Annotated in this window: 110 protein-coding genes (2 of these 110 running past the window's edge); 73 read left to right on the top strand and 37 right to left on the bottom strand. The window is 43.9% G+C overall.

What is annotated here, in order from left to right; genetic code table 11:
- The 3 genes from T487_RS0106275 to T487_RS0106260 form a co-directional block, all read left to right on the top strand.
- A protein-coding gene (locus T487_RS0106275; protein ID WP_031575426.1) for a DUF2812 domain-containing protein crosses the window boundary here: on the top strand, nucleotides 1-304 show its 3' end. Its footprint begins 887 nt before the window's first position; the window shows 304 of its 1,191 coding nt (coding positions 888-1,191); its start codon lies beyond the left edge, outside the window; its stop codon occupies nucleotides 302-304.
- A gap of 58 nt (nucleotides 305-362) precedes the next feature.
- On the top strand, nucleotides 363-1,547 hold the full coding sequence (locus T487_RS0106270) for a DUF2812 domain-containing protein (RefSeq protein WP_031575423.1): 1,185 nt from the start codon (nucleotides 363-365) through the stop codon (nucleotides 1,545-1,547).
- Between the two features lie 189 nt (nucleotides 1,548-1,736).
- Entirely contained in the window at nucleotides 1,737-3,119 is a 1,383-nt protein-coding gene (locus tag T487_RS0106260) for an MATE family efflux transporter (RefSeq protein WP_031575420.1), read from the top strand.
- Nucleotides 3,120-3,216: 97 nt separating this feature from the next.
- Here the strand turns inward: T487_RS0106260 and T487_RS15820 are convergent, their stop codons facing one another.
- Nucleotides 3,217-4,656: a MerR family transcriptional regulator gene (locus T487_RS15820; protein ID WP_051651555.1), complete on the bottom strand. Its 1,440-nt coding sequence runs from the start codon at nucleotides 4,654-4,656 to the stop codon at nucleotides 3,217-3,219.
- 328 nt (nucleotides 4,657-4,984) lie between these two features.
- Between T487_RS15820 and tnpB the strand changes: the two genes are divergently transcribed.
- From tnpB to T487_RS0106225, 6 genes are all read left to right on the top strand, one after another.
- A complete protein-coding gene (gene tnpB / locus T487_RS0106250; RefSeq protein WP_031575416.1) occupies nucleotides 4,985-6,082 on the top strand; it encodes an IS200/IS605 family element RNA-guided endonuclease TnpB in 1,098 nt (365 codons plus the stop codon).
- Between the two features lie 121 nt (nucleotides 6,083-6,203).
- Nucleotides 6,204-6,929: a hypothetical protein gene (locus T487_RS0106245; RefSeq protein WP_031575413.1), complete on the top strand. Its 726-nt coding sequence runs from the start codon at nucleotides 6,204-6,206 to the stop codon at nucleotides 6,927-6,929.
- Nucleotides 6,930-6,977: 48 nt separating this feature from the next.
- On the top strand, nucleotides 6,978-7,322 hold the full coding sequence (locus T487_RS0106240; protein WP_031575410.1) for an SdrD B-like domain-containing protein: 345 nt from the start codon (nucleotides 6,978-6,980) through the stop codon (nucleotides 7,320-7,322).
- Nucleotides 7,323-7,401: 79 nt separating this feature from the next.
- The gene (locus T487_RS0106235) at nucleotides 7,402-7,794 is read left to right on the top strand and encodes a DUF7507 domain-containing protein (RefSeq protein ID WP_031575406.1); all 393 of its coding nucleotides are present in this window, start codon (nucleotides 7,402-7,404) and stop codon (nucleotides 7,792-7,794) included.
- Nucleotides 7,795-7,884: 90 nt separating this feature from the next.
- On the top strand, nucleotides 7,885-8,010 hold the full coding sequence (locus T487_RS16745; RefSeq protein ID WP_162178223.1) for a hypothetical protein: 126 nt from the start codon (nucleotides 7,885-7,887) through the stop codon (nucleotides 8,008-8,010).
- Nucleotides 7,989-8,822: a DUF7507 domain-containing protein gene (locus T487_RS0106225; protein ID WP_341349280.1), complete on the top strand. Its 834-nt coding sequence runs from the start codon at nucleotides 7,989-7,991 to the stop codon at nucleotides 8,820-8,822. Before T487_RS16745 ends, T487_RS0106225 begins: the two co-directional genes overlap by 22 nt.
- A gap of 142 nt (nucleotides 8,823-8,964) precedes the next feature.
- Here the strand turns inward: T487_RS0106225 and T487_RS0106220 are convergent, their stop codons facing one another.
- From T487_RS0106220 to T487_RS0106210, 3 genes are all read right to left on the bottom strand, one after another.
- Nucleotides 8,965-10,143 carry a sugar ABC transporter permease gene (locus T487_RS0106220; protein WP_031575401.1) on the bottom strand — a complete coding sequence of 393 codons (1,179 nt, stop codon included), beginning with the start codon at nucleotides 10,141-10,143 and terminating at the stop codon, nucleotides 8,965-8,967.
- 22 nt (nucleotides 10,144-10,165) lie between these two features.
- Nucleotides 10,166-11,701 (bottom strand): sugar ABC transporter ATP-binding protein, encoded by a 1,536-nt coding sequence (locus T487_RS0106215; protein ID WP_031575398.1) that lies wholly within the window; start codon nucleotides 11,699-11,701, stop codon nucleotides 10,166-10,168.
- Nucleotides 11,702-11,834: 133 nt separating this feature from the next.
- Complete coding sequence (locus T487_RS0106210) at nucleotides 11,835-12,956, bottom strand: sugar ABC transporter substrate-binding protein (RefSeq protein WP_031575395.1); 1,122 nt, start codon at nucleotides 12,954-12,956, stop codon at nucleotides 11,835-11,837.
- A gap of 523 nt (nucleotides 12,957-13,479) precedes the next feature.
- On the opposite strand from T487_RS0106210, the gene T487_RS0106200 reads away from it, so the two are divergent.
- From T487_RS0106200 to T487_RS0106155, 9 genes are all read left to right on the top strand, one after another.
- Entirely contained in the window at nucleotides 13,480-14,385 is a 906-nt protein-coding gene (locus T487_RS0106200; RefSeq protein WP_155953248.1) for a hypothetical protein, read from the top strand.
- Nucleotides 14,386-14,473: 88 nt separating this feature from the next.
- Entirely contained in the window at nucleotides 14,474-15,979 is a 1,506-nt protein-coding gene (locus T487_RS15815) for a gamma-glutamylcyclotransferase family protein (protein WP_051651554.1), read from the top strand.
- A 169-nt stretch (nucleotides 15,980-16,148) separates the two neighbouring features.
- The gene (locus T487_RS0106190) at nucleotides 16,149-16,589 is read left to right on the top strand and encodes a DUF2975 domain-containing protein (RefSeq protein WP_143004608.1); all 441 of its coding nucleotides are present in this window, start codon (nucleotides 16,149-16,151) and stop codon (nucleotides 16,587-16,589) included.
- 79 nt (nucleotides 16,590-16,668) lie between these two features.
- Nucleotides 16,669-16,869, top strand: a complete 201-nt coding sequence (locus tag T487_RS0106185) for a dodecin family protein (protein WP_031575382.1) — start codon at nucleotides 16,669-16,671, stop codon at nucleotides 16,867-16,869.
- Between the two features lie 150 nt (nucleotides 16,870-17,019).
- The gene (locus tag T487_RS0106180) at nucleotides 17,020-17,904 is read left to right on the top strand and encodes an SDR family oxidoreductase (protein WP_074542625.1); all 885 of its coding nucleotides are present in this window, start codon (nucleotides 17,020-17,022) and stop codon (nucleotides 17,902-17,904) included.
- 24 nt (nucleotides 17,905-17,928) lie between these two features.
- Complete coding sequence (gene tsaA, locus T487_RS0106175; RefSeq protein ID WP_031575376.1) at nucleotides 17,929-18,633, top strand: tRNA (N6-threonylcarbamoyladenosine(37)-N6)-methyltransferase TrmO; 705 nt, start codon at nucleotides 17,929-17,931, stop codon at nucleotides 18,631-18,633.
- 46 nt (nucleotides 18,634-18,679) lie between these two features.
- Nucleotides 18,680-20,026: a branched-chain amino acid transport system II carrier protein gene (brnQ, locus tag T487_RS0106170; RefSeq protein WP_031575374.1), complete on the top strand. Its 1,347-nt coding sequence runs from the start codon at nucleotides 18,680-18,682 to the stop codon at nucleotides 20,024-20,026.
- Between the two features lie 199 nt (nucleotides 20,027-20,225).
- The gene (locus T487_RS0106160) at nucleotides 20,226-20,717 is read left to right on the top strand and encodes an RNA polymerase sigma factor (protein ID WP_051651553.1); all 492 of its coding nucleotides are present in this window, start codon (nucleotides 20,226-20,228) and stop codon (nucleotides 20,715-20,717) included.
- Nucleotides 20,710-21,507: a hypothetical protein gene (locus T487_RS0106155; protein WP_031575370.1), complete on the top strand. Its 798-nt coding sequence runs from the start codon at nucleotides 20,710-20,712 to the stop codon at nucleotides 21,505-21,507. The genes T487_RS0106160 and T487_RS0106155 overlap by 8 nt, the downstream gene beginning before the upstream one ends.
- A 75-nt stretch (nucleotides 21,508-21,582) precedes the next feature.
- Here T487_RS0106155 and argH read toward each other — a convergent pair whose 3' ends face one another.
- The 4 genes from argH to T487_RS0106135 all read right to left on the bottom strand — a co-directional run bounded on the left by argH (nucleotide 21,583) and on the right by T487_RS0106135 (nucleotide 26,449).
- The gene (gene argH, locus T487_RS0106150; protein ID WP_031575367.1) at nucleotides 21,583-22,971 is read right to left on the bottom strand and encodes an argininosuccinate lyase; all 1,389 of its coding nucleotides are present in this window, start codon (nucleotides 22,969-22,971) and stop codon (nucleotides 21,583-21,585) included.
- Between the two features lie 24 nt (nucleotides 22,972-22,995).
- On the bottom strand, nucleotides 22,996-24,522 hold the full coding sequence (locus T487_RS0106145) for a Na+/H+ antiporter NhaC family protein (RefSeq protein ID WP_031575365.1): 1,527 nt from the start codon (nucleotides 24,520-24,522) through the stop codon (nucleotides 22,996-22,998).
- Between the two features lie 265 nt (nucleotides 24,523-24,787).
- On the bottom strand, nucleotides 24,788-25,123 hold the full coding sequence (locus T487_RS0106140) for a hypothetical protein (protein WP_031575363.1): 336 nt from the start codon (nucleotides 25,121-25,123) through the stop codon (nucleotides 24,788-24,790).
- Nucleotides 25,124-26,449, bottom strand: a complete 1,326-nt coding sequence (locus tag T487_RS0106135) for a DUF1576 domain-containing protein (protein ID WP_031575360.1) — start codon at nucleotides 26,447-26,449, stop codon at nucleotides 25,124-25,126.
- 58 nt (nucleotides 26,450-26,507) lie between these two features.
- Here T487_RS0106135 and T487_RS16400 point away from each other — a divergent pair, with 58 nt between their 5' ends.
- The 3 genes from T487_RS16400 to T487_RS0106120 are packed head-to-tail and all read left to right on the top strand — an operon-like array spanning nucleotide 26,508 to nucleotide 27,311.
- Entirely contained in the window at nucleotides 26,508-26,648 is a 141-nt protein-coding gene (locus T487_RS16400) for a hypothetical protein (protein ID WP_155953246.1), read from the top strand.
- Nucleotides 26,649-26,689: 41 nt separating this feature from the next.
- The gene (locus tag T487_RS0106125) at nucleotides 26,690-26,932 is read left to right on the top strand and encodes a hypothetical protein (RefSeq protein ID WP_031575358.1); all 243 of its coding nucleotides are present in this window, start codon (nucleotides 26,690-26,692) and stop codon (nucleotides 26,930-26,932) included.
- Nucleotides 26,933-26,957: 25 nt separating this feature from the next.
- Nucleotides 26,958-27,311, top strand: a complete 354-nt coding sequence (locus T487_RS0106120; protein ID WP_036909242.1) for a DUF2200 domain-containing protein — start codon at nucleotides 26,958-26,960, stop codon at nucleotides 27,309-27,311.
- A gap of 94 nt (nucleotides 27,312-27,405) precedes the next feature.
- On the opposite strand, the gene T487_RS0106115 is transcribed toward T487_RS0106120, so the two are convergent.
- The 5 genes from T487_RS0106115 to T487_RS0106095 form a co-directional block, all read right to left on the bottom strand.
- On the bottom strand, nucleotides 27,406-28,290 hold the full coding sequence (locus T487_RS0106115) for a VOC family protein (protein WP_031575352.1): 885 nt from the start codon (nucleotides 28,288-28,290) through the stop codon (nucleotides 27,406-27,408).
- Between the two features lie 140 nt (nucleotides 28,291-28,430).
- Nucleotides 28,431-29,825, bottom strand: coding sequence for an alpha/beta hydrolase family protein (locus T487_RS0106110; RefSeq protein WP_031575350.1), 1,395 nt, complete (start codon nucleotides 29,823-29,825; stop codon nucleotides 28,431-28,433).
- The gene (locus T487_RS0106105) at nucleotides 29,825-30,301 is read right to left on the bottom strand and encodes a lipocalin family protein (RefSeq protein WP_051651552.1); all 477 of its coding nucleotides are present in this window, start codon (nucleotides 30,299-30,301) and stop codon (nucleotides 29,825-29,827) included. The genes T487_RS0106110 and T487_RS0106105 overlap by 1 nt, the downstream gene beginning before the upstream one ends.
- A gap of 185 nt (nucleotides 30,302-30,486) precedes the next feature.
- Nucleotides 30,487-31,455, bottom strand: coding sequence for a hypothetical protein (locus tag T487_RS0106100; RefSeq protein WP_155953245.1), 969 nt, complete (start codon nucleotides 31,453-31,455; stop codon nucleotides 30,487-30,489).
- Between the two features lie 184 nt (nucleotides 31,456-31,639).
- Complete coding sequence (locus tag T487_RS0106095) at nucleotides 31,640-32,077, bottom strand: pyridoxamine 5'-phosphate oxidase family protein (RefSeq protein ID WP_031575341.1); 438 nt, start codon at nucleotides 32,075-32,077, stop codon at nucleotides 31,640-31,642.
- Nucleotides 32,078-32,651: 574 nt separating this feature from the next.
- Between T487_RS0106095 and T487_RS0106090 the strand changes: the two genes are divergently transcribed.
- From T487_RS0106090 to T487_RS0106070, 5 genes are all read left to right on the top strand, one after another.
- The gene (locus T487_RS0106090) at nucleotides 32,652-33,563 is read left to right on the top strand and encodes an ABC transporter permease (RefSeq protein ID WP_031575338.1); all 912 of its coding nucleotides are present in this window, start codon (nucleotides 32,652-32,654) and stop codon (nucleotides 33,561-33,563) included.
- Nucleotides 33,564-33,575: 12 nt separating this feature from the next.
- Entirely contained in the window at nucleotides 33,576-34,646 is a 1,071-nt protein-coding gene (locus T487_RS0106085) for an ABC transporter permease (protein WP_423219164.1), read from the top strand.
- 4 nt (nucleotides 34,647-34,650) lie between these two features.
- Entirely contained in the window at nucleotides 34,651-35,670 is a 1,020-nt protein-coding gene (locus T487_RS0106080) for an ABC transporter ATP-binding protein (RefSeq protein WP_031575332.1), read from the top strand.
- Nucleotides 35,648-36,610 carry an ABC transporter ATP-binding protein gene (locus T487_RS0106075; RefSeq protein ID WP_031575327.1) on the top strand — a complete coding sequence of 321 codons (963 nt, stop codon included), beginning with the start codon at nucleotides 35,648-35,650 and terminating at the stop codon, nucleotides 36,608-36,610. The genes T487_RS0106080 and T487_RS0106075 overlap by 23 nt, the downstream gene beginning before the upstream one ends.
- Nucleotides 36,611-36,722: 112 nt before the next feature.
- Complete coding sequence (locus T487_RS0106070) at nucleotides 36,723-38,465, top strand: peptide ABC transporter substrate-binding protein (RefSeq protein ID WP_031575325.1); 1,743 nt, start codon at nucleotides 36,723-36,725, stop codon at nucleotides 38,463-38,465.
- Between the two features lie 121 nt (nucleotides 38,466-38,586).
- Here the strand turns inward: T487_RS0106070 and T487_RS0106065 are convergent, their stop codons facing one another.
- Nucleotides 38,587-39,441, bottom strand: coding sequence for a radical SAM/SPASM domain-containing protein (locus T487_RS0106065; protein ID WP_242848023.1), 855 nt, complete (start codon nucleotides 39,439-39,441; stop codon nucleotides 38,587-38,589).
- A 628-nt stretch (nucleotides 39,442-40,069) separates the two neighbouring features.
- On the opposite strand from T487_RS0106065, the gene T487_RS0106060 reads away from it, so the two are divergent.
- The 5 genes from T487_RS0106060 (at nucleotide 40,070) to T487_RS0106035 (ending at nucleotide 44,029) form a co-directional block, all read left to right on the top strand.
- A complete protein-coding gene (locus T487_RS0106060; protein ID WP_031575319.1) occupies nucleotides 40,070-40,636 on the top strand; it encodes a TetR/AcrR family transcriptional regulator in 567 nt (188 codons plus the stop codon).
- Nucleotides 40,637-40,683: 47 nt separating this feature from the next.
- Nucleotides 40,684-41,058, top strand: a complete 375-nt coding sequence (locus tag T487_RS0106055) for a YggT family protein (protein ID WP_051651551.1) — start codon at nucleotides 40,684-40,686, stop codon at nucleotides 41,056-41,058.
- A gap of 161 nt (nucleotides 41,059-41,219) precedes the next feature.
- On the top strand, nucleotides 41,220-41,498 hold the full coding sequence (locus tag T487_RS0106050; RefSeq protein ID WP_031575315.1) for a hypothetical protein: 279 nt from the start codon (nucleotides 41,220-41,222) through the stop codon (nucleotides 41,496-41,498).
- Nucleotides 41,499-42,215: 717 nt separating this feature from the next.
- Nucleotides 42,216-42,491: an NAD(P)H-dependent oxidoreductase subunit E gene (locus T487_RS0106040; RefSeq protein ID WP_031575313.1), complete on the top strand. Its 276-nt coding sequence runs from the start codon at nucleotides 42,216-42,218 to the stop codon at nucleotides 42,489-42,491.
- A 20-nt stretch (nucleotides 42,492-42,511) separates the two neighbouring features.
- Nucleotides 42,512-44,029: a 4Fe-4S dicluster domain-containing protein gene (locus T487_RS0106035; protein WP_031575311.1), complete on the top strand. Its 1,518-nt coding sequence runs from the start codon at nucleotides 42,512-42,514 to the stop codon at nucleotides 44,027-44,029.
- Nucleotides 44,030-44,180: 151 nt separating this feature from the next.
- On the opposite strand, the gene T487_RS0106030 is transcribed toward T487_RS0106035, so the two are convergent.
- From T487_RS0106030 to T487_RS0106020, 3 genes are all read right to left on the bottom strand, one after another.
- On the bottom strand, nucleotides 44,181-44,363 hold the full coding sequence (locus T487_RS0106030; RefSeq protein WP_031575310.1) for a hypothetical protein: 183 nt from the start codon (nucleotides 44,361-44,363) through the stop codon (nucleotides 44,181-44,183).
- 176 nt (nucleotides 44,364-44,539) lie between these two features.
- Nucleotides 44,540-45,739, bottom strand: a complete 1,200-nt coding sequence (locus T487_RS0106025) for an FAD-dependent oxidoreductase (RefSeq protein ID WP_031575308.1) — start codon at nucleotides 45,737-45,739, stop codon at nucleotides 44,540-44,542.
- Nucleotides 45,740-45,751: 12 nt separating this feature from the next.
- On the bottom strand, nucleotides 45,752-46,738 hold the full coding sequence (locus T487_RS0106020; RefSeq protein ID WP_031575306.1) for a helix-turn-helix domain-containing protein: 987 nt from the start codon (nucleotides 46,736-46,738) through the stop codon (nucleotides 45,752-45,754).
- Between the two features lie 255 nt (nucleotides 46,739-46,993).
- Between T487_RS0106020 and hypB the strand changes: the two genes are divergently transcribed.
- The 7 genes from hypB (at nucleotide 46,994) to T487_RS0105985 (ending at nucleotide 54,876) form a co-directional block, all read left to right on the top strand.
- Nucleotides 46,994-47,656, top strand: a complete 663-nt coding sequence (hypB, locus tag T487_RS0106015; RefSeq protein WP_031575304.1) for a hydrogenase nickel incorporation protein HypB — start codon at nucleotides 46,994-46,996, stop codon at nucleotides 47,654-47,656.
- Nucleotides 47,657-47,731: 75 nt separating this feature from the next.
- Nucleotides 47,732-50,434 carry an FAD-dependent oxidoreductase gene (locus tag T487_RS0106010; protein WP_031575302.1) on the top strand — a complete coding sequence of 901 codons (2,703 nt, stop codon included), beginning with the start codon at nucleotides 47,732-47,734 and terminating at the stop codon, nucleotides 50,432-50,434.
- Between the two features lie 12 nt (nucleotides 50,435-50,446).
- Nucleotides 50,447-50,788 carry a hydrogenase maturation nickel metallochaperone HypA/HybF gene (locus tag T487_RS0106005; protein ID WP_031575299.1) on the top strand — a complete coding sequence of 114 codons (342 nt, stop codon included), beginning with the start codon at nucleotides 50,447-50,449 and terminating at the stop codon, nucleotides 50,786-50,788.
- A gap of 15 nt (nucleotides 50,789-50,803) precedes the next feature.
- A complete protein-coding gene (locus T487_RS0106000) occupies nucleotides 50,804-51,730 on the top strand; it encodes a DUF5692 family protein (RefSeq protein ID WP_031575296.1) in 927 nt (308 codons plus the stop codon).
- A gap of 169 nt (nucleotides 51,731-51,899) precedes the next feature.
- A complete protein-coding gene (locus tag T487_RS0105995; protein WP_051651550.1) occupies nucleotides 51,900-53,033 on the top strand; it encodes an iron ABC transporter substrate-binding protein in 1,134 nt (377 codons plus the stop codon).
- A 3-nt stretch (nucleotides 53,034-53,036) separates the two neighbouring features.
- Complete coding sequence (locus T487_RS0105990) at nucleotides 53,037-54,119, top strand: FecCD family ABC transporter permease (protein WP_031575292.1); 1,083 nt, start codon at nucleotides 53,037-53,039, stop codon at nucleotides 54,117-54,119.
- A gap of 16 nt (nucleotides 54,120-54,135) precedes the next feature.
- Nucleotides 54,136-54,876 (top strand): ABC transporter ATP-binding protein, encoded by a 741-nt coding sequence (locus tag T487_RS0105985; RefSeq protein WP_341349279.1) that lies wholly within the window; start codon nucleotides 54,136-54,138, stop codon nucleotides 54,874-54,876.
- A 73-nt stretch (nucleotides 54,877-54,949) separates the two neighbouring features.
- Here the strand turns inward: T487_RS0105985 and T487_RS0105980 are convergent, their stop codons facing one another.
- The 3 genes from T487_RS0105980 to T487_RS0105970 all read right to left on the bottom strand — a co-directional run bounded on the left by T487_RS0105980 (nucleotide 54,950) and on the right by T487_RS0105970 (nucleotide 57,047).
- Nucleotides 54,950-55,804: an aldo/keto reductase gene (locus tag T487_RS0105980; RefSeq protein ID WP_031575287.1), complete on the bottom strand. Its 855-nt coding sequence runs from the start codon at nucleotides 55,802-55,804 to the stop codon at nucleotides 54,950-54,952.
- 89 nt (nucleotides 55,805-55,893) lie between these two features.
- Complete coding sequence (locus tag T487_RS0105975; RefSeq protein WP_031575285.1) at nucleotides 55,894-56,202, bottom strand: MGMT family protein; 309 nt, start codon at nucleotides 56,200-56,202, stop codon at nucleotides 55,894-55,896.
- Between the two features lie 26 nt (nucleotides 56,203-56,228).
- Nucleotides 56,229-57,047, bottom strand: coding sequence for an alpha/beta hydrolase (locus tag T487_RS0105970; RefSeq protein WP_031575280.1), 819 nt, complete (start codon nucleotides 57,045-57,047; stop codon nucleotides 56,229-56,231).
- A gap of 184 nt (nucleotides 57,048-57,231) precedes the next feature.
- Between T487_RS0105970 and T487_RS0105965 the strand changes: the two genes are divergently transcribed.
- From T487_RS0105965 to T487_RS0105940, 6 genes are all read left to right on the top strand, one after another.
- Nucleotides 57,232-58,836 (top strand): coiled-coil domain-containing protein, encoded by a 1,605-nt coding sequence (locus T487_RS0105965; protein ID WP_031575277.1) that lies wholly within the window; start codon nucleotides 57,232-57,234, stop codon nucleotides 58,834-58,836.
- Between the two features lie 336 nt (nucleotides 58,837-59,172).
- Nucleotides 59,173-60,108: an ABC transporter ATP-binding protein gene (locus T487_RS0105960; RefSeq protein ID WP_031575274.1), complete on the top strand. Its 936-nt coding sequence runs from the start codon at nucleotides 59,173-59,175 to the stop codon at nucleotides 60,106-60,108.
- On the top strand, nucleotides 60,109-60,840 hold the full coding sequence (locus tag T487_RS0105955) for an ABC transporter permease (protein ID WP_031575271.1): 732 nt from the start codon (nucleotides 60,109-60,111) through the stop codon (nucleotides 60,838-60,840).
- Complete coding sequence (locus T487_RS0105950; protein ID WP_031575269.1) at nucleotides 60,837-61,514, top strand: ABC transporter permease; 678 nt, start codon at nucleotides 60,837-60,839, stop codon at nucleotides 61,512-61,514. The genes T487_RS0105955 and T487_RS0105950 overlap by 4 nt, the downstream gene beginning before the upstream one ends.
- Nucleotides 61,515-61,517: 3 nt before the next feature.
- A complete protein-coding gene (locus T487_RS0105945; RefSeq protein WP_031575266.1) occupies nucleotides 61,518-62,615 on the top strand; it encodes a sensor histidine kinase in 1,098 nt (365 codons plus the stop codon).
- Nucleotides 62,612-63,229 carry a response regulator transcription factor gene (locus tag T487_RS0105940; RefSeq protein ID WP_207638297.1) on the top strand — a complete coding sequence of 206 codons (618 nt, stop codon included), beginning with the start codon at nucleotides 62,612-62,614 and terminating at the stop codon, nucleotides 63,227-63,229. Before T487_RS0105945 ends, T487_RS0105940 begins: the two co-directional genes overlap by 4 nt.
- Nucleotides 63,230-63,502: 273 nt before the next feature.
- On the opposite strand, the gene T487_RS0105935 is transcribed toward T487_RS0105940, so the two are convergent.
- The 5 genes from T487_RS0105935 to T487_RS0105910 all read right to left on the bottom strand — a co-directional run bounded on the left by T487_RS0105935 (nucleotide 63,503) and on the right by T487_RS0105910 (nucleotide 67,624).
- Nucleotides 63,503-64,936 (bottom strand): flagellin N-terminal helical domain-containing protein, encoded by a 1,434-nt coding sequence (locus T487_RS0105935; RefSeq protein WP_031575263.1) that lies wholly within the window; start codon nucleotides 64,934-64,936, stop codon nucleotides 63,503-63,505.
- Nucleotides 64,937-65,445: 509 nt separating this feature from the next.
- Nucleotides 65,446-66,666, bottom strand: coding sequence for a recombinase family protein (locus tag T487_RS0105925; protein ID WP_242848022.1), 1,221 nt, complete (start codon nucleotides 66,664-66,666; stop codon nucleotides 65,446-65,448).
- Nucleotides 66,667-66,679: 13 nt separating this feature from the next.
- Nucleotides 66,680-66,991, bottom strand: coding sequence for a uracil-DNA glycosylase family protein (locus T487_RS0105920; protein WP_031575258.1), 312 nt, complete (start codon nucleotides 66,989-66,991; stop codon nucleotides 66,680-66,682).
- A 9-nt stretch (nucleotides 66,992-67,000) separates the two neighbouring features.
- A complete protein-coding gene (locus T487_RS0105915; RefSeq protein ID WP_031575255.1) occupies nucleotides 67,001-67,303 on the bottom strand; it encodes a hypothetical protein in 303 nt (100 codons plus the stop codon).
- A gap of 42 nt (nucleotides 67,304-67,345) precedes the next feature.
- Nucleotides 67,346-67,624: a hypothetical protein gene (locus T487_RS0105910; RefSeq protein ID WP_031575253.1), complete on the bottom strand. Its 279-nt coding sequence runs from the start codon at nucleotides 67,622-67,624 to the stop codon at nucleotides 67,346-67,348.
- Between the two features lie 723 nt (nucleotides 67,625-68,347).
- Between T487_RS0105910 and T487_RS0105905 the strand changes: the two genes are divergently transcribed.
- Nucleotides 68,348-70,294 (top strand): KAP family P-loop NTPase fold protein, encoded by a 1,947-nt coding sequence (locus tag T487_RS0105905; protein WP_031575251.1) that lies wholly within the window; start codon nucleotides 68,348-68,350, stop codon nucleotides 70,292-70,294.
- 26 nt (nucleotides 70,295-70,320) lie between these two features.
- Here the strand turns inward: T487_RS0105905 and T487_RS0105900 are convergent, their stop codons facing one another.
- Both T487_RS0105900 and T487_RS0105895 read right to left on the bottom strand, forming a co-directional pair.
- Nucleotides 70,321-70,662: a hypothetical protein gene (locus T487_RS0105900; protein ID WP_051651547.1), complete on the bottom strand. Its 342-nt coding sequence runs from the start codon at nucleotides 70,660-70,662 to the stop codon at nucleotides 70,321-70,323.
- A 56-nt stretch (nucleotides 70,663-70,718) separates the two neighbouring features.
- The gene (locus T487_RS0105895) at nucleotides 70,719-71,075 is read right to left on the bottom strand and encodes a hypothetical protein (RefSeq protein WP_051651546.1); all 357 of its coding nucleotides are present in this window, start codon (nucleotides 71,073-71,075) and stop codon (nucleotides 70,719-70,721) included.
- Nucleotides 71,076-71,665: 590 nt separating this feature from the next.
- Between T487_RS0105895 and hsdR the strand changes: the two genes are divergently transcribed.
- The 9 genes from hsdR to T487_RS0105850 all read left to right on the top strand — a co-directional run bounded on the left by hsdR (nucleotide 71,666) and on the right by T487_RS0105850 (nucleotide 85,534).
- Nucleotides 71,666-74,035, top strand: a complete 2,370-nt coding sequence (gene hsdR / locus T487_RS0105890) for an EcoAI/FtnUII family type I restriction enzme subunit R (protein ID WP_031575243.1) — start codon at nucleotides 71,666-71,668, stop codon at nucleotides 74,033-74,035.
- Between the two features lie 22 nt (nucleotides 74,036-74,057).
- Complete coding sequence (locus tag T487_RS0105885) at nucleotides 74,058-75,527, top strand: class I SAM-dependent DNA methyltransferase (RefSeq protein WP_031575240.1); 1,470 nt, start codon at nucleotides 74,058-74,060, stop codon at nucleotides 75,525-75,527.
- On the top strand, nucleotides 75,528-76,967 hold the full coding sequence (locus T487_RS0105880) for a restriction endonuclease subunit S (RefSeq protein WP_031575237.1): 1,440 nt from the start codon (nucleotides 75,528-75,530) through the stop codon (nucleotides 76,965-76,967).
- A gap of 294 nt (nucleotides 76,968-77,261) precedes the next feature.
- Entirely contained in the window at nucleotides 77,262-79,358 is a 2,097-nt protein-coding gene (locus T487_RS0105875; protein ID WP_036909237.1) for an McrB family protein, read from the top strand.
- Nucleotides 79,359-79,401: 43 nt separating this feature from the next.
- Nucleotides 79,402-80,661 carry a 5-methylcytosine restriction system specificity protein McrC gene (locus T487_RS0105870; protein ID WP_242848021.1) on the top strand — a complete coding sequence of 420 codons (1,260 nt, stop codon included), beginning with the start codon at nucleotides 79,402-79,404 and terminating at the stop codon, nucleotides 80,659-80,661.
- Between the two features lie 359 nt (nucleotides 80,662-81,020).
- Entirely contained in the window at nucleotides 81,021-81,725 is a 705-nt protein-coding gene (locus T487_RS0105865; RefSeq protein ID WP_031575228.1) for a response regulator transcription factor, read from the top strand.
- A complete protein-coding gene (locus T487_RS0105860; protein ID WP_031575226.1) occupies nucleotides 81,700-82,704 on the top strand; it encodes a sensor histidine kinase in 1,005 nt (334 codons plus the stop codon). Before T487_RS0105865 ends, T487_RS0105860 begins: the two co-directional genes overlap by 26 nt.
- 230 nt (nucleotides 82,705-82,934) lie before the next feature.
- The gene (locus T487_RS0105855) at nucleotides 82,935-83,681 is read left to right on the top strand and encodes an ABC transporter ATP-binding protein (RefSeq protein ID WP_031575224.1); all 747 of its coding nucleotides are present in this window, start codon (nucleotides 82,935-82,937) and stop codon (nucleotides 83,679-83,681) included.
- The gene (locus tag T487_RS0105850; RefSeq protein ID WP_031575223.1) at nucleotides 83,681-85,534 is read left to right on the top strand and encodes an FtsX-like permease family protein; all 1,854 of its coding nucleotides are present in this window, start codon (nucleotides 83,681-83,683) and stop codon (nucleotides 85,532-85,534) included. The genes T487_RS0105855 and T487_RS0105850 overlap by 1 nt, the downstream gene beginning before the upstream one ends.
- Nucleotides 85,535-85,600: 66 nt before the next feature.
- Here the strand turns inward: T487_RS0105850 and T487_RS0105845 are convergent, their stop codons facing one another.
- The 5 genes from T487_RS0105845 to T487_RS0105825 form a co-directional block, all read right to left on the bottom strand.
- Entirely contained in the window at nucleotides 85,601-85,999 is a 399-nt protein-coding gene (locus tag T487_RS0105845; RefSeq protein ID WP_031575221.1) for a 23S rRNA (pseudouridine(1915)-N(3))-methyltransferase RlmH, read from the bottom strand.
- A gap of 50 nt (nucleotides 86,000-86,049) precedes the next feature.
- Nucleotides 86,050-87,048, bottom strand: coding sequence for an alpha/beta hydrolase (locus T487_RS0105840; RefSeq protein WP_031575218.1), 999 nt, complete (start codon nucleotides 87,046-87,048; stop codon nucleotides 86,050-86,052).
- Between the two features lie 232 nt (nucleotides 87,049-87,280).
- The gene (locus tag T487_RS0105835) at nucleotides 87,281-88,375 is read right to left on the bottom strand and encodes a WD40 repeat domain-containing protein (protein ID WP_031575216.1); all 1,095 of its coding nucleotides are present in this window, start codon (nucleotides 88,373-88,375) and stop codon (nucleotides 87,281-87,283) included.
- Between the two features lie 95 nt (nucleotides 88,376-88,470).
- The gene (locus T487_RS0105830; protein WP_051651545.1) at nucleotides 88,471-89,949 is read right to left on the bottom strand and encodes a sensor histidine kinase; all 1,479 of its coding nucleotides are present in this window, start codon (nucleotides 89,947-89,949) and stop codon (nucleotides 88,471-88,473) included.
- The gene (locus tag T487_RS0105825; protein ID WP_031575210.1) at nucleotides 89,946-90,638 is read right to left on the bottom strand and encodes a response regulator transcription factor; all 693 of its coding nucleotides are present in this window, start codon (nucleotides 90,636-90,638) and stop codon (nucleotides 89,946-89,948) included. Before T487_RS0105825 ends, T487_RS0105830 begins: the two co-directional genes overlap by 4 nt.
- 285 nt (nucleotides 90,639-90,923) lie before the next feature.
- Here T487_RS0105825 and T487_RS0105815 point away from each other — a divergent pair, with 285 nt between their 5' ends.
- The 4 genes from T487_RS0105815 to T487_RS0105800 all read left to right on the top strand — a co-directional run bounded on the left by T487_RS0105815 (nucleotide 90,924) and on the right by T487_RS0105800 (nucleotide 95,724).
- Nucleotides 90,924-92,159 carry a MerR family transcriptional regulator gene (locus T487_RS0105815; RefSeq protein WP_031575208.1) on the top strand — a complete coding sequence of 412 codons (1,236 nt, stop codon included), beginning with the start codon at nucleotides 90,924-90,926 and terminating at the stop codon, nucleotides 92,157-92,159.
- 162 nt (nucleotides 92,160-92,321) lie between these two features.
- Nucleotides 92,322-94,118, top strand: a complete 1,797-nt coding sequence (locus tag T487_RS0105810) for an FAD-dependent oxidoreductase (RefSeq protein WP_031575205.1) — start codon at nucleotides 92,322-92,324, stop codon at nucleotides 94,116-94,118.
- Between the two features lie 141 nt (nucleotides 94,119-94,259).
- Nucleotides 94,260-94,724 carry a MarR family winged helix-turn-helix transcriptional regulator gene (locus tag T487_RS0105805; RefSeq protein WP_031575202.1) on the top strand — a complete coding sequence of 155 codons (465 nt, stop codon included), beginning with the start codon at nucleotides 94,260-94,262 and terminating at the stop codon, nucleotides 94,722-94,724.
- Nucleotides 94,711-95,724 carry an aromatic acid exporter family protein gene (locus T487_RS0105800; protein ID WP_031575199.1) on the top strand — a complete coding sequence of 338 codons (1,014 nt, stop codon included), beginning with the start codon at nucleotides 94,711-94,713 and terminating at the stop codon, nucleotides 95,722-95,724. The genes T487_RS0105805 and T487_RS0105800 overlap by 14 nt, the downstream gene beginning before the upstream one ends.
- Nucleotides 95,725-95,772: 48 nt before the next feature.
- Here T487_RS0105800 and T487_RS0105795 read toward each other — a convergent pair whose 3' ends face one another.
- The gene (locus T487_RS0105795; protein WP_031575196.1) at nucleotides 95,773-96,111 is read right to left on the bottom strand and encodes a helix-turn-helix domain-containing protein; all 339 of its coding nucleotides are present in this window, start codon (nucleotides 96,109-96,111) and stop codon (nucleotides 95,773-95,775) included.
- A gap of 155 nt (nucleotides 96,112-96,266) precedes the next feature.
- Here T487_RS0105795 and T487_RS0105790 point away from each other — a divergent pair, with 155 nt between their 5' ends.
- From T487_RS0105790 to T487_RS0105775, 4 genes are all read left to right on the top strand, one after another.
- On the top strand, nucleotides 96,267-96,473 hold the full coding sequence (locus tag T487_RS0105790) for a helix-turn-helix domain-containing protein (protein ID WP_051651544.1): 207 nt from the start codon (nucleotides 96,267-96,269) through the stop codon (nucleotides 96,471-96,473).
- Between the two features lie 167 nt (nucleotides 96,474-96,640).
- Complete coding sequence (gene gnd / locus T487_RS0105785) at nucleotides 96,641-98,089, top strand: decarboxylating NADP(+)-dependent phosphogluconate dehydrogenase (protein WP_031575191.1); 1,449 nt, start codon at nucleotides 96,641-96,643, stop codon at nucleotides 98,087-98,089.
- On the top strand, nucleotides 98,055-98,297 hold the full coding sequence (locus tag T487_RS0105780; protein ID WP_031575188.1) for a hypothetical protein: 243 nt from the start codon (nucleotides 98,055-98,057) through the stop codon (nucleotides 98,295-98,297). Before gnd ends, T487_RS0105780 begins: the two co-directional genes overlap by 35 nt.
- A gap of 158 nt (nucleotides 98,298-98,455) precedes the next feature.
- Nucleotides 98,456-99,850: an NCS2 family permease gene (locus T487_RS0105775; protein WP_031575184.1), complete on the top strand. Its 1,395-nt coding sequence runs from the start codon at nucleotides 98,456-98,458 to the stop codon at nucleotides 99,848-99,850.
- Nucleotides 99,851-99,994: 144 nt separating this feature from the next.
- Here the strand turns inward: T487_RS0105775 and T487_RS0105770 are convergent, their stop codons facing one another.
- Complete coding sequence (locus T487_RS0105770; protein WP_051651543.1) at nucleotides 99,995-101,008, bottom strand: lactonase family protein; 1,014 nt, start codon at nucleotides 101,006-101,008, stop codon at nucleotides 99,995-99,997.
- Nucleotides 101,009-101,344: 336 nt separating this feature from the next.
- Between T487_RS0105770 and T487_RS0105760 the strand changes: the two genes are divergently transcribed.
- From T487_RS0105760 to T487_RS0105725, 8 genes are all read left to right on the top strand, one after another.
- The gene (locus tag T487_RS0105760; RefSeq protein ID WP_207638296.1) at nucleotides 101,345-102,337 is read left to right on the top strand and encodes a polysaccharide deacetylase family protein; all 993 of its coding nucleotides are present in this window, start codon (nucleotides 101,345-101,347) and stop codon (nucleotides 102,335-102,337) included.
- Nucleotides 102,338-102,631: 294 nt separating this feature from the next.
- A complete protein-coding gene (locus T487_RS0105755; RefSeq protein ID WP_031575177.1) occupies nucleotides 102,632-104,206 on the top strand; it encodes a DEAD/DEAH box helicase in 1,575 nt (524 codons plus the stop codon).
- Between the two features lie 300 nt (nucleotides 104,207-104,506).
- Nucleotides 104,507-104,701: a hypothetical protein gene (locus tag T487_RS0105750; protein WP_143004610.1), complete on the top strand. Its 195-nt coding sequence runs from the start codon at nucleotides 104,507-104,509 to the stop codon at nucleotides 104,699-104,701.
- Between the two features lie 106 nt (nucleotides 104,702-104,807).
- Nucleotides 104,808-105,167, top strand: a complete 360-nt coding sequence (locus tag T487_RS0105745) for an MmcQ/YjbR family DNA-binding protein (protein ID WP_031575174.1) — start codon at nucleotides 104,808-104,810, stop codon at nucleotides 105,165-105,167.
- Nucleotides 105,168-105,478: 311 nt separating this feature from the next.
- The gene (dhaK, locus tag T487_RS0105740; protein ID WP_031575172.1) at nucleotides 105,479-106,474 is read left to right on the top strand and encodes a dihydroxyacetone kinase subunit DhaK; all 996 of its coding nucleotides are present in this window, start codon (nucleotides 105,479-105,481) and stop codon (nucleotides 106,472-106,474) included.
- Nucleotides 106,475-106,498: 24 nt separating this feature from the next.
- Nucleotides 106,499-107,122 carry a dihydroxyacetone kinase subunit DhaL gene (dhaL, locus tag T487_RS0105735; RefSeq protein WP_031575170.1) on the top strand — a complete coding sequence of 208 codons (624 nt, stop codon included), beginning with the start codon at nucleotides 106,499-106,501 and terminating at the stop codon, nucleotides 107,120-107,122.
- Between the two features lie 186 nt (nucleotides 107,123-107,308).
- Nucleotides 107,309-108,430: a hypothetical protein gene (locus T487_RS0105730; protein WP_031575169.1), complete on the top strand. Its 1,122-nt coding sequence runs from the start codon at nucleotides 107,309-107,311 to the stop codon at nucleotides 108,428-108,430.
- 7 nt (nucleotides 108,431-108,437) lie between these two features.
- Nucleotides 108,438-110,711, top strand: coding sequence for a tetratricopeptide repeat protein (locus tag T487_RS0105725; protein WP_081827560.1), 2,274 nt, complete (start codon nucleotides 108,438-108,440; stop codon nucleotides 110,709-110,711).
- Between the two features lie 63 nt (nucleotides 110,712-110,774).
- Here T487_RS0105725 and T487_RS0105720 read toward each other — a convergent pair whose 3' ends face one another.
- Entirely contained in the window at nucleotides 110,775-111,680 is a 906-nt protein-coding gene (locus tag T487_RS0105720; RefSeq protein WP_031575160.1) for a DMT family transporter, read from the bottom strand.
- A 172-nt stretch (nucleotides 111,681-111,852) separates the two neighbouring features.
- Between T487_RS0105720 and T487_RS0105715 the strand changes: the two genes are divergently transcribed.
- A complete protein-coding gene (locus T487_RS0105715) occupies nucleotides 111,853-112,800 on the top strand; it encodes a D-2-hydroxyacid dehydrogenase (RefSeq protein WP_051651541.1) in 948 nt (315 codons plus the stop codon).
- 74 nt (nucleotides 112,801-112,874) lie between these two features.
- On the opposite strand, the gene T487_RS0105710 is transcribed toward T487_RS0105715, so the two are convergent.
- Nucleotides 112,875-113,195 (bottom strand): putative heavy metal-binding protein, encoded by a 321-nt coding sequence (locus tag T487_RS0105710; protein ID WP_031575158.1) that lies wholly within the window; start codon nucleotides 113,193-113,195, stop codon nucleotides 112,875-112,877.
- Between the two features lie 229 nt (nucleotides 113,196-113,424).
- On the opposite strand from T487_RS0105710, the gene T487_RS0105705 reads away from it, so the two are divergent.
- Both T487_RS0105705 and T487_RS0105700 read left to right on the top strand, forming a co-directional pair.
- On the top strand, nucleotides 113,425-114,321 hold the full coding sequence (locus T487_RS0105705; protein WP_031575157.1) for a tRNA 2-thiocytidine biosynthesis TtcA family protein: 897 nt from the start codon (nucleotides 113,425-113,427) through the stop codon (nucleotides 114,319-114,321).
- Between the two features lie 76 nt (nucleotides 114,322-114,397).
- Nucleotides 114,398-114,790 carry an arsenate-mycothiol transferase ArsC gene (locus T487_RS0105700; protein ID WP_031575150.1) on the top strand — a complete coding sequence of 131 codons (393 nt, stop codon included), beginning with the start codon at nucleotides 114,398-114,400 and terminating at the stop codon, nucleotides 114,788-114,790.
- 93 nt (nucleotides 114,791-114,883) lie between these two features.
- On the opposite strand, the gene T487_RS0105695 is transcribed toward T487_RS0105700, so the two are convergent.
- Nucleotides 114,884-115,343: the 3' portion of an aldo/keto reductase gene (locus T487_RS0105695; RefSeq protein WP_031575147.1), read on the bottom strand. The gene runs 377 nt beyond the window's last position; only the last 460 of its 837 coding nucleotides appear in the window; the start codon falls outside the window, past its right edge — the gene reads right to left on this strand; the stop codon is at nucleotides 114,884-114,886.

The raw sequence follows: 115,343 nt of genomic DNA, 5'->3' as shown, positions 1-115,343 counted from the left end.
TTATAATGGCATTACTTTCATTCAGGTAGTCTATGAGATCAAGAATGATAAACTCAGGAACAGACTGGTAGATGTACTGAAAAATGAAAACACTTATGGTTTATATCGAGAAGACTATGTTGAGATGAGTGTAGCTGGACTGGATGAAGTTTTTTTGAAAGACAGGTTTGACATGGTAGTAGTAAAGGATGATTTTGTCTTTAGAATTACAACATTATCTGAAAACCAGTTATCACAAGAAGAGTTTCTTTTAAAGCTCTCGGAGATTCTTAACAGTAAAGAACGGTCTTCTGGAAAATCATAAAGACAGAATGAAAGAGCTGAAACTCTAATGAACGACAGAATAATTCTGGAGGGCTTATATGAAAAGATACAGTTTGAATCCAAGTTCTTTTTCGCTTGTAGAAACGGAAGAGTTCTATGAGAGAAAGGCTAAGAAAGGCCTGATTCTTGAAAAGAGAGGCCATTATCTCAGCAGATTCCGAAAAGAAGAACCAAAGAACCTTAGCTACCGGGTGGAGATCGTGGACGATAAAAGGCTGGAAGATGGAAAGATTCCAGAAGAACAGATCCTTGTTTATGAGGAGTGTGGTTGGAGCCATGTATGCGGAAAGCGTCAGATTCAGATTTTTTCTGCAGAAAAGGATACGGACCCACCAGAACTCTACACGAATCCAGAAGATCAGATAGAGTCTATTAAGATATTGAGAAAGAGTTTTCTGAAGGAATTTCTGTCGATGATTGTCACATATGCTATTCTCTTTGCGATACAGACGGCTGGATATCCAAAAAGAAGTGTTGGCGCATATCTCAGATTCATTTCAGATGGCGTCTATAAAGTGCTCATTGATACGCCTGCATTTGGATTCCTTCTATTTGGAACGATTGCATTAGGTATTGGGTATTATGTTGTAGGGATGATCAGCAGTCAGTACCTCATCTTGAAACTAAAAAAAGGTGTACCTCTTAGGACAATCACCCCTTTTGAAAAGGTGATTAGAATCTGGAAAAAAGGTGTTGTTGCAGTATTTGTTTCAGCGGTTCTGATTTTAGGGCTCATTGAAGGTTCCACCTCAGTAAGAGGAGATACTCCCAGCTCTTTTGAAGGGCCCTTCGTAACCCTTGAGAAGCTTCATGAAGGAGAATTTCAAAAGGAAGAATCATCCGATGCTTATGAGGGGAAATATAGAAGCAGGAAGACGATTTTCGGGGAAGTGATAAAAACACAGGAGTTCAGTGATAGAACTGATGGATACAGCTCTCTGGATCAAGAGGTATATCTGATCAAAAGTCAAAGGATTCGTGATAGGTTACTGGAATCGCTGAAAGTCAGCTTATACTATGGAATTGTTGTCAGTGATTTTGAAGAAGTGATTGTTGATGGACTAGATGAAGTCTATGTTAGGAATAAGTGGGAAATTGTTGCAGTTAAAGGAGACCTGGTTCTTCGTACGTTCTATCATACAGATAAGGAACCTTCAAGGGAATCGATTCTGCTGAAGATCTCAGAAAGTCTCAATGATACGTCAGTTTCTAGAAGTGAATAGTGAAGTACAAAGGGAAGCGGGAGCTTCCCTTTTGTATCTTTTAGAGGAGAATCTGTACCGGAGAGAAGTCCAGAATCTCTTAAATCCATGGTATATTGAACTATATCAGAGAGATGAAACTGAAGTTTAAGAGATTGGTGTACCAGTGTAAGTGAGGGAAAAACCATGGCAGAAACAGAACAATTAAAAATGACAGATAAGGCATCGAAGACTGAGATGATCTTGAAGGGGCCCATGTACTCGGTGCTTCTTATGATCTCTTTTCCGCTCATTGTGAACAATCTCATTATGACACTCTACAATATGGCGGATGCGTACTTTGTGGGGCAGCTCGGCACCACGGAGTTTGCGGCGGTGTCTTTTGTGAATCCTGTGATGTTTCTTTTTCAGGCCATTGGTATGGGGGTGCAAATCGCAGGCACTTCCATCCTTGCGCAGCTCATTGGCAGAAACAAGCAGAAGGAAGCAAAAGAGTACGCATATCATGTGATCCTCTTCAGTGGGTTTATTGGACTGATTCTCGGAGGGCTAGGCTATATCTCATCACCCTATATCATTCAGTTCATGGGTGGTGAGGGCCGATTTGGAGCTCTTTCCACAGAATATCTGAAGATCATTTTCCTGGGTGTGCCTCCGCATATCCTTTTTATGGGGTTCATGGCCATCATGAATGCCCAAGGAAATACGAAATCCTCCACCATCGTCAACAGCATCGCGGCGGTGGTGAATATCATTCTGGATCCATTTTTCATTTTTTCAGAAATACCCCTATTAGGAATCCGTGGACTTGGCATGGGGGTAGGAGGGGCAGCAGCTGCTACCTCTATTGCTCATGTGGTGCTGATGTTTCTTGGTTACTACATGATGAGAAAAACATCCAAGGCGTTTTCGGTGTCTTTTAAAAACATTCCTCTGGAAACAAAGAAGCTGAAGCGGATTGTGAAGGTGGGGCTCCCCAGTGCCACGGGGCAGTCAGGTGCTGCTTTTGGGTTCATTCTACTCAACACCTTTATCGCATCCTATGGTACATCACTTTTAGCAGCTTTTGCTCTCATCAACCGCATCAACAACATCATCATGATGCCTGCCATGGGCATTGGGTCAGGGCTCACCTCCATCGTAGGACAGAATATGGGAGCGAAGAATCCGGAGCGGGTCAAGGAAGGCTTCTGGAAAGCGGTGAAGCTGTCGCTTCTCATCAGCCTCGTGGGCAGTGCACTTATCTATATCTTCAGAACGGAGCTGATTTATTTCTTCACCCCAACAGCAGAAGAGCTCATGGTGTCCCAAAGCTTGGAGTACCTTATTTATATTCTGCCAACCATACCGCTCATGGGACTTTTCTCCATCTTTCAGGGCCTCTTCCAGGGAGCGGGGCATACAAACTACTCCATGTTCATGGCCATTGGAAGGCTTTGGCTTGTGAGAATCCCTTTGATTCTCATCTTCAACCAGTTCACTGGGTTAGGTCAGAGAGGTGTCTGGATTGCCATGAATGTCTCCAATATCCTGGTGGTGCTTTATGGGTACTATATCTATCAGTCCAACCGATGGACAAGAGAAGTATTGTAGAAAGCTACATCCAATTAGAGATAACTATTGAACTGTATTACATAACACAAAAGCAAAGGAATCCGATACGCTATCGAACTCCTTTGCTTTTACTTTGTCAGGGAATAGACTTGGCTGCAAGAAACTTTTGCCTGTAGAAATTGGTCTCTACATCCCGGAGAGGCATGGTGTGGTTGTGTGTCTCCTCGAAGCCTTCGAATAGGACATCATTGTCAATTTCCACCCCCAAAACATTCATCGTATAGGAAGAGGAGGAGTTCCAGGAAAAGTAGTCCACAAGCTTGTCTGCTTTCTCCCGGGTGGTGGCCAGGTTCCATTCAGGTGTCATCAATGCCAGGCTGATGAGGCTCATATATTCTCCATAGTGGTAGACATAAAAGTCTGTGTCTCTCACATCAATATCAAAGGATACTGCTTCTACGAAGCCGTCTTTCATGGTGAAGGTCAGATTTGGCGGTGTTGTTACATGGTGTGGAAGATAAAGATCCCTGAAGTCGTAAGGTGATTCCCATGCTGCAGAAGACTTAAGCCTCTTACCATTCAGAGGAAGATTATAAATCTTTTGGTAGTGGCTGAAGTTCTCCGTGAATTCTTCTACCGTCAAATTTCCCCGGTTTGGTGGCATGAAGTATAAGTACTGGAGCAGTACGGTGATGCTGAGAAGTATAGTGCATAGTACAGCAAATAGAACTCCTCTTAAGGCATTGCGGTCTTTTATCCTGTAGGCGATATTTTTATCCCATGGCTGAATCTCTCCCTGAATACAGCGGTTATAGGAAATAATGAGAGTAAAGAGTGAGACTAAGGGAACGAGAAACCCCATCCCTTCCAGTAGAACCAGAAAAGTTCGGGAGAACCCCTCATGATACTGAAGTGGTGTACCGTCACTGTGTTCTATCCGCAATCCAAAAATCTTCTTTCCGGGAGTTGTTTTATACAGTGTCAATAACACTGGCTCTACAACAAGCATCAGAGCCATCGTAACCATCTGATCCAATAGGAGATAAAGGAAGGAGCGGTTCTGAAGGTCGATGCGCAGCGTGAGATAAAGCGCCAGATACCAAAGTGTAATATAAAGGGTGTAATCAAAAAATCTGGCAAAGAATCTTCGTATCGGGTCATAGACCTGAGGAAGCTCTTCGGGAGAATCGTCATATCTATTCAGGAATGTGGTGTCTTCCTCTGATTTCAGGTACTGCTCTGGGTAGAGAGTCACAAAAGTTTCTCCCTGAGCAAGCATCTTCTGGCATATTTCTTTTGCGTCCTGGGATTTTTTTTCTTCAGAAGAGAGGAGGTTCAGCTGGGTTTTCAGCACAGAAGATAGAGAGGTCTCTTCTCTTTTCAGTGCCTTTAACTCTTCAATGGATATCTGAAGAGAACGGAGCAGTTTGATTTTTTCAATCATAAGGAGATCTTCTGCGCTATAGATCCGGTATCCGTTTTCGGTTCTCTCTGGAGACAGGAGTCCTTCTTTTTCATAATAATATAAGGTTGCCCGATCCATATGTGTACGCTTTTCTACATCTTTAATCTTCATGAAGTCAATCCTTTCTGTGTCTTTTCTTCATTATAAGGTATGAAGCAGCTTTAGAGTCAATATATGACCTGAAATAGCAGTGGATTTTGTGGGATTTCGTGACTGCTAGAGATGCATGTGCTGATCTCATGGTGACGACGCTGAACTTCGGTACGAAAATCGTGTATTCTGCAGATTTTGTTGGTAGCGTTACCTTAGAAGGATTTAACTAAAATCAGCGAGAATTCCCCTATCCTCTATAGGTGGAGGATGAATCGTTTTTTATTTTGCACAAGAATGAATATTTTTTATCTCTGTTGGGCATAATATATAAAAAGGGGTTGATGAGATGATTGTAAATAAAGCGTATCGATATCGAATTTATCCTACGGATGCACAGAAAGTGTTTTTCGCAAAAACCTTTGGTTGTGTCCGTTTTATATACAATGTCATGCTCTATGACAAAATAAAGCACTATGAAGAATCAGGTCAAATGTTAAAAAACACACCCGCTCAATACAAGAAAGAGCATGAGTTTCTCAAGGAAGTAGATTCATTGGCGTTAGCCAATGCTCAGCTGAACCTGGAGAAAGCCTATAAAAACTTCTTTCGGGAACAAAAGAAAGGAAACACTAATCAAGGCTTTCCTAAGTACAAAAAGAAAGCCTATGGTCAAAGCTATACCACCAACAATCAGAAAGGAACCATCGACATTATTGACAAGAAGTATCTGAAAATCCCAAAGCTGAAGTCGATGATTCGTATAAAATATCATCGCCACATTCCAGATGAGGTATCTCTAAAATCAGTGACCATCAGTAGGACTTCAAGTGGAAAATTCTTTGTTTCTATCTTGACCGAAGAAGACATTCAGCCTAAAGCCGAATCACAAAACAAGATTGCTATTGACCTTGGAATCAAGACTTACGCTTCACTTTCTGATGAAACAGTCATTCTGAATCCAAAGTTTCTGGCTCAAGGTGAAGCAAAAATCAAAAAACTACAGAGGGATTTATCTCGAAAGGTCAAAGGTTCCAACAACTACTACAAGAACAAGCAAAAACTGGCCATTGTCCATGAGAAAGTGGCTAATCAGAGGTTAGATTATCTCCATAAGGTTTCTTCTCGATTGATAGACGAAAACCAAGTCATCAATATTGAAACCTTAAGAGTTGAAAATATGCTGAAGAACCATAAACTAGCGAAATCCATCTCCGACGCATCCTGGTCTACTTTCGTGAGTATACTTTGTTATAAGGCGGAATGGTACGGAAGAACTATTAATAAGGCAGATGCTTTCTTTGCATCCAGCCAGCTTTGTCATGTTTGTGGACATAAAAACAGCGAGGTCAAAAACCTCGCCGTCAGAGAATGGACTTGTCCAAATTGTCACACAACGCATGACCGAGACCATAACGCAGCTAAGAATCTGCTGAAAATAGGTTGATATAGTTTTTCAGGGTGGGGACCACCCGTTGAGCTTGGAGATACTTATCTCATTGGAGATATTGACCAAGAAGCTCCCACTTCAAAATGATGTCAATCATTTAAGTGGCGAGTAGTTCACTGTGGACACAAAGGATTGGGACGGAGGCTGGACGACGGGTAACCTTGGTAAATCTTATGCGGAAGGAGAGTATTTCCCAGGTAAAGCGAAAATCTCCAATTTCCAGAGCCTTTACCCAGGATTCCAGAATTTTCCGGATCTCACCATCTGGTATAGTGCTGCGTATCCCATTGGTGGCAGTGTTGAGTGGGGCATGTTTGTGGACCTGGTGAAGGGCATTCAGGTTGGTACAGATGAGCTTGGTTTTGCAGAAGGATGGCCAATGGCTGACGGAAATGCATATTCACTGGGCACACCGGAGAATGTGAACATCGCTCAGAACCATCCGGGAGAAAATATCTGGGATGAGTATGAACTGCTGAACCTTCCAAATTCTCAGATGAACTGCTCTGCTGTGACTGGATCAATCGGTAAAGTTGGTAGTATTTACGATCAAAAAAGATCGTTTATCGTTACGGCTGAAGATATTATGAATGCATTGGAGACCCAGGGAAAGGATCCCTATACTGTAGATTCGTTCTACATTTATTTTGAGCTTCACCTGGCCAGAAACTCCATTTTCTCAAGAGATCTTCAGAAAGCTTATGCAAGTGGTGCACCAGCAGGCTGGGGCGGCTATATCTATAATGTGCTGGACTTTGATCCCATTGGATATGGTTCCGGACCTGAGACAGGATCCAGCGGACACTTTAGTATGCTGGATGTGAAAGGAAGCAGAGATGTATAGCTTCCAGATGCATCTGAGACCTATCGTACAGTAACGGGTAAAAAGTTCTTGGATACCAACAACAATGGAATGTTTGATGAAGGAGAGACAGGACTTCCAAACTGGACCATCAAGCTCATCGGTAAAATCGAAGACATCCTGGTGCCACTGGAGACCAAGACAGATGCGAGTGGTGTATACATGTTTGAAGAGTTGTCCTACGGCTCAGAGCTTCTTGTCTATGAGATGATGGAACCAAACTATATGCAGACCTATCCAAATAAAGTGGAGTCCCTGCCCATTGGAGCTATTTCACACAAAGAAGATGTACTGGGTGAGGGCAGCTGGAGATGGAGGATCCCTTCTATGCTGATGCTAGCTTCTGGAGATACCATTCTTTGTTCTCACAGATGAGCTCCTTGGTTTTAAAGATGCTACAGCAAAAACCTTTAAGCTGCTCCCAGGGGAGAGTAAGATCTTTGACGGCGAAGAGATGAACTATACCATTCCATTGGATGCGGAGAGAGGATCCATCATTAAGAACGAAGCCTACTATGTCACCGCTTTTAAAAAGTTCCCAAATAAGTATAGTGGAGCTGCTTTTGATGAAACAACCATTGTAGATCCAATGATCAAGATCACAAAAACTGGTGATGAACTCTCCAAGATTGGTGATGAAACCACCTACAGCTTTGAAGTGGAGAACATCGGCGATTTACCACTGGAAAAAGTAAAGATTTATGACAGTACATTTGATTTTGACCTCACCTCTCTTTTCCTGAAGACTACCCTTGGTGTGGGAGAGAAGGAGAAGGTCACAAAATCCTTCCTGATTCCAGAAGAGGCAGAAGATCCATTCCTGAACAGTGTTACGGCGACTTATTAAGTATGTGAATGATGCCTTCTCGAAAGAAGTATCTTCCGATTCCAAGTACAGCGTCAACCTCTTCCAGCAAGTTACAGCATTGAAAAGAAAGTGGACAAAGTGAAAGCTGTACCTGGAGAGACAGTACACTATACAGTGACTGTGAAGAATCTGAGCACAGCAGATACACCTGAAACAACCTTTGTACTGACAGACTGGAAGACAGCGTATCGGTAGATCTGGTACATCCTCATATCAAGCTGGAGAAGAGTGTCAATACCTCCATGGCCCATGTGGGAGATACCCTGACCTACACGGTGAAAATCACAAATACGGGAGACATTGATCTTGTGAACGTCGTTGTGAAGGATACCCTGGCAGGAACATTAGCTGGATTCAGCGGCTCCTTAGCCATTGGCGCTTCTGAAGAAGTTCAGTACACAAGACTGCTCACCACAGCGGACAGCGGCATGCTTGAAAATACAGCGTCTGTTCTTGCAAATCCTGCAGGACTTCCTAATGAGATCAGAGACAGCGACACAGAAATTGTGGAAGTCAGACAGATGCTCTATATGGAGACCGGATGGGCCTTTGGCGGAGACTTTGCCATCCCAATCAACACTTTAGTTGCCAATGCTAAATGGGGCTGGGCCAATGGTCCACTGCCTGAAGGCAGCTACATTTTCCCAATCTATACAGGCGCAGGACAAAATGACATCAGCAAGGGACTTCTGGCAGGCAAACTGTATGTAGAGTATTACAACAAGCTGGTAACCTTGAGATACGAGATGGAGCCTGGATTCTCTCTGAAGAAGATTCACCTCTATGTAGGAGAAACGCCTCTGCCAGTGAAGAAGACCGGAAAGACATCGGTATACACAGCAGATCCTGGACAGTTACCATATAAACCGGTGATCAAAGACCAGACTACAAGCTTCACCTATGAGATTACGTTAAAGAAAGCTGGCTCAATCTACATCGCAGCGCATTCAGAGACCTATGTTCCTTTCTGGGAGATGAATGCTTTCTACAATACAACCAAGTACTAGAATAAAGGACAAGACCTAAAGGTGTGACAATCAAAAGGAGGTTCCGGGTCTGACTTTGGAATCTCCTCCCTAGACAAAAATGAGGAACCACCGAGCTTACGATCGGTGGTTCCTTTCTTTTTTGGTATTCTTTTGAAGCACGCTATTTTGCTTTGTTCCTGGTCTGTACATCAAAGACCACAGCGAGAATGAGGATGGCACCACGGATGATGTACTGGTAGGATGCACCTACATTAAGTAGGTTCATACCGCTAGTGAGAGAAGCCATAACCAGGGCTCCAATGATGGAGCCTGTGACCTTTCCTACGCCACCAGCTGCGGAAACACCGCCCACATAGGCAGAGGCGATGGCATCTAGTTCAAATCCAGTTCCTGCGGTGACTGTTGCTGACTGGAGTCTTGCGGTATAGAGAATACCGGAGAGGGCAGCCAGCATGCTCATGGAGGAGAAGACGAAAAGGGTGACCTTTTTTACGTCAATTCCGCTGAGCTTTGCCGCTTCATCGTTACCGCCCACAGCATAGATGTGTCTTCCAAGAACGGTCTTTGTGGTGAGGAAATGGTAAAGAGCCACCACGATGAGGACAATGACCACGGTCCAGGAAAGACCATTATAGTCCGAGAGAATATAGGTCACATAAGCGATGAGTGCGGATACAAAAACCAGCTTGATGTAGAAGATCTTAATTGGGACCACTTCAAACTGATATTTCAGTTTGTTTTTCCGGTTCTTGAACTGTGACAGTATGAAGAAAACGATGAAAAGTGCGCCAATGACTAAAGTTAAGGTATGAAAGCCCGGAATGAGCTTCACGGGGTCTGGAATATAACCGACGCCGATGTTGTTGAAGGTTTTATTCGGAATGATGATGGTTCCGGTTTTTGCTGTGACCTGAAGAAGAGCCCCTCTAAAAATCAGCATCCCCGCAAGGGATACCACGAAGGCTGGGAGCTGAAGCTTTGCGACCATGAAGCCATTGAACAGTCCAATGAGGATGCCCAGAAAAAGAATGATGGGAATCACAAGAAGAACAGGCAGATCCCAGGAAGTCATGAGCATTGCTGCTACAGCACCAAGGAATCCTGCCACATATCCCACGGAGAGATCAATGTGCTTGATGATCAGAATAAGGGTCATGCCGACAGCAAGGACTGCGATGTAGCCCATGGAGTTTATGAGGTTGCTGATGTTTCGTGGAGACATGAACACCCCATCACTGAGGATGGAGAATACCAGCATAATGGCAAAAAGGGCAATGAACATGCCGTATTCACGGATATTTTTTTTGAGCATGGTTTTGAGATCGTTAAGCAGTTCCATTTTTTCTTCCTCCTCTTTGTTCTCAGACTGTGGCAAGTTCCATGATTTTATCCTGGGTGGCGTCTTCCACAGACAATTCTCCTGTGATTTTGCCTTCTGCAACCACGTAGACGCGGTCGCTCATGCCCAGAATTTCCGGAAGCTCGGAGGAAATCATGATGATGCTCATGCCTTCTTTGACCAGGCTGTTGATGATGGTGTAGATCTCAAACTTTGCGCCTACATCGATGCCTCGGGTGGGCTCATCCAGAATGAGAACCATGGGTTTTGTGTTGAGCCATTTGCCCAGGGAAACCTTCTGCTGGTTTCCACCGCTTAAGTTTCTTGTGAGCTGCTCCACCGAAGGGGTTTTGATGCCAAGAGATTTCCGGTAGGATTCACCTACGGTGATCTCCTCATTGTCATTGACAATGCCGCTGGAAGAGATGCCTTTGAGGTTGGCCAGACTGATGTTGTTCTTAATATCCTGAAGAAGGATCAGTCCTTCTTTTTTTCGGTCTTCAGTGACATAGGCGATGCCTTTTCTGATGGCATCTTTCGGATGATGGAAGGTATGTTTTTCACCGTCTACGAATATATCTCCCTGCATCTTGAAGCCTTTGGGGTTTCCGAAGATGCAGGAGGCAAGCTCTGTTCTTCCTGCACCGATGAGGCCGGCAATCCCGACCACTTCACCTTTTCTCGCATGGATGCTGACATTTTTCAGTACCTTTTTGCCGTTTTTGGGATCCACAGCACTGAGATTTCTTACTTCTAGAAGTATGTCTCCCAGATTCTTTTCCAGCCGTTTGGGGAAGATGTCATCAATGGCTCTGCCCACCATGTTTCGGATGAGGACTGGTTCTGAGATTTCTCCCTTCTCTTTGGACAGGGAGCAGATGGTCTTTCCATCCCGAAGGACAGTGACAGTATCTGCGATGTGGATGACTTCCTTCAGCTTATGGCTGATCATGATGGAGGTGACGCCTTCTTTCTTCAGCTCCAGCAGAAGTTCCAGAAGATTGGCGGAGTCGTCATCGTTCAGCGCAGCCGTGGGCTCATCCAGGATGATGAGGCGGGCGTCTTTACTGAAGGCCTTGGCGATTTCGATGAGCTGCTGCTTACCGACGCCAAGTTCCTTGATTTTGGTTTCGGGATTCATATTGAGCCGTACTTTTTTCAGCATTTCTTTGGACATTTTGATGGTCTCGTTCCAGTCGATGAATCTGCCTTTTTTGATTTCGTGGCCCAGATAGATGTTTTCATAGACAGAAAGCTCAGGAATCAGCGCCAGTTCCTGATAGATGATGGCAATTCCTGCTTTTTCGCTGTCATGGATGCCCTGGTACTTCTGCACTTCTCCATGAAGAAGGATGTCTCCTTCATAGGACCTATAGGGCCATACACCAGAGAGCACTTTCATCAGGGTGGATTTACCGGCACCATTTTCTCCTACAAGGCAGTGGATCTCTCCGCGTTTCACCTTGAAGTTCACATCATCCAGGGCTTTTACCCCTGGGAAGACTTTGGTGATGTTTTTCATTTCCAGAATATAATCTGTCTGAAGGGCAGTTTCCATATATTCCCTCTCCTCTGTTTGCTGATGCCCGGAAAAGACCATGGCCTTTCCAGGTCTCGTATATCATAAATAGTGAAAGCCAAAATGGCTTTCACTATTTGAAGGTACTTTATTTTTTTTGTGAGTTCAGCTGCTATTCCAGTCCAGTAAACTCCGATGCTTCATAATATCCAGAGTCAATGAGGGCTGCCTTTACATTTTCCTGATCCACAGTAATAACTTCAGTCTGCTTTGCAGGAACTTCTTTGTTCTTGTTGTCATAGGCGCCTGTGGTTCCAGGGGTTTCGCCCTTCAGAATGGAAACAGCCATGTCGATGGAGTCTTTTACAAGGGTTCTCACGTCTTTAAATACAGTCATGGATTGCTTTCCATCGATGATGTACTGAATGGAAGCCTTTTCAGCATCCTGTCCTGTCACAACAAAGCTTGTAACATCACTGTCTGTGGCAAAGGTGTCCGCAATGGATCTTGCAGTTCCATCGTTTGGCGCAAGAATGTATACATCACCTTTATCTGCAGCAGATGCGGCTGTCAGGTGAGATTCTGCTTTGTTCTTGGCTTCGTTGAAATCCCAGTTGGTGGTGATCTGTCCGATGATCTTGGACATTTCATCACGGGTCAGCTCAGCTTTGTCCTGAAGTGCTACAGCTTCTGGGGAGTTCTTGATGACAAAGGTGCCATCCTTGACTTTAGGCTGAAGAACGCTCCATGCGCCTTCAAAGAACAGGAATGCGTTGTTGTCTGTTGCTGCGCCGGCATAGAGATAGAGTGGATTGTCTTTGCCGGAAGCTTTGTCGATGAGATACTGGCCCTGGGCCGCACCAACAGCAACGGAGTCAAATGTCACATAGTAATCTACAGCGTCAGTACCAGTGATAAGACGGTCGTAAGAGATGACTTTTACGCCTTCAGCAGCAGCAGCTTCAGCAGCGGCAGCAGCAGCATCTCCATCGTGTGGGCAGATGATCAGCACTTTGATTCCCTTGGTCAGAAGTGATTCCACATTTTCTTTTTCTTTCGCAGAGGATCCCTGGCTGAAGAGAATTTCTACAGAGTAGTCTGTATCTGCAAGAGCTTCTTTGAATCTGGTCTCATCCTGAACCCAGCGAGGCTCATCTTTTGTAGGAAGAACGATCCCGATATCCACACTTCCATCGCCATTTCCTTCTTTATCACCGGAGGAACAGGCTACGGAAAACAGCATCATGGCGGTAAGCAGTGCGGATAAGATGACAAGTTTACGGTTCTTTTTCATTCTTTTACCCCTCTCTTTTTTTTTGACAGCAAAAACTGCCGGTTCTGGATAAATGCCTTAATTTCACTGAATTTTTAGCCAATTCAAGGTAAGGTACGGCACTTTTCAGAGTCGGAGCATAGCTGTCGAAATTTAACAAGCCTATTTAGGTCTGTTCGTATTTAGTTTAACGAATTAAGTAAACGTTGTCAATCTTGTTCGTACAGGTTTAAGAATTATTGAAAAAACATAGATTTAACTTGGGTTAAACTCTAGTATCAGAAAAAAATAGGCTGATTTTTCGATTATTGTTATATTTATATGAGATGGACTCATAATACTATGTAAAATTCATTTGATGAAACTATAGGTTCCCATGATTGATTTTTGCAAGTAAGATGTAGATATATAAAACAAATACAAGAAATGAAGATCAAGGAGATGGGCATATGAAGAAGGGGAGAGGACCGAACTGGTTTGAGGAAATCTTAAACCGAAGAATTATCAGAAGTATTTCGGATATAGTTCACTGAAAGAAAGCACCGTGGAATCAATTTTGAAGATGCTGGAAGTTCAGTACACAGTAGATCATCTGGAAAAGGAAGAGCTGGAACGGGCGATGAAAGATGCGGTTCGATCCTATAAGAGTCATAAAGGTACAGCAATCCTCGTCTATAAGAGATTTCTTCAGTATCTTATAGAGGTGCATCAGTGCAGCATAGAAGTCTCTTTTCCTGAAGTGGAGGTGTGGAATACCTTTGAGCGTCAGATGTATCTGGCAAAGGAGCTTCAAGGTGGAGATCTCAATATAGAGGATTTGAGTGAACGCTTATGGGTGAGCACAAGGACGCTGGAGGAAGATCTTAAAAAGCTCCGGGGTCTGGATGAGGATCCCATTCAAATCTTAGGCAGGAAGTTCGAGATCCGGGATATGGAGAGAAAAAATGGAAAAGTCTTGCTCAGTTCCACCGTTCATCCGTTTTTTCTCACCTGGAACCTGACCCAAGTCATTGCAGCGCTGAAGGGTCTCCAAATGATGATGGAGAATCCATTGATGAAGGCTTATGCGCAGAAATCAGCAGAAGACCTTTGGATGCAGCTTTCTTCCTATGGGAAAAATAGAATTCTTCAGGTATCCAAAGAGCTTTTTCAGGAAGATACTGCATTTTATGAGGCTTTAGCAAGCTCAGAGAGCGATGTTTTTCTTGAGGAGAAGCGTTTTAAGACGACGGATGGACCGAGCGTACTCATGGACTGCTTGAAAAATGAAAAGTCTTTTTATATGGAGTACCTGGAAGAGGACGGCAGTGCTGTCTTTCTGGAGGATTGCCTATGTATCCCGGGTACCTATGAAGGAAGCCTCCTGAAGATTGAGTATAAAGAGGGGGTAAGGACCGTATTCTTTGACCGTGTCCTGAGAAGTGCCTATACCAAAGAAGAGCTGTACTAAAAAGTTGAAACCGGGTTTCATACCAAGAATCAATTCCATCCTCTATCATGAAAACATAAAGCAAAAGAAAACATGAGGAGGAAATTGTATGAAAAACACATTTTACAGACCAGAAACCATCGATACCATGGAAATGGAAAAGATCATTGCCAAGCTCATGGAGGACTTTAGAGAAATCAAGTCCGGGGGAGTTTCTGAAGAGGATGCCGTGGCCTATGCAAGAAAAATGCTGCAGGATGCCAAGGCGCTTCCAAGAAATGAGAAACTGTACTTCTTGGGCCTTGCTTCACCAGAGGAGATGCCCAGTGACTCCAGAGTCCGTTACTTTTATCGCCCAACGTATATTTCCTGTGCCATTCTGATGCAGATGAAGCTGAAGAATCTGGAGAAAGTTACCACTCTCGATGGATTTGATGAGATTTTCAGAAGCCTTCTTCACGGCGCAACAGGCAGAGGGTTTTTAGGGGCAGGACATGACGGACTAAGAGGCCTTATGGAAACCTTGAGACTCTTTGAAGAAGGAAATGTAGCGGAGTTTCTCCAAAGATTTCCAGAGGATGCACCGGAGTTTTCAAAGGCATTCCAGGCAGCGGTGGATTATCTTGCATGGAAATGCCGCAGGGAAGCGGTCTATTCTGACTGGGGAGAAGACAATACAGAAGAAGCAAAAGCACTACTGAAAAAACTGAGAGGAGAAAACGAAATGGCAAGAATTTTTGTCTATGGGACTCTAATGAAAGGAAACAGGAATCATGAGGCATATCTTTCTGGAAGCAGATATCTTGGTGAAGCAAATCTGAGGGACTTCGCACTGTATCACTTGGGGAGCTATCCTGGGATTAAAGAAGAGAAGGACGGTACAGTCTTAGGCGAGGTCTATGAAGTCACCCGTGAAACATTGCAGCGGATTCATCATCTGGAGGGGGAAGGGCATCTCTACAGCTATCGTGAAGTTTCCGTATGGCAGGAGGGCATCATGCTTTATCCTGTGGGCACCTATGTGTATCTTCATGAAGTGGAAAAGAAGAATAAAGTGGCAGTCACGGATCAGCCATGGGTCCCCAAGGAAGAACTCATCTGGTATGTTTCCTACGGGTCCAATATGCTTCTTGAGCGGTTCAGGTATTATCTGGAGGGCGGAAGCTTCCGAGGGCTTGGGAGACATCAGAAAGAATGCATAGACAGAAGGCTCCCAAGGAGAAAGAAGAAGGTCACTATACCCTTTGACATGTACTATGGCGGAAAATCCGACTCCTGGGAAGGAAAAGGCGTCTCTTTTCTGGATACCACAAAGCCTGGAAAAGCCTATGGCGTGGCCTATCTTGTGACAAAAACCCAGTATCAGCATATCCTACGGGAAGAAAATGGTGGAAATGAACCGGACGAAGACACTTCCTGGTACGGTCTTCCAGTGAGGCTGAAAGATATCGAGGGCATTCCTGCCATGACTTTCACCAGTAAAAGAGTGAAGGCAAAAAATGATGCGGGAGCACTCTATAAAAGTGTACTCTTGGAAGGACTGTTGGAGAATTATCCCAATGTGGAGAAGACTCTTCTGGAGGATTACGTGGAAGATCGGAACGCATTCAGATAAGTCTTACCACGCGGTTCGCCAGGAACAGGTCAGGAATGAAGAAATGGTATAGAATTGAATAATAATATATTTTTATTGTTATTCAATAAAAATGATGATAAAATAGCTCTGAGTTCACAGAACGGCTGAGATCCTTCTGTGGATACCTTAACAGTAGAGCGTGATTGTGATGAAAAAATGGTATAAGCTGTATCTAAAAAGTTTTCTGGTGCTATTAACAGTTGTGATTGTGGGGGTCTCTTTGATGTTTCTGTTCTCTCTTTTGGAAGAGCCTGTGAATCCACGCTATGCGGGTTTACTTTATCCGCTCATTGGAGGTCTGTACCTGTCCATCCTGCCCGTGATTTATCTCCTTCAGCTCATGCTAAGCCTGCTGAAGGAAAGAGAAGATGCAGCGGGGAAGAACAGGCAGAGTATATGGAGAAAAGCCAGAGCCTCTGCCGCGGTCTTTAGTATCATTTTTCTGCTGATGCTGCCCTTTACTTACCGTCTGGCAGACGTTGACGATGCACCTGGACTCATTTTATTCTTCAGCTTACCCATCTTATTTGGAGGAGCAGGTTATGCGCTTTTCAGTCTCTTTTTAGAGAAAGAACAAGAGGATTCATAGATTGTTTGGAGATTCCTCATAGTTTCTCTATGCTTCTTTGTTATGATGATAAAAAATAAAGCAAGGAGGTCCTTAGGTTATGGCAGTTGTGAAAGTTATTGAGCTTCTAGCAGAATCTAAAGATGGCTGGGAAGCCGCAACAAGAGATGCAGTGAAGGAAGCTTCAAAAACCGTGAAGAACATCAAGTCTGTGTATGTGAAAGAAATGCAGGCTGTGGTAGAGGGCGAAGAAATTACTACTTATAGAGTGAATGTCAAAATATCTTTCCTCGTAGACTGAATAAAAGAGCTGCAGCAAAAGAAGCTGCGGCTTTTTTGCGGAGTGAGGCAAACAGGCTAAGGATCTCTGATGTTTCCGCAATATTGAAACGGGAAGAACTGTGATAAGATAGAAAGAAAAGTCATGGCATAAAGCAAAGGGGAAATGAGAATGGAGAAGAAGATCGCCCTGGTGACCGGCGCAAATTCAGGCATGGGGATGGCTTCTGCCAGGATGCTGGCAAGAAAAGGATATTTTGTGTTGATGCTGGTCCGCAGTGAAAAAAGAGGAAACGAAGCCTTCAAAATGCTGAATGAAGAGCAGCCGGGATGCTTTCATCTGATTCTCTGCGATCTGTCGGATCTTCAGTCCGTCCGAAGGGCAGCGTCCTTCATTGGAGAAACCTATGAGAAAATAGACGTGATGCTGAATAACGCTGGGGTCATCACCACCCAAAGAGAGCTTTCGAAAGAAGGACTGGAGATGCAGTTTGGGGTGAACCATGTGGGACATTTTCTTTTGACCCTCCTTCTTCTTGAAAGGCTCCACAAAGGAAGCCGCATCGTTCAGGTGGCCTCCGGTGCCCATAAATGGGGAGACATTTATTTTGAGGATCTCTCCCTTGAAAAGAGCTTTCGTCCTTTCAAAGCCTATGGACAGTCGAAGCTTGCCAATGTGCTCTTTGCCAAAGAGCTCTCAAAGAAGCTTGCTCCATATAGTATTTCGGTGAACAGCTGCCATCCTGGTGCGGTTGCCACCGACATGGGCGTAAACCGGGAGACTGGGTTTGGAAAAAGCATCACGAAGCTTCTGAAGCCGTTTTTCAGAAGCCCTGAGGAAGGGGCGGCCACGGCGGTGTGTTTGGCCACAGACCCTTCTGTGGAAGGGATCACTGGAGAATACTTCTACAATGGAAAACCAGCGAAGGTTTCCAGAAAAGCCCGGGACGAAGAGCTTTCAAAAAAGCTCTTTCAGTGGACGGAGGACTTCACGGGAGTGCATTTCAAGGAGATAGAAGAGAAACTCAAAGAGAATCATGGGCACACGGGTGCCTGACGGAGAAAAAGAAAGGTGCGGAATATGAAGGAAGAAACAACAGGAAATCAAAAAATCGAAATAGACATCATTGCAAGGATTGAGACGGATTTTCCCTCAAAGTTCGGCATTCCAAGGCAGGGTGGCCTTGTGGAGGATTTAGAAGGGAGAATTGTCTTTGAACCGGGCTACAGAACAGAGGATGCAGTGAAAGGCATGGAGAACTTCACCCATCTGTGGCTCATCTGGCAGTTCTCAGAAGCTGTGGAGGGAGGATGGACACCGACGGTAAGGCCACCAAGGCTTGGAGGAAACAAGAGACTGGGTGTTTTTGCCACAAGATCTCCTTTTAGGCCAAACCATCTGGGTCTTTCTGCTGTGAAGCTGAAAGGGGTGGAGATGGATCCTGTGAAAGGGCCTGTTCTTCTGGTGCAAGGGGCAGATCTTATGGATGGAACCCCCATTGTGGACATCAAGCCTTATCTGCCTTATTCAGACAGCCATGAGGAAGCCCAGTGCGGGATCTTTGAAGTGGAAAAGCCAAAACTTTCTGTGGATATTCCCAAAGAGCTTGTGGATAAAATCATTCCAGAAAAGTATGCAGCCCTGGTTTCGGTGCTGAAAGAAGACCCAAGACCTTCTTATCAGAACGATCCCGAAAGAGTCTATGGCCTAAGCTTCGGGGGAATGAACGTTAGATTCCGTGTGGAAGATCTTGATCTCACGGTGCTTTCAGTGGAGATCCTATGATAGAATAGGAAGGATATTTTATTATTTTATAGAAAGAGGAAATACTTTGAACAAGAAAAACAATACTTCAACGTACATCATTGTCGGCACCATGCTCTTTGGCATGTTCTTTGGTGCGGGAAATCTGGTTTTTCCCATTCAGATGGGACAAAGTGCAGGGACAGAGTTCTTTGGTGCTTTAGCAGGATTTCTCACCACCGCCATCGGTCTTCCATTTTTAGGCATCCTGGCCATGGGTCTTTCTGGCGCCAGTGGTCTGAAAGAACTGGCAGATAAGGTGCATCCAGTGTTCTCCCTGATTTTTTCAGTGGCACTGTATCTCACCATCGGACCATTTTTTGCCATCCCAAGAACGGCTACGGTTCCTTTTGTGGTGGGGTTTGAGCCCTATCTCAAAGAAGGACAGTCTGGCCTTTTTCTGTTCCTGTTCAGCCTGCTGTTTTTCTCCCTGGTGTACTACTACTCCTTAAAACCAGGAAAAATCGTGGACTATATCGGAAAATATCTGACGCCGCTGTTTCTTCTCTTCCTTTTTTTTCTTATTCTCACGAGTCTTCTGAAGCCCATGGGGAGTTTTCAGAGCCCTTTAGGGACCTATGTGAAGGAAAGCTTTGTCACCGGGTTTAAAGAAGGGTACAACACCATGGATGCTCTGGCTTCTCTTGCCTTTGGCATCGTGGTCATCCAGGCTTTAAAAGGAAGAGGCATCACCTCTCAAAAGGATATGGCCAAAGCCACGCTGATTTCAGGAGTCTTTGCCATGGCCCTCATGGCCCTCATCTATGGGCTTATTGTCTATATGGGCGCATCCAGTGTAGGGATTCTTGGCACCTTTGAAAATGGCGGCCAGGTGTTTTCTGCCGTGGCGAAGCATTATTTTGGGGAGTATGGAGCGGTGCTTCTTGCTGCCATCATTGTACTGGCCTGCCTCAAAACCAGCATCGGTCTCATCATTTCCTGCAGTGAGTTTTTCAAAGAAACCTTCGGGAGATTCTCTTATAAAACCTATGTGCGGGTTCTTACGCTGGTGTCTTTACTTGTGGCAAACTTTGGCCTCACGAAGATCATCCAGCTGGCAGTGCCGGTGCTTATGACCATCTATCCCGTGGCCATTGTGCTGATCCTTCTTAGTCTTTTGTCGGGAATCCTGCCCCTGAAAAGGCCAGTGTTTCTCATGGCGATTCTTCTCACCTTTGCTGTGAGCATCCTGGATGGGTATGTGTCGCTTCTGCAGTTTATGCCTTCCGTTTCCTTGGGCTTCTTGAGCAGCATTCTGGAGTTTTATAAAAATTATCTGCCCCTTTACGATCTTGGTCTTGGGTGGATTCTTCCGGCGGCTCTTGGCGCTTTCGTGGGCGCTTTGTATGCGCAGCTTCGAAAGTCCCATCCATAATAAAATGTGTAGGAGCTTCGGGAAACCGGAGCTTTTTTCATTGTAGAGCGCAGCTCCTTCTGCTATGATTTTCTCACCAAATGAAAAGAAGTCCTGTGAAAAGATACTTTGACACCTCATCTTCAAGTATTTTTTCGCCCTTGTGACTTTTTTTCAGTCTCCAGGGTATTCCTAGTAAAGAGAGAAGGGAGGAAGGAACTTGCAAAGAGAAGACCACCATGAACCCGGGATTCAGACGGTCATTCTGAACCAGTACGATAGAGTGTTTAAACTGGCCTATGCCAGAACAAAAAACCGCCATGACGCCGAGGATGTGACACAGGAAGTGTTCCTGCGATATGTTCGGACGCGGCCGGTATTTGAAAACTCAGACCATGAGAAAGCATGGTTTTTGCGGGTCACCATGAACTGCAGCAGCAGCCTCTTTTCTCTTCTGTCCAAAGTGCAGAAGATGCCGCTTCAGGATCAGGACGGATATGTATCCTCCCCTGAAGAAGACGTACTGAAAGAAGTGCTCCATCGTCTGCCCCAAAAGTACCGCACGGTGCTGCATCTTCATTATTATGAGGATCTGAAAATTAAAGATGTGGCGAAGCTTCTTGGTCTGAAAGAGTCTGCGGTGAAAATGCAGCTCACAAGAGGCAGAAAGCTTTTAAAAGAAGAACTGGAGAAGGAGGATGGTTATGTCTAGGGAAGAATACAGGAATCTCTGGAAAAACGTAGAACCCAGAAAAAAACATCAGGAAGAGCTGATGGAAAAACTGACAAATAAAGAAGATGAGGTGTTCACCATGGATCAAAAGAAAAATAGAAAACCCTTATATGGTACCGTGGCTGCTTTTGCCCTTTTGGCCCTGATTCTTGCAGGCAACAGCCTGATGGGAAAGAACCCCGGTGGAGAACCAGGAACTGTAAAATACAGCGATCTGCTCTTTGAAGAGCCTGTCCTTGTGGAAGCCCCAGAACCAATGGAAGGGCAAAGTGGAAAGATCATGCCCTTTACGGAAGAGCTTCTTACAGAAAGCGCGGCCTTCATCAAAGGAACCGTCACGGAAATCGCCTTTGAAAGTGATAAAGTCATTTATACAGTGCTGGTCAGTAAAGTCTATGGGCCCTCTGAAGGTGTGGAAGAAGGAAAGAGCATCACGATCACGAATGACCTTTATACCTATACCTCTTTGGCGGGCAGTGTGGAGAAGCTCCAGGTGGATAGAACATATCTGATTCCGCTGACGCTTAGAGAAGAAGAGGGGAAGGAAGTCTATTCCGTGCTTTACCCCTTTGCCCCTCAGATTCAGATGACCAAGGATGGTCAGTACCTGTATCCAGATCATTACACTTCTCTAGATACAGAAGAAGCCAAGGTGGTGGAGATGGATACGGAAGAAGGCTATGGCTATTATGGCACCATGAAGCTTCGGGAAGATGATTCCTTTGAGAAGGATCTGGAAAAACTGGCAGAAACTTATCTCGGCCAATGAGAAGACATAACTGAAGACATAAGGAAAGAGTCCCCACATCAGAGATTCGTCGATGTGGGGACTCTCTTTTCGCTATTATATTATGGTGAGGGATTCCAGGAGTGCCCAACCGGATGCAATCTGGCGCTCCACATCTTTTGGAGCGGTGCTGCCATAGGAGTTTCGTCTCTCTGTGGAGCCTTCCATGGTAAGGTCCGGCAGGGGAATGCCGGAAAGGCGAGGATCAATGCGTAGAAGAGAATCTTCTGTCAGGTCCTCCAGGGTTAGATCATGCTCTTCACAGTACTTTACGGCTTTTCCCACCAGTTCGTGACAGGTTCTGAAGGGGATGCCCTGAAGGACCAGGTGTTCAGCAAGATCCGTAGCCTGAAGGAAGCCTTTTTCCATATGCTTTTTCATGTCCGGAGCTCTAAACGATGTGTTTTCAAGCATTTCCGTAAAGATTATGGCGGAGGTCTTGATGGTTTTCACCGTATCAAAGAGTGCTTCCTTGTCCTCCTGGAGGTCTTTATTGAAGGCCATGGGAAGACCTTTCAGCACTGTGAGAAGCCCCATGAGATGGCCATAGACCCGTCCGGTCTTTCCACGGATGAGCTCAGGAATATCCGGGTTCTTTTTTTGAGGCATGATGCTGCTTCCGGTGCAGAAGCCGTCATCGATCTCGATGAAGCTGAACTCCTGGGCATTCCATAGGATGAACTCTTCCGACATCCGGCTGAGATGGGCCATGAATAGAGAAGAAAAGCTCAGAAACTCCACAATAAAGTCTCTGTCTGATACAGTGTCCATGGCGTTTTCAGTGACGGTCTTAAATCCAAGGAGCTCTGCGGTGTAGTGGCGGTCAATGGGGATGGTGGTACCCGCCAAAGCGCAGGCGCCCAATGGATTCTCGTCGGTTCTTTCATAGCATCCCTGAAGCCTCATGAGATCTCTTTTAAACTGCTGGAAGTACGCCATAAGATGAAAGCCTACGGTGACAGGCTGCGCATGCTGCAGGTGTGTGAAGCCAGGCATCAGCACTTCTTTGGTGGCTTCTGCCTGATGAAGAAGGGTTTCAAGAAGTCCTTTGAGGATCTCAAAAATTTCCTCCATCTCTTCCTTCAGGTACAGCCTCACATCCAGAATCACCTGGTCGTTCCGGCTTCGGGCGGTATGGAGTTTTCTTCCGGTATCTCCAATGTCTTTAATGAGCTGGCTTTCGATGGCCATGTGGATGTCCTCATCTTTATAAGTGAAGGTGAGCTCTCCCGAGGCGATTTTCTTTTCAATATCAGAGAGGCCCTGGACGATGGCTTCCAGTTCATGGGGGCTTAGATGCCCCATCTTCTGAAGCATCGTGGCATGGGCGATGCTGCCTCTGATGTCCTGTCTGTAGAGGGTCTTATCAAAGGTGATGGAAGCGTTGAACTCCTCCACCATCTGGTTCATTTCTTTTTTGAAGCGGCTGCTCCATAGATTTTTCAAGTTTCTTTTCCTCCTTCAGTTTCACTAGGCTGCGCGCAGTTTTTTTTCTTCGTGGATGCGAACCCCTTTATACTTGGACCCTGCGACATACAGCACGGTGACAAGAATCAGCGAGAAGACCACAGAAAGTGCGCTACCAGTTACTCCTGCAAAGAGATATCCGATGAGAGTCGCTGCTCCGTTTAAAAGCGCATAGGGCAGCTGTGTTTTCACATGGTCCACGTGATCACAGCCTGCTCCGGAAGACGCCAGGATGGTGGTGTCGGAGATGGGGGAGCAGTGGTCTCCGAACATTCCTCCAGAAAGGACAGCGCCGATGGAGGCATAAACTGGTGCGCCTAAAGCCGTAGCCATGGGGATCACAAGCGGCATCAAGATGGCGTAGGTGCCCCAGGAGCTTCCGGTGGCAAAGGAGAGGACTGCACCAAGGAGAAAGGTCACAGCGGGAACCAGAAATGCAGGAAGAGATCCGCTGGCAATGCTGACGATATAGCTAGATGTGCCGAGCTCTTTGCTCACCGCGCTCAAGGACCAGGCGAGGACAAGGATCACAGCCACGTTCATCATCTTCGCCATGCCACCCAGATAGATGGAGAAGGTTTCTTCAAAGCTTTTCACCTTGTGGTAGACCATCATGAGGATCAGCACCGCGGAGGCCAGAAGATATCCAGTACTCAGTGCGCTTCTAAAGGCACTTCCAGGCACCTGCTTGAAAGGGAATCCTAACGGCACAAGAATGCCGAAAAGAGTGACAAAAAGAACCAGGAGTGGAAGAAACACCAGGGAGGATTTGCTTTCTTTCACCTCCATCTGATCTGTTTTTCGCAGGGGCTTTGAAGTGGACCAGTACGTCTCACCTTTTTCTTGGACTCTTTTCTCAGCCTTCGCCATGGCGCCGAACTCATAGCCGCTGAAGGCGATGAGAGGCACTAAGAAAACTGCAAGAATGGAGTAGATGTTGAATGGGATGGACTTGATGAAGGCCGTCCAGTCAGATTCCGCAATGCCCAAGAGCTCATACTCTTTTTGGATGAGGCCCATGATGTAAACCCCCCAGCCGATGAAAGGGATAAGAACCGCCACAGGAGAGGCGGTGGAGTCGATGATGTAGGCCAGCTTCTCTTTGGATACCTTCAGTTTGTCAAAAAGAGGTTCGAAGATGGGGCCCACGATGAGGGGGGTGCCAAGATCAGAGAAGAAGATGATGATGCCGCCGATCCAAGCCGCCAGCTGGACTTTCGCTCTGGTCTTTATGACCTGAGACGCTTTAGCGGCAAAAGCCAGGGCTCCGCCAGACTTTTCCATGAGGGCGATGAAGCCTCCGATGAAAACCAGAAGAACCAGAACTCCTGCATTATAGGAATCCTGAAGCTGAGCAAAGAAATAGGTGCCGATCATTTCCGTCAGAGCGGTGATGGGTGAGAAGTTGACGAGAATGAGCACCCCGGTGAGAACGCTGGCAAAAAGAGCCAGCACGACGTTTTTGTACTTGATGGCAATGGTGACTGCAAGAATCACTGGGACTAAAGATAGAAAACCGAAATTTGGCATATTGATCATTCCTCCATTTTTTAGCTTTGATTGGTATTGAATTTGAGCCTTCTTTTGAAGGAGATGGTACTTGCCATGTCTCCGGGTCCTCCTTTAAGTTAGAATATTTATGCATAAAATGCACTATTTATACATGATATCTGGATAAGATTTAGAAGTCAAGAGATAAAAACGGCTTAAAATAAGGTTATACGTTTTCATGAAAATAAAAAAACATGCATAGATTTTATTCATCTATGCATGTTAGCTTTCATGTTTATTTTTTTCAGTAGGTTCTTTTCACATGGATGGAAAGAAGATTCTCACGAAAAGTGGCATCTCCTTCATCCACCAGGGCACCCAGAAGCTGGAACTCCTGTCTTTTTCCAGTGGCGCCCAGAAGGCTCCAATAGTACTCCTCATATTCCGGTTTTCTGGGTTCGTTGAGGAACTTTGTCAGGTGGGGAAGGTCTTCTGGCGGGGTGGTGGTGGTTCCTCGCACTGTGATTTCCAGTGTTTTCTCATCGCTGAAAAAAGAGATGTCCAGTTTTTCAATGCCATGATGGAGAAAATAACCCAGCAGTTCCTCCAGAATTTTTACGGAGCGCATTCTATTTTCCATTTATTCATCTTCCTCCCAAGTATGTTTGCTGATGTTTAAAGAATCCAGGACAGGAACTAGAATGGCGGCTACGAATCCGCCGGAGAAGCCGTTGTTGTAGAGGTTCATACCGCCATGGAGGCTTCCCACATTCATGACCACGGCCATATGGAGAAATCCGGCCAGGATACCGGGCAGAATTCCGTAGGCTCCGGCGATGGGAGCCAAAGTTGTGGCAAAGAGGGCCGCCAGAAGGGACCCGATGGCAGAAACTTCCCATTGGAAGATGAGATTTGCAAGATAGATGCCTGCCATGATGGGCAGGACATTCTTCACATGTTTTCCGAAGGCGCCAAAACCCACTACAGTAAAGATACCGCCTATGATAGGACCGTTGATGCTACCGCCAGCAGCGAGGAGATATCCCATGGAGAGGAATCCAAGAAGTCCCATATTGAGAAGGGTCACCGAAAAGCCATCTGATGCCACAAAATCAGATACCAGCTGGCCGGGTCTTTTGAGCAGATGAGAAAGTCCTCTTTGATAGCCTCTGTCATGGATCAGCCCAAACAAGATCATCCCGAGAAAAAGCACTGACAGATATACAGTAAGTCCAAAGTTCCCTTCAGAAAGAAGAACCGATGTGCGGTCATTCTCCAGGGCAAATCCTCTGAGAAGACTCATGGAGAGCATTCCTACGATACCGCAGGTGAAGCCGATGTTATAGAGATTGTAGCCCTGATGGAACCGGATAAACTGGCTGGCAAGAGGAGGCAGGATGAATCCAGCCAGGACTCCTGCGGCAATCCCGAGAGGGATGCTGTAGGTCAATGGCCAGGAATATCCGAAGGAGATCTGGCTGACAAGAGGTCCAAGAGCTGTGCCGAAAAATGCCGGCAGAATAAATTTTCCAAAGGGTTCTTTCCGGAACGTTGCGTGGAGAAGTACACCCCCCATGATGGGAAGACTGTTATAGAGATTCTTGCCAAAGAAAGCGAAACCGCCAATGGTGAATACGGCAGCAATGAGCGGCCCGCCCACGGTTGTTTTGCTTTTTTTTGCCATAATGACAGATAATAGCATGAGCAGGGCGCTGTTCACAAAAGCGGATCCTATGTTTCCGATTTCCATATAATCGGAAAGAAGGATACTGGTAGAGGTGTGTATCCGATAAAGACCTTCCAGAATCTCCAGGGGTCCGTTGAAGAAAAATCCTGTGACAAAGGTGAAAAGCACCGTCAGATATAGAAACTGTTCCCGGGTCTTTTGTGGGATTTCCGGGAAGGTATAAGGCTCTTTGGTGGCTCTTTGGGGGCTGTTCTTACGGAGAAGTTTGGGTGCAGCCAAATGAAAATCCCCTTTCGCGAAGCAAAGTTTTTTTCAGTATAACAAATGGGAGCCTCTGATGGAAGAAAAATGGATAATGTATCCAAAATGTTCAAAAAATTCCGGAAGCATTGAGGCAGGATGCTTGCAGGAGATTTTGAGGAAGGGATCAGGGGGGTTCTGGAGGAGTTTTCATTTCAGGAAGTGCGATTTATGGTAGAATCAAAATGAAAAGAAGTGAAGAAGGAGAGGAGGATATCCATGAGTTTTAATTTCGATCAGAACCGGCATGTGGCGAACCGGGTGGGACAGGAAGTGGAAATCAAAGAGCAGGCGAGAAAAGAGAAAAACCGGATGGAGCTGCCCGATGAGGAAAAAAGGGACAAGGAAGACTTCTCTTATAAAGCCCAGCGCCGAAAGCGCCTTTACCGGAACCTCACGGGAGTTCTTGGAATTCTTCTTGTTTTTTATGTGGTGTACTGGTTTGCCATGAGACTTTTCTAGTTTTGTAAGGAATAACGGAGGTTGTATTATGACACACAAGATTTTCAGTATGAGCTTTGGGAGAATCTATCCCCTGTATGTGGCCAAGGCAGAGAAAAAAGGAAGAACAAAAGAAGAAGTGGATGAGATCATCCTCTGGATGACAGGCTATGATGAGGAAGGGCTCCAAGAAGTGCTGAAGGAAGAGAAAACGGTGGAGCGCTTTTTTCAGGAAGCACCAAAGCTTCATCCCAATAGAACCCTCATTAAAGGAGTCATCTGTGGTGTGCGGGTAGAGGAGATTGAAGATCCCCTCATGAGAGAAGTCCGATACTTGGATAAACTCATCGATGAACTGGCCAAAGGAAAGGCCATGGAGAAAATTCTAAGAGAGGCCTGAGTCCTTTTTGGGAAAAGATGAAATGAACCCAGAGAAAAAGAGAGAGCAGAGAGTTTTGAGGTAGATACACCCAAGACTCTCTGCTCTATTTCATTTATTCACCCAGCCGGGCTTTTTCTAAAGCGGCAATATCCAGCTTCTTCATCTCAAGAAGGGCTTCTGTTACTCTTTTCACTTCCTCTTTTGATCCTGTGACAAAGATGTCGTCAAAGTCCTCTGGAACAATCTGCCAGGAAAGCCCGTATTTGTCTTTGATCCATCCGCACTGCTCCGCTTCTTTCACAAAGGATAAACGGTCCCAGAAATAGTCGATTTCATCCTGGTCTTTACAGTTCACAATGAAAGAGATGGCTTCTGTAAAGATCTCTTCTCCTTCCATGGCATGATCCATGGCGGTGAAAAGCATCTTCTGCAGGGAGAACTGCAGATAGTTCACCTTGGCTTTAGCGCTAGAGGCCTCTCCCTCCTGATAGAAACTGACAAAGTCCACGGAGCTTTCTGGAAAGACCGATGCATAGAAGTTTCCGGCTTCCTCTGCCTTGCCGCAGACGTCTTTCGCAAACAGCAGGCAGGGCATGATCTTTTGAGAGATGGGTTCTGCTTCGACCAAAGAGAGCTGCCAGGAAAGACCAAACCGGTCCTGGATCCATCCATAATAAGGGGAGAAGGGATAGCTGTTCAGTTCCATGAGAACTTCTCCACCCTCTGCAAAGGCGTTCCACAAGCGGTCCACCTCTTCTTTTTCTTTGCACTGGACCATGAAGGACACAGACGGATTGAATTTGAAATAGGGACCGCCGCTGATGGCGGCAAATTCCTGGCCGGCTAACGTGAAATAGTGAAGGGGCGCATCTCCGGAAGGGGTATCTTCGATGACAATATCCCGGAGCATTCGGGAGTCTTCAAAAAGGCTCATATAGAAAGTGACGGCTTCTTTGGCTTCCTGGTCAAACCACAGATGGGGCACGATATTTTTCATGGGCTGCTCCTCCTCGTTTTTCATAGGTTGCTTACACTGTATAAAAGAGAAGAAAGATGTTCAATATCAGAACGGAAACGAAACAGCAAACGTTTCATGAACGGCTCTGAAATTTAGTAAAACAGAACTTTTTGATGGAATCAGAAGCTTTTCTCCTTGGTGAAGTGCCATAGAGAGGGCAGATCCTTTTCTTGGATCGGCAGAAGATCCTCATACCGGGAAAGCACATCCTCCAGAGTCGGGATCCCCGTGATGTTTTCACTTCCGAGGGTTTTATGGAAAAAGGACAAAAGAAGAGCCTTCTGAATTTCAGAGGACTTTTCTGGTCCCAGTTTTCCGGAAAAACCGATGTAGGGGGAAATGGGGGAATACATATAAGCCATGGAGAAGTCCACATGGTTGGTGTCTCTCATTTCAAAGAGAGAGGCTTCACTGCTTGCGGACAAAAGAGTCCTCAGATGCAGGTTGTTGGGACCTTGGGACCACTGGCTGCTTCTCACAAAAAGCGCTGGAATGGAGAGTCCATTGGAAAGAGCTTCTTCTCCCAGGGGCTCCAGCCAGGCATCCAGACCCAGAAGGGCAGAAATCCTACTGTCTTTTTGAGCAGCATAGACGTCCCCGCCACCACCGGTAGAATGTCCAAGAACGCCCACGGAGCTTAGATTCATGGCATGGAAGAAGGGATCCTTCTCTTTTTTCTTTCGTGCTAAATCCTCCAGAACACTAAGGACATCTTCACCATAGGTGCTCATAAGAAGGGAAGAGGCCTTCTGGAAGGCTTCCGCGGAGACTCGGCTGGGCAGGGCCTCTTTTTTCAGAAGGGCTGTGCTACCGTCTTGTAGCGGTACCGCCTGAGAACCGTAGGTGTGGTCTATGGAAATGGCAATGAATCCGTAGGACGCCAGATGTTCAGCGAAATCCGTATGAAGCTGCCGGAATCCTTGCCATCCGTGAGAAATGAGAACCACGGGATAAGGATTATCTGCTGGAAGCTGCGGGGCATCAAGATAGGCATTGGCATAGATCTCTGCGGTGTGGTCCAAAAGGAAGGCAGGAAACCGGAAGCTTTTTGCTAAAGTCCTGGTGAGGGTTTTCCCTTGGGTGATCCATTTGGTTTTTTGGTGTCCCTCCGTTTCTTCAGCAGGGTACCAGACCTGGTAGGCAATCTGCCGGTGATCCTCCGGATCCTCTGTATAAGGCTCGTCCCGGGAGGTGTCTTCCAGAAGATAGATCTTTGTGCCCACCTTGTAAGGGCCTTCCGGCTCTTTGATTTTCATCTTTGGAAACACTGCAGAAAAGAGGAGGAAAAGAAGAAGGAGGGTTCCACCCAGAAAAAGGAAAACACGATGTGTGCTTTTTCCTGGATGAAAAGCGCCAAAGGATTCCAGAAGAAAAAGACCTAGAGACAGTAAAAAGAGAGCGTACAGTGGATAAAACTGCCACCGGGGTTTTCCAAGAAGAAGAAATGCCAAAGGCAGCAGAAGCAGGAGTCCGAAAAGAAAGGGATGTGTTTTTATCTGTTTCATAAGCTCCATCAGATCTCCTCCTTCTGAGTGGTTTTTAGAATACGCTTTGTGTCGATGCCATGGTTTTTCAGAAAATCAAGAATCTCACGAAGATCCTCTTTGGACAGAGTTCTTTCTCTTGCAAGGATCCAAAGGCTTTCCCTGCTTTTTCCAAGGACCACTGCATAGCGGTAATCCTCGGCAATCATGATGACGTTGTACTCTCCCTTGAAAGGCCAGAAAAACTGCACATAAAGAGCACCGGGTTCCTTCTCGTTCCGTACCCAGGCTTTGCCGCGGATGCCGACTTTCTTTCCGTTTCTAAAGCCTGTATTATGTACCCGAAGAATGCCCTTTTCATCCACATGATACCGGGCAGTGACGTGAGTCAGCTGTCTCTGTTCTCTTTGGGGCAGCTTGCCGATTTCATACCAGAGCCCGAGATATTTTTTTAGATTCAATTCTTTCACAGTGGGGATGGGTGTTTCTTGTTTTTTCCTGAACATACGCTTCAACCTCATTCCAATGGATGATCTCTTTTTTTCATGGTATCACAAAAACACAGCACGCTCCATAAAGTGCCCTGGTTATGACAGACTGAAAGGGAAGGGAGAGGAAACTCCTGAAAGAATAAAACGCACCGGATGGATGCGCCTAAACAGGGCATCTATCAAGTGCGTTTTCTATCGTTTTATTGTAAATACTGTCCGTAGGAGCGGAAAAGATCTGTCACTTCGTTGAGATAGTCATAGTACTCCCGGTCAGAAAGAGGCGTGCCTTCCAGCTCATTGAGCCTTCTGAAGTATCTGGGTGCCTTTTCTTTCTCCAAGATCACATCGCTGGCCACATAAAGAAGCTCAATGAGTTCTCGGCTTTCTCCGTAGGTCGCGAGAAGGTCTTCTGCGATACGGATGGTTTCGCTGAAAGCGTTCAGCTGACAGTAGGCATTGGCAAGGCCAAACCCTGCTTCATAAGTAGCTTCTTTCAAAAGGGCGGCCTGATAGTAAAGGACAGCTTCCTTATAGTGCTCGTCTTCATAGTGGTCATCAGCAGTTTTCAGGAAATCTTCATAGGAAACCAGGGAAAGATTTTCCATAGGCAGTGCATCTTTCAGGTTCTCCAGTATACTGATGGCTACCTTGGGACCGTCATAATCCCTTATACAGCTGTGGACCTTTGGTATGAACTCAGTTCTTCCGTACTCGGATTTTGCATACCAGATGTTGGATTTGGACGCACCTTTTTGCGGCGTGGAGGATTTGGATCTTTTGATGGAAAAGGTCCGTTGTTCTTCTGGCAGAAGGGTGCAGTCTGTGGCTTTTGCTTTGAAGTTAAAGTAGAGATAGTCCTCTTCATAAAGGGGAAGACTCACCATTTCCCGATAGACCGTGGCGTTCTCATACCATCCCACGATGCGGGACTCCTCTTCATTAAGGGCAGCTGTGAAGACCACAGTGACGCCTTGAAGCTCTTTGGTGCCCTGGGAGACGCTGCGGAAATGCTTATCCAGCAAAATGTCTCCGCCTGTGCGGACATAGCCATAGCAGTTCCCGTTGAAGTCCCGGAAGTTGTCTTTCTCAAATACATCGGAAGGGTCTTTGATGAGATGGCCAGCATGCCTTGGCTGGTCCTCCCTGGTGATGCCGTTGTAGTATTTCATCCAACTGATGTTACAAAATATATAGTCCATAATTTCTCCCTTATCATTTTTTTCACTGTTTTCAAGTGTACCACAAAGAGAATGGCAGATGGGCCGTTGCATCATATTTTTTTTCATATGATGAACAGGTTACTGAGGATTCCTTAGAGTCATACCCAATGCAAGTCAGATCTGAAGATCCTTCTTACGAGAGGGTATAGTATTTTGCGTCTTCAATACCATCCAGGTAGAGGAATTTCTTCACGGTGACTTTGATGATGCAGGCATCTTCCATGGATTTGAAGAAAGAAAGGCCTGGATGCTTTTCTGTAAGGAGAGTCAGGATTCTTTCCTCCTCTTCCTTATCTTCAATAATGGAGGCCTTACCGTAAGCGGTGAGGGCCCGCACATGGCTGTAGCTGCTCTTAATGTTCTCCCTGGTGTCGATGAGCAGGCTGACTTCAGGGTTTTCTATGACATTTGTATGTTTCAGGCTGCCTCTTCGGGTCACCATGTAAAGCGTATCTCCTTTTTCACAGGAAAGGTACAGCATCAGGGAACTGTTGGGCAGATTGTTTTTGGATGTGGAGAGAACACAGAAACTGTTTTCTCTAACCATTTGGATGCAGTGTTCCATGGACATAAAATCACCTCATTTAATTTTATATATTATACCATCTCAAGAAGAATTCGGAATGAATACCAGGAAGAGAAATAGAAAAAGCCATCCTTCGTGATGAGGAAGATCTCTCTCTTGGAACGAGGACTGAGAAGAGAGCTTAAAGTTCCCAAAAAACTCGTTAATCTATTCACAAAAAATCCGTGAATTCTTCATTTTTCTTTGGACTGAAGTCAGAGAAAAGGCAAAGGAGTAAAATGTCCTGATCAGGAACATGTCTTCTCTATAAAGATTTATTAAAAGTGCAATTTTCTGATTATTCAAATAGGTATCCGTGTAAACATTTATGTAAACGTAATTATGCAACGTAGCAGGTAATATGCAACCATATGACATACACAGATGTGTTTATTGTGAAGACAAAAAAAGATCGCTGATGAGGAAGTTTTATACAATTCAGATTGTTTTGAGATTATCAGGTTATTATCAATGATTGAATATTATTGACAAAATGTTAATAGAGGAATAATATTGGTATCAATAACACAGGGTTTCTGCTGTTTATATAGAAATCCTGAAGGTAGAAGGAGGGGTTTAAGTGCTTCGGTATGTAGTAAAACGTGTGGGCCTGGCGGCTCTCACAGTATTCATCATCACAGCCATCACATTTTTCACCATGAATGCGATTCCTGGAGGACCCTTTTCCAAGGAAAAGGCACCCAGTGAAGCGGTAAAGGCTGTGCTGGAAGCACGTTTCAACTTGGATAAGTCGGTGCCGGAGCAGTACATTCTTTATCTTGGGAATATACTGCAGGGAGATTTCGGTGTTTCTATCAAAACAGGTAGAGACATTGCGCTGACGATCACGGAGTCCTTTGCCATTTCTGCAAGACTTGGCGGTATGGCTGTTGTGGTGGCACTGAGTGTAGGCTTAGTCATGGGAAGCCTGGCTGCCCTTACAAGAAACAAACTGCCGGATCGGCTGATTATTTTCTTTTCTACTCTGTCTACAGCGGTCCCCAGTTTTGTGCTGGCCACACTGCTTCTCCTTGTCTTTTCCATTCAGCTTGGATGGATTCAGGTCTGGAGTGCGGAATCCACAAACTATATTCTTCCAGTTATTGCCTTGTCACTATATCCCATGGCATACATCACAAGGCTCACCAAGAGCAGTATGCTGGATGCTTTGGGTCAGGACTACATCAGGACCGCCAAGGCAAAGGGTGTAAGCCAATGGAAAATCATCTTCAAACATGCGCTTAGAAATGCCCTGATTCCCATTGTGACCTATGTGGGACCCATGACAGCGTATATCCTCACTGGAAGTCTGGTGGTTGAATCTGTTTTTACCATAGGTGGCCTAGGTTCTAAATTTGTCAGTGGAATCACCAACCGGGATTATCCCATGATCATGGCGACGACTATCTTTTTAGCGACGCTCATGGTCATTGCCAATCTCATCAGTGACCTTGTGTATAAGCTTGTGGATCCAAGAATCAGTTTTGACTAGGAGGGAGATCAGATGCAAAGCATGGAACGTAGAAATATAAAAAACAGCCTGAGTCTGCAGCTGGATCCCAGCGTATTCGAGCTGGCCACAGAGGAAGAGAAGCTTCAGCAGGAAGTCATGGGTGAATCCACCACGTTCTTTAGAGACGGTATCAAAAAGCTTATGAAGAATCCGTTGGCGGTATTCAGTCTGGTGGTATTATCCATCATCATCGTGACCATTCTGGTGGCGCCTATGGTGGTTCCCTATAAGTATTCAGAAATCATTTCCGTGGATGGAAAAAGAGACCGCGGCGCAAAAAATTTGAAACCTTTTGAGTATTCAGAGCTGGAACAGGAATATATCGAGAACGGTGGAGAGGTATTCCCCCATATTTTCGGTACAGATGCCCTGTCCAGAGACTACTTTATCCGTGTGGTTTATGGCACAAGAGTTTCCTTAAGTGTAGGCCTTTTCGCCAGCCTCATTGTTCTGGTCATTGGACTTTTATATGGCAGTATTTCCGGTTATGTAGGTGGACGGGCGGATCTCATCATGATGAGAATCGTCGATATCATCTATTCTCTGCCGGATATGCTGATCATCATCTTGCTCTCTGTGGTTCTGGACCAGGTGCTTCAAAGTGCCGGGGGAGGTCTTGTGGACCGGCTGGGCAGCAATATGATCAGTATCTTCCTGGTCTTTGGACTTCTTTACTGGGTTGGTATGGCAAGGCTTGTCAGAGGACAGATTCTGTCCATCAAGAAGAATGAGTATGTGCTGGCAGCCAAGGCTGTTGGGGCAAAAGCACCTAGAATCATTAGAAAGCACATTCTGCCCAACAGCATCAGTGTCATCATTATCTCTACAGCGCTTCAGATTCCTTCTGCTATTTTTACAGAGAGTTTCCTAAGCTTTGTAGGCCTTGGTGTACAGGCGCCGATGCCTTCCCTGGGATCCCTGGCCAATGCGGCCAGAGAAGGTCTTCAGAGTTATCCCTATAAGCTTCTTTTCCCAGCCACCATCATCTGTCTCATCGTATTGTCTTTGAACCTTCTTGGTGACGGCATGAGAGACGCATTTGATCCAAAGTTAAGGAAGTGATGATATGAGTGAATATTTACTGGAGGTCAAGAATCTCCATACCTCATTTTTCACCGATGCCGGTGAGGTTCAAGCGGTCAATGGCGTGTCCTTCAATCTTGAAAAAGGTAAGATCCTTGGCATTGTAGGGGAGTCTGGTTCCGGAAAAAGCGTCACAGCGTACTCCATCATGAGTATCTTGGCGGATACAGGAAAAGTGACAGAAGGGGAAATCTATTATAAGGGCGAGAATGTTCTGGAGTATGACAAGAATAGAATCCATAGCTTCAGAGGAAAAAATGTCAGCATCATCTTTCAGGACCCCATGACAAGTCTCAATCCAGTGTTCACCATTGGAAATCAGCTGGAAGAAGCGATCCTTCTTCATACGAACAGGAATAAGAAAGAAGCCAAGGAGCATGCAGTGAAGATGCTGGAGCTTGTGGGTGTCAATGAGCCTAGAAAGCGAGTGAAGCAGTATCCGTATGAACTTTCCGGTGGTATGCGGCAAAGAGTCATGATTGCCATGGCCCTGGCCTGTGAACCCGACATCCTCATCGCCGATGAACCGACTACTGCGCTGGATGTGACCATCCAAGCACAGATTCTGGAACTGATGCAGGAGCTACAAGATAAGCTTGGTATGGCCATCATCCTTGTGACCCATGATTTGGGGGTCATTGCAGAAATGTGCGATGAGATCATCGTCATGTACGGAGGACGCGTTTGTGAACGAGGTACAGCAGATGATATATTCTACAATCCTTCCCATGAGTATACCAAAGGGCTTTTACACTCCATCCCGAACATCACACGGGTTAAGGAAAGACTGAAACCCATCGCGGGAACGCCCATAAACCTTCTCAATATGCCTTTGGGATGTGCCTTTGCCAGCCGATGTGACCGAGCGATGAAAATCTGTCTCAATGAAGTTCCAGAGGAGCTTCATTTTGAGGGGGTTCATGCAGCTGCCTGCTGGCTCAACGTGAAGAAAATGATAGAAACCAGGAAGGAGGAGGAACATGGAACAGAAGTATCTCATTGAAGTGGAAAATCTCAAACAGTATTTTCCCATCAGCATGGGCTTATTTAAGACACAGATGCTGAAAGCCGTGGACGATGTCTCCTTCAAAATAAAACCCGGAGAAACCTTAGGTCTTGTGGGAGAATCCGGATGCGGAAAGACCACCGTCGGAAGATCCATCGTGCGGCTTTATGAGCCCACGGAAGGAAGTGTCTACTTTGATGGGGAGCTGGTGAGTAAAAATAACATCACAGCCATGAGAAGAAACATGCAGATGGTGTTCCAGGACCCTTATTCCTCACTGAATCCAAGAATGACGGTGGAAGACATCATCGGAGAACCTTTTGATGTGCATAAACTTTACAGCAACAAGCGGGAGAGAAGAGAGAAGATCTTAAATCTCATGGAGCTTGTGGGCCTTAATGCAGAGCATGCCGCCCGGTATGCCCATGAGTTTTCCGGAGGACAGAGGCAAAGAATCGGCATCGCGAGAGCCCTTGCGGTGGAGCCGAAGTTCATCGTCTGCGATGAGCCGGTATCGGCCCTTGATGTATCCATCCAGGCCCAGGTGCTCAATATGTTTGAGGATCTCCAGAGTAAACTTGGTGTGGCTTATCTCTTCATTGCCCATGATCTTCTTGTGGTGCATCATCTGGCCAACCGTATTGCGGTGATGTATCTTGGAAAAATTGTGGAGATTGCGGACGCGGATGAACTGAACAGTCATCCTGTGCATCCTTATACCTTATCGCTGCTGTCTGCTGTGCCCATCCCGGATCCAAAGATTGCCCGGGAAAAGAAGAGAATTGTGCTGGAAGGCGATGTGCCAAGTCCACTGAAAATGCCCAGCGGCTGCTCTTTCAGAACCAGGTGCCGCTATGCAACAGCTAAGTGCGCAGAGGAAATGCCACCACTTCTGGATAGAGGCGGAGAACATTTTGTTGCCTGCTGGAATGTGTAGCAGAAGCTTATTTTTGAAGTAATTTTGGGGACTTCCCGGAAGGCTTTATCGAGCCCGAGGGAATCATCAATAAAATATTACGGTAGACCAAGAAAAAAAGGAGGAAATTACTATGAAAAAACCCCTAGCGTTGTTACTTGCTGCGCTCATGTCCTTGTCTGTCCTTGCTGCCTGCGGAGCGAAAGAAGAAACTCCTGAAACCCCAGAAACTCCTGTTGAGACTCCTGGGGAAGAAGAACCCGCAGAAGATGTGGTGGATCCTCTGGTTTGGGCAGAATATGATGCCCTCATTAAAGAAATCAAATCCAGCACAGACTTCGTTGCCCGTGAAGCTCTGATGCATAAAGCTGAAGATATGCTCATGGAAACCTTCGCTTTAGTGCCTATCTATTATTACAATGATATTTATCTGCAGAAACCGGATGTGACAGGTATTTACTCCAATCCTTACGGAACCAAGTACTTTATGTACGGTGCTGCACCTAATAATGTGCTGAAGCTTCAGCTGGCCAGTGAACCAGACAAACTGGATCCTGCCCTGAACAGTACCGTAGATGGTGCAACTCTTGCAGCCAATACTTTTGTAGGACTTTACACCTATGATGACAAAGGAAATCTTGCACCTGCTCTAGCTGAAAGCTATACAGAGTCCGAAGATGGCCTTACCTATGTATTCACTCTGAAAGATGGACTTAAGTGGAGCGACGGTTCCGAGCTCAATGCCAAGGATTTTGAGTATGCATGGAAAAGAGCTGCAGATCCAGCTACAGCTGCAGACTACAGCTACATGTTCAACTCCATCGCAGGTTTTGACGACAACAACCTTCAGGTGACAGCATCTGAAGATGGAAAGACCCTGACTGTTGTTTTATCTGCTCCAACAGCGTACTTCCTGGATCTTGTGGCTTTCCCAACCTATCTGCCTGTAAAGAAGGATGTTGTGGAAGCACCAGCTGATTATGCCACAAACCCTGGCGCATGGGCACTGGAAGCTGGATTTGTATCCAACGGTGCATACACCTTGCAGACCTGGAACCATAATGAAAGTATGGTTTATGTGAAGAATCCGAACTATTACAACGCTGACAAGGTAATGATTGAAAGACTGGAATTCATGCTGAGCGATGATGATGCAGCTATTTTTGCAGCATATCAGTCCGGAGACCTTCAGTTCATTGATACCGTACCTACAGATGAAATCGCTGGACTTCTAGACAGCCCAGAATTTAACATCGTAGATCAGCTTGGAACCTATTATGTGACCTTTAATGTCAAGAGCGGCCTCTTTGAAGGCAAGACTCCTGCACAGGCCAATGCCATGAGAAAAGCCATGGCTCTTCTCATCGACAGAGGATATATTGCAGAAAATATCGGACAGACAGGCCAGCAGCCAGCCAATGCGTTCATCCCTGCAAAGATGATGGACGGTCATGGCGGCGAGTTCAAGACCAACGATGCAGACTACACCTATCCAGACGAAGCAACAGCTGGATACTTTGACCCAGAATACTCTGATGCGGCTGTGGATGAAGCCATCGCTCTTCTGGAAGAAGCTGGATACAAGTTCACCGCTGATGGTATGCTGGATGCATCCACACCACTCAAATTTGAGTATGTGACCAATGAGTCCTCCGCACACGTTGCCATCGCAGAAGCTCTTCAGCAGGACTTCTCCGTCATCGGTATTGATATGACCATCAAGACTCTGGAATGGAGCGTATTCCTCAATGAGAGAAAAGCAGGAAACTTCGACGTAGCTAGAAATGGCTGGATTGCAGACTTCAACGACCCAATCAATATGCTTGAAATGTGGACATCAGACTCGGGCAACAATGATGCTCAGTTTGGTAAATAAATCTCCTTGAATGAAAGGGGGGTCAGCACTTGGTGCTGACCCTTCTTTCTTTCCGTCTATGATGTTCTGAATGCTTGAGTGTGTAAGGGAGGCTTATGGAAAAAGAGCGTGAAAACAAGGATTATTTTCCAAAGCGTTTCCGGTAACCGCATTTTCTGCAGAGCTCTTCCACAGCGGTTCTTCTTGAGAACCCTTCTGTCAGGTTCTTGGCTCGCTCGCTTTCGATGATCTCTCTAAAGGGCGTGTCCTTTATGTTTCCAAGGTTTATGATGCCTTCTCCATCCAGACAGCAAGGCACCACGATGCCGTCTGTGAGGATTCCCACCTGGTCTTTCAGGCCATAGCAGAAGCCTTTTCCATCATCTTCCTCTTCGGTTAAGGCCGGCCACTGGAACTCGTGGTCCTGATTGATGTAGATCCCTTCTGCAAGCTTCAGGCCACGTCCTGGCTGAACTTTTTCCAGAATGGGGTGTTCCAGTTGAAACTCTTCTTCTATCATTTCCAGAAGAGCTCTGTTTTTCCTCGCATCTAGGCTTAGAAGATCTGATGGATCAATGTTCCAGAATCTCAAAGAGACGATGGGGTGTCCTTTTTGAGAAGCTTCTTTGGCGAAGTCCAGAATGGTCCTCATATAGCTTCCTTTGTCTCTTTCTTCCTCATTTCCATCCAAACTGTGCAGGGAGAAGTTCACCTGCCTCAGGGCGGGCTTTTTTAAAAGCATTTCACGATGCTTGGATAAAAGGGTGCCATTGGTGGTGAGATTTACTTGGATCTTATTCTCCATGCAGAGATCCAGAAGCTTTTCAAGTGCTGGATGAAGGAGGGGCTCTCCTTTCACGTGTAGATACACATGGTCCGTATAGGGCTTAACTTCCTCTAGTCGTCTTTCAAATTCTGCCACAGACAGGAAGCTTTTGGGACGTTTTGTTTCTGGACAGAAGCTGCAGGAGAGATTACAGGTACTGGTGATTTCCATATAGATTTTTTTATATTTAGGCACGATGGTTCTCCCTCCATTACATTTCATCATCTGAACTGATTTTAGCACGGAATTTGAGTTTCCACACGAGGCTTTTGCGAACTCATTTTATAGAAGTACACAAGATTGAAGATTCAAGTAGGCAGTATGAGGCAGCGGAGTATTGGCATAGTCCTCATGTCAGACAAATAGTGGGCGAATCCTCTCATAGACAAAGAAAAGCGGATAAGATAGTTACACTCTTACGAAAGTACTTATAAAAGAAGGTAAAAGATGTACGTGAATACTCAAAAAGATATTGCATAGTTTTAAAATTTATGTTATTATTAAATTTTATGAAAAATAAGCACAGAAGATGAATTAGTGCTATGATGTAGGTAGGAAGAACCATCAATTAAAGTATGAATAGGAAATGGGGAGAAGATGACAAAACTTCTTTCTTGATTTCGGAAATATGATGGGTGGAAAAGCCCTTTTTTTAATCCAGCAAAATGAATGAACGTTCATTCATTTTATAGTCTGACATCTAGTAGGGATAAGAGTACCGTCACAGTCCGTGGCAGAGTACAGGTTGATTGTTCAGAATATTTCGCATACTTATCACGTGAGTTGCGGAGGAGATACCATGAATAAAAAGGAGCTGATTCGTCTTTCTGCCACCAAGATTATTGCAGAAGAGGGATTCTACAAAACTAAGGTTCAAGATATTGCAGATGATGCGGAGATTGCTGTTGGAACCGTGTATATTTATTTTAAGAATAAAGACGATATTCTGGACTATATATTTGAGTCGCAACACACCAAGATGAGTGAGTTTATAGAGAGATTGGAGAAAGAGGAGATCTCTCCTCTGGAAAAGATCAAGAGAATACTGAGGTACCATTTCAAGGAGATGGAGAATCATCCAGATCTGGCCAAAGTGCTATCTCAGGAAGGTACAGGATCACTCAAGAATCAAGACAGTGAAATGAAAGACGATTCACTTGGAGTTCCGGATATCTTCCAAAAAATGCTGGAGGATTCTAAAGAAATCGGAGAAATTCGGGATATCGACGCTGAGATGTTTGGCTATGTGATTTTCTTTGTAGGCCGGGAGACGGCCTACTTACTCCAGATAAAAGGAAAAAGAGACAGATACTACAAGGCCTTTGAGGAGCTTCTAACATTCATCGTGAATGGAATCAAAGTCTGACATGTCACTTTCTGATACCATCGTATGAAAAAAATGGAGGATTAAGAATGGAAAATAGAACAAGACGAACCGAGATTAGACAGACAAAAAAAGAAAGTCATTTGGGGCAAACCGTGGCCAGCCTGCTTTTTGGAACCGTAGAATTGCTTTTGCTGTTTCGATTGGTATTTAAGCTTTTGGGAGCAAATAAAGAGAACCCAATTGTTCAGGGGGTCTATCAGATTACGCAGTATATCGTAGGATTATTTGAAGGGATTTTCTCTGAAATTTCTATGTTTGGTATTGGAAACACTGCAGTCTTTGAACCAGCAGCGGCCATTGCCATGGTTGCAGTGGCGTTTGTTGCCTGGGGTGTGCTGAAACTGCTGAAGCCCCGTCAAGGCCAGCGCTATGAAAAAACCCTATACGAAGACCCCAAATAGCATGGAGCCTTCTGCTTCGATGTTGCGGAATCTTATGGAGCAGTAAGATGAAATGGCGATGTATAAGATATGTGTTCTTTACCTTTGAGCGGGAAGCTTATTAGGAAATCCCGGATCGCACCTGCTGAACTCTTGTTCACAGATAAAATGGAGGATGAACAATGGATAATTTTAAAAGAAGAATAGAGGGTACATTTAAAGATACAAAGAAATCTGCAGAAATCATCAAAGACAAAGCAGACGATAGAATTGACGAAATCAAAGGTAGAGCTAAAGAAGAGATTAGAGACGTGAAGGAGAGCGTAATAGACAATATTCAGGATGTGAAAGATCAGAAACGGGCTGAAAAGATCAGAGATAAAGCAGAGGAGAAAGCGGATAAACTTATTAAAAAAGCGGAGAATACAGCCGATCATCTTATGAAGAAAAAAGATTTTTAGGCCAAAGAATCGTTACATGGATCAAAATAGTTTCCGTGTCATCAAAGAGCCCTGCCTTGTAAAATTAGAGCAATGAATCAGCTCAGCTGTTTTATCACAAATAAGCTTTCAAAATAAAAGGATATGTTCATCTGGGACACCGGATGAAAAATTTTCAAAAGAAAGGAGAATTCACTATGAACTCCAATAGAGCATGGGGATTGCTTGGTACTATTCTGGTTGTTGTATTGATCATTTGGATTGTTCAAAGAATACTGTAGTTTCAGGAAGATATAAAGACCCTACTTAGATTTCAGGGACCATTGAATGGCATAAAGCTCAAAAGATGGATCTGAGTAGTTCAACGCAGGGCAGCACGATACATATCGTAAACGAATTGGATGGATGAAGTATAGGAGGCTGTTGTAAAATAGCCCCAGCTGAAAAGAGATAGAGTACCTTACGGTTTCTATCTCTTTTTTTGAGTAATAAATGGCAGAATATACCATAAACTCCATGGAATCCAATTACAGGAGCGCCTTGTCTATGGTATGATAAAAATGGAAAATGAAAATCACAGAATCTTCCAAAGCTTCAAGTTGGCGCGAAGTCTTTGGAAAGAAAGTCATGCCGCCTTGCAAAGTTAAATCTTTAACAAAAATAGTGATGCATAAGTGAAAGTTTATCAAAGAAAAGCAGATGTGAAATCTGAAAGGACAGGAAAGAGGAGGAAAATCTATGAAAGTCAAGGTCTGTGTTGGATCCAACTGTACGTTGCTGGGGGCTATGAATATTCTGGATCAGATTGAAGATCTGAAGGAAATCATTTCAGAACATCCGGAGAGCTACCAGAATGAGTCCATGGAAGTGGAAGCGGTGAAATGTGTCGGAATCTGTAAAGGAACCACAGAGCCTGTTGCACCCGTGGTGGTTCTGGATGGGGAAATCATCCTCCAGGCATCGGGTCAGGTGGTAATGGAAAAAATAATGGATAAACTGAGAATCGAAGGATAATACATGCGGGGGAGATTGCAATGAAGGAAAGTTATGTGGATCTCGTCAATATCAGACGAAAAGTCTTTGCTAAAATAGCTGAAATGGCCTATGAGGATGTGGAGCTTCAGGAACTGGAGAAAGCGTCCTTTGAGATTATTCCAGGTGAAGTGGCGCATTTTAGAGACAGTGTGTTCCGTGAAAGAGCCATTGTCGATGAGCGCCTGCGTCTCACCATGGGGCTGGATGCGAGAAAACCCATTGAGTTCCATCGGGTCACCGATGGTATCGTGGATGAGGATGTGGAGAACACTCTGTTTCTTGAGCCTTTGGTCAATGTCATCACCTCAGCCTGTGAAGCCTGTCCGACGAAAGCCTATGTAGTTACAGACAACTGCAGGAAGTGTCTTGCGCATCCATGCGTGAATGTCTGTCCTGTCAATGCAGTATCCATTGGAAAAGACCGGGCTGTCATTGATCAGGCGAAGTGCATCAAATGTGGGCGATGCAAGGAGACTTGCCCCTACAGCGCCATTGTGGTTTATGAAAGACCTTGTGCTGCGGTATGCGGTGTCAATGCTATTGGCAGTGATTATCTCGGTAGAGCGGAAATCAACCAGAGTAAGTGTGTATCCTGCGGAAGGTGTGTTACGCATTGTCCTTTCGGGGCAATTTCTGATAAGTCACAGATTTATCAGCTGGTGAAGTCACTGAAGAAAGAAAAAAACTCTTACGCGATCATCGCGCCTTCCTTCCTGGGACAGTTTGGCCCTCTGGCCTCACCGGTTCAGATCTTTGAAGGCATCAAGCAGCTGGGATTTAAGGAAGTGCTGGAAGTCAGCCTGGGTGCTGATATCACAACACTTCATGAAGCCAAAGAGTACTTGAAGCGTGTGCCACTGGAAATTCCCTATATGGGCACCAGCTGCTGTAACTCCTGGACACTTATGGTGAAGAAGCTCTTTCCGGACCAGGCAGACTATATATCTGATTCTGCCTCACCCATGGTGGAGACGGCAAAGCATATTAAGAAAATGAACCCGGATGCTGTCATCACTTTCATCGGGCCATGTATTTCTAAAAAATTAGAAGCCCTGAGAGAAGAAGTCAAGGACTTTGTCCATTATGTCATTACCTTTGAAGAACTTATGGGGATGTTTGTGGCCAAAGGAGTTGAGCTTTCGGAGATCGAGGTCTCTAAGGAGATTCAGGATGCATCGACATTAGGTCGAGGCTATGCCATCGCAGGTGGTGTTGCGGAAGCTGTGAAGACCACAGCTCAGCTGCTGGACCCAACAAGAGACATTCAGGTGGAAGGTGCGTCCACTCTTCAGGACTGTGTAAAACTCATGCGTATGGCAAAGAGTGGAAAGAAAAATGGATATCTTCTGGAAGGTATGGCGTGTCCGGGAGGATGCATTGCAGGTCCTGGAACCATCGCTTCTATGAACCGTGTTAAGCGGGCAGTGGCGGACTTCAAGAACAAAGCGGAGTACAAGACGCCTCTGGACAATCTCCATATTGATTCTTCCTTGCGGAATCAGGAGCCTCCTCTCTAATATAAAAAAAGTACAAGCACCCTTTTCGGAAGACTTCTTTTTAAAAGGAGCCTTCCGAAGGGGTGCGGTTTTTAAAGTAAAAGTATGTAGGGCTCTTGATGCTCATATACAAAAAGGAAGCAGTTCAAAATGAAGAGCTGCTTCCTTTTTCTTATCTGTCCCGAAGAGTTCCGGACTCTGGGGCTTCCCCGATAGAGTCCGGTTTATCATCCTTGTCTGCATGTGAAGGCTTGGAAGGATCGTCCTTCTGCACCACGGTGCCGGACTCCGGGGCATCTTCCAGGTCATTGTTTTTGGGATGGTTCAGTTTCTGATCTAGATCATCTGTCATCATATAATGTTCCTCCTTAAGATTTCAGTAAAGTAGTTGGCTTCATTATAAGGAAGAACTGAAACCTGGCTGTGAGGATTCTTTGAACAATAAGTGAAACTTCAGGAGGAGAAACGGTTTCCGCTTAAAACAAAGAGAAGGCAATGCCGCATACGATTGTGGCACTGCCTTCTCCTCATCTAAGAAAATCTTTCCTGCACAAAGAGTTTGATGGCTTCATAAAGATGAGAGATGGAAGGTTTTGTCAGGAGGGTTCCAGTGAGACAGATGGGACTCTTTTTCTGGTGATCCAGAAGCTGCTGATAGAAGTCCTCCGTGAGATTATGGGTTTTCAGGTGGGGGAAGATATACCACTGCTTGGCCATGATGAGATGCTTCACTTCAATCCCGGTCTTTATGAGATCCTCTGTGATGTTCTCTACTAAGTCCTTGCAAAGATGCCCGTAGGTGTAAGCCACCAGAATGGTTTTCTCCTTGTCTTTATAGACATTGAAAAACTGAAGACACTCTTTCTTTCCTGCATTGGCTTTGTAATAGGTAGTGACGATGTTTTTGTTCTCCACTTCAAAGGTGCAGGTGACATAAGGATTTGTATCGATCTTTTTCATGAGGTCGTTGTAGAGATCATCTTTCAGGACATCTTTGGGAAGCTTCGTTGTCACCAGCACCTGATCATAGAGTGCTGTGTCAAAGGCCGTGTCGATCCGTACTTTGTTTGAGACAGGTTCCACCTGGATCACTTCAGCCCCATAGCGGATGTCACAGAGATGCTCACTGAGTTTTTCCATGAGGTGCTGCATCCCCTTTTCCACAAACAGCAGCTTGTCTCCCCGGATGATGGCTTTGATGGTCTGGGGATCAAAGGTGTGGAGGGCGTAGTAGGCTGGAACCTCTTCAATGGCACCAAAGCCATAGGCGGAAAGATGGGGCGCGATGACTTGTCTCATCATGGGAAGTTCATGCACCCTGAGAAAGTCTGAGAGAGGCATTTTGAGGCATCCGAACTCTCCATAGAAGGGAGAAGAATTCTGAGAAAAATGAGACCTGTACAGCGCTTCATAACGGGGGAGCTCTTCGACGAGCTTCACCACTTCCTCATGGCTCAGCTGCTCCACTTTCTGGTGGTGCTCATCAAGGAAATTACGATAGGTGAACCTTTCCGTATAAGAAATGCCCAGCTCAAGAAGCAGCTCTTTCAGATGGGGAGAAAAAGCTGCTGCAGTTCCGGTTTCCACCATAAGGCCATGATAGTACAGCGTTCTTACATGGCCTCCCAGAAGAGATTCTTTTTCATAAACTGTAACGTGGATGTCTTTTTTTTGAAGAAGATACGCGGCCAGAAGGCCGCTGAATCCTCCACCGATGACAGCGATGTGCATAGATTATACTCCTTAATAGTCCCGGTCCATATATGCCCACAATGGAAGAATGGTTCCCACCCCGATGGATTTTCTGTGAAACTCCAGAGGGGAGAGCAAGAGGTCTTCATAGAGCATCTGATGGGACAGATTATAGTTTCTGATTTCTCTTTGGAGGTCGATCTTCAGGGAAGACAGTGGTTCTGACTTGGAAAGCCTCGGCATCAGGGACGATAGACAGACTTTCGTGTAGCTTTCCCGAAGGGACAGGATCTCTTTAGGCAAAACATCGCTTTTCAGAAAATGGAGCTCAGGATCAAATCCGCTGGCATGAAGGATCTCATGGACCTTTTCTTCAAAGAGGTTCCTGATCTTGCACTGAAGCTGGGCATCTTCTAGAAAAACCAGATATTTTGTCTGAAAGCCCAGGTTCTGGGCCACAGGCAGCGCCGCTGCTGTGAGAAGATCCTCAAAGCAGTCCATGGAAAGTGTCTCATAAAGCCGAGAACAGGCGATCCTGCTTTGATAGTCGATGATGCTGTAGATATAGAGTGGTTTTCCTTCCTGCCAGTGGCCGCAGGCAGTCAGAAAGAAAAACCAGCACTCTCCGCTTTTTGAATCCTCATAAGGAAGCGTTTCTGAAGTGGACTTTGGCAGCTTCTTTCTGGAAAAAGCCATGCGCTGCTCTCGTCTTGAAAGATTGTGGCGCTTCATGATGTTGTACACTGCAGACTCACTAAGATGGACATCAATCTCCTCCAAAAGGTACTTGATTTCTCTTGGACCCAAAGCAGGATAGGTCCGGATGAGGGTGAGCACCTTCACCTCCAGATCCTTAGGGGTGCGGTTTTTTGGAGATATCGGAGCTTTCCTGGGCTTAAGACCTTCCATCCCCTTGGCTTCAAAGCGGTGGAGCCACCGGTAATAGAGGGTCCGGGAGATGCCGTACTTCTCGCAGGTGGTGGTGATACCATATTTCTGACCTTCTGCCAGAATGTTCTGCTTCTCTTTGGTATCCATCTTTCCCTCTCCTCTCCGTTTCACTTGATTTACCAAAACTTTAACATAATACAAGGCTTTATACAATGTAGAAAGAAAATTTTACTTTGGACTAGTGTGTACACTTCAAGGGATATTGCCTATTTACAAGGACTCTCCATCTATTGTAAACACATGGGTAAAGTAAATTATTGTTAATTTTAAGACAAAATGGGCAGTTGTTGAGAGAATGTGAGATTGTTATAATCATGTCAAATAAAGGGTTGAGGTGTAGAAATGAGTGAGCTGAAAGTCTTTTCCATCAAGAAGAATATCTATGAGGACAACAAGAAAGTGGCAGAGGAAACCAGAGGGTTTTTAAGAGAAAAGGGAGCCTTCATGGTGAATGTCATGTCTTCTCCCGGCAGCGGGAAAACCACCACGCTGGTGAGCACGGTGAAGGCGCTGAAAGAAGAAATGAACATCGGCGTCATTGAAGCGGATGTGGACTCGGATGTGGACGCAAAAACTGTCCAGGAAGCAGGTGCCAGAGCCGTGCAGATGCACACAGACGGACTGTGCCACATTGACGCTACCATGGCAAGAGCTGGGGTGGATGCTCTGGAAGTTTCGGATCTGGATCTGGTGTTTCTGGAAAATATCGGAAACCTCATCTGTCCTGTGGGCTATGATACCGGAGCCATGAAGAACATCGCAATACTAAGCGTACCGGAGGGAGACGACAAGCCTCTCAAGTATCCCATGATCTTCGCCAAGGTGGATGCGCTTCTCATCAGCAAGATGGATGTGATGCCCTACTTTGATTTTGATATGGAAGCATTGAAGGAAAGAGTGTATCACCTGAATAAGGACATTGAGATCTTCCCTCTCTCGGCAAAGACCGGAGAAGGAATGGATGCCTGGACAAATTGGATCAGAAAGCAAATGGGGAGGAAGTAGAACGTGGCGAAAAAACAGGAAAAAACAAATTTCAACAAATCAAAAAACTTTAACTTTGCCCTGAACTGGGCGGATGTGGACGGTAGAGAGTACCGTCAGGAGATCGTGGATCTGGCGAACAAGATCGGCAGAACCAAAGCGGGAACCAGCCGGGAGGCCATTCCTTTTGGTCCGGAGTATTATGCTCTGGCGCCTATCCTTTCTCCCTATGAGGCGAAGATTGCCCTTCATGTGTCTTTTAGAGACAAGAAGAGTGCAGAAGAGATCGCAGCGTCTGCTGGGGAACCTCTGGAAAAAGTGAAAAAAGCTCTGCAGCATCTGGCCTGGACCGGGGTGACCTTCTGGAACACCGTGGATGGGGTGGATGTGTACTGGCATGACATCTTTGTGCCTGGACATCTGGAGATGATCAACAACAACAAAGAACTGGTGGCAAAATATCCGGAAGTGGCGGAAGCTTTCTACTTCTTCGGAAGCAAGAAAGGGCCCATGGCTGCAGGGATCATGCCCATTGGCGGAGGCCCCATGAGGGTTCTTCCCATCGAGCGAGCCATCGACGGAAACTCAAAAAAGGCCAGCTACGAGGAAATCTCCAAGCACCTCCAAGAAGCCCATATCTTCTCTGTATCGGACTGCTCCTGCAGAACCTCCAGAGAAGCCATGAATGAAGGCTGTGGACACCTGAAAGAAGAGATGTGCATTCAGCTGGATCATGCGGCGGAGTACTACATCAAAACTGGAAGAGGCCGGGAAATCACAAGAGAAGAAGCCTTTGAGATCATCCGAAAAGCAGAGGACAACGGACTCATGCACTCTATGCCGAACCTGGATACGCCAGGACATACCCATGCCATCTGCAACTGCTGCGGCTGTGGCTGTTATGCCATGAGACTGGCCAATGAGTATCTTAATAATGACATCGTGCGTTCCAACTACAAGTCCGTGGTGGATGAGTCCAAATGCGTTGCCTGCGGAGAGTGTGTGGATGTCTGCCCCACCAATGCCATCAGACTTGGTCAGAAGCTTTGCGCAAAGACTCCTCTGGATGAGAAGGTCACAAAAGTAACCCCAAGAAACACCGAGTGGAAAGAGGACAAGTGGAACAGCGACTACCGGGTGAACCGGAAGAACACCTTAGATTCCGGAACTGCTCCATGTATCACCAAGTGTCCAGCTCATATTCCAGTGCAGGGGTACATCAAGCTGGCTGCCCAGGGGAAATACACAGAGGCATTAGAGCTCATCAAAAAGCACAACCCACTGCCTGCGGTCTGCGGCAGAGTCTGTCCAAGACTTTGTGAGGAGGACTGCACCAGAAGCGCCTATGATGAAGCGGTGGCTGTGGATGACATCAAGAAGTTCATTGCAGAGAAGGACCTGGAGGCAGGTACCCGCTATGTGCCAAAGAAGCGTCATGACTACAGCGACATGAAAGTGGCCATCATCGGATCCGGCCCATCGGGACTCACCTGTGCCTATGATCTGGCTCTGGACGGTTACGATGTGACGGTGTTTGAAAAGGAAAAGAGGCTGGGCGGTATGCTCACCTTAGGCATTCCTTCCTACCGTCTGGAAAAAGATGTGGTGGATGCGGAGATTGAAGTCATCAAGGGTCTGGGCGTGAAGTTTGAGACCGGCGTAGAAGTGGGCAAGGATGTGACGATAGCCCAGCTGAGAGAAAAAGGCTTCCATGCCTTCTACATCGCCATTGGGGCTTCCTTAGGCAGAAACCTGGGTCTTCAGGGAGAAGAGCTTCCAGAGGTCATGCACGGCGTAGAATTCCTGAAGAAGATCAACCTCGGAGAAAATCCAGGGGTATCCGGGAAGGTTGTCGTCATCGGCGGCGGCAATGTGGCCATCGATGTGGCCAGAAGTTCCATCCGGCTTCCTGGAGTAGAGAGCGCAGCTCTTTACTGTCTGGAGCCAAGAGACGCCATGCCAGCCCACGAGGAAGAAGTGGAGGAGGCTCTTTCAGAAGACGTGTCCATCCACAACAGCTGGGGACCTGTGCGTATTCTTCATGACGGCGTGAAAGTCACAGGAGTAGAGTTTAAAAAATGCATCTCCATCTTTGATGCTTCCGGAAGATTTGCACCGGTCTATGATGAGACGGACACCATTCTGGTTCCTTGTGACCATGTGCTTTTATCTGTGGGTCAGACCTATGGGTACGGGAATCTTCTCCAAGGAGAGGATGTTCTTCTCACAGAGCGTCAGACCATCAAGGTGCACCCTGCAACGCTGCAGTCCTCCAAGGCGGATATCTTCGCCGGAGGCGATGTGGCCAGCGGACCAAGACTTGCCATTGATGCCATTGCAGCAGGGAAAGAAGCGGCCATCTCCATCCATAGATTTGTTCAAAATGGACAGTCCCTGGTCTTTGGACGGGACAACCACTCCTACATCATGCTGGATAAGAGCAATCTCAAGGAAATTATGGACTATGACGGTACAGAGCGTCAGAGAATCGCAGCAGTTTCTGGCAGAGTGGCCAGAGATACCTTCAAGGATTTACGAGGGGTTCTCACAGAAGAGCAGATTAAAAAAGAGGCCTCCAGATGTCTTGGCTGCGGCGCCAGCAAAGTGGATGAGTATCTTTGTGTGGGCTGTGGTGCCTGCACCTTACGATGCAAATTCGGTGCCATCAGTCTGGAAAGAGTCCACGATGTCAAGGGCTTTGAGCTGGACAAACTGCCAAAGTCCGTGATGAAAAATGCCATTACAAGAAAAGCAAAGATTACACTGAACAAGATCAATCCGTTCAGTGAAACCAGATGATGGGGTGTTTGTATGCATGAGCTTGGTATTGTCTATGAAGTGATCCGGGTGGTGGACAGCTTTGTTCTGGAAAACCAGCTGTCCAAGGTGGATAAGATTGTGCTGGAAATCGGGCAGCTTTCCCAGGCCATTCCAAGATTCATCGAGGAATGCTATCCGGCAGCGGTGAGCGGCACCGCCTATGAAGAGACAAAGCTTGAGATCCTCACCTTACCAGCCATGGCCAAGTGCCATGACTGCGGGGAAGACTTTAACATTGTTACCCACCGCCGCATCTGTCCTTCCTGCGGGGGGAGTGCTTATACACTTCTCTCCGGTCAGGAGTTTAACATCAAAGAAGTCGTTACGTATTAGTGAAAGGAGCTTATCATGGGATTTTTATACGAAGGTTTAAATGTACAAAGTTTCCTGGCCCTGGTGGTTTTTATCGCCGCATTCCTTTTCTTAAATGAGATCAGCAGAAGATCCATAAAGGTATCTATGCTGATGTATGTGCTTCTTCCGGTGCTTCTGGCCATTGGGATCTTCTTTGGCCCCTTGGGTTCTCCCACAGGAAAAACCTGGTTCGGCTGGGTGAAAGTGGTATCTGCTCTCATCGGTGTCTATGGATTCCTTCTCATCCGCTTTACAAAGCTTGGCACAAAGAAGTTTGCTGCGGTATTTCCAGCAGCCATCCTGTCTATCAACATTGCAGAGGCGGTATTTAGAGAACTGGAGATCTTTGTGACCTATAAGACCCTGACGGTGGATGCAGGTGGCATTGTGGTTCAGGGCGGTCCCTGGAACATTCTAAATGCCATCGCCGGAGTCTTCACCATCATCACCCTCACAGGATTTGTGGGCATCCGGGTGTCCAAGGATAAATCCAGAGATATGATCTGGCCGGATATGACCTGGCCTTATGTCATCGGCTATACTCTTTGGAATTATGCCTATGTTTATAACTGTATCTCTAACCGATCCCTCTATGCAGGCTTTGGAATTTTAACCGCCGCAGTCATTGCGGAGTATTTCTTCAAGCGTGGTGCATGGCTGCAGCATAGAGCCCAGATTCTGTCGCTTTATGCTATGTTCTCTCTGTCGGTGGACTTTCTGACGGCCTCGTTTTTCAAGGTGATTCCTACCTACAGCACCGGAGCCCTCATGAGCCTCAGTGTTCTGTCCTTTGTGTTCAACCTGGGTGTATTCTTCTTCATGGTGTACACCGTGAGACAGAGAAAGGTGAACCCCATCAGGCAGGAACTTTATGTGCATACCGATGCCTATAAGAAGACCTTAACCGCCAACGGACTGTAGCAAATCATAGTAAGAGTGTTCGGGTTTCCCAAAAGGAGCCTTATCGTCTTGGATAAATCATAGAAGAAGTGGGCACCTATTTAAGGGTGCCTTTCTTCTGACCTTTTGGGATAAAAAATGAGGGAAGAGAAAGAAAAGACCAGAGTTTCTGGCTATAAAGGAGAACAGTATGAAGAAAACATGGAAAAGCATCCTCATGATGGGGCTCGCCTTGAGTGTCCTCACAAGCTTTATTGGATGCGGAGAAAAAGAAGCAGTGGTGAAGGATGTGCTGAATACCCCAGCCGCCTCCCAGACCAGAATCATCACCGATGCCGTGGGAAGAGAAGTGGAGATTCCAGTAGATGTGGAAACCATCATCTGCCTGGGATCAGGAGCCCCAAGACTTGCGGCGTATCTTCAAGCCATGGATATGGTGGTGGGCAGTGAAGCGTACCTTTCTGAAGGGGTCAATATTAGACGAGACTATAACCCCGTGTATAGGGAGCAGCTTTTAAAGCTCCCCGTAGTGGGTGAAGGAGGCGGCAGCGGGCAAAACAACGGATTCTCTGAAGAGATCATCCTGGTTTCCCCGGATGTCATCATCGCAGGCTTTGATTATGAGGCAGCAGAGGAGCTTCAGGCTCAGACAGGGATTCCCGTGGTTTCTGTCAGGCACAGCACAGGCCTTTCACCGGACTCATTTTACAAGGCCATGAGAGTCTTTGGAGAGGTCATCAAGAAGGAAGACCGGGCAGAGGAAGTTCTTAGCTATATGGACAGCATGTTATCAGATCTTCAGGCACGGACAGAAAATGTGCCGGAAGAAAAGAAACTTCGGGCCTATGCGGGAGCTGTGACTTTTAACGGTAGACGGGGCTTTTCAGGCACCTATTCCAAGTTCGGCATCTTTGATGTCCTCCATGCGAAAAACGTGGCGGAGGATGCTGCCATAGACGGCTTTTATGAGGCGGATCTTGAAAAGATCATGACCTGGGATCCCCAGGTGATTTTCCTCGATCCTGGAAATCTGGATCTTGTGACGAAGGAGTATCAGGACCATCCGGAGTATTTTGAAAATCTTCGGGCGGTACAAGAGGGACAGGTCTATACCATGCCGTCTTTCAACAATGCAGGCACCAATTTCACCTATGCCTTTCTCAATGCCTACCATGCGGGGAAGATTCTTTATCCGGAAGAGTTTGAGGATGTGAACCTGGAAGAGAAGGCAGAGGAGATTTTTATGAAGTTTCTGGGGGTCAATCTCTATGAAGAGATGGTGGCCGGCGGCCTATATTACGGAACCATTCAGCTGGGAGAGTAGATCATGAAGACAGTACGAAGAGAAGAGAGCACAAGAACAGGCTATCAGCGCTATACCAGAAGAAAAGCGCTCTTTCTTCTGGGTCTTCTTCTCACGGCCATTTTCATGGCTCTTTTGTCACTCTCTGTGGGGTCTTCCGGGATGCCTCTGAAGGATGTGGTAAGGACTCTTTTTGGGAGCAGCGGCGATGCCTCCATGAAGACCATTCTTTTCCAGGTGCGGATGCCCAGGGTCCTGACGGCGGTGGCGGTGGGCATGGCCTTGGCCCTTGCAGGCTGCGTCATGCAGAGTGTTCTTCGGAACCCCTTGGCCTCTGCTTCTACTTTAGGGGTTTCTCAAGGGGCTTCCTTTGGCGCTGCTGTGGCCATTGTCTATTTCCATGCAGGGAGCAAGGCTTCTGGAAATGCCCTTTCCAGCATCACCTTCACCAATCCTTACATCATTGTGATTTTGGCTTTTTTAGGAGGCATGACCACCACGGTGGTGATTTTATTTCTCTCCAAGGTCCGCGGGGTCTCCCCCACGGTGATGATCCTTGTGGGGGTTGCCCTCAGTGCCATGTTCAGCGGTGCCACCACCCTCATCCAGTACTTCAGTGACGACGAGATGGTGGCGTCCATCGTCTACTGGACCTTTGGGAGTCTTGGCCGGGCGGGAAGTGAAGAGATTGCGCTCATTTTCATCACGTCACTTTTGTCTTTTCTGTACTTTTTTTACAACCGATGGAACTACAATGCCATGGAAAGCGGTGTTCAGACGGCGAAAAGTCTTGGCGTTCCTGTGGAGCGGCTGATTCTTCTAAGCATGTTTCTCGCCACGCTGATCTCTGCCACGGCCATAGCCTTTGTGGGCACCATCAGCTTCATCGGTCTCATTGCGCCCCATATGGTCCGGAAGATTGTGGGCAGTGATTACCGTTTCCTTCTTCCAGGCTCTGCCCTTCTTGGCAGCATGCTGCTGCTCTTTGCGGATCTTCTTTCAAGGACCGTGAGAACGCCGGCAGTGCTTCCCATCGGGGCCATCACCTCCTTTTTGGGGGCGCCTCTTTTTCTCTACCTGATCCTGAAGAAAGGAAAGCGGAGGTGAATGTATTTTGATTCAAGTGGATAAGATTTCTTTTTCCTACGGAAAAACCGAGATTCTGAAAGATGTGAGTTTTCGTATGGGAAAAGGAGAGTTTGTGGCCGTCTTAGGAAATAACGGCGCTGGAAAAAGCACCCTTCTCTCCTGCCTTTGTAAAATTCGGGTGCCCAGCCATGGAAGTGTCTATGTGGAGGGGAAAAGCATGCTGCCTCTATCTTCGGCGGAGCGGGCAAGGCAGATGGCTTTTGTGGCCCAGAAGAATGAGATTCATGAGATGACGGTGTTTGATGCGGTGCTTCTTGGCAGAAAACCCCACATGAAGTGGGGGGTCTCAGAGGAGGATTTACTTCTTTGCGAGGAGACTTTGGAAAGGGTTGGACTCTCTCCGTTTTCTCTCCGCTACATCCATGAGCTTTCCGGAGGAGAGGTCCAGAAGGTAATGATTGCCCGGGCTCTTCTTCAGAATCCAAAACTGCTTCTTCTGGATGAGCCCACCAGCAGTCTGGATCCGAAAAACCAGGTGGAGATGATGGGGCTCGTGAGAGAAATCACCAAGGAAAGAGGCATGGGAAGCCTTGTGGTGATCCATGACATCAATTTAGCCCTTCGCTACTGCGACCGGTTTTTGTTTCTGAAAGATGGAAAGGTTCATGCTTATGGTGAGGCTTCCATGGTGACGCCGAAGATCATGAAAGAGGTCTACGGGGTGGAGTCGGAAATCATCCATGCTTTTGGCAGAAAAACAATACTTATAGGATAAAGGCATAGGAAGGCGGCTTCCTATGCCTTTATCTATTTTGAAATGAATTTTGAAATGAAGTGATGAGAGTGCATTAGAGCATATCCAAGGGGACGCTTTTTCTTGGGGCTGAAAAAGCCTCGTTCAGACGCAGAAGGTCCTCTTCTGTGAGCGTCAGGTGCAGAGTTTCGGCATTCTCTTTCACGTGGGAAAGAGAAGATGCTTTAGGAATGGCACAGACGCAGTCCTCTACTAGTGTAAAAGAGAGCATCAGCTGGAGAGGTGTGATGCTATGCTTTTCTGCCACCTCTCTTACCACAGGATGTTCGGTGATCCTTCTTCTTTTGTTCTTGTCATGGCCCAAGGGGCAGTAGGCCATGAGGGCAATGTTCTCTTCCTTCAGATAAGGGAGAAGATCGTATTCGATGCCACGGGAGCCCAGATGGTAGAGCACCTGGTTGACGCTGCACTGATCTCCAGACGGGCATGAAAGCAGTTCTTTCATATCCTCTAAGTCGAAGTTTGAGACCCCCCAGTTCTTGATGAGCCCTTCCTTTTTCATCTCCTCCATACAGGCAATGGTTTCAGAAAGTGGGACACTGCCTCTCCAGTGGAGAAGATAAAGATCGAGGTAAGGGGTGTCCAGTCTTTCAAGGCTTCTCTTTAGAGAGGTGAAAATGTTCTTCCGGCCAGCATTGTGAGGATAGACCTTGGATACAAGAAAAAGGTCTTCCCGGGGAAAGATCTTGATGGCTTCTCCCACCAGTTTTTCAGAGCGTCCTTCTCCGTACATTTCTGCAGTATCGATAAGCGTCATCCCTAAAAGGATCCCTTCCTGGAGAGCTTCGATTTCTTTTTCCCGAAGTTTTGGGTCCTCTCCCATATACCAGGTTCCTTGCCCGAGTTTTGGCATATACGTGCCGTCTTTGAGCTTCATATTCTTCTTCATCTCTTTTTCTCCTTCGTACAGTGTAGTCAGTTATTCCGTGTACAGTTGATTTTATTATGATGAGCCTGGATCATAAGATTTTACATAGGCTAGATCTCCCACTGGGCTTTTTTCAGGTCCACCTGGTTTTCGCTTTTAAATGGCACGTCCTCTTGGAGTAGACGCTCTTTCTGCTCTAAAAAACCGGGAGCCAGGCGTCCCTCATGATTCACCACCCGGTGGCAGGGATAGGTTCCGTAGTATTCGGACCTTTTTAGGACACTGCCCACAAGTCTTGCGTTCTTTTCTCTTCCGATGAGACGGGCGATTTGACCATAGGTGGCCACTTTACCTGGCGGGATCTCTTCCACCAGGGAGAGGATTTCGTAGATGAGGTTTTCATTGACAATGGTACTCATGGCTGTTCTCCTTTTTTGGGGTTCTCCTATAGATTCTGAAGCCAGACTTCTACAAGATCAATCCAGTTCTGGCATTCTTTCTGATAGCAGGTGTGGGCAATATTATCGGTGATGTGGTTTGCCAAGGAGAGCCCATGGCGGCCTTTTTCATAGAGATGAAACTCCACAGGGATCTTCTTTTTCATGAGAGCCTGCACAAAGACCAGGGAGTTTTCTACTGGAACCGTATCATCTTCAAAGGTGCTCCAAAGAAAGGTTCTAGGGGTATGGGATCCTACATGGTTTTCTAGGGAAACTTTCTCCTGGAGGTCTTTTTCCTGCCAGTTGTCTCCCAGTAGGTTTCGGATGCTTCCCTCATGGCGGTGGGATTCGTCTGCGGTGATGACGGGGTAGCCTAGGATGAGGCCATTTGGACGTAGTTCTTTCAAACTTACCTCGGTGCTTTCTGAAAGCATTGGCGAGTTCCAGTAGACCCCATAGCTTGCAGCCAGGTGGCCACCCGCGGAAAAGCCCATAACAACGATCCGATTCTCATCTATGTGCCACGCTTCTGCTTTTTTTCTTAAAAGCGTTACACTGCTGGCCACTTCTCTTAAAGCCACAGGAAAACGGGCTGGTGCCACAGAGTATCGAAGCACTGCTGCGTGATGACCCATGGACATGATCTTGAGGGCAACAGCTTCCGCTTCTCTGTCGGAGGTTCTATGATAGCCTCCTCCAGGACAGATGAGGACTAAAGCTCTTTTCTTTATGGGAATTTCGGGAGAGTTCTCCCAAATATAAGTGGTGAGCCTGGCGTATTCCAGGGAGCCTTCTTGTGTAATCTTCATGGTTTCGTGTATCATGCTGCTTCTTCTCCTTCGGATGGACGTTCACTTCTTCATTTAAATAAATTGTAGCATCCCGGGAGTGGACTTACAATTTACTCTGAAAGAAGGAAAAAAGAATAGAAATTTTATGCCTAATGTCAAATTTAAATGCAACAAACTTCAAACATAACCAAAACATAGTGATACCAGAGAACAGGTAGTGGAAGAGGAAGAAAGAGGAAGTGATGGAGGAATCAGGCTCACTAGCGAGAAAGAGGAACTGCATAAAAGACTGGATAAGGCCAGAGGGAAGCTCAGGGATACTGGAATCGGAGAAGAGGAATATAAGGCAAGGTCCTTTAGTCTATCGGAAAAGGCGGTTATGAAGGATAATCTCAAGAACCTGGAACCAAGGTTCACCTCAAGCGTGGAGCAGCTACGAGAAGCGGATAATGAAGCTTTCCGTAGATCAGGAATGCTTGAAGGTAAGTTAAATGAGCTACAGAAAATGATGCCGGAACCACTGGATAAGGAAGAAATCCGTGGACATTATGTGGAAAGAACCGCTGCGTGTGAAACAGCAATCAGAAGCATCAGAGTGAAAGTGAAAGACTCAAACGGCAGAATCGATGAATACAGAAGACTTCGAGACCAGATACAACTCATTATGCCTGATGTGAACCGTGCGGAAGCAGTTAAGAAATGGATTCCGGAGAAAAATGCTAGTGAGAGCTTTGAAGAGCTGGGAAGACAACTAAGCCAGCTGAAAAAGCTTATGAGCGAGCAGAGAAGTGATGTCCAGTCAGATTATCAGAATCTCCAATACCAGTATCAGGGGAAGAACCATAATTTGAGTTCTATACTAGAAGCGTTTCAGAAAATGCATAGTCAGGCGGAAAAAGATTATGAGAAGTACTACTATCTGTATGAGCATACGGAAAATCATCTGGAAAGTCTCAATCAGCTGATTCATATGAACGAGCTGCAACTTGAGAAGATGGAGGATAATTTCAGAGATATGGTCATCCAGAGCTATAACATGGCAAGAGAAATCTATGACCACGTGAACAGAGTGGCCGATGATTCCAGCATTATGCTGGAGGGGCGCACTAGAAAGGTGAAGATGATAGAAATCCTTCTGAAGGAGCTGGAGCCTCAAGAGAAGGGCTTTGAGGCCATGAGGCAGTACATCAGGGAGAGAGCCGATGAAGTGAAGCAGCAGCTGAAGAGCGGCAAGACGAAGAAGGATCTGAGGGACATGATTGCAAGATTCATGTCCAGCGAGGAGCTGCTTAATGTGGTTTCTGATCTGTCTGATCTTAGAATCAAGGCATTCAAAATCGATGTCAATGCAAAGCACAGCCAAGCGAAAGACTGGGAAAAGGTCATGAGGGAAAACTCTGGAGGAGAGCGGTTTGTATCTTTCTTTGCTGTCATGGTGGCACTCATGTCCTATTCCAGAAATAGCCAGAAGCTGATTCAGGAATACCATAAAATCAAGGATACAAAAGTGCTGCTTATGGATAATCCTTTCGGTCCCATTTCATCAGAACATCTCCTGAAGCCTCTATTTGAAATTGCGAACAAATATGATACGCAGCTGATCTGTCTCGCGGATCTGAAGCAGAACTCCATCATGAATCAGTTCAAGGTGATCTTCATGCTGAAGATCATGGGCAATACCACCGGAACCATGGAGTATCTGACTGTGGAGGAAGAATCTTCTTCAGACTATCAGGAAGAGGTGAATGAGAATCTTGAAATGGTGAAATATCACTTCAAGGAGATGGAGCAGATCAGTCTTCTGGATGGGATAGCGGAGTAATGCAAGTGTCAATAGTAGGTGCGAAACGACTAGATGACATGAATAAATTGTCATTGAAGTCTGACTATTGCTGATTATTGGATATCTTTTACAGGATATAAAATATAGATAATGCTATAGATGGAAAGGACTGCTAGATGAAATTAGTAAGACCAATCGGTACCTGAGGAATCAATCACTGTAATTAAAACTCTTATTGAGGAAATGCTGTAGCATCGGATCTATTGTAAATCAGTAGATTACTTTGTTACAGCATATTTTTTTGGCTAAGGAATGACAAATGTCACTAAAATGAACCTGTGAGATACTCTATAATGAAAACAAGAGGTGATGAAAATGCTGATTCAATCAGATAATGTAATCAAGAAATATAAAAATCAATTGGCTTTGGATTACTTTTCCGTAGAAATGAGAGAAGGAGAAGTGTTGGGGCTATTAGGACCTAATGGAGCAGGTAAAAGTACTTTTATCAAGGCATTGGTTGGGCTATTGCCCATTAATGAGGGAGAAATCCGTGTTTTCGGGAAAATTCAAGACGGAAAGGATCCAGAGATTAAAAGGCAGATCGGTTATGTAACACAGGAAATAACCATATATGAGGAAATGACAGCAAGGGAAAATCTTACCTTTTTCGGCAGTCTTTATGGAATGAAAAATCCGATTCTGAAAAACAGAGTAGAAGAAGTTTCAGAGATCATCGGACTCAAAGAAAAGCTGGATAAGAAAGCCGGTTCATTTTCAGGTGGTATGAAGAGACGTTTGAATATCGGATGTTCTCTGGTTCATAACCCAAGGCTTCTGATCATGGATGAGCCTACAGTGGGGATTGACCCTCAATCCAGAAACTATATTCTGGAGTTTGTGAAAAAAGCTCAGAGTCAAGGGATGAGTATCCTCTATACTTCACACTATATCGAAGAGGTAGAAGCGGTTGCTTCTAAAATTGTCATCATGGACCAGGGACATGGTATCGCTGAAGGGACTCTTCAGGAACTGATTTCAAGAATACAAGGAGATTCTCAGATTCTCATCGATGTGCGTATTGCAAAAGAAGAAGTGAGAGAAGCCCTTGCTGCGCTGCCGGATGTGAAGGAAGTGGCACTGAATGGAAATACCTATCATATCATTGTACCGGGCGGAGTGGTGGTCTTTGACAAGATTCTGCCGATACTATCTCCTCTGGGCATTGTTGCCATCAACTCCAAACAGCCGAACCTGGAAGATGTGTTCCTGACCCTCACAGGGAAGCAGTTGAGAGATGAGGTGAATTAAGTGGGCCTGTTTTATTTTAAGCGTTCCATGCGCGATGTGGTGGGACACCTGATTCTCATTGCCTTACCTGTGGTGCTCATCGCTTTCTTTGACTATATCTACAGAAACAGTGATCTCATATCAGGAATTATGGATCCATCAAACAGCTTTATCACAGTTCTGACCATCGGATTTACTTTGACCTTTCAGATTTATGGCGGAGCACTGACTTTTGAGACCATTGGATCAGATTTCTTCACACCGATGAAAGGGAGACTGCTGGCATCACCAAAGGAGCCTCGGTCCATCCTGCTTTCCATTCTTCTCACAGGAATTCTGGTGAGTTTTATCCAGACTGCAGTGGTGGTGCTCTTTTCGATCTTTGTGCTGGAAGCAGAGGTGAAGGCATTGCCATTGGTGCTTCTGATCATGCTTTTGTCCATAATTTTCAATCAGCTTCTGGGTACGACCATCTTGCTTCTGGCAGGGAAGGTTAAAACAGCTACCACTGCTATGAGCCTTTATGGAGCGGTGGCACCCATATTCATAGGAATCTATTTCCCGTTGCCTGATACTGCTCTTTTCAGAGGACTCAGGGATTATCTGACCCCCATGGCATTTGCCAATCGAGCGGTTTTTGGCGCAATGGAAGGACAATCCAGAGAGATGCTATTAGGGATTCTTCCCATGATCGTGTTCACGCTGCTTCTCATTGCATGGCTGAAACCGCTGACAAGGAAGGTGATGCTATGATTATTTTCAGTTATGCATTGAAAGAGAGCTTGAAGACACCCATAAACCTTCTGATGATTTTTCTGATTCCCCTTGCTGTGCTTTTTATTCCAGCGAATGCATATTCTTTTCCTCAGGGTATTTATCTTGTGGGAATGGCCATACTCTATTCAGGGTTTCTCGTCTCAAGACCGATGGTGGAGGATCGGATGAAAGGGATCATAACCAGGATTTATGCATCTCCAGTAAAGCAGGTTCATTATCTCATTTCTCATCTGGCGGCTTATTTCCTCCTGCTTATGGCACAAAGCCTGGTGTTTATTCTTGGCGCATGGATTCGGCATGGCACCAATGTCTTTCACCATGGATGGATCTACCTGCTCTACTTATCCTTTGGTCTTATGTGTTTAGCGCTGACACTGACCTTTACCTCGTTTTTCAAGAACTTTGGCCTGGCATTTGGAATTTTTTCAGGTCTGGGTTCTCTTATGAGCCTTTTAGGTGGTATTTCCATACCTCTTCATATGATGCCAGAGGAGATTCTTCCATTCATCCGGATATTACCGACCTACTGGCTTCCGTTTGGCCTGGATGCGCTGTATGAAGGAGTTTTTATTGAATACTTCCTGGCTCATGTTATATTATGGGTGTATACAGGAATTTTCATTGCCATTGGAAGTAGAAGGAGAATATAGTTTATGAAAAGAAATACACGGGTTCTTGACCCTGACCATTTGATCATCTGGTACTATGGTTTATTATACGCAGGTGTCTTCGGTTGGATGATCAGAGAGAAGGAACCTCTGGTATTTCTTTTTTATCTGATCTCCATCATGCTTCTTCTGGTGGTCTGGCGTATCAGAGAATCGAAATGGATTGTTTTCACATTGATTCTCGCATTATCCTTTCTCAGCCTGTTAGTGCCTGAAATACGTGCTTCCATGCTGATGTATCTATTCTATTTTTTCAGCGGTGCGTATTATGTTCAAGGGATTCTGACGGTTCTCCTTTTCCTGTTTGAACCATCTGTTTCAATTCGTGTACTGGCTCTTTTTGTGGGAAGTACCGCTGTTCTTTTCTCTTTCTGGAGAAAAGATCATGCGCATCATTGGCAGAGAGAGTATCAGCTGAGAAAAAGGGTATATGAGCAGGAAGAGATGGAGAATATACTTCTTGGAGAGCAGAAACACCTGGAGATGATGAGTAGACTCAAAGAGCGTCAGAGAATCGCGGAGGTTCTTCATGATGAATTGGGTCATGAGCTTACTGCTGCGCATCTTTCCTTAAAGGCAGGGTTAACGCTATCAACGAAAGAGAACCGCAAAGCGGAAGAAGCCTTGCAGAAATCGCTTCTTCGCCTGGAGGGTGGTCTAACGAAGCTCAAGGAGGCCGTAAGGCAGATTGAACCGGTTCAGGAGTCTCTTCTTGATACTTTTCATGCTCTTTTTGAAGATGCTTCCTGTGAGGTGGAGTTCAATCTGAAAGGAGATATCAGCAGGCTCATGCCTTATCAGGAGCAGCTTCTTTACAGTGCTTTAAAGGAAGGGATGACAAACATCCTGAAACATGCATCGCCGACCTATATACGGGTTGAACTGGAGGTATTGGCCGCGGTGATCAGATTGAAAGTGGAAAATGATGGAGTCAAAGGGGAAGGTGGCACATCAATGGGCAGCGGTCTTCGCTTCATGCGTAAGCGCCTGGAAGTTGTTCATGGAACAGTAAGCGTACGAGGAGAGAAGGGGAAATTCTTCCTTCTATTGGTATTGCCCTTACAAGGAGGGGAGAATGGATGATCAGACTGCTATTGGCAGATGATGATGAACTGGTACTGGAGAGTCTGTCCATCATATTGGGACATGATCCGCGTTTTGAAGTTACAGGAACTGCTGAAGATGGTCAGAAAGCACTGAATCTATTGGAGGAAACTCCGGTGGATATCGTTCTTCTTGATATTCAGATGCCTCATCTGGATGGCATCACAACCTGTGAGAAGATCAAAGAAAAGTGGCCATCCCTGAAGGTTATTATGCTTACCACGTTCCATGACTATAAAAATATCCACCTGTCATTAAAGGCAGGTGCTTCGGGATATTTACTGAAATCTGATCCTACTGAAAAACAGATGGAAACCATCCTGGCGGTTCATAGCGGATTATCCATCATCAGCTCAGAAGCACTGAAGGGGTTTCAGGAAGAACCGGAAGAAGACTGCCTGACTAGAAGAGAGCAGGAAGTGATGGTGCTGGTGGCAAATGGGCTTTCTAATAAAGAAATCGCAGCAAAACTATATATTGGAGAAGGTACGGTAAGAAATACGCTGTCTGTGATTCTTGATAAGCTTATGTTACGTGACCGTACTCAACTGGCTATCAGTTACTGGCAGAGAAAGACAGGTAAGGAGTCTTAAATAGAGCCATAGTATCTATGGTTGAGAGTTGGTAGTATGTTGAAAGAATAAAGAGTAAGATTTGGTGTGCTAACTATTTAGGATCATCCACAATTACTGGATTCATTTGGCTACTACTTATGATACGGTTCACCGTAACAGGGATAAGTGCGGTTTCTAGATGAGGACAGAGAAGCTTGTGATGTACATTAATAGTTTGGGAACTTGATAATGGGTTTCAGGGCAAGAAAAAAGGTAGGCAGTATAAAACTGTCTACCTTTTGATATTTGTGATTAGCCGAGTAACTGAAGTACTCCCTGTGGCATCTGGTTAGCCTGAGCTAGCATTGCTGTAGAAGCCTGGTTCAGGATGTTGTTCTTTGTGAACTCCATCATTTCCTTAGCCATATCTACGTCTCTGATTCTTGACTCAGCAGCTGAGAGGTTCTCAGAAGTTGTGGTCAAGTTGTTGATGGTATGGTCAAGTCTGTTCTGAACAGCACCAAGCTTAGATCTTTCTGCAGATACAGCTGTGATTGCATCATCTATAGTCTTGATTGCAGCATCAGCAGCTACCTGAGAGGATACATCAATTCCTGATCCAGATATTGTAATCTCATCACCATTAGCAAGTGTAGTAGCTGCAGTGAAAACTGCTTCACCTGATTCGAAGGAAGTCCAATCATCTCCATCAGCAGATAGTGCCACAATATTTCCTGAACTATTAGCAAGTCCGAAAGATCCAGCTGGTACGGAACCATGAGTAGAATCTACTACAGAATAAGTTCCGGCTCCGATAGATGAAGAAGAGGATAGTTCGATATCTGTTTTACCAGTAGCATTGATTGTAACATCTGATGTATCAGCTCCTGTTGTCATGGTTACGCTAACATCTCCGCTGGTAACTGCATTTGCTCCAAAGTTAATATCTACACCAGTAAGGCTTGATCCATTAAGAGTTTCCTTGCTTCCAGCAGCATTGAGTAAGTCGTATGATTTACCATCAACACTAAGAGCTACTATATCACCATTAGAATTTTTCAATCCATAATTATAGTCTGTTCCAGAATCAGTAATTTTGGATTCTAACTTAACTGCTGTTAAATTATGAGTAGCTGTTCCAGTTGCTGTGGAATTTGGAGCTAATGCTACTTCTGTAGTATCGTAATCATGATTAGCAACTGCGGTTGCTGATACAGATTGTTTGAAGGAAGTGCTACCTTGTACACCTAAAGCGCTAGCACCCATATCTTCTACTTGTAATCTCATGTTTTGACCTTTGTTTGCACCGATATGGAACTTTGCGTCAAAATTTCCATTAAGAAGCTTTTGTGTATTGAATTCTGTATCTGATGAAATTCTTGTAATTTCTGTGGCTAACTGATCCATTTCCTTTTGAATTTCAATTCTATCAGTATCAGTATTTGTGTCATTAGAACTCTGTACAGCAAGTTCTCTCATTCTATTTAGGATTGAGTGAGTTTCATTAAGAGCACCTTCAGCCGTCTGAATCAGAGAAATACCATCCTGTGCATTTCTTACAGACTGATTAAGACCCTTGATCTGACCTCTCATCTTTTCAGAGATTGCAAGACCTGCAGCGTCATCTCCAGCTCTATTGATTCTAAGACCAGAAGAAAGCTTTTCCAGTGACTTGGACTGTGCACCCTGTGCAGATGTCAGTCTTGAGTAAGTGTTCATTGCTGAAATGTTGTTGTTAATTCTCATTGTTTTTCCTCCTTGAATTTTGACTGTGAACTTCCGTGTTCACATAATTTTATAACAAGCCTATGATCAGCTCGGCCTATTACCGTAAGTTAGCGTCCTTTTTTCTTAAGTATCTCCTTGACGAATGGAGATGCTTGTATCATCGATGGTTCATGTTAATCCATCGTTCTTATGCTTGATAACATTAACTATGAGATCTGCATAAGGATAAGTCTATTTAGAGATTTTCACAAAAACAATTTGATGTAGTATCTCTTTCTTGGTCATGTTATCTGTATCGTCATCTAGAAAGAAAGTTTAAGAGGAAAATAGAAAAGAATTATAAAAATTTATGGAAGTAGTTTATGAAAGACTCAGAGCTGATTTGAGAATGGTGATTGATATAAAAGAAGAATGGCTTGATTATGTGTCTTTGGTCAGTGTGAACATAGGATTCTAGATCTACTTCAGATCACCACCAACATAAATCACAAAAAAAGAGAAGGCACTGAAACCTCCTCTTAGTAATACTAAATAGAAAACCTGATATCCTCCCTTGGAGGAATATGTAAATCAGGGGAAGGAGAAAGAGGAGCATCACTAGTGGATACTCCTCTTTCAGTCTTCAGGTAATTGATGAGGTGGTCCGTCAGCTTAATGTTGATGCTGCCCACCTCTCTTTTTTCATTGATGGTGATTTCTGAGATGATCATATGGAGAAGCCTCTTCTGCTTTTGCCTCGTCATATCTATGGTCATGATGTCACTAAACTTCTTCAGGGTATTCTTCACCAGTTCATAGGATACCTCATGGACCTTCTCCTGGTTCAGGATGATCTCCTGCTCAGTTCTCATGATGTGTAAGGAATTGATTCTCTCATTGAGCTCATCATTTCTTTTTCTGAAGTCCTCTTGGCTGATGATGTCATCTTCATACGCATCAAAGAGCTTGGTCTTTCTTCTTTCCAGCTGCTGGAGATCTTTAGAAATCTGTTCCAAGATTTTCTTGGCAGGATTGATTTTATCATTACTGTCCGTGTTGAGCTTCGTCACGATACTCTTCACCATTTTCTCTGAGGAAATCAGTTCAGTAATTCTGGAGAACACATACTCATTGGCCTTATCTACTCGGATGGTGTTGCTGTGACATACACTGGTGCCTTTATTCTTCCAGTTGCCACAAGCATAGTAGACGAGCCTACGTTTCGTTCCATCTTTCAGGGTATTCACGGTTCTGGCTATGACCATACCAGCACCACATTCCGGGCACTTTAAGATTCCGGTGAGAGGATACTGACCATCATAGATTCTAGCCGGCTTTCCCTGGGAAGACTCAAAGAGTGCTTGGACCTGACTCCATGTGGTTTCATCAATGATGGGTTTATGGATACCATCTACAAGGATCGGATTCGCATTGATGTTCTTTCTTCTCTTTTCAGCCCAGTTTTGTCGGACATTATAACGGATTTTCCCTACATAGAGAGGATTAAGAAGAATATCTCTCACACTGGACACAGAGAAGGAGTTTCCTTTCTTCGTCTTGAGTCCTTCATTATTCAGCTGATTGGTGATGGATTTATAACCGTTTCCCTGGATGAAGCTTTTGAAGATTCTCCGGACAATCTGGGCTTCCTTCTCGTTGATGATGAGCTCTGTGCGCTTTTTCTTTGTGCCTTCCTCTGGAATGGGTATAAGGTCATATCCAAGGACAATACCACCACACCACTCTCCGGCTTTTGCTTTCGAATTCATGAGGAACATTCTATTACTTTACAGATTCAATTGCGTCTTCGATTTCTTTCTTATATTTTTCAAGTCCTTGGATGTATGAATAGTGAGAAACTTTTACAACTTTAAACTCCTTGTATAGTGGTTCAAGTAAGCGATATACATCTTTTCCCAGCGCTATAACAATTGGTTTTTGTTTAAAGTATGACAGTTCCCTTCTTAATGTTTCTATATTATTAGTTAGTGTTTCTGGATGATTTTTAATGTGTGCGATTACACTCTTTGAGTTTTTGTCTGGATGATTCTTAATTAGGTCAGTAATGTAGCATCCTTCATATGGACTATTCATTAATGCATATCATAATCTAAAGTCTTGTTGCTTACCATTGTCGTCACTGTGGAACATTGCCCATGGACCGTTATATCCATCCTTTCTACCATTGTGGACACTTGCATTTAAAGCGATGAATACTACACCATCCTTCAATCTATCTAGAAGCTTAGGGTTAATGAATATTGTCATATCGCCAGTATTTGATTTTTTCACGTTCAAGTTGTCAGGAGTTGGTTCATTTGGTGGAGCCCAAATTCCAAAGCTAGCCACCTTATTAAATTCCATAAGCTTTTCAAATGTTTCCTTTGAAAGTTTTGTAAGTATCATAGTTTCCCTCCGTATTATATTTGATATAGTTTTTAGTTGACCTTACTCTTGACATTTCCACGAATAAGATCCGATTCTACCATCTTTGAGAATATAGTGTAATGAGTTCTCAATTTCATGAACACCTTCATGCACTGGTACTTTCCAAACTAATTGGAGGCTGTGATCATTTAAGATAACATTTTTTACTCCAATATCTACGTCTAATGTTTCTACTGAAAAATGATGATTGATGAAGCTCCTCACATCCGCTTCAGTCTTTAGTTCATGCTCATTGAACTCAATGAAAACTTTATAGACGGTACCATAGGGGTTTTGCATAGACTACCTCCTTTATGATCGATTTATATAGAGCAATGTGAATATAATTTATTGACATTATTCCAGAATGAAATTAAAGAAATATAGATGAATGAGTATGTTTATATAAGAAACAACCAGTTATTCAGTTCCCTTGCGAGCTATTTCTTAGATACTCACTTAAGATATATTCATTACACTGCATACCAATCTTGCCTGTACTTCACCTGCTTATCCTAATGAGGTTACTGACTTCAACATTATAAAGTTATTATCTTAATGTGAAGAGGGGAATAATCAGTGTAAATAAATATCATTATATCTTTGACGTGTGTGATAAAAATAAGCGTTAGACTTAGATATAATTATATCATATAATTAAGTCATTGAAATCAATTTCAAAGAGATGAGGAAGTGAATCATGATATTCATTGATGGATAATCAACTGTAATCTTAGTTCGTCTAGACTAAAATTAATGAAATCACCAATTTTAATGTATCACTACTAACTTGTTTTGATATATATAAGCTAATGGATTGATGTAGCGAACGCTATCTCGAAGTTAAGTGACCAGTTTTATTTAAGTAAAAAGAACAGTGATAATTAGTGCTTAAGGCAATGAGATGTTTTATTTTATGCTTGGTCGTTGAAGAAAAGTGAAATTGAATAGTAAAGGAATAAGAATTCTAAACATATTATTGAACTTTGTAATAGGCTAATAAAATGATAGTAGGGGGTAAATATGATATCAAACATAAATATTTTTAAATTACCTAATCGAATTACGAGACACTTTGGAAAACAAAATGGTGTACCTAATGAGGAAGCTACATCTTCTTCAGCTAGAATTGGAAAGGGCGAGGTTGGAGCAGTGGATCAATCTCAGATGAGCATAACCGAAGATACATTAAATTTTAAACCTTATGTACAAGGACTCAGTTCATTCATAAAGAACTGCAGAACACCCATGACAATTGCAGTTCAAGGAGATTGGGGAAGCGGAAAGACCAGTTTTATGCATATGATTGACGACAGCATATCTGATAGCTGTGAATGTATATGGATTAATACTTGGCAGTATTCCCAATTTAAGCTGGATGATTCACTACAGCTTATGTTTCTTGCGAAGATCATTAAAATGCTGAGTGGACATATAAAAAAAAGGGATACCGAAAAAATATTCTTGGCTTTACGAGTTTTAAGTGAGATCACAAGGACATTTACCGGTTTGAATTTCTACGGTTTAATGAAGGTTAAGAGTGACAATGATAAGTCGAAGGATATCATTAATTCTTTAGAAGATATTAAAGTGGAATTTTCGAAAATTGTTAAGCAAAGAATAAGTTATCTGAATAGTGTTGATGTTAAGACTAAGGGGAGTCCCAAAGAAGATAAGAATCGAATCGTTTTTTTCGTGGATGATTTAGATAGATTGCATCCTGCCAAAGCTGTAGAAATACTTGAAATCCTGAAAGTTTTTCTGGATTGTGAGTACTGTGTGTTTGTATTAGCAATTGATTATGACGTAGTTGTAAATGGAATTAAACTAAAGTATGAGAATACACTAAATGAAAGTAAGAGCAAAGAGTTTTTTGATAAGCTTATACAATTACCTTTTAAGATGCCTGTAGATAAATATGATATACATAAGTTTACGAAGTCACAATTTACAAGGATTGGGGTAAATATTGAAGAAGAAAAGCTGAACGGTTTTATTGAAGTGATTAGTAAGTCAACAACATTTAATCCACGAACAATAAAGAGATATTTCAATATATTTGAGATGGATTATAATATAATAAAGTCTCAAAAAAACTCTCTAATGAATAAAGAGGAGAACTTTGCATTATATTTAGCTTATAGTTTATGTATCCAGATGTACTTCCAAGATGTTTATGTGTACTTAAGTAAGCAAAAGATGAGAACAGAATTTGAAAAATTACATAAAGTCATAAGTTATTATAATGGTAATGCATGGGGAGAAGACATAGTAGAACTAACAAAATGGATGCGTCGGTTCACTGTTAATATCAATGAAGACTATGTGAGAAAGGTTGGTGAGTTTTTCTCAAAACTATTTGATGTTCTTAATTTTTACAGAGAGGGTTTGGAAGAAATAGATATCTCAATCCTATTAAGGATTTTTCAAATACAATCAACTGTGGTATTAGATCAGGAGATTCTTAGCCATGATCAAATTACGAATATCGATGATGAGGCACGCGTAAGTACGAATGAAATTTTATCTTCTATTGAAAATGAAGATTTAGAAGGTGGAGATGGATATATATATATTAATTTGGCAGAGGAGAGAGCGGGCAAAAAGAGTACTTGGACAAAGTCCAAAGTGTCTGAAATTAGATACAATGATGGAATAATGAGTTTCAGTGAGTCTGTTAACGATTATGCTCAAGCATTAGCTGTGTTTTTGAAATACTTTTATAGGGATAATCCCGAGAAATTCGAATCGATGGTAAATCAATATAAGTTATCGGAATTAAGTGTTCTTTTCACGGGCTCATCAGGAAATGGTGGGTTTATATCAAGGAGAATGATTGATGGGTCTGATATTCCATTCGAGACGAAAACGCACAGCTATTATAAGGTATTCAATATGAAAAGGATTTTAGAAATTTTAGAGAAAAAACCAGAGAAACTGGAGTTTCTAGTTAAACCTCATATGAAATAAATTTGCAGCACATTATTAAGTATAGATTACAAATAAATAAACGTATGATAATAAGTTATAGAATTCTTCTTTGAGGAACTTAGAAGTTTTGACATTTCATCAATCATTTCAGAGGTGAATACATTTTTCTCTATGGCGTCTTTCAGTAGTGAGATTAATTCCAGTTCGGTCACGTCCAGAGATCTTGCAATATATTTTTCCGGATGTCCAGTGAGGTCTTTGTAGAGACTGAATCTGATTTCGAATCGCTTCAGTTTCTTCACATAGATTTTCTCAATACAGTAGGTGTAGTTGTTGTCCACGTATCTTCCTTGATTATGGATCTCGCAGTACTTGGTGTCTTTGATGAGTTCAGTTTTGTTTGGCATAGTTTTCTCCTTTCACATAAATAGGACATGAGCCTCATTAGAAGGTTCATGTCCGTTTACTTTTTCAGTATTACTTTTGGAGTCATGTTATAGGGAAGGATGATGATGATTCCATAGTCGGAGCTGAGTAGAAAGAGTGAAGCAGTATAACGAGGGCCTCTCTCTGGATAGATGAAGTCTACAAATTCAGGACTAGGGTTCTTTGTAAGGTCGATGTTGTGAAGTTCTTCCAGTTCCTGAATATCTTCTGGATTTTCCAGAATGACTACATAGCCACCAAGGTCAGTGATAGGATCTCGGTCTGTTCCGTATTCTTCATCTAGAATAGTGAGCGCTTCTAGGGCGTAAGTTCGGACGTCTTCTTCTAGGTGTGCGATTTTTGATATGTCTGATACGTATAGTAGTTTAATCATGGCTTTCCTCCAATCATTTTTTCATGAGTAAAGTAGTAGAAGTGTGCTCCGTGTACTTCCTACTTATGCTTCATCAAAGGAATAATATATATTTGAAGAGATAGTTTGATTCAGGGTGTACTGAAAAATGGACAGTGGAACTGATAGGATAAGATTAGAGAAAACTACTAGTTTCATAAAAAACTAAGATTCCGATGAGTAGGGGAGAATTGGTAATAGAGATGTCATGATTATATTTACCTGAATAAGCAAAGGTGTAGATGAGATGATACTCAATCAGGTGATAATGTAAGGTTTCCCATCAGATTTGTTAAGTAATATGTTACAATATTCTTAACTATGGCATACATCATGGGATACGGTTCTTATGGTAATTAACTATGAAAAACATGGGGTTGGTAGGAGAGATGAAGTGTAGAGCTGATCTGAAATGACTGAGGTGCAAGTGCTTACTGTATCATTTCTGTTTTTAATTAAGAGGAGTTGGTGAGTATGGAGAGCCAGAGTAGAATTTACAGGTGCCTTCATGTTTCAAAAAGAACTTCATAGATCTTAAACTCGATTGAATAAAATGAAAGGGGCGAAAGTTTATGGGGAAAAGTCATTTGTCTGAAGAAGATATTAAATTAAGGTATATCACACCTGCCATTCAGAATGCAGGATGGAATAACAAGCAGATACGTATGGAGTACGCTTTTACCGCAGGGCGTATTATTTTACGTGGTAACATCACAGCTAGGGGTAGAAAGAAAAGTGCAGACTATCTCCTGTCATACAAGAACAACTTTCCATTGGCTATTGTAGAAGCAAAAGACAATAAAAAACCTGTAGGCGCAGGACTTCAGCAAGCTATTGATTATGCCAGAATACTTGACATTCCATATGTCTATGCATCCAATGGTGACGGATTTGTGGAACAGAACCTCATAACTGGTGAGGTCAATGAGCTGAGTCTTGAAGACTTTCCATCACCAGAAAGCTTGTACCAAAGGTATCGTATTGATAAAGGGATTGATGAGATTGAGGAAAAGGTAATACTGGAGCCCTATTACTACATACCCAATTACAAAACTCCAAGGTATTATCAGCGAGTCGCCATTAATAAGACTGTAGATGCAGTAGCTAAAGGGAAAGATCGAGCATTACTCGTTTGTGCAACAGGAACCGGGAAAACTTACATGAGCTTTCAGATTATTTATAGACTCTGGAAAGCAGGGATAAAGAAGAAGATCCTATTCTTAGCTGATCGTAATGTATTGATTGATCAGACCATGACCGGAGACTTTAAACCATTCAGTGGAAAGATGACCAAGGTACAGAACAAGAATCTTGATAGCTCTTATGAAATTTATCTTGCACTGTACCAGCAACTTGCAGGTGATGATGGTGAAGAAGCATTCCTGCAGTTTCAGCCGAACTTCTTTGACTTGATTGTTATCGATGAGTGTCATAGAGGAAGTGCGAAAGAAGAATCAGCCTGGAGGAAAATTTTGGATTACTTTTCCTCAGCAACGCATGTAGGGTTAACAGCGACACCTATAGAAACAAAAGAAGCCTCCAGTTTCACCTATTTTGGAGAGCCAATATATGAGTATTCATTGAAGCAGGGGATTGAAGATGGTTTTCTAGCACCTTATAAAGTGATTCGTATAGGTCTTGATAAAGATCTTGAAGGCTATCGACCAGAAGCTGGTAAAGTTGATAAATATGGTTATGAGATTGAGGATCGCGAATATAATGCTAAGGACTATGATAGAAACCTGGTCATTGATGATAGAACAAGAGTGGTAGCTTCTAAGATTACCGAATTCTTAAAAAACACCGATCGATTTAGTAAGACGATTGTTTTCTGTGTGGATATTGAACATGCTGAACGTATGCGTCAAGCGCTGATTAATGAAAACAAGGATCTCTATGCTGAGAATGACCGATACATCATGCGTATTACCGGGGATAATGAGATAGGAAAGGCACAACTGGAAAACTTCATTGATGAAGAAAGCACTTATCCGGTTATTGCTGTGACCAGTAAACTCATGACCACTGGTGTGGATGCCAAGATGTGTAAACTCATTGTGTTGGAGAACAACATCAACAGTATGACAGAATTCAAGCAGATTATTGGTAGAGGTACACGTCTTTTGGAAGATTATGGAAAGACATACTTCTCCATCATGGACTTCAGGAATGCTAGTAGACTTTTTGCAGATCCTGCCTTCGACGGAAAACCAGAAGTTGTCATTGATCTTGATGAAAAGGATCCAGTAGAAGATCCACCAGTTGGTCCTGATGATCCCACAGACAATCCTGATAACCCTGACAATCCTGATGGAGAGATACCTGAAGATGGCGATGGTGGAGGAGACGGCGGAGGCGATGGTGAATGGGATGACAAGCCAAGAAAATATTATGTGGGTGATGTGCTTGTAAAAGTGCTGTCTGAACGTGTTCAGTACGTAGATAAAGACGGAAAGCTTATTACAGAAAGTCTTATCGACTATACGAAGAAAAATATCCTTGAGCAGTATTCAAGGCTGGATGAGTTCCTTCGTACTTGGACGGAAGCTGAAAAGAAACAAGCCATCATTGATGAACTACAAGATGATGGGGTACTTCTGGAAGCTGTAAAGCAAGAGCTCGGGAAAACGGATCTTGATGATTTTGATCTCATCTGTCATATAGCATATGATAAAGCCCCACTAACAAAGAAGGAACGTGCAGAGAATGTTAAGAAAAGACATTATCTCTACAAGTATTCGGATATAGCTAAGCAAGTCATTGAAGCACTACTGGATAAGTATGCAGATGATGGTATCAAAGAGATTGAAGATACAAAAGTACTCCAATTGAAGGAGTTTCAAAAAATCGGTAGTCCTATGAAAATAGTCAAAGCTTTTGGTGGAAAAGAAGCCTACCAAAAGGCAGTACAGGAATTAGAAAACGAAATATATTATGCATAACTGAGAAAGCAGGTAAGATAAAATGGCGATTAGTAACTTTGTAAAAAGAATTCAAGATGTGATGAGAAACGACTCAGGTGTCAATGGTGATGCCCAAAGAATTGAGCAGATTGTGTGGATTCTATTCCTGAAAATATATGATGCAAAAGAAGAAACCTGGGAACTGATAAATGACAACTATACATCCATTATTCCCAAAGGGCTTAAGTGGAGAGATTGGGCAGTAGATAGAAAAGATGGGGAGGCACTCACAGGAGATGCTCTCCTTGATTTTGTCAACAACACCCTATTTCCAACTTTTAAGAATCTGGAGATTGATGAAAACACACCCATGAGTCAAGTCATTGTCCGCTATGCCTTTGAGGATGCCAACAACTATCAGAAGGATGGGGTGCTGCTGAGACAAGTGGTCAACATCATTGATGAGAATGACTTTACAGAATACAAGGAACGTCATGAGTTTGGTACTATTTATGAGTCCTTCCTGAAAGATCTTCAGAGTGCCGGTAATGCAGGTGAGTTCTATACACCTAGAGCGGTGACGGATTTTATGGTGAAAGTGGTGAAACCTGTCCTGGGTGATAAAATCGGAGATTTTGCCTGTGGTACTGGTGGTTTTTTGACTTCTGCATTGAAAGAACTGGAAACACAAGTGGAAAACTCACTAGAGAATCGAGAAATCTACAACAAGTCAGTATATGGAATTGAAAAGAAGGCACTACCCCATATGCTGTGTGTCACCAATATGCTGATTCATGATATTGATGATCCGAATATCTTACATGGTAATGCACTGGAGATGGATTACAAAGATATGAGAAAGATGGAACCTTTCGATGTGATTTTAATGAATCCTCCTTACGGTGGAAGTGAGAAGGATAGTGTGAAGTCTAACTTCCCAACTGAGCTAAGAAGCTCTGAAACAGCAGATCTGTTTATGAATGTGATTATGTACAGGCTTAAGAAAAATGGTAGGTGTGCTGTAATCATTCCCGATGGGTTCCTGTTTGGTACAGATAATGCGAAGTTCAATATCAAGAAAAAACTGTTCGGTGAGTTCAATCTTCACACAGTAGTAAGAATGCCCCACAGCGTCTTTGCACCTTACACATCCATCAGAACCAATATCCTGTTCTTTGACAATACTGAACCCACAAAAGAAACCTGGTTCTACAGATTGGATATGCCGGAAGGATACAAGAACTTCTCCAAAACCAGACCTATGAAGCTGGAGCATTTCAATGATGCCCAAAACTGGTGGGAGAACAGAGAAGAAATTGAAGTAGATGGATTCCCTAAAGCAAAGAGATATGCCATTGATGAAATTGTAGAAAGAAGCTATAACATTGATCTTTGCGGATTCCCCCATGAAGAAGAAGTAATCCTTGAGCCAATGGATTTGATTCAAGAATACCAGGAGAAGCGGGCATCCCTCAGTGCGGAAATTGATCATGTATTAGAACAGATTACTTCTATGCTTGGAGGTAATTAAATGAATGCACAGGACTTAAAAAATAGCATCCTTCAACTGGCTATACAGGGAAAACTTGTAGAACAAAGAGAAGAAGAAGGTACTGCAAAAGAGTTATTAGAGAAGATAGATATTCAAAAGAATCAGTTGGCTAAAGAAGGTAAAATTAAAAAACAAAAAGCACTACCGGAAATCAAGGAAGATGAGATCCCTTTTGATATCCCTGAGAGCTGGGAATGGGTTAGGATAGGCGAAATTGGAGAGATAGTTGGAGGGGGAACACCTAAAACTGGAAATAGTGAGTTTTGGAACGGTGGAAATATTCCTTGGTTGACTCCTGCTGATATGAAATTTGTACCTGGTAAGTATGTTGAAAATGGAGAACGCTTTATCACTGAAAAAGGATTAAAAGGCTCCTCAGCACGATTAATGCCTAGAGGAACAATTATATATTCAAGTCGTGCTCCTATAGGTTATATTGCAATTGCAAATAATGATTTAGCTACAAACCAAGGATTTAAGTCTTTAGTTCCTTACGAACTTAGAATTAATGAATATATGTACTATTGCTTGATATCTAGAACTAATGAGATTATCAGTAGAGCTTCTGGTACAACATTCAAGGAGATATCTGGAAGCGAATTTGGCCTTACGGTTGTTCCCCTTCCTCCACTAGAAGAACAAAAGCGCATTGTAGCAAAGATAGAAGAGCTCATGCCTTATGTAGAAAAATATAATGCAGCCTATTCTGAAGTGGAGGTGTTGAATAAAAAGTTCCCTGAAGATATGCAAAAGTCTATTTTGCAGTATGCCATCCAAGGCAAGTTGGTAGAGCAGCGAGAAGAAGATGGAACTGCAGAAGATCTTTATAAACAGATTCAAGATGAAAAGAAAAAGCTGATCAAGGAAGGCAAGATTAAAAAGACCAAAGAGCCACCAGAAATTACGGAAGACGAGATTCCATATGATATCCCGGAGAATTGGAAATGGGTTAGGTTTGGGGATGTTATGATTAATAGAGATTCTGAAAGAATTCCACTTTCAGTTTCACATAGAGAAAAGCTAGAGAAAATATATGATTATTACGGTGCTTCCGGTGTGATCGACAAAGTTGATAAATTTATTTTTGATGAGAAGTTGATGTTAATTGGTGAAGATGGAGCAAACTTATTGACTAGGAGCAAACCAATTGCATTCTTAGCAGAAGGGAAGTATTGGGTTAATAATCATGCTCATGTAATTGATTGTGGTGATTACATTCACTTAGAGTTTGTAATGTACTATATCAATGCAATTAGCTTGGCTAAATACGTAACTGGAACAGCGCAACCAAAGATGAATCAAGCTAATCTAAATACTATACCAGTTCCACTACCACCGATATTAGAACAAAAACGTATTGTGGAGAAAATAGAAGAAATAATTCCTTACGTAGAACAACTAAAAAAGAAAAAAGACTAAATACATAGAATGTTTTTTTAGCTAATTGGCACAGACTTAGGTTAAACCGCACTTACTTATGATACGGTTCGCCGTACCATAACCTAAATGCAATCTCTGTGGCCTCATCTATAGTAATATTCAAAAGAATGATTTGCTGTAGACTCAAAAAATCTACTTGATTATTTCTCGAGATTCAAAACTCCATCAGTAGCTCCGATTAATAGATTGATAGGGATGGAGCTATAGAGTACATGGTAATCCTAAGAATGGTCCAAGAGAAATTACATAACGAGTTTAGTTGGAGGTAAGTATATGGCTATTCCCAAAATCAATGAACAGGATATTCTTAAGGCATTGAAGTACATAGATGAACACGGAGTACCGATTCAAAACGAGAGTACGAAGTATGAGCTGGTTACGAAAAATGGCAAAAAGTATCCACCTAAATATGTAATAGCAATTGCGGATCATCTTGCGAATGGATCGAAGATTGCAGTGGATGGCTTCAATGCAGTAGAAGCAAAGAACTTTTTTGAGAATAGAGGATATACTATTCATTCAAAGTTTGAGAAGTTTGAATTGATCATTACTGCTGATGGTATTAAGTCAACGGATGAACGATTTTCTATGGATGATTTAGGTGCTGGTGATAACTATAAACCTCTAGATACCTATTTCAAAAAGGCGGATGAGACGATTATAAAGCGTGCTTATAACAAAGGTGAAAGAAGAAACACGAATCAAACCATGGCACGAATTGCATTTCAGGTTTTTGAGAAACAGATTGTAGGCTTATCTGTAGAAGATCGAGAGAACTTTCCGGTGTGCAGGTATAATGAAAATGGAACTATGTATAGAGGTATTTTCACAAGTATTGAGGAATTCAAGAACTATAAAAATACCATTGAATATTTGGTTTATGCTTATGATAATGGCAGAAAGTTTTTCATCTACTGCTGGAATATTTTCTCTACTATTCTCTTCGTTCAGGAGTGTCTAAAACGTTTTGGAAAACCTGGAGATCAGTTTGTGCTCCTTTATAGAGAGAAAGAAGAAAAGGAGAGCGAGAAAGAGAAGACGGAAGTAGCGATTAGTGAGGTACTGGTACAGGAGTTTAAAGGATACAGAAATCCTTACTCCTCTATGCTCATAGAATCAAAAAATGTCATATTTCGTGGTGCACCAGGAACAGGGAAGTCCTATTTAGCAAAGGAAATTGCCACAGATATTATCAGTAATGGGTACTTTGATCAGTTTACGATGCTGACTGCAGAACAACGCAATCAGGTAGAATTTGTACAGTTCCATCCTAGTTATGACTATACGGACTTTGTAGAAGGATTACGTCCGAAACTCAATGATGATGGATCTATGGGATTTGAACTGAAAGATGGAGTGTTCAAAAAGTTTGTCCAGAGGGCTAGAAAAAACTATGAAGATTTTCAGAAACCCAAAGAAGTAATTGAAAAAGAGTTATCCGCTCAGAACATGATCGAGGAGTATCTGGAAGATCTTGATTTGGACAGCAACGATGCTGAAAAGCTAAAAACAATCAGGGGACGCGAGTTCTATATTACGAGTTATGATGATAAATATATTAATGTAACCATTCCTGAGAATGAAACGGCGAAGACGCTTTCTATCTATAGAGAAAACATTCAGAAGATGCTTGAATCTTCAATGAGATTTGAAAAGGCCAAAGACGTGACAGAGTTCTTTGGAAAGAGATTTGGTACGCAAGAGAACTCTTACGAACTTCCCATATACCACGCAATCAAATCAAGAAAAATGCAAAAACCAATTATCAACGCAAAGCCAGTAGAACTGAAAAAGTATGTTTTTATCATTGATGAGATCAATCGTGGTGAGATTTCAAAGATTTTCGGGGAACTTTTCTTTTCCGTTGATCCTGGATATCGTGGTGAATCCGGAGAAGTATCTACACAGTATGTGAATCTTCATGAGAATCCAGAAGAGAAGTTTTTTATTCCCGACAATGTCTATATCATAGGAACCATGAATGATATTGATAGATCTGTTGACAGTTTTGATTTTGCAATGAGACGAAGATTCCGCTTTATTGAATTACGTGCAGATGAAAATCTTGAGATGCTTTCAACTTTGGATGATGAAGAACTTCAGGTAGAAGCAATCCGTCGTATGAGTGCACTCAATAAAGAAATTGCTAACGTGGAAGATCTTAATGAAAACTACCAGATTGGTGCATCATACTTCTTAAAGCTGAAAACACTGAACTTTGATCAGCTATGGACAGATTACCTCCAGCCACTGCTGCAGGACTATGTTCATGGTATGTATGATGAGAAAGGAATCATGGAGAGATTTGCCAAGGCATATGGATATGTGAGACCAGAGGATGGTAGTGTAGATGAAGCAGCTCAAGATTAAGGACAATGCTCAGATCAGTAAAGAGAGATTCTCGGACTATAGCATGATTACAAATAAAATTGCGAATAAGACTTTGGAACAGCTTGAACGTGAAGGTGTATTCGTATTTCCTGAACTCATTTCTGATACAGAGGATTTGGTGAAAGAACAGTTGATTTTACAGAGTATCAATGATTCTTATCGAACTGGAAATGTCATGGGATTCATTGGTTGTGGAAACGAGCGTCTTGTCATCGAGTCGCGTTTTAGTACCGGTAAGAACGATTTTTTCTTCCAGTATCTGCTGGAACGAGTTCTTGATTTCCCCAATATCCTGGATGTAGACACGGATGCAAATCAGGATAGAAGATTATATAGTCTTCTCTTATTCCTCTTTCCGATCTATTTAACTACTGCCTTGCGAAAAGGAGCCTATAAGACTTATGTTCGGAACCAGTACAATAACATCAATGTGAAGGGTACAGTAAATATTCCAAAGCATATATCAAAGAATATACCCTTTACTGGGAATGTGGCTTATAGCCAGAGGGAGTACTCATATGATAACCATCTGATGGAACTGATAAGGCATACCATCGAGTTTATTAAAAGAAAACCTTATGGGAATAAGCTTCTTTTTAAAGTAAAAGATGAAGTGAAGCTCGTTATTGATGCAACTCCTAACTATGAGCCTTATGACAAGAGGAAGGTTATTACCGAGAACAAGCAAAATGCCGTGAGACATGCCTATTATCGTGAGTACCGAGCGTTACAGTATTTATGCATTCTCATCTTGCAGCATGAAAAACACCAGATTGGTTCAGGTATGAGGCAAGTTTATGGAATCTTGTTCGATGGAGCTTGGTTGTGGGAAGAGTATATCAATTTATTGATTAAAGATAGTTTCTATCATCCTATGAACAAGGGAGGTAAAGGGGCACAGCGCCTGTTCACCGGAAACATAGGATTGATTTATCCAGATTTTATCAGCAAAAACAATGAGAATCGAGTTATTGCTGACGCAAAGTACAAGCCCATTGATAACATTGGCAATAGAGATTATTTGCAGGTCCTAGCCTATATGTTTAGATTTGATGCTAAGGAAGGATTCTATCTTTATCCAGAATCTAATACTCAGGATGGTTTAAAACTCTGGATGAATAGCGGGTCAACTTACGAAAAAAATGTCACTCCAAGAGGAGATGTCAGCGTTACAAAGCATGGTCTAAAGATTCCTAATGCCGCAAAACAGTATGATGACTTCACGGCAAGGATGAAAGCAAATGAAAAAGAATTCATTGAAATCCTTGAGGTTATTATGTGAGGCTATTAGAGAGTATTTCTCATGCCAGATTGATGCTTTGCATGAATGAAATGAACTGTTACCAAATACAAAAGAATGAATGGAAAATATAAAGTACAAGTATGAGAGTTTATAGCATTGGTGATGAAAACAATAGCATAGCCCAAATAAAGAAGGGTTAGATTATTGATGAGATCTTAATTATAGTATTCATAATATGAAGCGGCTCACATTACGCTATTCCAAACACTCTCAGCGTAATACAGATGATTTACTTGCTAGTCATGAAGTAAAGGGATCTAGCAAGTAAATTATCCAGTAAGATTATCACCAAAGCTGCAATCACAATGAACAATATAAAGCTTAGAGGGGTACGAACAATGAAACAAAAGATATATATTGTTGAAGATGATGCATCCATAGGAAAACTTTTAAGCGATTATATAGAGAAGTATGGCTTTATCATCAAAGTTGTTCAGGACTTTGGCTCCATCATAGAAGAATTTGATTCTTTCAAACCTGATGTAGTATTAATGGATGTGAACTTACCTAAATTTGATGGATTTTACTGGTGCAAGAGAATACGGGAAACATCCACAGTTCCCATAATCTTCATATCCGCAAGGGAAAGTGGAATGGATCAGGTAATGGCCCTGGAGAATGGCGCAGATGATTATATAACGAAACCCTTCTATTCAGAAGTGGTGCTTGCGAAAATAAAAAGTCATATAAGAAGAGCTTACGGCAATTATGCAACCATTACGGAAGAACGCATTATAGAGCTGGGCTATCTGAAGCTTTATCCGGAAAGACTAGAACTAAGGTTTAAAAATCAAAGCACAATAATCACGAAGAAAGAAGGAATACTACTGGAATGCCTCATGAGAAGATATCCAAGAATAGTAAACCGGGATTATTTATTGGAAAAAATGTGGGATGATACAGCGTTTGTGGAGGAAAATACTTTAAATGTCAATGTGACCCGGTTAAGGAGAAGACTTCAGGAGTTTGATATCGAAAATGGAATAGAGACAGTGAGAGGAGTTGGCTATAAGTTAAATGAAACTATTTTTGAAGGACAATAAAGCCTACATCACTACATATTTCATTGGCACCGTAATTACAATCCTTTACTGCGAACTCATGAACTATATTGAGCGATCGGATATTTTCTATCTCATCATTGTGAACTCTTTTATTCTTCTATGTTTTTTAGCAATTAGATATCACAAGACCCAAGAGATTTATAAGCTTTTTGAAAACGGATTAAATTCTAGTGGAGCATCAAATACAACCCTCGGAACCACGGTTATCGGAAAGAATCTTTCAGGTCTACTAAACCAGCAACATAGACGTTACCAAGGAGAAATACAGGAGTATGATAAAAAGCAGAAAGAGCATCTTGCTTTTATCAACACATGGGTTCATCAGATGAAGACTCCTCTGTCCATCATACAGCTTCAGCTTGAAGAATATGGTGGAGAACCCCTTGCAGAAGAGATCAGTGAGGAAGTAAGGAAAATTAATAAGAGTCTCAACCTTGCCTTATACCTGGCACGAGTGGAGGCTTTTGAAAAAGATTATGTCATAGAAAAACTCAGCCTACGGCAGTTGGTTGTAGACGCCGTCAACAACGAGAAGAAGCTCTTTATCAAAAGCAGAATCATACCCAAAGTAGATATTGATGGGGCACTTGAAATTCATACAGATGGCAAGTGGTTAAAATTTGTGTTGGAGCAAATCATTACAAATGGCATAAAGTACGCAAAGGGAAAAGGCAAAACAATGTATTTTAGCGGACTGATCAAAGAAAATAACATTATTCTGGAAGTTATTGACGAGGGCATCGGCATACCCGAAAAAGATCTAAAAAGAGTCTACGATCCCTTCTTCACCGGGGAAAATGGCAGAAACCACGGCGAGTCCACTGGAATGGGGCTATACATTGTCAAAAGGATTTGTGAACATCTAAATCATAAAGTGGAAATTGAGTCTAAATCAGGCAAGGGTACGACACTTCGCCTCATATTTTCTAAAACGGATGAATTCAATAGTTTCCAGTAAAGAACATGTATGAGGACCAATATATGTTCTTTTTTGATATACCGAGACAGGTTTATCAAAGCAAACCTTACATGAATGTAAGGTGCGTGTAAGAAAGGTCAATGGCATTGATGAAAGGCACTCACTATAATAAAACATAGAAGCACCTGGAACAGAAGAGAAAGAAGGATTTTATCAATCAGATAAATGAGAGATGGGTGTTTTGCAGAAAATGAAGAGGAGTCGTTAAAATGGAACTATTAAATATTAAAAGTCTCAGCAAAGTATATGGCAAGAAAGTGCTGTTCAACGCATTGAACAATATCAGTTTTACGGTATCAGATGGAGAGTTTGTAGGAATTATGGGGCCTTCCGGGAGTGGAAAGACAACATTGCTGAATATGATCTCCACCATAGACAGACCCACAGCAGGGGATGTTCTTATAAAGGGAAAGAGCACCTTGTCTTTGAAAGGCGAAGATCTTTCTTTATTCAGACGACGAGAGCTCGGCTTTGTATTTCAGGATTTCAATCTTTTAGACACATTGACCATGGGGGAAAATATTGTTCTTCCGCTGACGCTGGACTCTGTTCCTGTCAAAGAACAGGACACAAGATTGAAAAAAGTAGCTGAAATACTCAAAATAGAAAAGCTTCTTGATAAAAGAACATTTGAAGTTTCCGGCGGAGAAGCCCAAAGGACTGCCATAGCCAGAGCTTTGATTCACAATCCTTCTTTACTTTTGGCAGACGAGCCTACGGGAAACTTGGACTCAAAAGCTTCAAAAACAGTCATGGAATTGTTTGTGGAGATAAATAAAAGTGAGAAGGTTACAACCGTCATGGTAACCCATGATCCAGCAGCAGCCAGTTACTGTGACCGGATTCTTTTCATTAAAGACGGAACTATTTACAATGAAATTTATAATGGAGGGAGACGCCATCAGTTTTATCAGGAGATCATAGATGTGCTGTCTATGCTGGGAGGTGACAATTGATGGAGTTCAATTCGTTTGTCTACCATAATGTCCGTAGGAATATGAAGGCTTATTTTGCTTATTTTCTCAGCATTTGTACATCATCAGCACTGTTTTTCTCTTTTTCTATGTTTCTTTTTCACCCCAATAGAGGACAGTTCAAATCTTACATAAATGCAGCGATTCTCATCACTGAAGTCATCGCATATCTCTTCTTGTTTTTCTTTGTGTTTTATTCCAGCAGTGTGTTTCTAAAAAGCAGATACAAAGAATTCGGGGTGTTATTTATCACCGGCATGACTAAAAGACAAATGAACAAGATGATTTTCCTTGAGAATATCATCATCAATACAGCTGCAACGGGGAGTGGAATCATCGTTGGTTTGGTGTTTTCCAAAATATATTTGCTCCTTATTGAAAGGTTTTTCAGGATGAGCAGCTTAGACTTCTACTTCCCCATGGCAGCAATTATCATCACACTGACCTTCTTTATCATTTTGGGCATTTTAGTTTCATTTTTTACTTCTGCGATTATAAAAGAAGATGAAGTGCTGAGGCTTCTGAAAGCCACGAAAGCGCCAAAGGCAGCACCCAAATCATCCAGTCTTCTGGCTCTCTTTGGATTTGCACTTCTTCTTGGATGCTACTATATCGCTTTAACCGTACGCAAGGAGAACCTGGAAAAGATTCTATTGCCTGTAGTGGCGATGGCTGTACTTGCCACTTACCTGCTATTCGCTCAGTTTAATATTTGGCTTATCAAGATGCTTAAGAAAAACCGCTCCTTTTATTTCAAGAAAACAAACCTTCTTTGGATTTCCAATCTGTTTTATAAGATCAAGGATAATTCAAGAATGTTCTTTCTGATCTCCATAACATCAGCCGTTGCGTTCACTTCCATCGGAACTTGTTTTGCATTCTGGAAGAATAACTTGGACAGTATTGAGAAGAGATACCCCTATGATTTTGTCTATTCTACTTTAGGGAAACCAGAGATAGCGGAAGAGCAGACGAGATTTCTGGAAGATCTTCTAAAAGAAGAGAAGTACTCCTATAAGAAGGTCATTCTTAAGACCGTGAGTTATGAAGTAGACTCAGAAGTACATCACACCTTGATCAGCGAAAGCACCTATAGGCAATTATCGGATCAGCTGAATCTAAAACCGATAGAGTTCAGTATAGGGGAGGCAATTTATATTCCTACTGATGGTGAAAGGAAAAGTCCGCTTCTAGAAGTTCTTAACAGCCCACTTACGATAATAGGTGAAGGTGAATCAAGAATCACTGCTCTTCTTTATGATGATGTTTATGTTGTCAAGGACGCCCTTTACAACATGGTTTCAGAAAAAGATGAGAGCTCAGCCATATATATTTATCAGGTGGAGGATTGGACAAAGAGTTACCAAGTATACGACAGGTATGAAGAAAAATACAAGGAGGAGGAATACAGCCTATTACTGTCTAAGTCTCATATCTATGAATCAGAAAAAAGTGCTTATGGTACGCTGCTGTTTCTAACAACGTTCATTGGTGTCATATTCTTTGTAGCCTCCGGAAGCTTTATCTACAATAAGTTCTACATGGATGAAGAGGCGGATCAAAAAAAATACATCCAGCTTCATAAGATCGGTCTTAGTTACAAGGAAATTAAAAGGACTGTTACGGTGGAGATTGGCATCCTGTTTTTACTCCCATTTGTGGTTGCTGTCCTTCATTCTTCGTTTGCTCTGGCAGCACTTCAGAACCTCTTTTTGATAGAGGTCACCAGTGGCGCTTTTCTAGTGATGGGCAGTTTTTTACTGGTTCAAATTCTATACTATTTGTTTATTAGAGGGAAATACTTATCAGAGATTGAAGAGCATCTTATGGAGTGAAATTAATGTTTTCATTGCCAAAACTTGTATTTTTGGATTACCAAACACAAATTAAATAATCCGGTCTTACTTATGATACGGCTCATTATTCCAAATCCTAAACGCCCGATAAAGCTGCTCCAGCATACAGACAAAAGAAAGCTCAGGACTAAGTGATAATGAAGACAACCTCATCGAATCTTTTGAATCAAAGGGAACATTCAGCAGGAAGGCAATCTTTGAATTGCCACCAAGAGACAGCTCCTGAAGATGTTCGGAAAACTCCACAGAATCTTTAGGTAGTCCTTTGGTGGACACCTGAATGGTATGGTATCCAGAGAGGAGATTTTCTAGAGAAATAGATTCGTCATAAGACTGAAGAGAAAGTGTACAGTATCTCTTCAGTCTTTTCATATATTCTTTTGAAGCACTTTCGTAGTAAGAAGGCAGTGTTGTTTTAGGCATCACAATCATTATATTCAGCATAGTATCTCCTTTATAGGGACTTTCCTTGCTCACGAGAACAATGGAAAAGACTATTTTTTGGTTTCGTTCAGGAACTCCAGGGCTTTCGCCAAGGTATTCTCTGCCTGTGGGGTGTTCATGATAAACTGATATTCATGACCAAGTTTCCCTTCTTCTTTGCTATAGAAAGCTTCAGAGACCTGCACTCCATAACTCTTCAGTTTCTTCACTAGATCCTTCCCCTGATCCTCAAAGGAACCGGTATTTCCATCGGTGATAAAAGATGGAGGGAAGTTTGGAGAGATATGATCCAGCACAGAGGCTTCTTTAACCATTGGGGACTTTTCCCAGTTCCATTCTCCAATATAAGCCCAGCCCACTCTTTTAAAGATGAAATTGATGATGGCACTGTCGCTGCTTCCCGAAAGTCTGGACACATCATATGGGCCACAGAACAGAAGCGTTCCCTTAATCTTGTCAGGAGTTAGAATTCTGTCTATCTTAACCAACTGAGCATAGTTCTGATCCACCTGAATGTTAACGAACTGGCTGACTATCTGGGCTCCAGCAGAGTCTCCAGCAAAGTAGATTCTATTCAGGTCCATTGGGTACTGGTCCGCACGTTTTTCGACGAACTTATAAGCTTCCATGAGCTGATAGATAGGTGTTGGGTATTTAGAACTTGGTGCCAAGTCATAGTTGATGTTCACAATCACGTGACCCTTGGCTGCAATCTGTACCGCATACTCTGTGATATCAGACTTGTCTCCGCCTAGAAAGGCACCTCCATGCACCCAGAAAATTACAGGAAGTTTTTCCTCTGCATTCTTCGGTAGGATGATATCCAGATGGCCGTTTTTATATTGAGAGTCATAGGAGATATCTTTTTCAACAGATACCAGTTTTTCAATCTCCTCATAGTTTTCAGGCTTTACAGCTACACCACCGTCAAAGAGCTTATAGACCATCTTCGCGGTAGGTTTTGGAGAAATATAAAAGAGAGCGATAAACAGAAGGATCAGAGCAGTAAGTACATAAAGCAGTATCATGGTAACACCTTTCTTTTTCATTTTTCGTAAAACCTCTTAGCGTAGTTTTTCTTATAAACTAGGGATTTCTTTCTATTATCATATCAGAAAACAGCTGGTTTCAGCATCCAATGTTTCTCCACAGTTTAAATTATCTACGGTTCCTGTGAAAGCATCTGCTATAAAGAGTAAAAAAGAAGAACCCCGAAAGGTTCCTCCTTGGTGTTGCCATATGGAAGGTTCCCTGATGAACTTCTGATCAGATAGATCAGTTCTATTCAGGAAGAGCCAGGGTAAGAACAGTGCTGTCTGCACCTGTACCTGTGTACTTGGTGTAGGAGAGCTTCTCACCGGATACACTGAAAGCACTTCTCTGAATCTCTCCATCCACAGCAACCAGTGTGGTGGTTCCGGAAAGCAGGTCATATACATACAGGCCCTCATTGGAAGCCCCATTGACGTCCTTCTTCAGATAGTAGGAGATCATTCTCTGATCCTCTGAAAATGCTACTGCACCGATGGCGATACCTTCAGCGAGAACAGTTCTTGTGCCTGCATCCGCATCACTGAGAACAAGAGCGCTCTTGGCCCCGTCTCCGATGATTGCGGTGAAGTGGGTTCCGCTTGGAGAAGGAAGAATGCTGTAGATATTTTCCAGTGGAAGGGTGGTGATCTCTTTCGTATTCAGGTCAAATTTCTTCAGTGAATTTGAACTTACTTCAGTAAGGAGGATGGCATCCTTCACTTGCACTGCATGAATAACACTCAGGTCTTTCAGCTCCTCCACATGTTCCACATTGCCTGCAGGAGTCTTTACGAAAATGCCGCCTTTATAGGATGGTCCGATGATGGTGTTCTCTGAAGTCCATTCTCCACTCATGGCTTCCTCGATGAGGGTTCCACCGTTGGCAGAAGCCATTGGCATCACGAAGTAGGCAGGGTCTCCAAAGGTGTATTCATAGTAGAAGACATTCTTTTTGTCCTTTGAAAGTTCTCCACCCCAGAAGTTCCAGTTTGCCTTACCGAAAAGAAGGGTAAACTCTTTGCTTTCCAGGTCATAGATGAAGAGGCTTCTTGGATGAAGATCCTTCAGTTCTTCTGCAGTCATTTTTGGAAGATCCGGATTCTCTTTGGATAGAATTACTGTGTGGTCATCCAGCCAGCCGGTGATCTCCATACCTTTCAGTGCTTCTACAGATTCCACGGTGACTTCTTTAACAGGTTCCTCTCCTTCTTCTCCAATGATCACTATATCCTCACCTGGTTTTTCTCCATTTGAATCCACGGGGCTTTTTCCACTGGCACAACCGGCTACAACCGTCATGGCAAATGCTGCAAGTAGTGTGATGGCGATGTTTTTCTTTTTCATAGTTGATACCTCCTTTTTGATTACCCTTATCATATCTTGAGGTTGTTTCCATAAAATATCTGGTTATATCCATTCTTCGCATAAAAGTAAACATTTTATGAATCGGACTTTTCATTAGATTCTGGAGCTATCGGAAAGGAGAGTTCAAAGGCTGTGCCTTCCTTGGAGGAGGAGAGCAGGCGAAGCTTTCCTCCCTGAAGCTCCGTATACTTCATGGCAAGAGAAAGACCTAGTCCGACACCGCCGGTTTCCCGGGAACGGTTCTTGTCTACGGTGTAGAAAGGATCAAAGATTCTCTGGGAGAGATTCTCAGGGATCCCGATACCGGTATCTTCCAGATAAAAGATTCCTACATCATCCTTCCTGTAGACCTTCAGATGGATCTTGCCTTGAGGTCTGTTATATTTGATGGCATTGTCCAGAAGGTTGGAGAGGGTGATGATGAGCGCTTCCCGATCTCCCAGGATGTGTACCTCTTCCATGTCTTTGCGTAGAGACAGACCAAACTTCTCCATCTTTCCCTTTAGACTGTGGATCACCTCTTCCACCACTTCATGAAGGGGGAGAGAGGTTAAGGCTGCTTGAGGGGCGTAATGCTCCAGCTTTGACAGTTCCAAGGATTTTTCCACCATGTCATAGAGTCTTTCGGTATCTTCTTCTATAGCGGATAGTGCTTTTTTAAGAAGGGCTTCATCTTCGGGATACATGGACAAAAGATCCAGATAAGCCCGGATGGAGGTGAGAGGTGTCTTGAACTCGTGGGTCACGGCACCGATGAACTCCTTCTGCTGTTTCTGAAGGATCTCCAGTTTTTCTACAGCTTCCTGAAGCTTTCTTTCTTCCTCTCTCATGTTGTCCAGAGTAGTCCTGATTTTCTGACCCATATGGAAGACTCCGCGGCTTAAAGACCCGATTTCGTCGGATCTTCCGGATACGGGGAAGTCGTAGGTGCCAGATTCAATTTTTTCTACGGATCTGTTCAGGTGGAGGATGTCTATGGCATAGGAGCGGAAGTACAGATAGGCGATAAGAAAGGTCACAAGAAAGACAGCACCGCCCACATAGAGAAATCGGCTGGCTGTGCTTTCATAGAAGCTGTTTTCATTTCGGAGGGAGTAGTAAAAGGCGAGGATTCCCACCCGATGATTTTCAAGGCTCAGGGGAGTGAGATAAAAAAGGTCATTCCCTCGAGCCCGGTATAGGGTGCTTCCCTCCAGTGCATGGGGAAGAAGCTCCTTTAAGGTCTCCTCATTGAGGGTTTCCTTTCTCGGACTGAGAAGGGCACCCTCTAAAGAGAACAAAGCTGTTTCAAGACCGGTGTAGCTTAGAAGATCCTTAGTGAGAATCTCAGCATTTTCTTTCAGAAACACTTCAGGTAGGAGTTCACTGCTGGCAAGGAAGCTCTGACGTAGATAAGCTTCGGAAAGAACCGTCTGCTGCTTCAGATAACTCTCGTATTCTATCTTCTGATTCTCCCGGATCCCTCTCAGAATAAACATCCGAAGAAGAAACACCGTAAGCAGCAGAAGGGTCAGGAGAAAAAGGCTGAACTTTACTTTGATGCTTATCTTCATAAGGAGCCACCTGATACCTTATATCCTACACCGTGCTTGGTTTCAATGACATCTGCGTATTGGGGTCCCAGTTTTTTACGCAGTCTTCCCACGTGAAGATCCACGGTTCTGGTTCCGCCGATGTAGTCCATACCCCAGATGAGATCCAGCAGCTGCTCCCTCTCATAGACCCGGTCAGGGTGTAGGAAGAGAGTAGCCAGAAGCTCATATTCCTTGGGGGTAAGGTCCAGAAGAGTGTCCCCGGCGTAGACCCGATGTTCTTCAGGGTATACTTTTACCCCTCGGATCTCTATATAGGAAGTGTCCTTTTCCTGGCTCTTCAGATCCTCCACCCGTCTGAGAAGTGATTTCACCCGGGCCAGCAGCTCCCTCATGTCAAAGGGTTTTGTCATATAGTCGTCTGCGCCCAGCTCCAGACCCAGCACCTTGTCAATGATTTCGCCTTTGGCCGTGAGCATGAGGACTCCAAAAGACTTTTCATAGGAAAGCCTTTTAAGGATCTCAAAGCCGTCCATACCAGGCAGCATCACATCGAGAAGAAGCACATCGGGCTGAAAGTCCTCGATGGCTTTTAAGGCACCTTGTCCTGTATTGAGGATTTTCACGGTGAGACCTTCTTTTTCCAGGCCATAGGCAATGGCTTCTGCAATTCTTAGTTCATCTTCCAGGAGAAGGATCTTTCCTTTCATCTATGTTCACCTCACGTTACATTTTTTTGCGTCATCTATTTTATGGAGAATCTTTAGACTCACACAGCTTCATAGCTTTAGCGTACTTTAGGAGAGAAGGGGAGATGTATCAAAAATATGACATTGTCTATTTTTGTCAGATGAGTAGGGGAAATGGCTTAGGAAAAGAGCTTAGGGTAGAAAGAACAGCGGATTTTCATTGTCACATCTTTCACAGTAAGGTAGAATGAAAGAGATTCTATTTTGATTTATTTTTAACGATAGTAGGAAACCAGGGGGAAAGCAATGAGGATTGGGGCATTTTCTAAAAAACATCAGGTAACGCAGGATGCAGTGCGTTTTTATCTGGAGAAGGGTCTTTTGGTGGCTCATAAGCGGGGAGAACAGTATTACTTCACTTCTTCTGACGGAGAAGATCTGGAGACCATCAAAATGCTGAAAGGACTTCAGTTTTCCCTCAGCGCCATCCTGGAACTTATGACCCTCAAAAGGCTCAGCGGAGAAGACTCGGCTCTCTATAGACAAAAGTATCTGAAACATTTGAGAGTGCAGCAGGAAGAGGTTTTTGCCATGCGGAAGAAAGCCGAAAGCCTGGAAAGGATCCTTCAGGAAAAGATTGAGAAAGTAGAGAAAGAGGAGAAGAAGGACCGGGTTTTGGGGATTCCTTTAGAAGCCCTCTCCATCCTTGACTGTCCCTCCTGCGGGGAAAAGCTTCCACTTAAAAGAGGGGATCTGGTGGATCATATGGTGGTGGAAGGAGACTTTCAGTGCAATTGCGGCTATGAAGCCAAGATCAGTGCAGGGGTCTTTGTCTATGAGCCTTCTGTTCGGACAAAGATGAACTGTGGCAGGAAAATGCAGACCAAAGAGGAGTTTCTTCAAAACTCCAGCCATACCTACATCAATCATCTTTATCAGACCATGGGTCTTATGATGGAGCGCATCGATGAAGTGAAATCGCCCCTTCCCTATATGATGGAGATGAACAACTGTGTGGGCTTTTTCCTTCAGCAGTATCTGAAAGAGCTTCGGGAGGAAACCACCTATATTCTGGTGGATTATGACTTAGAGAGAATTCTTCAGCTGAAGCGGAATCTGGAATGCTATGCAAAGCATGAGAAGTTTCTCTTTCTCTGCTGCGACTATGACCAGCTTCCACTGAAAAAGCAGAGTGTCGATCTTCTGGTGGATTTTGGCATGGTACGAAACTTTGAAAAAGAAACGGGAAAGTGCCTTCTTACTCCGGTGCTTCCGCTTTTGAAGGAGGAAGGGGACTACGTGGGCGCGTCACTTTATGCAGAGATGAAAAAGTCAGAGCTTCGCCCGGAAGTAAAAGGGTATGAGGAGACGTTTCATTCGGAGAAGATGAAGGCGCAGGGTCTTCAGATGGTAAAAGAATCTTCACTGGGGCCAGCTTATCAGGAGAATCCGGAGGATGCTTTCCTTTCTGGAAAACCACTTTATCAGAAGGTGATTCATGGAAGAAAGAAGAAGAGAAGCATTGTTTTGGAAGCTATATAAGAGAAGAGTGAATCATCAAGAAAACCATGGAGTCAAGACCATGGTTTTTGTTATTTTACGGAAAAACTGCTGAATCTTCCTGTTGACATGGACAAAAGACAATAATTTAACATATAGATATAAGTTTGAAAAATATCAAACAAAATGCGGGAGGAAACAGAAGTGAAAAAGAGAAATCTGAAATGGTATGCAGGGCTTCTTCTGGTCTTTATGATCATGAGCTTTGCGGGATGCCAGAAAAGCGATGCGCCAAAGGAAGAAGAAAAGGGACTTTATACAGCAGGCACCTATGAGGAAACCGTCAAGGGACATAATGGAGACCTGACGGTTTCTGTGGAACTGTCCAAGGATGCCATTGTATCCGTAAAGGTGCTGTCCCACACAGAATCTGCAGGGATCAGCGATACACCCCTCGAAAGAATCCCTGCGGAGATTGTGGACGGACAAACTCTAGCTGTGGATACAATTGCAGGAGCAACAGTAACCTCAAAGGCCCTGCTGGCCGCAGTAGAAGCTTGTATTGTCAAAGCAGGTGGAGATGCTGAAAAGCTGAAAGCAGCCACAGACAAGGAAGAGGAAACCAAGGTCACTGAGATCACCACGGACGTGGTGGTAGTCGGTGGCGGCGGTGCTGGACTGGTAGCTGCCGCATCAGCAGATGAGCATGGCGCTAAAGTGATTGTACTGGAAAAACTGGCTGCAACGGGAGGATCCACTGCACTGTCTGGCGGAGGAATTTCCGCCACAGACACCAAGTTCCAAAGAGCAGAAGGCATTGAAGACTCCAAGAATTCCTGGATGGAGCTTTGGAAAGAACGTCAGGCATCTTCCAATGAAAATGGAAAGTATCCGGATTATGATTTTGTGGACCGGTTCATGGATGCCGCAGTTGTCACCACAGAGTGGCTGGTGGATACCGTGAAGCATGAATACTCTGCCATCATGGGCTTCGGACTGGATCCAGTTAAAAGACTTCATTTTGCAAAGAGTGACGCCACCACCAAAGGTGGAACAACTCTGACCAATAACATCAAGAATTTCATCACCGGCGAAGGCGTAGAAATCAGAACGGAAACCGAAGTGGTGGACATCCTGGTGGATGAAAGCGGAAAAGTCATCGGTGTGGAAGCGAAAGACAAGAATGGAAAGATCATTGTCCATGCAGATAAAGTGATCCTTGCAGCAGGAGGCTTTGCCAAGAGTGAAGAGCTTCTGGAGAGATTTGTGCCGGAAGCCAAAGGAACCTCTGCCCTTAGCTGGGCTTCTGCAGGAAGCACCGGAGACGGCATTGTTATGGCAGAAAAGCTCGGCGCTGCTCTATATGAGGAGCCTTGGGTCATGGGCGTTGGCATCGGCAGCAAGATTCCAGGCACCCAAGCCCTTGGTATGGACTGGACAAGGCTTTATGTGAATTACGCCGGTGAAAGGTTCATGAACGAGGAAGTGCACTACTCCATCGCCACCAACAAGCTCATTGAAGAAAAGGGCACCTGGCTCCTGGTGGATTCCACAGAAGCCAATGGAGACCTTGTGAAAGCTTTAGAAGCGGCCATGCCTTCTGAGGAAGTGGTGAAGGGTGAAACATTCAAAGAACTGGCAGAAAACATGAAGGTCCCAGTGGAAACTTTAGAAGAAACCATGAAGACCTTCAATGAGGGCGTGAAGTCCGGTGTGGACGCCATGGGCAAGTCCAAGGACTATCTTGTTTCCGTGGAAAAAGCCCCCTACTACGCCATCAAGTTCTACCCAGTGACCATGGGGACCTTTGGCGGGGTAAAGACCAATGATTCTTTCCAGGTGCTGAAAGACGACGGAAGCATCATCGAGAACCTCTATGCCACAGGAGAAAATGCCAACAAAATTCTCTACAATCAGGTGTACATGTCCGGATCCGCAGTGCAGTTTGCGCTGACCAGCGGAAGAATCGCAGGACAGCATGCTGCGGAGAACCTCAAATAATTCATTTGACTACAGGAAAAGGTGCTGGAGACAGCACTTTTTTCTGTAGAAAAATAACAGATGCAGAGCGTGAGAAAAAGAATCCCGTCTATTTAATTGGATGCAATTGAAATGAAACGGGATTTCGATTATAGTAAAGGTATGGAAATAAAGAAAAAAAGTTATGGCAAAGAACATGATCTCAATCTGAAACTGCTGATCTCACTCAGCCGGAGCCTTTCCATGGTCCATAAGGAGACCATGAGGAACATGAAGGACTCTGGATTGACCCCCTCGCAATTTATGGTACTGGAGGTTTTATATCACAAAGGAGACATGAGGGTCTGCGAGATCACAGAGAAGATTTTAACCAGTGGCGGCAATATGACCGTGGTCATACAGAATCTTATGAAGGAAGACTATGTGGTGAAAAAAGCGACCCCTGGAGACAGGAGGTCTTATCAGCTGAGCCTCACAGAAAAAGGAAAAGATATCATGGAAGAGGTGTTTCCGAAGCATCTTTCCATCATGAAAGAGTCCATGGAGGGCCTCAGTGAAGAAGAAAAGAAAACCCTCATCACCCTTCTGAAAAAAATGCAAAGGCTGGATGAACATGAAGCTCCGTAAATATGTAGGATACAGAACCTTTAAAACGGCCATTGGCGCCACCTTAGCGGTGCTCATCGCGGAGTATGTGGGACTTTCCTACGCGGTTTCTGCAGGTGTCATCACAGTGCTCAGTGTCCAGAGCACCAAGAGAAAATCCATTGAAATTGCCCTAAGGAGACTGGGCTCCACAACCCTAGCTTTGGCGGTGGCAGTGGCGGTTTTTCTTCTCTTAGGCTACTCTGCCTGGAGCTTTGGCATATACCTTCTCCTTTTTATCCCCACGGCGGCGGCGCTGAATCTCAACGATGGCATTGTACCCAGCACCGTCCTTGTGACCCACCTCTTGGTGGAAGAATCGGTGGCTTTTTCCTGGATCCTCAATGAGTATGGCATACTTGTCATTGGGGCGGGGATTGCCCTTCTTCTGAATACTTATATGCCCAGTGTGGAAAAGGATATCCGGGCTGCCCAGAAGGAAGTGGAAGAACTCTTCCGGGCCATTCTTCTCAGTTTTTCTAGAAGCATTCTCACCCAGAAGAAGGATCATGAGGCAGAAGATCTTCTTCAAAAGCTGGATGCGACGCTGAAAAGAGGCATGGACAAAGCCCAGAGGCTTTCCTCCAACTACCTCTCCGAAAGCTTTGTGTATTATGTGCGGTATATGGAAATGCGGATCAAACAGTACGAAGTGCTGAAAATCATGAGCGATCATCTGAACCATGTGACCAGATACTATGAGCAGAACCGCCTGGTGGCTTCTCTTTCAGAACTGGTCAGTGACCAGTTCCATGAGATCAATACAGCAAAGGAGCTCATGGAGGATCTTTGTGACTATCTGGAGATTTTCAGAAAGCAGGACCTGCCGAAAACCAGGGAAGAGTTTGAGAACAGATCCAGTCTTTACCAGTATATAAGAGATCTTCAGCGGCTTTTGGAAATCAAGAAGAAGTTTTCTGAGAACCTGTCTGAGTACGACAAAGAGACCTTCTGGAAACAGAAAAAAGATGGGGCAGCCTGATGTGGCCGCTCCATCTTTCATTTTTTATCTTCTGTTTTCTCTGTTTTCTTAGGCTTCTCCTTCTCTGACCACTTTCTTCGCTTTCAGATAACGGAGGAGCTCTTCTTTATCCTCAGGGCTCCAGTCTGAAAAGTCCCGGAGAAGTTCTGTCAGCTCTCCCTGGAGTGTGGTCTCCCGGAGGAACATGGGTTCCTCTTCCTTGAAAAAGCTGTACATGGAGATGTCCAGAGCTCTGCAGAGGCTTGTGAGGGTATCGATGGGGGGTAAACTCTTCCCATGCTCTATATCGCTGATATAAGAGATGGAAAGATTTGTGACACTGGCGACTTCTTTCAAAGTAAGTCTCTTTTGTTTCCTGGCTGCTTTCAGTTTTTCACCAATGCTCATAAGATCCTCCAAATTCCGTAAATTTTGGTATTTCAGGTTTATTTTACAATGAAAACCATGAAAGAAGTTACAGGAAAGATAAATTACGCCACAGGCGTAAAATCCATTGAATTATTTCGGTTTAAACGTATAATATTCTTATAGGGGGTGGAGGAGTGGTCACTATCGGAGATAATATACGCAAATACCGAAAAAAGAAGAATCTGACACAGAAAGAACTTGGAGACATTGTAAAAATATCAAATACATATCTTTCAGACATGGAAATCGGAAGAACAAATCCGTCCATTAAAACATTGAAAAGAATCGCCAAAGGCCTTGAAATCAGCTATGTGGACTTACTAAAAGATACAGAAGAATAGAAACAATCATTTCATCGGGAGCAGGGATCTTTTCTGCTCCAGATGACTTTTTTTATGAAGTTTCCGTTGCCTCTTGAAAAATGACATGGAAACCATGATAATAAGAAGAAAGAGATTAACTTGTATCAAATTGATTTGGGCGGGGAAACTGCCTTTGGAGGTTTAGAATGAAAGGTGAAATAGGTATTTATGGGTTTCGTGTCATGGGAGAGAACCTGGCAAGAAATATAGAGTCTAAGGGATATCCTGTGACCATTGGCAACAGAAGTGTGGAAGTCATAAGGGAGTTTATGGAAGGAAAAGGAAAGGAAGGAAACTTCATTCCTGCCTATTCTATGGAAGAGTTTGCGGCTTCTTTAAAGAAACCAAGAAAGATCATGCTGATGATCAAGGCTGGAGAAACCGTGGATCTTACCATTGAGAATTTTCTTCCGTATCTGGAGCCTGGTGACACCATCATTGATGGGGGAAACTCCAATTATGAGGATACAGAAAGAAGAGTAGCGTACTTGGAGGAAAAAGGCATCTATTATATCGGTTCTGGTGTTTCGGGAGGAGAGCTGGGCGCTCTCTACGGACCCTCTATGATGCCTGGTGGAAACAAAGAAGCTTGGGCAGGGGTGAAGGATATTTTCATGGCCATTGCGGCAAAGGCCGGTGTAAACGGGGATGAACCTTGCACCTCCTGGATTGGAAACGGCGGTTCAGGCCACTATGTGAAAACAGTACACAACGGCATTGAATATGGAGACATGCAGCTGATCTCTGAAGTCTACGCCATCCTTCGGGATGTGGTGGGGGCCGACAATGAGGAGATGGCGAAGATCTTCTCTACCTGGAATGAAGGAAGACTGGAGAGCTACCTGGTGGAGATCACCTCTGAGATTCTAAATGAGAAGGATGAAACGGGAGACTATATCGTCAATTACATTCTGGATAAGGCCATGCAGAAGGGAACTGGAAAATGGACGGTGATTTCCGCTCTGGAGGAGGGAGAACCAGTGACCCTGATCACAGAAGCGGTCTATGCAAGAATCCTTTCTTCCATGAAGTCTGAAAGAGTGGCTGCAGCCAAGGGCGTAGAAAAACCAAGAAGCCTTCCAGAGAAGAATGACACCGTGGTGCTTCTGGAAAAAGCCCTGTATGCGGCAAAGATCATCTCCTATGCCCAAGGGTTCTCTCTTATGAAAGCAGCATCGGATCATTACCGATGGGAGCTGAAGCTGGGAGAAATCGCCTCCATCTGGAGAGGCGGCTGCATCATCCGCTCTGCATTTCTCAATGACATCCGAACTGCCTATGAAGAGGATGCGGAGCTGAAGAACCTCATGACAGCCCCTTTCTTCAGAAAAGAACTGGAAGAAGCAGTGGCAGGATTAAGAGAGATGGTGATCCTTGGCATCCGGAACGGTATTGCCATGCCGGCCATGAGCTCTGCGCTGTCCTACTATGACGGATACCATACAGAGAATCTTCCAGCGAACCTTCTTCAGGCCCAAAGAGACTACTTTGGTGCGCATATGTATGAAAGAGTGGACCGTGCGGAGGGAGAATTCTTCCACCACAACTGGAGTGGAGAAGGTGGCAATACCGCTTCCACCATCTATAAAGTTTAATAGCGCTGAAAACAGCATGAAAAGAGACCTCGGGTTTATACTCGAGGTCTTTTTACGAACATGGGATTATTTTACGCACGAAATATATGGGAAAAAAGCAGAGGTTGTACGTATAGCGGAAAGAAAAAAAGAACCAGGATCTTTGGCCAAAACACCGAATGATGTTATCAACAACTGTGGATATTGTATGGATAAATACGGATATTGAGAAAAATATGCACGGTTGAAAGGGAAAAGTACAAAGATAACCGTTTTCATTCACAAAAATGTAAAGACTTCAAATTACGAATAAAAAATATTGCAATATGCTTAATGTTCGGATAGAATAAAGAGGTAATCATACTAAATATTTATACGAGGTGTAAAATGGAAAAACTTTTTAAGTTGAAGGAAAACGGTACAGACGTTAAGACCGAAGTGCTGGGTGGCTTTACCACATTCCTGACGATGGCCTACATTATTTTTGTTAATCCACAGATTCTGGCTCTCACTGGAATGGATCAGGGTGCTGTATTTACCGCAACGATTCTTTCCGCGGCAATCGGAACTTTCATCATGGCTTTTGTTGCCAACGTGCCTTTTGCTGTAGCTCCAGGTATGGGACTGAATGCATTCTTTACCTTTACTGTTGTTTTTGTCCTTGGATACTCCTGGCAGCAGGCGCTGGCTCTGGTATTCATCTGTGGTCTGATCAACATTTTCATCACGGTTACTAAGATCCGTAAGATGATCGTAAAGGCGATTCCAGAATCCCTTCAGTATGCCATCAGCGGTGGTATCGGCCTTTTCATTGCATACCTTGGAATCAAGCAGGCTGGATTCCTGACCTTTACAGCAGAAACAGTTTCCAGAATCACCGACAACGGAGATGGAAGCGGAATGTTCGCAGACATCATCCCTGCGCTGACTGATTTTACAAACCCAACCGCTCAGGTTGCTTTAATTGGACTCATCATCACAGTGGTACTTCTTCTTCTTAAGGTGAGAAGTGCAATTCTTATTGGAATCGTGTCCACCACTGTACTGGGTATTTTCTTTGGTGTAACCCATGTTCCAGAGCTTTCTGCAGACATGTTCAAAGTACCTAGCTTAGCGCCAACACTTTTCGCACTGGACTTTAAAGGTATTTTCGCAGCGGACAAGCTGTTTATCACACTGACCACCGTCTTTGCATTCTCTCTCACGGATACCTTCGACACCATCGGAACTTTCCTGGGTGCTGGAAGAAAAGCAGGGATCTTCACAGAAGAGGATGCAAACTCCATTGAAGAATCCAAGGGAATGAGCACGAAGATGGAAAAGGCTCTGTTTGCTGATGCTACTGCTACCTCCATTGGTGCACTGCTTGGTACCTCCAATGCTACCACCTATGTGGAAAGTGCTGCTGGTATCGCTCAGGGAGCGAAGACTGGACTTGCATCTGTAACCACAGGGGTACTGTTCCTCATCTCACTATTCCTTTCTCCTATCGCACTGATGGTTCCAGGCGCAGCGACTGCTCCTGCACTGATTGTTGTAGGTATCTTCATGTCTGAAGGTCTGAAGAATATTGACTGGCACGACCTGGCTGTTGCAGTTCCTGCATTCATGGTCATCGCGTTCATGCCTTTCTCCTACTCCATCACCAATGGTATAGCATTTGGATTCCTGTTCTATGCCATCTCCAAGATTATTCAGAAGAAGGGTAAAGAAGTACATCCAATCCTTTATATCATCACCGTACTCTTTATGCTTTCCTTCGTACTGACTGCCATTGCCTAAAGGCTACAGCGTCCCCGCGCTCTAGCTGGATCCCTATATATTCCATATAAGTGAAAAGATGCATCCTTTCTTGCGAGAGGGTGCATCTTTTATTTCTTATACTTCTAGTACCTTATTGTCTCCTTTTTTCAGGATCCTTGAAAACTAGGACTCATTCTCCAAGAAGACAAGGGAAATGGGTTCCGGAGTGTGGATGCCTTTCTTCAGGAGGGTCAGTTCGCCGGTGTTTTTATCAATTCTGAAGAGACTGAGATCGTTTGAGATCATATGAGCCACCAGGAGGAAGCATCCATCGGGGCTGAGGTTGAAGTCTCTGGGGTGTTCCCCTTCACTCAGATAGGTATCTATTTTCTCCAGCAGATGATTTTCCTTCACTTTGAATGCAGAAATGGAGTCATGTCCGCGATTGGACACATAAAGGTGCCTCTCATCCGGAGAGAGCCGGATGGCAGCGCCTGTATTCTCTTCTTGGAAATCCCCCGGAAGCGTCTTCATCACCTGCTTCAAATGATAGTCGCCGTCTTTGAAGTCATAGACAAAAATCTCTGAGGAAAGCTCGGTGAATACATAGAGATAGGGATGTTTTTTGGAAAAAGCGATGTGTCTTGGACCGGAACCTTTGGGCAGAAGGAGTTCTCCTTTCTTTACAAGGGTTTCCTTTGCTTCATAGCGGTAGACTTTGTCGGTGCCTAGGTCGCACACAAGCACTTCGGGAAGGTGTGGGTTTTTCATGGCAAAATGCACATGAGGCCCTTCCTGGCGCTTCTCATTAGGACCGGAACCTTCATGGGCAGCCTGGTCCAGTCTTTTTCTCACCATACCCTCTTCCAGAGCGTACAGATCAAGAAGCCCCTGATGATAGTTGGAGGCAAGGAGCCTGTTTTCAAAGGTGGAGATGTGACAAGGAGTGTTTTCTTTCTCAAAAAGCACTTTATCTACGATGCCCGTGGACAGATTCATGGAGAAGACACCGTGACTGCTGCCATCTCTCATGGATCCGTAGAGAATATTCATGTCGCGGCTGAGGGCGAGATAGGAAGGGTCCTCCACCTCATAAAAATCTTCGATGATAAACTCTTCTTCATTGAAGCGGAAGCTTCGCACACCCCGGCTCTCTTTTCTGGTGTAGGAGCCTATATAGCCTTTATAATCTTTCACACTGATTCATTCCTTTCTTCTTGGTTTTCTATACTTTCTATCATAACAAAAAAATGAAGGGATCCCATGACACTTTTGTAAACCTTTCTGAAAATAAGAAGTGGTGCTACAGTTCGCTGCATCTTCGTTTACATTTTTTGTAAACGGATTGCCACCTTTATGTAACCTTAGTTTTATACACGGGTGTTAGACTAAAGCCAGGAAGATAATCAGTGAAGCTGAAATAGGGCTTCTGGAGCTTAGTCTTCTGTGTTTTACAAAAGAAGCAGAAAGTGAGCGGTGAATAACATGGATGAACATATATATAGAAGAAACAGTTTCAAGCAAAGAGAAAAAATGAGGAAAAAGAGAAAGAGAAGAAAAATCTTTTTTTCAAGTGTAGGCGTTGTACTGGTACTTGGCGCAGGAGGCTTATTTCTAAAAAACACACTTCTGCCGATGATTTATAAAGTGGAGGATTCTTTTGAAAAGGCACCTGAACCAGAAGCGGAAAATCCAGGAGAAACCGCTAAAATCGAAGAACTCCCTGAAGTGAAGGAGTTCACGCCCAAAAGACCTGCTGAAAAAATCACACCAGAAAAAGCTGTACCTGAAGTCAAAGATCTGAAAAGACTCAAAGAAGGGTCCAACCATTCCTATGAGGCTTCCGCCTATGCTTATGACACAGCTGATGTGAAGGCCTGGATGAGAGGAAAGAAAGACTTCGAGGGCGAAGGGAAACTGGCGTTTCTCACCTTTGATGACGGCCCTCATAAAAACACAGAGAAGGTGCTGGATGTCCTGAAAAGACGTAATGTTCCTGGAACCTTTTTCCTCTTGGGGGATACGGTGGAGAAAAATGGAACGCCTGAGCTTATGGCAAGGTATATTCAGGAGGGGCACGGCATTGCGGTGCACAGCTACAGCCATGACTACGGATATCTTTATCCGGGAAGATCCGCAAGGGCGGACCGGATTGTAGAAGAGTATGAGAAAACAAGGTCTCAAATTCGCGGACTTCTTGGAGAGGGGTTTGACACCCATGTCTTCAGATTCCCAGGGGGATCCATGAGCTGGAAGAATATCGAAGAAGCACAAAGTGCACTTCTTTCTGAGGGGATTGTGGATATTGACTGGAACTCCATGTCTGGAGATGCAGAGCCTAAAAACAGAAGACCCGCCACTCCAGAGGCCATGGGACAATACGCCATGAAGACCTTCAAGGATAATGGAGACAGAAAGGTGGCAGTGATTCTCATGCATGATGTTCAAAACGCCACACCGGAGTATCTGGATCATCTCATCGATGAGTTTGAAGAGGCAGGATTCGCCTTCGGCATTCTGAAATAGTGAGAAAACAAGAGAAAGACTGGTGAGCCCTGAAGGGAATCCCCGGCATGGACCTGGAGAATTAAAAAAGAAAAATTTAGGAGAAATTTATAAATTTTGGGTTACTCTCCACTGGATGTCTTTTTCAAAACCCATTGCTATTTGAGGATTTTAGTGCTATAATACATCAGTGGTTTAGGATAGTACATAAATTTTAAAGAAGTTTCGATTATCAACACCTTGCAGCGCACAAACTGCGAGGTTTTTTTATGGAGTTAGCACAGAAAAAGAAAATCTAAAGGAAAAGAGGTATATATGGAAGAAATTAAATTTGTTCAGTTGGGATTAAGTGAAGCGGTGGAAAAAGGAATCGCAGCCATGGGTTACGAGGTGCCTTCTGACATCCAAAGAGAAGTTATTCCGATCATTTTGGAAGGCAAAGATGTCATTGGACAGGCCCAGACCGGAACCGGTAAGACTCTTGCGTTTTCAGCACCAATGCTTAGCATGATGGAAAAGAAAAACAGCGTCAGCGCCATCATTCTGGCACCGACCAGAGAACTGGCGATGCAGGTCAGCGAAGAAATCGAGAGAATTGCAAAATTCACTGGATTCAAGCATCTGGCAGTATATGGCGGTTCCAGCATCGACACTCAGATCAGAACCCTGAGAAGAGGCGTAGACATTGTTGTAGGAACTCCTGGTAGAGTCATTGACCTCATGGAACGTAAAGTACTGAAGCTTCAGGATGTGGATTTCCTCGTGCTGGATGAAGCAGATGAGATGCTCAACATGGGCTTTGTGGAAGACATTGAAAAAATCATGGCTGGAACCAGTGAGGATAAGCAGACCATGCTGTTCTCAGCAACCATGCCGGATGAATACAAGAGACTTTCCAAGAAGTACATGAGTGAAGACCGTGTGCACATCAAGATTGCGGTAAACTCCATGACCGTCTCCACCGTATCACAGTACTACTATGAAGTGCGTGAGCAGTACCGTCTGGAAACTCTATGCAGAATCATGGATACCGAAGATATGGAATCTGTACTTGTATTCTGCAGAACCAAGCGTGGTGTGGATGATCTTGTTACAAGTCTTGGCGAAAGAGGCTATAACGCAGCAGGTATGCATGGCGATATGACTCAGAACGTAAGAATTGCAACGCTTAAGAAGTTCAAAGAACGTAAGCTGAAGTTCCTGGTGGCAACAGATGTGGCTGCAAGAGGAATCGACATCGACAACCTGTCCCACGTAGTGAACTATGACCTGCCACAGGATATTGAATCCTATGTGCATAGAATCGGAAGAACTGGACGTGCCAAGAGAGAAGGAATTGCCTACTCTTTAGTCAGCGGAAGAGAAATCGGATTCCTGAGACAGATTGAAAAGGTCACAAAGAGCAAGATCGTGAAGCGTGATATTCCAACCGTAGAAGACATCTTCAAGGCAAAGAATGACCGTTTCAAGGATAAGGTTGTGGTAGAGTTATCACAAAAGGGCTACGAGAGATTCTATCCCATCATCGAAGAGCTGAAAGAGACCTTCAATGTGGAAGACATCGCAGCGGCTCTCATGCATTCCCTCTATAAGGATGAGCTGAGCTTTGACTATAAAGTGAATGTGCTGGAAGCGCCAAAGAAGTACGTAAGACTCTTTGTCACCGTAGGATCCATGGATAAGCTCACACCAAAGAAGCTCATTGACTTCATTACTTACAATACAAAGTTAAAGCCAGACAGCATTGGCACCGTCGACATCATGACAAAGTTCAGCTTTGTGGACGTACTGCAGGGTGCAGAACGTGAAATCGTCGAAAATCTCAATGGCAAGAAACTTTCAGGCAGAAAAGCGAAGTTTGAAGTAGCTGCTCAGAAGAGAAGAAGATAAGTTTTTAAGAAAGGATCTCAAATCCACGATGGGTTTTAGGTTCTTTCTTTTTTTGCTCATTTTTTACTTTTGTCTGAAATCCAGGTGAAAAATGAAACACTGACAGAAATTATATTATAATGGAAGCATAGTACTGTTCATGAGGGGCTTTCAATCCCTCACTGAATCTGTACTAAAAGAGATATATTGAAATATCATCTGAAAAAATAGAATTTGAAAGCTTTTGAATGAAAGTAACACCGTTGGTAGAACTGAAAAGAGGAAGATGTGGGATCCAAGATCATGGGGGGAGATGCGTTTTTGAAAAAAAAGTTAGCCATTCTGTTTTTCGGGCTTTTTATTACGCTTGTGGCAATAGAAGTCTACTACAAGTTCGATGGAACCTTGGGGTTTCTATTGGTTCTTTTTGCCACATGGTCGCTCCTGGCTGCCATATTTTTGGGCGGATATCTGAAAGAGGCGGTAGAGGTCATTCTTGATTTTTTCCTTGGCTGATTCCATAGGAGGAAGAAAGCTGCTGTCAAAGGATTGGAGAGAATAAAGAAGCAGATGGATATTGTTAAGAATGAACAGCGGAGAGTATAAAGGAGGATATGGGCAGATGAATCGGAAACAGGTGCTGGACTATATCAGGGAAGAATATGGAATCCTTCCGGACTATCCATTTCTCAAAAGTCCTGAGCATGCGGTGTTTCGGCATAAACGGAGCAGAAAGTGGTTTGGGCTTCTTATGAAAGTGCCAGGGTGTAAGCTTGGTCTATCTCAAGATTTTCCTGTGGATGTCCTAAATGTGAAGTGCGATCCTGAACTTATTCCTGTGCTGAGAAGCCAGCCAGGGATCTTTTCTGCATATCACATGAATAAGAACCACTGGATCTCCATTCTCTTGGATGGTACTGCAGCGGCGGAGGATGTGAAGCAGCTTCTTCATACAAGTTTTTATCTCACGAAAGAGACATAAAATCCACAGAAATACATCCCTTTCATCCACCGGTTTTTGAATAGATAAAGCTAAGAAATCACAATCTGTCATGCGTCCATGATGAACTGTTCCAAAGGAAAAAACGTAAAACCTACAGTCTAGTAGAGTGATACCTGAAAACAATTGGTTAATTATGCTAATTATTAATGAAATATTTACCTAAAGTAAATTGACTTTGTTCATCAATGGTTACACAATGTACGTATAGGGTTCAAATACTAGATGGGAAGACTGTCTAGTTTTATTTGCACTTTGAAGTAAAGGTTTACAAAAAGTCCAAGGAGGGTAACATGAAAAAAGTAATCAACAATCCAAACAATGTCGTCGACGAACTGCTGATGGGTATGGTGTACGCACATCCAGACCATGTGAAAAAACTGGATGGGTTTGAAGTCCTTGTGAGAAAGAATTCCCCAGTGGAAGGAAAAGTAGCCCTTGTAAGTGGTGGAGGATCTGGACATGAGCCATCTCATGGCGGATTCGTAGGTAAAGGAATGCTGGACGGCGCTGTAGCCGGAGCGGTTTTCACTTCCCCAACTCCAGACCAGGTATTTGAAGCTGTGAAAGCTGTCACAGGCCCTAAGGGATGTCTTCTCGTTGTGAAGAACTACACCGGAGATATCATGAACTTTGAAATGGCAAAAGAAATGGCAGAAGCAGAAGATCTGAAAGTAGACTATGTAGTGGTCAATGATGATGTAGCTGTAGAAGACTCCACCTGGACCACAGGAAGAAGAGGAATTGCAGGTACCGTTCTTGTTCATAAGATTGCAGGTGCAAAGGCTGAAACCGGCGCTGAGCTTCCTGAAGTAAAAGCTGTGGCTGAAAAAGTCATCAAGAATGTAAGATCCATGGGTCTTGCACTGTCTCCATGTATTGTTCCAGCTGCTGGAAAACCAAACTTCACTTTAGGTGAGGATGAAATGGAAGTGGGTATGGGTATCCACGGCGAACCAGGAACCCATAAAGAGAGCCTGAAGACTGCAGACGAAATGGTAGACCATCTGGTAGGAAAGATTCTGGAAGACATCGACTATGCCGGCAGTGAAGTGGTTGTTCTTGTGAACGGCCTTGCTTCCACACCGCTCATGGAGCTCTATATCGTCAACAAGAGAGTTCATGAGATCTTATCAGAAAAAGGAATCAAAGTATACAAGTCCATGGTGGGAGAATATATGACATCTCTTGAAATGGCCGGATTCTCTGTGACTCTTCTCAAACTGGATGATGAACTGAAGGAACTCTTTGATGCTCCAGCAGATACACCAGCTCTGAAGTCTCTATAATTTACTGCAAGGAGGACACGTATTATGGCAAATGCACAAAAGGTAAAGGAAGTCATCCTGGCCGTGGGTCAGGTGATTGAAGAAAAGAAACTGTTTCTGACACAGCTGGATGCCGCCATCGGCGATGGAGACCATGGCCTCAATATGGCGAAGGGATTTGGTGCGGCAAAGGAGAAGCTGGAAGCTTCTGAGATGGCTACACCATCAGATGTGATGAAGGCAGCGGGCATGGCCCTGATCTCCAAGGTGGGCGGTGCTGCAGGTCCTCTCTATGGAACTGCATTTATGAATGCGGGCAAAGCCGTTGCCGGCAAGGAAGACATCACTCTGGAAGATTTTCAGGCGATGCTGGAAGCAGGTCTTGATGGCGTAAAGGCCAGAGGAAAAGCGACTGTGGGAGAGAAAACCATGGTGGATGCTCTGGAACCAGCGCTGGAAGCTTTGAAGGCAGCCATTTCAAACGGTTCCTCCACAAGAGAAGCACTCGATGCGGCTGTAGAGGCAGCGGGTAAAGGTGTGGAATACACCAAGACCATCATTGCGACCAAAGGAAGGGCTTCCTATCTGGGAGAGCGTTCCATCGGTCATGAGGATCCCGGCGCCATGTCCTCTTATGTGATCCTGCAGACCATCGCGGATCAGTTTTAGATAAAAATGAAATCATAGAGCATCTTTCTAATAGTGTAGAAAGATGCTCTATTTGCATGCGTTTATATACGAAATCAAACCACTTATATGGTGATTATTATATAAAGGTGAATATAGTAAATGTTACAAATACTCCGTATAATAAACATATAAGAAAATCCAATAAGAGGGAAACAGGTGAGAAGTATGAATAGTGAAAATGAAATCAAAGAATCGGATATTGTGAATATGCTTGAGGACACCACTGCGTTCATCCTGAAGGAAAAATTGGAGTTGTTTCAATCTGCCGCAAGTGCTTCTGTTTCAGCCAATCATTTGACCAATGGTGTTGAGTTCTGGAAATGGATGGGAAGAAATTATCCAACCAAATTTGGTACGGCAGAACTTATACAGAAAACAATGCAAGAGAATCCAGCATGGGCAAGGCTTCAGATTCAGGGCAAAGGTTTAGAATGGGATTTTATGACAAAAAAGAGAGGAGAACTTGAAAATATCCATTATAAGTTTGTTGCTGGAGACTCACCTACACAACCGGGGACAGACGTGGACAAAATAGGTTTGTTCACCCGAAGGGTGAAAGAAAGGTTTCAGATGAAAGCGTATACAGGCGCTGGAAACCCAGACCTTAGTAATACGCCAAAAACTGCAAAAGTGATCGTTCCTAAAGAAAAAATATCATATGTAAAACGGCAAGGCCATAATCCGGAGGGGTTTTCAACTAAAAAAGGAATAATAAAAAAGACCGACCAAAGAGTGAAGGCTGCACAATCTGGTGCTGAGATCCACACCTACAATGTATCGAACGTCAGTGCTGCCATGGCAAAAGCAGGTGCCATGGGATGTGTTGTGGGCGTTACAACTGAATCCGTCTTTTCATACAAACGATGGAAAATGGGGGAGCTCAGTGATAAGCAATACTTTACTGAAGTCTTAAAGGCGGGTGGAGATGCCGGTTTGACGGCAACAGCATCTTCCGGGATCATGATTCCAGTTTCCGCAGCCATCACTGCAGCTGGAGGCACGGCTCTTGTAACTATACCCGTCGGTATAGTCGTAGGGGGCTTGGTCAACAAGGTCGTTGCACCAATATTTGCCAGAGGAGACTATAAAAAAATATTAAGTAAATCAAAATACTATCAGAATCTGGAAGGTTTTTACAGTGATATGACCGCATCTATGAAAAGCAGCGCCGAATTCTACGAAGAGTTTATATTTTCTATGAAAAATCAACAGAGAGAGAATAATAAGCTGAAGAAAGAAAGTGATATGCTGGATATTCAGTTAAGTAATTTGTACGATTCAATCTAGGGGGATCATGATGAAGAAAACAATATTTGATACATTAGACACCATCAATAAAGTTGCTAGAACGACCAGTGAGGTTTCAAATGCCATCAGCAGTACAGCGAATGCCATCAATACCATATCTGGCACGATAAATAACGTGAAAAAGAACGGAGAAACAAGTATCGTCTCTCAAGTGGTAGAGACCATTCAAAGTATCGTACCACAACCTGACGTGGATTATCTTGCTTTTCAGAGTAAGCCAAAGATCAATAACATCATAGCCGGGATGACGAGTCTTATTGCAGACAACAATACAAAGGTCAAATCCATTGAGTCTCAAGTCTGGTATCAGAGAATGATCAAGACCGTCCTGGGTTCCAATAAAGCGACACTGAATGAAATCAGACAAAATCATGACAATCTAAATGCGTACATGGCAGATGCAATTTCAGCTCTGTATCAACGCAATGCCATCGATCAAAGAATTATCATGAGTTTGGGGAACCAAATCAATGAGCTCTACAGAGAAAATAATAAGATGAAGCAGATGATTGGGGCATTTGCGGCGAAGCTCAATGAAAAGATAGAGAGCATTGACAATTTTCATTTGCTGAATGCAGAAATTCAACAAGGAATGTATTCAGAGCTATCCAGTATAGAAGCGGTGCTGCTTATTGTTTCCCAACTGGATAAACGAACATTGAATGACCCAAGAAAACTTATGATCATACAGCGCAGCATGGTTGATGCTGGAATTGTAAATGACCAGAAGCAAAGCCTGGTTGAAATTTTGGGAGATATACAGTTCATCGAGGAAGAGAACTCCGGAATTATTTATATGGATCAGTTAGCAACCAAGGGTAATTATGTATCAGATATTGTTACGAGCGCGTTCAGTACAAGTGGGCTCATGCTTGTAGACGGCGGTGAAGAGGTTCAATACGGTGACCTAATCTATGAACTTATTGAAGAACAAAGCATTGATAAAAACACACTAATTTCGACGAAGGATCTTCTTCAAGATTTGATTGAAGGTAAAATTAATGTGATGGAAGGGAAAGCACCCATTTCATCAATACAGTATGGACCGTTACTCCAATTTGCTGAAAATGCATTTATAGAATATAGAATGGAGGAAGCATATAATACGTTTAAAAGTTTAGCTCAGCATAGTATAAGCCGGGCAACTTATTTTTTAGGGAAATTCTATAACTATTCTTATGGTGGTTTCAGCGTAAGTGAAGAAGAGTACAATCAGCATGTAAAATTAGGTAGTTATGCAAATGAAATACTCGGTTCAATTTTTTATGGATTTACCATTCAGGATGAGAAGGGAAAGATGGAGTATTTCGAGTCTAAATTCTCAGAGCTCGAAGAGGCAGCTGAAGAAGGGGATGTTTTTGCTCAACACGAACTGGCGTTGATATCCGAAATTTTATATGGTGAAGAGACATTGGAGGAACAGATTTACTGGTTGATCGAAGCATCGAAGAATGGAAATTTTGAATCCATGCGTGAGCTTGGAGAGTTATTTGTCAATAGAATGGGGGCGAAGGAAGACCAGGATAGAGCAGTAGAGTTATTTTCACAAGGAGCCCAGATTGGGGACCCGATATGTCAGCTGAGATTAGGATATATCTATTTAGAAGGAGAACTACTTGAGAAGGATGAGGCGAAAGCGCTGTACTGGTTCAGACTCAGTGCTGAACAAGAGAATCCTGATGGGCAGGTCATGCTGGCTGAATGCCATAGACTAGGATTTGGTGTAACACCAAATAGCAGTGAAGCGTTTACGTGGTATTTAAAGGCTGCTGAGAATGGTAATAGCTATGCACAAATCAGGGTAGCGTATAGCTATGAAAAAGGAAATGGAACGAAAATGAGTTATGCGGAAGCTTGTAAGTGGTATGAGAAAGCCGCAGATCAAAATGAAATCGACGCACTGTTATGGCTTGGTGATAATCATAGTACGGGTCTGTTCAAGGATAATAAAAAAGCACTTGTGCACTATAAAAAAGCGGCAGAGCTGGAGAACACGTATGCAATGTATAAAGTTGGCGAAATGTATATGTTAGGAAAAGGTGCAAAACTTGATTGCTTTGAGGCTGCAAAATGGTTTACAAAAGGTTCAGATCTGAATGATGATTACTGTCAATCATGGTTAGCAGAGTGTTATTACTCAGGAAATGGAGTGCAAAAAAATATGGAAATGTCTAAAAAATATTATATGATGTCAGCAGAACAAGGTAATGAGTTTGCAATGAAGATGTTAAAGAAAAGATTCGGAGCAACAGTCAAATAATTCTTCTGGTCTGGTATCGCTGAAAAAGGTAGAAGATGGTGAACGATAGAGGTTTACAATCTTCTACCTTTTATTTTTTCCGGTTACTGTGATACCCAGAACACCGAGAAGAATCAGAAGGCTGCCGATGATCTCATAAAAAAACAGCGTCTCTTTCAAGAGCACTACGCCGGCAAAAATGGACACAAAGGTGCCCAGATGATGGAAGACACTCATGGTGGAGGCCTCTATCCTTGTGAGGGAAAAGTTCGTCAGCATGGAGGAAAAGAGCGTGGAGGGAATCCCAAGAAAGAGAATGGGAAAAAGGTAGCGAACACTGCCAAAAGCCATCTTGTAGGAGTCCAAAGATCCTCTTAGCCCCAGTTGGAAAATCAGCGCCGCATTGAAAAAAATAAAACCCGCAAAGACAGCCATGACCGTGATTTTCAGGTGTCCAAGGCTTCTTGCATATTTTCTCACAAGAATGAAATTTGCAGCTGAAGAAAAACTGGAGAAAAGAAGAAAGGCGTATCCCAGGACGCTGGAGCCTTGAAAGCTGACGCCCTTATGTATGGAAATATAGAGGATTCCAGAGAGGGAGAGGAGAAGAAAGAAGATTTTCTTCTGATCCACCTTTTCTTTCAGGATGAGGGCAGCCAGAATCATGGTGAAAAACGGTGTGGTTGCCTGGATGATGGATGCCAAGGAACTCTGCACACTGGTGAGGCCTATAATCTGAAGCAAGAAAAAAAGGATGGGATAGAAAATGGAGAAAGGAAGAAACTTCAGGAAATCCTCCCGGGTGATTTTCATGGGCAGCACCTTTAAAAGAAGAAGCACAGCGGAAAAAACCGCTGCTGCGGTAAACCTGTGGGCCAGAACTTCCAAAGGGGAAGCGAAGGAAAGGGCGATTTTGCTGAAATAGAAAGAAAAACCTACGATGAGGGACATACTGACCGCTGCCAGATACCCCGCTTTTTTATTTTGCATCTGATCGTATCCTCCGATAATCTAAGAATCATCTATATTATAGGTTACTTTCAGGAGAAACTGTGAACTTTTTAGCGGGACTTCATGAAGAAACTGTCAAGTTGGAGAAAGTTCAGCCGAAATTCCAGAAAACTATGTTAAAATAGTAGAAAAGTTCTGGAGGGAAATGAAGATGATCATCAATTGTATGCCAAGATCGGTCCTGTTCCAAGAAGAAGCGGATCTTCTCCGGGAACTCTCTTCTGAGGAGATTGTAGACCTTGAAAAGATGTCAGACGCGGAAAATTTTTATGAGAAGGTGGAAGCTGTGATTCCTCCTTTCAGGTATAAAGCGGAAGATCTGATGCCCATGAAAAACCTCAAATGGGTGCAGTCCTTCTCCGCTGGGGTCAACACCCATCCTCTTTCTTATCTGAAGGAGAATAAAATCGTCTTAACCAATACCCGTGGGGTTCACGCGCCACAGATGACAGACCACATCATGGGAATGATCCTGGCGTTTTCCAGGGACTTTCTGCCCGCCATAAGGCATCAGAAAGAAAAGCCCTGGTCTCATGAGTACCGGCTCACAGAGCTTCGGGGAAAGGAGCTTCTTATTGTAGGGGCTGGAAGCATCGGACAGCTTCTGGCGAAGAAAGCAAAAGCTTTTGATATGACTGTGGTGGGACTGAAAAGAACACCAGAGAAGCTATCCGATTTTGATCAGGTGCTGCCATTAAAACAGATGCTGCCAGCCATGGAGACTGCTGATTATATTGTCATCCTGGCACCACTCACCAAAGACACCAGAGGTATGGTAGGAGAAGAAGCATTCCAGAGAATGAAAAAGGAAGCAGTGCTCATAAACCTTGGAAGAGGTCCACTGGTGGAGGAAGAAGCGCTTATTAAGGCCTTAAGAGAAGGGAAGATCCGTGGAGCGGGTCTTGATGTATTCCACAAAGAGCCGCTGCCGGAAGAGAGCCCTCTGTGGGAACTTGAAAATGTGCTGCTTACACCGCATCTTGGAGGGTTCAGTGACGGAACCAACAGAAGGGCTGTGGAACTCATGGCAGAAAATATCAAGCGTTTCAGACGGGGAGAGAAGCTTCAGAATGAAGTGGATCTTAGTTTAGGCTATTAATCTCTGGAAAAAGAAAAGAAGGAGCATCCATAATCATGGACTCCTTCTTTTTCTGCAAATATTCAGCGTCTCGGTTATTCCACAACCACAGCGGTGCCTGAAGCGGTGACCATGAGCATTCCGTTGGACTGACCTAAGGTCTCATAATCGATCTTCACACCCACTACGGCGTTGGCGCCCAGGCTGTAGGCTCTTTCTTCCAGCTCTCTTAACGCATTGATTCTGGCATCAATGAGTTCGCTTTCATAGGTTTTGCTTCTTCCGCCAAAGAGGTCGGAAAGACCAGCGGTGAAGTCCTTGATGAAATTGACACCGGAGATGACTTCGCCAAAAACAATTCCTTTATAAGCAATGATTCTCTTTCCATCGACTGCGTTGGTTGTTGTAATAATCATATTTTTTTCCTCCATCTTTTTATATTGATATCATTATAGACCTGTTTTTGGACCTTGAGCGTCTTTTAATATATTTTTAACGAAAAAGGGCGTTTTTCTTCTGGGGTGAAGACCTTTACCCCTTGAGCCACATGGTTTTTTATAAAATAAACTATTGCAGGGGAAGATTTTGTGCTATAATTTAACACTGTATTCCAATAATGATTTTAAGTAAGAGGTGTAGATAGATATGAGTATAGCAGGAGAAGGTTGTGAGATTCTCGTCCCTTTCAGTGAGCGGAAGACGCTGCAGGAGATTGAGAGAAGCCTCACCACCACCTATAAGAAAAATGTATGGGGAAAGTTCATCAAAGCCATCAATGACTACAATCTGGTGGAAGAGGGAGACAAGGTGGCCGTGGCCATCTCTGGTGGAAAGGACAGCCTCATTTTAGCGAAGCTTTTCCAGGAACTGAAAAAGCACAAGAAGGTGGACTTTGAAGTGGAGTTCATCGCCATGGACCCAGGATACCACAAGGAAATCCGAAAACTTCTCGAGGAAAACTGTAAATTCCTGGAGATTCCCGTGAAAATCTATGAATCCGGCATTTTTAACGTCATAGACAAGATAGCAAAGGATTATCCTTGCTACATGTGTGCCCGAATGAGAAGAGGATCCCTTTATGAGTATGCCCAGAGTCTTGGCTGCAACAAGCTGGCCCTTGGCCATCACTTTAATGATGTCATTGAGACCGTGATGCTGAACGTCATCTATGGTGGAACATTCAAGTCCATGCTGCCAAAGCTGAAAGCGCAGAACTTCGAAAACATGGAGATCATCCGTCCCATGTATCTCATTGAAGAGGACAACATCAAAAACTGGATTCAGAGTGCCGGTATCTGGCCTCTCAACTGTGCCTGCATGGTGGCTGCGAAGAAGATCGGCAACAAGCGCTATGAGATCCGGGAACTCATCAAGAATCTCAAAGCACAGAATAAAGATGTGGACAAATGTATCTTCAGATCCCAGGAAAACATCCAGATGGATTCTGTCGTGGGCTGGAGAGACAAAAAAGGTGACAAGCACTCCTACCTGGAGTACTACGATGATGACGCCATGATGTTTGACGACCCCAATGACTTCTAGAACAGTGGAGCTGGAACTCTTTCTATGATAAAATCAGAGAAAGAAGAAAAGGAAACAGAGAAGGAGAGAACGGACTATGAAAATGGCATTTGTTTGTAATGGGAGCAGTGCAAGAGCACAGATGGCGGCAGCCATCGGAAGAGAGTTCTTCAAAGACGCAGAGATTTCTGCTGTGGGAAGCCTGGAAGGGGAAAGCTTAGACCCTATGGTCACAAAGGTGCTTTCTGAAGATGGCATCTCCACAGAAAACCTGACAATGAAAACACTGTTTGATATGGACTTTGATCTGGATTACGCGCTCATCGTGGGCTGCGATGAAGGCGGATGCCCTCTGGTCTTTGCTGACAAGGTCATTGAATGGGACTTTATCACAAACCTGAAGGATCAGGGAGAAGAAGCCTATGTGGAAGCCAAGAACCAGCTGAAGGAAGAGATCAAGAAGTTCTATATGGAGACCTTCACTTCCTAATTGAAAAAAAGATTCCGTACAGTAAAAGAAGGTGCATCCCTAACGCTTGGGATGCACCTTTTTCAATTCTTGCGGTATCAGAGTTTTGAAAGGCTATTCAAAGCCATTCATCATGGTGTCAGGATCTGCACTGAGTCTCTTGTTCTGATTCATGCCGTCGATCTCTGCCATATCTTCCTCAGAGAGTTCAAAATCAAAGATGCTGATGTTTTCTTTGATTCTGGATGGAGTGACGGATTTTGGAATGGCCAGAACTCCATTCTGGAAATGCCATCTCAAGATAATCTGAGCTGGGGACTTTCCGTACTTTTCAGATAGAGCAACAAGTACAGGTGCTGCCAGATCTTCTTTTCCCTGCATAAGAGGTCCCCAGGCTTCCACCTGAATGCCTCTGTCTCTGCAGTAGTCTCTGATGGCCTTCTGGTTCATGAGAGGATGCAGTTCAATCTGATTCATGGCTGGAATGATCTTGGTTTCTGCCAGAAGTTTTTCCAGATGATGGATGTGGAAGTTGCAAACGCCGATGGCTCGGACCTTTTTCTCCTGAAGAAGC

The organism is Proteiniclasticum ruminis DSM 24773 (assembly GCF_000701905.1).
GTDB classification, from domain to species: domain Bacteria; phylum Bacillota; class Clostridia; order Clostridiales; family Clostridiaceae; genus Proteiniclasticum; species Proteiniclasticum ruminis.
Note: the sequence above shows the minus strand (reverse complement) of the source record. Positions and strands in the feature narration are given on the sequence as shown.

Bases quoted from the DNA above. Each gene is read 5' to 3' on its own strand.
- T487_RS0105710 (WP_031575158.1), bottom strand. From the start codon at position 113,195: ATGATTATTACAACAACCAACGCAGTCGATGGAAAGAGAATCATTGCT.
- T487_RS0105845 (WP_031575221.1), bottom strand. From the start codon at position 85,999: ATGCTGAATATAATGATTGTGATGCCTAAAACAACACTGCCTTCTTAC.
- T487_RS0105875 (WP_036909237.1), top strand. From the start codon at position 77,262: ATGGCTATTCCCAAAATCAATGAACAGGATATTCTTAAGGCATTGAAG.
- T487_RS0105775 (WP_031575184.1), top strand. From the start codon at position 98,456: ATGGAAAAACTTTTTAAGTTGAAGGAAAACGGTACAGACGTTAAGACC.
- T487_RS0106125 (WP_031575358.1), top strand. From the start codon at position 26,690: ATGAGTTTTAATTTCGATCAGAACCGGCATGTGGCGAACCGGGTGGGA.
- T487_RS0106110 (WP_031575350.1), bottom strand. From the start codon at position 29,825: ATGGAGCTTATGAAACAGATAAAAACACATCCCTTTCTTTTCGGACTC.
- T487_RS0105825 (WP_031575210.1), bottom strand. From the start codon at position 90,638: ATGAAAGGAAAGATCCTTCTCCTGGAAGATGAACTAAGAATTGCAGAA.
- T487_RS0105745 (WP_031575174.1), top strand. From the start codon at position 104,808: ATGAATCGGAAACAGGTGCTGGACTATATCAGGGAAGAATATGGAATC.
- T487_RS0105800 (WP_031575199.1), top strand. From the start codon at position 94,711: ATGAAGCTCCGTAAATATGTAGGATACAGAACCTTTAAAACGGCCATT.
- T487_RS0106085 (WP_423219164.1), top strand. From the start codon at position 33,576: ATGCAAAGCATGGAACGTAGAAATATAAAAAACAGCCTGAGTCTGCAG.
- T487_RS0105895 (WP_051651546.1), bottom strand. From the start codon at position 71,075: ATGATTAAACTACTATACGTATCAGACATATCAAAAATCGCACACCTA.
- T487_RS0105980 (WP_031575287.1), bottom strand. From the start codon at position 55,804: ATGAAGAAGAATATGAAGCTCAAAGACGGCACGTATATGCCAAAACTC.
- dhaK (WP_031575172.1), top strand. From the start codon at position 105,479: ATGAAAAAAGTAATCAACAATCCAAACAATGTCGTCGACGAACTGCTG.
- T487_RS0105970 (WP_031575280.1), bottom strand. From the start codon at position 57,047: ATGATACACGAAACCATGAAGATTACACAAGAAGGCTCCCTGGAATAC.
- T487_RS0105960 (WP_031575274.1), top strand. From the start codon at position 59,173: ATGCTGATTCAATCAGATAATGTAATCAAGAAATATAAAAATCAATTG.
- T487_RS0106155 (WP_031575370.1), top strand. From the start codon at position 20,710: ATGTCTAGGGAAGAATACAGGAATCTCTGGAAAAACGTAGAACCCAGA.
- T487_RS0105935 (WP_031575263.1), bottom strand. From the start codon at position 64,936: ATGAGAATTAACAACAACATTTCAGCAATGAACACTTACTCAAGACTG.
- T487_RS15820 (WP_051651555.1), bottom strand. From the start codon at position 4,656: ATGAAGATTAAAGATGTAGAAAAGCGTACACATATGGATCGGGCAACC.
- T487_RS0105920 (WP_031575258.1), bottom strand. From the start codon at position 66,991: ATGAATAGTCCATATGAAGGATGCTACATTACTGACCTAATTAAGAAT.
- T487_RS15815 (WP_051651554.1), top strand. From the start codon at position 14,474: ATGAAAAACACATTTTACAGACCAGAAACCATCGATACCATGGAAATG.
- T487_RS0105865 (WP_031575228.1), top strand. From the start codon at position 81,021: ATGAAACAAAAGATATATATTGTTGAAGATGATGCATCCATAGGAAAA.
- T487_RS0105950 (WP_031575269.1), top strand. From the start codon at position 60,837: ATGATTATTTTCAGTTATGCATTGAAAGAGAGCTTGAAGACACCCATA.
- T487_RS0106075 (WP_031575327.1), top strand. From the start codon at position 35,648: ATGGAACAGAAGTATCTCATTGAAGTGGAAAATCTCAAACAGTATTTT.
- T487_RS0105850 (WP_031575223.1), top strand. From the start codon at position 83,681: ATGGAGTTCAATTCGTTTGTCTACCATAATGTCCGTAGGAATATGAAG.
- dhaL (WP_031575170.1), top strand. From the start codon at position 106,499: ATGGCAAATGCACAAAAGGTAAAGGAAGTCATCCTGGCCGTGGGTCAG.
- T487_RS0106060 (WP_031575319.1), top strand. From the start codon at position 40,070: ATGAATAAAAAGGAGCTGATTCGTCTTTCTGCCACCAAGATTATTGCA.
- T487_RS0105700 (WP_031575150.1), top strand. From the start codon at position 114,398: ATGAAAATGGCATTTGTTTGTAATGGGAGCAGTGCAAGAGCACAGATG.
- T487_RS0106190 (WP_143004608.1), top strand. From the start codon at position 16,149: ATGAAAAAATGGTATAAGCTGTATCTAAAAAGTTTTCTGGTGCTATTA.
- T487_RS0106040 (WP_031575313.1), top strand. From the start codon at position 42,216: ATGAAAGTCAAGGTCTGTGTTGGATCCAACTGTACGTTGCTGGGGGCT.
- T487_RS0105840 (WP_031575218.1), bottom strand. From the start codon at position 87,048: ATGAAAAAGAAAGGTGTTACCATGATACTGCTTTATGTACTTACTGCT.
- T487_RS0106095 (WP_031575341.1), bottom strand. From the start codon at position 32,077: ATGTCCATGGAACACTGCATCCAAATGGTTAGAGAAAACAGTTTCTGT.
- T487_RS0105915 (WP_031575255.1), bottom strand. From the start codon at position 67,303: ATGATACTTACAAAACTTTCAAAGGAAACATTTGAAAAGCTTATGGAA.
- T487_RS0106035 (WP_031575311.1), top strand. From the start codon at position 42,512: ATGAAGGAAAGTTATGTGGATCTCGTCAATATCAGACGAAAAGTCTTT.
- T487_RS0105830 (WP_051651545.1), bottom strand. From the start codon at position 89,949: ATGAAGATAAGCATCAAAGTAAAGTTCAGCCTTTTTCTCCTGACCCTT.
- T487_RS0105730 (WP_031575169.1), top strand. From the start codon at position 107,309: ATGAATAGTGAAAATGAAATCAAAGAATCGGATATTGTGAATATGCTT.
- T487_RS0105885 (WP_031575240.1), top strand. From the start codon at position 74,058: ATGGCGATTAGTAACTTTGTAAAAAGAATTCAAGATGTGATGAGAAAC.
- T487_RS0105760 (WP_207638296.1), top strand. From the start codon at position 101,345: ATGAGGAAAAAGAGAAAGAGAAGAAAAATCTTTTTTTCAAGTGTAGGC.
- T487_RS0105755 (WP_031575177.1), top strand. From the start codon at position 102,632: ATGGAAGAAATTAAATTTGTTCAGTTGGGATTAAGTGAAGCGGTGGAA.
- T487_RS0105975 (WP_031575285.1), bottom strand. From the start codon at position 56,202: ATGAGTACCATTGTCAATGAAAACCTCATCTACGAAATCCTCTCCCTG.
- T487_RS0105720 (WP_031575160.1), bottom strand. From the start codon at position 111,680: ATGCAAAATAAAAAAGCGGGGTATCTGGCAGCGGTCAGTATGTCCCTC.
- tnpB (WP_031575416.1), top strand. From the start codon at position 4,985: ATGATTGTAAATAAAGCGTATCGATATCGAATTTATCCTACGGATGCA.
- T487_RS0106260 (WP_031575420.1), top strand. From the start codon at position 1,737: ATGACAGATAAGGCATCGAAGACTGAGATGATCTTGAAGGGGCCCATG.
- T487_RS0106005 (WP_031575299.1), top strand. From the start codon at position 50,447: ATGCATGAGCTTGGTATTGTCTATGAAGTGATCCGGGTGGTGGACAGC.
- T487_RS0105910 (WP_031575253.1), bottom strand. From the start codon at position 67,624: ATGCAAAACCCCTATGGTACCGTCTATAAAGTTTTCATTGAGTTCAAT.
- T487_RS0106140 (WP_031575363.1), bottom strand. From the start codon at position 25,123: ATGGAAAATAGAATGCGCTCCGTAAAAATTCTGGAGGAACTGCTGGGT.
- T487_RS0105990 (WP_031575292.1), top strand. From the start codon at position 53,037: ATGAAGACAGTACGAAGAGAAGAGAGCACAAGAACAGGCTATCAGCGC.
- T487_RS0106025 (WP_031575308.1), bottom strand. From the start codon at position 45,739: ATGCACATCGCTGTCATCGGTGGAGGATTCAGCGGCCTTCTGGCCGCG.
- T487_RS0106100 (WP_155953245.1), bottom strand. From the start codon at position 31,455: ATGAAATACTACAACGGCATCACCAGGGAGGACCAGCCAAGGCATGCT.
- T487_RS0106210 (WP_031575395.1), bottom strand. From the start codon at position 12,956: ATGAAAAAGAACCGTAAACTTGTCATCTTATCCGCACTGCTTACCGCC.
- T487_RS0106055 (WP_051651551.1), top strand. From the start codon at position 40,684: ATGGAAAATAGAACAAGACGAACCGAGATTAGACAGACAAAAAAAGAA.
- T487_RS0105835 (WP_031575216.1), bottom strand. From the start codon at position 88,375: ATGAAAAAGAAAAACATCGCCATCACACTACTTGCAGCATTTGCCATG.
- T487_RS0105705 (WP_031575157.1), top strand. From the start codon at position 113,425: ATGAGTATAGCAGGAGAAGGTTGTGAGATTCTCGTCCCTTTCAGTGAG.
- T487_RS0106000 (WP_031575296.1), top strand. From the start codon at position 50,804: ATGGGATTTTTATACGAAGGTTTAAATGTACAAAGTTTCCTGGCCCTG.
- T487_RS0105855 (WP_031575224.1), top strand. From the start codon at position 82,935: ATGGAACTATTAAATATTAAAAGTCTCAGCAAAGTATATGGCAAGAAA.
- T487_RS0105940 (WP_207638297.1), top strand. From the start codon at position 62,612: ATGATCAGACTGCTATTGGCAGATGATGATGAACTGGTACTGGAGAGT.
- T487_RS0106270 (WP_031575423.1), top strand. From the start codon at position 363: ATGAAAAGATACAGTTTGAATCCAAGTTCTTTTTCGCTTGTAGAAACG.
- T487_RS0105725 (WP_081827560.1), top strand. From the start codon at position 108,438: ATGATGAAGAAAACAATATTTGATACATTAGACACCATCAATAAAGTT.
- T487_RS0105905 (WP_031575251.1), top strand. From the start codon at position 68,348: ATGATATCAAACATAAATATTTTTAAATTACCTAATCGAATTACGAGA.
- hypB (WP_031575304.1), top strand. From the start codon at position 46,994: ATGAGTGAGCTGAAAGTCTTTTCCATCAAGAAGAATATCTATGAGGAC.
- T487_RS16400 (WP_155953246.1), top strand. From the start codon at position 26,508: ATGGAAGAAAAATGGATAATGTATCCAAAATGTTCAAAAAATTCCGGA.
- tsaA (WP_031575376.1), top strand. From the start codon at position 17,929: ATGAAGGAAGAAACAACAGGAAATCAAAAAATCGAAATAGACATCATT.
- T487_RS0106180 (WP_074542625.1), top strand. From the start codon at position 17,020: ATGGAGAAGAAGATCGCCCTGGTGACCGGCGCAAATTCAGGCATGGGG.
- T487_RS0105995 (WP_051651550.1), top strand. From the start codon at position 51,900: ATGAAGAAAACATGGAAAAGCATCCTCATGATGGGGCTCGCCTTGAGT.
- T487_RS0105795 (WP_031575196.1), bottom strand. From the start codon at position 96,111: ATGAGCATTGGTGAAAAACTGAAAGCAGCCAGGAAACAAAAGAGACTT.
- T487_RS0106235 (WP_031575406.1), top strand. From the start codon at position 7,402: ATGAACTATACCATTCCATTGGATGCGGAGAGAGGATCCATCATTAAG.
- gnd (WP_031575191.1), top strand. From the start codon at position 96,641: ATGAAAGGTGAAATAGGTATTTATGGGTTTCGTGTCATGGGAGAGAAC.
- T487_RS0105715 (WP_051651541.1), top strand. From the start codon at position 111,853: ATGATCATCAATTGTATGCCAAGATCGGTCCTGTTCCAAGAAGAAGCG.
- T487_RS0106145 (WP_031575365.1), bottom strand. From the start codon at position 24,522: ATGCCAAATTTCGGTTTTCTATCTTTAGTCCCAGTGATTCTTGCAGTC.
- T487_RS0105945 (WP_031575266.1), top strand. From the start codon at position 61,518: ATGAAAAGAAATACACGGGTTCTTGACCCTGACCATTTGATCATCTGG.
- T487_RS0106115 (WP_031575352.1), bottom strand. From the start codon at position 28,290: ATGAAAAATATCGTGCCCCATCTGTGGTTTGACCAGGAAGCCAAAGAA.
- T487_RS0105925 (WP_242848022.1), bottom strand. From the start codon at position 66,666: ATGAATTCGAAAGCAAAAGCCGGAGAGTGGTGTGGTGGTATTGTCCTT.
- hsdR (WP_031575243.1), top strand. From the start codon at position 71,666: ATGGGGAAAAGTCATTTGTCTGAAGAAGATATTAAATTAAGGTATATC.
- T487_RS0105860 (WP_031575226.1), top strand. From the start codon at position 81,700: ATGAAACTATTTTTGAAGGACAATAAAGCCTACATCACTACATATTTC.
- T487_RS0106020 (WP_031575306.1), bottom strand. From the start codon at position 46,738: ATGGATACCAAAGAGAAGCAGAACATTCTGGCAGAAGGTCAGAAATAT.
- T487_RS0106215 (WP_031575398.1), bottom strand. From the start codon at position 11,701: ATGGAAACTGCCCTTCAGACAGATTATATTCTGGAAATGAAAAACATC.
- T487_RS0106105 (WP_051651552.1), bottom strand. From the start codon at position 30,301: ATGTTCAGGAAAAAACAAGAAACACCCATCCCCACTGTGAAAGAATTG.
- T487_RS0106065 (WP_242848023.1), bottom strand. From the start codon at position 39,441: ATGGAAATCACCAGTACCTGTAATCTCTCCTGCAGCTTCTGTCCAGAA.
- T487_RS0106030 (WP_031575310.1), bottom strand. From the start codon at position 44,363: ATGATGACAGATGATCTAGATCAGAAACTGAACCATCCCAAAAACAAT.
- T487_RS0106080 (WP_031575332.1), top strand. From the start codon at position 34,651: ATGAGTGAATATTTACTGGAGGTCAAGAATCTCCATACCTCATTTTTC.
- T487_RS0106185 (WP_031575382.1), top strand. From the start codon at position 16,669: ATGGCAGTTGTGAAAGTTATTGAGCTTCTAGCAGAATCTAAAGATGGC.
- T487_RS0106070 (WP_031575325.1), top strand. From the start codon at position 36,723: ATGAAAAAACCCCTAGCGTTGTTACTTGCTGCGCTCATGTCCTTGTCT.
- T487_RS0105870 (WP_242848021.1), top strand. From the start codon at position 79,402: ATGATTACAAATAAAATTGCGAATAAGACTTTGGAACAGCTTGAACGT.
- T487_RS0105815 (WP_031575208.1), top strand. From the start codon at position 90,924: ATGAGGATTGGGGCATTTTCTAAAAAACATCAGGTAACGCAGGATGCA.
- T487_RS0105900 (WP_051651547.1), bottom strand. From the start codon at position 70,662: ATGCCAAACAAAACTGAACTCATCAAAGACACCAAGTACTGCGAGATC.
- T487_RS0105805 (WP_031575202.1), top strand. From the start codon at position 94,260: ATGGAAATAAAGAAAAAAAGTTATGGCAAAGAACATGATCTCAATCTG.
- T487_RS0105880 (WP_031575237.1), top strand. From the start codon at position 75,528: ATGAATGCACAGGACTTAAAAAATAGCATCCTTCAACTGGCTATACAG.
- T487_RS0106220 (WP_031575401.1), bottom strand. From the start codon at position 10,143: ATGGAACTGCTTAACGATCTCAAAACCATGCTCAAAAAAAATATCCGT.
- T487_RS0106050 (WP_031575315.1), top strand. From the start codon at position 41,220: ATGGATAATTTTAAAAGAAGAATAGAGGGTACATTTAAAGATACAAAG.